Genomic DNA, 115,343 nt, shown 5'->3' on the forward strand with positions numbered 1-115,343 from the left:
AAAAGCTTTATGACTATGTGATACACCAGGACCCCGTTAAAAATATGAACTAGTAAACTAAACAAATGATAATATCCGGCTGTAAACTTTGCAGCATAAAATAGCACAGCTAATATGAAAGAAGTTAAGGGCTGATACATATTTACCGTTGCAGTAGTAAATAAAATCTCAATGGATTGAAAAGAAATGGTCTGTACTCTATAATTTTCAGTAAGTTGCAGATGATCATCAAAATTCACAAAACCGTTATTAAAAATACCGTCATAAACGAATATACTGATCCATACAAAAAGTATATAATGCCAATACGTTGTGAAAAACCAAATACTTTTTTTTAGCATTACTTTTAATGATTATCCGAGTAGCCCACCCATTGCAGTACCTTTTAAGGTGGCAGAAGTACAACTCTCTATTCTTACGTTTACAAAATCACCTAATTTATAATGCTCTTTAGGAAAAACAACAACCGTATTTTGTGTATTTCTCCCTTTCCAATGCCCGGATGATTTTTTAGATGTTCCCTCTATCAAAACTTCTTCAACATTTCCTACGTGTTGTTGGGTGCGATACAAGCTGTGTTTTAATTGTAAGCTAATGAGTTCTTGCAAACGTCTTTTTTTGACAGCGGGAGGTACATCATCTTTCATCTTTTTTGCTGCCAAAGTTCCGGGTCTTTCGGAGTAGGCAAACATAAAACCAAAATCGTATTTTACATATTCCATTAATGTTAATGTGTCTTGATGATCTTTTTCGGTCTCTCCGCAAAAACCGGCAATCATATCCTGAGACAGCACCATTTCCGGAACAATTCTAAATATATTCGCTACCAATTCCATATACTCCTCCCGGGTATGTTGCCTGTTCATGGCTTTAAGCATGGCATTGCTTCCGCTTTGAACCGGCAGGTGAATGTATTTGCAAATATTTTTATGCTTAGCCATCGTGTGGATCACATCCAAACTCATATCCTGAGGGTTAGACGTAGAAAAGCGAAAACGAATTTTAGGAAACGCCTTAGCACACATGTCTAATAATTGTGCAAAATTTACGGCTGTTGCACGGGCCATTTCAGAAGCTTTTTTAAAATCTTTTTTTAGACCTCCTCCATACCACAAATAACTATCTACGTTTTGACCTAATAAAGTGATTTCTTTATAATTTTTTTCTTGCATTTCCCGGATTTCCTCAATAATGCTTTTCGGATTTCTGCTACGCTCTCTTCCGCGTGTAAAAGGAACCACACAAAACGTACACATATTATCACATCCCCTGGTAATAGATACAAATGCTGAAACACCATTGTTGTTCAACCTCACGGGAGATACATCTCCATAAGTTTCATCTTTGGACAACAATACATTAATAGCATCTCTGCCGGCCTCTATTTCTCCCAATAAATTCGGCAAATCACGATATGCATCGGGGCCTACAACCAAATCTACTATTTTTTCTTCCTCTAAAAATTTTTCTTTTAAGCGCTCTGCCATACACCCTAGAACACCTACTTTCATCGCCGGGTTTATTTTCTTTGCAGCATTGTATTTTTTTAATCTGTTCCGAACCGTAACTTCAGCTTTTTCTCTGATCGAACAAGTATTTACCAAAACCAAATCGGCATCTTCTAAACTTTTAGTGGTATTAAAACCTTCTTCTTCTAATATGGAGGCTACAATTTCACTATCATTCATATTCATCTGACAACCATAGCTTTCTATATAGAGTTTTTTAGAATTGTTTTTTATTTTTTCCGTAACAAGAGGCTTGCCCTGCATTTTTTCATCTATGATCTTTTCAACTTGTTTCATGAGTTTGAGAAAATTGAGACACAAAGATACAACCAAAAATAAAAAATTATGACAAATTGGCAGAAAATAAGAAGAGCATATGTTGTTAAATCAAAAATTAACATTAAAAAAGGCAAATAAAAAAAAACTAACTACTTTTGCAATCCTCAAGTATTCATTTATCTTAAAGAATGCTACTGTAATAACTGAAATAACATATGGCAAAGAATCTAGTGATTGTAGAATCGCCGGCTAAAGCAAAAACAATAGAAAAGTTTCTTGGGAATGATTTTCAAGTAGAATCGAGTTTTGGACATATTGCAGATTTACCTTCTAAAGAGCTGGGAGTAAATGTAGTCGGAGGTTTCAAACCTAAGTATATAGTCCCTACCGATAAAAAAACGGTGGTTAGCAAACTAAAAGATTTCGTAAAAAAATCGGAAACCGTTTGGTTAGCCAGTGATGAAGATAGGGAAGGGGAAGCCATTGCCTGGCATTTGGCAGAGCAATTAAAACTGGAAAAAAATAAAACAAAACGTATTGTTTTTCATGAGATTACCAAAAAAGCGATTCTAAAAGCGATTGAGAACCCCAGAGATATTAATTATAATCTGGTAAATGCTCAGCAAGCACGAAGAGTTTTAGACAGGTTGGTAGGATACGAATTATCTCACGTACTGTGGAGAAAAGTAAAGGGAGGCTTGTCAGCCGGAAGAGTGCAATCTGTTGCTGTTCGATTGATCGTGGAAAGAGAGCGGGAAATTGAACGTTTTAAAACCACAGTTTCGTATAGAGTAGATGCCGAATTTACAAATACGGAAAGTAAAAAATTCAAAGCAAAACTGGCGAACAATTTTAATGATAAGACTACGGCCGAATCCTTTTTAAAATCATGTATTGGTGCGAGTTATAAAGTAGCGGAATTACAAAAAAAACCGGCAAAGAAATCACCTGCAGCGCCATTTACAACATCTACTTTACAACAAGAAGCATCCAGGAAATTAGGATTCCCCGTAGCTAAAACAATGCTTACGGCACAACGATTATATGAAGTAGGACTTATTACGTATATGAGAACAGATAGTGTAAACCTCTCGGAAGATGCTAAAAATGCAGCTCAAAAAGAAATCACGGCTTCCTATGGTTCGGCATATAGTAAACCGAGAAACTTCGTCACAAAATCCAAAGGCGCCCAGGAAGCACATGAAGCAATTCGCCCTACAGATCTGGGCAAAAGCAGTATTTCCGTAGAGTACGATCAAAACAGGCTGTATGATTTAATTTGGAAAAGAACAATTGCTTCCCAAATGAGTGAAGCACAGTTGGAGAGGACTATTGTAAAAGTTGCAAATGATAAAAATGAAAAACTTTTTACGGCAACCGGAGAAGTGATTACTTTTGAAGGGTTTTTAAAAGTATATTTGGAAGGAACAGATAATGAAGATGACGAACAGGCAGGGATGTTACCCGTTATGCAGGAAGGAGAAGATCTAAAAAACGTATATGTTACTGCTACACAAAGATTTACCAAACCACCATATAGATTTACGGAAGCGTCTTTAGTAAAACGTCTGGAAGAACTGGGAATAGGCAGACCCTCTACCTATGCTCCTACGATTTCTACTATACAAAAAAGAAAATATATAGAAAAAGGCACGGTAGAAGGGGAAAAAAGAACTTATGAGCAGCTTCTTCTGATGAAGAATCAGTTGAGTTCAAAAATCCTTACGGAAAAAGTAGGTTCGGATAAAGGAAAATTAGTGCCCACTGATATAGGCAATGTTGTAAATGATTTTTTAGTTGCCCATTTTTCCAATATTTTGGATTTTGGATTTACAGCTAAGGTAGAAACTGATTTTGATGAAATAGCTGATGGCAGAGAAGACTGGACTACTATGATAAAAGAATTTTATAAGGACTTTCATGTTACCGTAGAAGATGTTTCAGCAAATGCAGAGAGGGCTAAAGGAGAGCGATTATTAGGAGTAGACCCCGAAAGCGGAAAAAACGTATATGTTCGTTTGGGGAGATACGGAGCAATGGTACAGATAGGAGAGGTAACAAATGAAGAAAAACCGAAGTTTGCGGGCCTGCAAGGTGAACAGACGATGAATACCATTACCCTTGAAGAAGCATTAGAGCTGTTTCAACTACCAAAAATAATAGGGCAATACGAATCAAATGAAGTGATTATTGCTAATGGAAGATTTGGACCATATATAAAATTTGACGGGAAATTTATTTCTTTAAACAAAGGAGAAAACCCAATGTCCGTAGATATGGACAGAGCTATTGAGTTAATAGAATCCAAAAGAAAAGCAGACGCTCCGATAGGACATTATCAGCAGTTACCCGTCCAAAAAGGAGTGGGCAGGTTTGGGCCGTTTATCAAATGGAACGGGATGTTTATCAACGTCAATAAAAAATATGATTTCGATCATTTAAGTCAATCGGATTTAGAACAATTAATAGAAGACAAATTGCAGAAAGAAAGAGAAAAATTAATTCATTATTGGGGAGATGTCGGGATTCGGGTAGAAAAAGCACGTTGGGGAAGGTTTCACATCATAAAAGGAAAAATTAAAATCGAGTTGCCAAAAACAACAGCTATTGAGAACCTTTCAAAGGAAGAAGCCGTAAAAATGATGGAAGCGAAAACTCCAAAAAAGAAAGTTGCAAAAAAAGCAACTGAAAAAAAGTAATAGGGCACGTATTTATATTTTATTACATGAACTTTGATTTTTTAACCCCTGTAGAAGAAACGATAACAACGGATGTCGCACCGTTAAACTCCCAAACCGTAGGAAGTAATATTACGATTCATTCCGCGTATAATTCAACCTTTGAATGGGATCATGCGCAGATAGCTATTTTAGGAGTAGAAGAAAACAGCAATGCGGAAAAGACAGGGAACGGTAAAGAATTACATTTTATCAGAGCGTGTTTATACCGGCTATTTATAGGGAAATGGACAACCAAAATTGCCGATTTTGGAAATATAAAAAAAGGAAATACAGCGTCCGATACCCATTTTGCAGTTAAAGAAATTATAGGCTCGCTCTTAAAAAAGAACATCATTCCAATCCTCATTGGAGGAGATCAAAGTCTTACTTTTGCAAATTACAAAGCATATGACCTTATAGAACAGACAGTAAATCTGACCACTGTAGACAGCATGTTTGATCTGGGTACTTTAGAAGATACCCTATCTTCTGACAATTATTTAAGTAAGATCATTATGCAAACACCTAACAACTTGTTCAACTACAGTAATATAGGCTATCAGACCTATTTTAATTCTCAGGAAGAAATAGCACTTTTAAAAGACCTTCATTTTGATATATATCGGTTAGGAACATCCAAAAATATGGAATTGATCGAATCGGTGTTAAGAGATACGGATATGGTGAGTATAGATATCGGTTGTATCAGGCAAAGCGAAGCTCCGGCAGGTAATCATGCATCTCCTAACGGTTTTTACGGGGAAGAAATCTGTGCTATTTCCAAGTATGCGGGAATCAGCGATAAAGTATCTTCTTTTGGAATTTACGAATACAATGCTGCTCTTGACACGAATCATCAAACGGCTCATTTGATAGCACAAATGATATGGTATTTTATTGAAGGGGTAAATGCAAGAGCAAAAGATTATCCGTATTGCACAAAAGATAACTATCAGAAATTCATTGTTTTATTTGATGATGATGATCCTATTCATTTTTATAAAAGCGATAAAACAGGAAGGTGGTGGATGGAGATAAATTTAATAAAAGATAATAAATATAAAAGACATGCGTTAATACCTTGTACATACCAAGATTATATGGAAGCAATGAATCAAAAAATACCGGAAAGATGGTATTTGGCGATGAGAAAAATGATATAATTTAAAGATAGATAAATACTTTGTTTTAAAATACCGATGATTGATTGTATTTTAGCAAAAAAAATAATAGGTTTACGAACTTTTTTTGGAAGATTTAATAAGAATATGAAGAAAATAGTATTATATATTTTACTGGCGATATTCATCTGCAGTTGTGGCTCTAATGACAGAGGTGAGCTGGTGGGGGTTAAAACAAAAGGACAATGGTTTACGGAAAAACCATACGGAATGACGCTGATTCCCGCAGGTTCTTTTACCATGGGGAAACAAGATGAAGATATCATAGGAACATTAGATGCTCCGGCAAGAACCGTAACCGTTAGGGCTTATTATATGGATGAAACCGAAATTACAAATTCCGAATATAAGCAATTTGTATTTTGGGTAAGAGACTCTGTCGTAAGAACCAAATTAGCACTTCAATCGGAATTTGTTTCGGCAGGAGACTCGTTGTCTTCGGGAGGTATTCACGATTATGCTTTTAAGGTAATAGATACTTCCGGTGCAAATGCATATAATAAATATATGTTTGAAAACTACTATGAAATAGGATATGATTCCTTAAGACCATTAAGTTGGGAAAATGATATTATCTGGGAACTTTCCGAATATCCGGATGTAGATTACGTAGAAGTAATGGATTCCTTATACATTAAAAAAGAGGAATCATCAAACGGAATACGAATTTTTAATAACAAATATTTAAATTACAGATATTCTTGGTTCGATGGGGCGTCGGCAGCCAGAGTGAAAGGAGACAGAAAAGATTTTCTTAAAACGGAAATGTTAAACATCTACCCTGATACTACGGTTTGGGTAAGAGATTTCAACTATTCTTATAATGACCCGATGCATCAGGACTACTTTTATCACCAGGCATATGCAGACTATCCGGTAGTAGGAGTGAACTGGTATCAGGCAAAAGCATTTTGTAATTGGAGAACCAAATACAAAAATGACCGAATCAGAGGAAAAAAGAGAACACTGCCCGTATCTGCATTCAGACTGCCAACGGAAGCAGAATGGGAATATGCTGCCAGAGGGGGGTTGGAATTTGCCAAATATCCTTGGGGAGGGCCAACCGCTACAAGTGACAGAGGATGCTTTCTGGCCAACTTCAAACCTGTCAGAGGAAACTATGCAGTAGACGGAGCGCTCTATACCGTAGAAGCAAAATCGTACAATGCAAACGATTTCGGATTGTATAATATGGCAGGTAATGTTGCCGAATGGACAAATACCGCGTACAACCCTTCTTCGTATTATTTAGGTTCTACCATAAACCCGAATGTGGAAGATATAAAAAATAAAAGAAAAATCATACGAGGAGGCTCATGGAAAGACGTAGCTTACTTCCTTGAAGTGGCCTCAAGAGATTTCGAATATGCAGATACAGCCAGAAGTTATATAGGCTTTAGAACTGTACAAAGCTATTTAGGTAAAAACAGATAATCAAACAATAAATTAACAACCTCTGAAAATTAAAAATTCATTATGGCACAATCAAAATCAACAAAGAAATTATTCAATATGGCATACGGTATCGGTGCCTCAATTGTAATCATAGGAGCTTTATTTAAAATACAGCATATATCATATGGTCCTATAACAGGGGGCTTAATGTTAACCATCGGAATGGCCGTAGAAGCGCTGGTATTTTTTATCTCTGCTTTTGAATCGATAGAAGATGATCTGGACTGGACAAAAGTATATCCCGAATTAGCAAATTTGGATGAAGATTCCGAACCGAAGGATACACAAGGATTACTATCTCAAAAATTAGATAACTTGTTACAGGAAGCAAATATAGATTCCAAATTGATGGAAAAATTTGGAAATAGTATGAAAAACTTCCAGGGAGCAGCCGAAGGATTATTTTTTGCAGCCGAATCTATTACTGCTACAAATAAGTACAACGAACAAATGTCTTTGGCTGCAGTGCAAATGGAATCTTTAAACGGATTGTACCAGATACAAATGGAACATGCAAACAAGCAGGCCAAAGTAAATGATGTCATCATTGAAAATTCCGAAAGATTAAAAGAACAAATGGAATCTTTGGCAACAAACCTATCTTCATTAAACGGAGTGTACGGAGGAATGTTATCTGCTATGTCCAGCAAATAATTAGTCAATTAATTAAATAACGTAAAAACTAGTTATTATGGCAGGAGGAAAAATTTCCCCAAGACAGAAGATGATTAACTTGATGTATCTCATTTTTATTGCAATGTTAGCAATACATATGGATAAAAAAGTACTGTCATCTTTTGGTTTTATGAAAGAAAAAATTGAAGATGCCAATAATGCGAATACCGTAAATATTGATCATATCTTAACTTCTTTAGCAACAAAAGCGAACGATCAGCCCGAAAAGTTTACGCCATTGAATGATAAAGCTACTAAAATTCATAAACTCTCTCAAGACCTGTTTAACTTTTTAGAAGCTGTAAAAGATTCTATTCAAGTGGATATAGATGAGGAAGATAAGAAAGATTACGAATCCATGACATCTATAGATGTGTTGGATGTACTCTTTTTTAAAGGAGACGGGCTTACTGCGACAGGCCGGCAATTTGTAGACAATATCAATAATTACAGAGACAGTATACTGTCTGTCTTAGGAACTGATGGAAGCGAAGACCTGAAAATAAATATCAATAAACGGTTCAGCACAAACCCCGACAAATCAGATGACGGTAGAGATATTCCATGGATTATCAGCAGATACCAAGGCATGCCCTTGATTACTTCCGTGGCAAATATGACTCAAATTCAGGGAGATATTAAAAACACCGAAGTTGAAATATATACAAAGTTATTAGAAGGCCAGCTAGATATAGAAAGTAAATTCACAAGTAATAATTACGAAGGAATTGTAAGTTTGGACAAAACAGCTTATTTTTCCGGAGAGCGTGTGAGAGGGAGGGTTGTATTAGGAAGATATGATTCTACTTTAGTTGTAACCAGAGTCAAGTTAGGGAATCAAGATATTACCAATAATTTTAAGAACGGACAGGTATTTTTGGATATGCCTGCAGGAAATGTAGGAAATAATAAAACCTTTAAAGGTGTCATTACCTTTATGCAAGACGGAAAACCGGAAGACATCCCTTTTGAAAGTGCATTTTCCGTAATTGCCGAGCCCAACGATGCAATTGTTTCAGCCGATAAGATGAATGTGGTATATAGAGGTTTGGATAACCCTATATCTATTTCTGTGCCCGGTGTGGGGGATAATAGTATTACTCCCAATCCTACAGGAAATAGTAGATTAATCAAAACAGGCTTAGGGAAGTATATGTTAAGTCCGGGATCCGGAAATGAAGTTACCATTAATGTTTCCGCAAGATTGAGCAGTGGAAAAACGATTAATACCTCGAAAAAGTTTAGAATTAAAGATATTCCTACGGCGGCAGGAACTGTTAGAAACGATTTTGGAGTAGTGCCTATGCCAAAAACAAGTGTTAATAATGTAACTATTGGTGCGGAATTACCGGATTTTGTATTCGATTTACAATTAGATGTCCTAAGTTTCGTTGTTAAAGTACCGGGGCAGCTATCAGTGAGAGTTACGGGAAACAGGTTTAATGCGAAAGCTAAAAGAGAAATTGCAAAAGCAAGGAGAGGTGATGTCATTACTATTTATGATATCAAAGCCGTAGAAAGCAAGAAAAGAACCCCTATCAAAAAGGTGTTACCCGTAAGTATAGAAATTACAAATTAAGAGAAGTTTAAATTTTTAGTAGTATAATGAAGAAGCATATATATATAATAATGGTAAGCTTATTAACCACCGGTTATATAAGTGCACAAACCAATTTGTTAAATGCTACAACTGTAGATGAAATTGGTAAAAAAACAGAACAACAAATAGCGGCAGATAACGATGCTCCTTTACCATACGGGTATATCGATGACAGAGATGTGCTTTGGTCTAAAGTGATCTGGGAATATGTGGACTTAAACCAGAAAATTAACCTGCCGTTATATTTCCCTATAGATACTACTAATATTTCAAAAGACAGACGCTCCTTATTCGATACTTTGCTAAAAGGAATCAAAAGCGGAAAGATTGAAAATGTATATTCCGATTCTTTTTTTACATCCAAGCTCACTAAAAAAGATATCCGGGAGAAACTTGTCAACACAAGAACAAACGGAGATTATGTAGATACGTTTAATATCCAGACCAGAGATATTGAAGCATATATGATTAAAGGAATATGGTATTTTGATAAAAGACAGGGAGAACTCAAATATCGTTTGTTGGGGTTGGCTCCCATGGGAAAAGATGTACTTACGCTGGGAGTCCAGGAAATAGAAGATAACGAACTCTACGAATTGTTCTGGGTATTTTACCCGAATGCCAGAGAAATACTGCACGAAGCAAAAGTATTCAACCCAAAAAATTCTTCTATTCCCATTACATACGATCATCTGTTGAATGCAAGGAGATTTAATGGCGTTATCGTCAGAGAGCAAAATGTATACGGAAATAGAAAAATTGCCGAATACATCAGAGGAAATTCTTTATTTCAATTGTTAGAAGCTCAAAAAGTAAAAGACAATATCAGAAACAGAGAAATGGATATGTGGAATTACTGACTTTAATACAGTCGAAAAGTTAGAAAGTTGAAAGCCTCAGGTTAAAAACTAAAAAATAGAAGCATTTGTAAAAACAGGTGCTTTTTTATATAGTTGAAAATTGGGCGTAATTCAGTTTATCTTCTAATACCATTTCTGATTTAAAAATGCTCAAATAAAAAACAGCCATTTTTTAGCAAATTGAAAAAGTTTAAATGAGTTCAACTAAAAATATATTGGAAATACCAATCTCGTGATTGGAAAAGATATATTATTGTTCCAGAAATTCGATTGGAGGGGAAATGGTTGAAAGAACTTGGATTTGAAATCGGAAAAGAAATTGAAGCCGAGCAACAAAAGAATAAATTGATTATCACGTTGACGGACAAAAAGCAAGAAAAATAACTGGGCACATTAACTAAGCGTATGTTGCGCCGATAGGCCAGCAATATACGCCTTGTTAACTGATCCGTTCCGGTCAGCCCAAGCTATGGGTAAAACGATTTTTTTTGCGGATTTTATGTCTAGTAGTAGTCCGCTGTAGTGAAGCTATTTGTTTGGTGAAGTATTCTTAAATAGGCGATGCCAAGCATTTTAGTAGTTCTATTTTGTTTGGTAGTGCTAGTTTTGGGTCAAGCAAAAAAGTTGTGGGATTTAGATTTTTACGCATAAATTTTAGATAGTCTGAATAGGAAGAAAGGAACAGATCTTACGCCTCTAAATTGTAGTCTAAAAGTTTTTATTTTAGCATTAAAAGATTCAGCAGAAGCATTGGTACTTCTATTATCAAAGAAATTTAAGATGCTTCGATAATGACTTTGTATTGATCTAGCTACTGTTCCAAAACTTTTACTGAACTCTGATTTTTCTACCTTATCATACCATCTAGCTAGTTTTGTATATGCTACCGCCTTGTCTTTTGTCTTTTGATAAATCGTTGCCAGTTCTCTAGTAAGCTTATAAGCTCGTTCCAAGTTGGGGTATCTTTCAAAGAGTAATTCTGCTCTAAATTTTTGTTTGGCTGTCCATTTGTTAGGGGCTTTAAAGAGTAAATACCTACTTCTAGCTAGTAGTTGTTTGGGAGTATCTCCATTGTCAAGGATATTCGGTTTAAAGTTTTTTCCTGTTTCTTTAGCCAATGCTATTTCATTATTTTCTTGTTCTATGGTTTTCCATCTATACTGTATTCGAATTTCTTGCAAGGCATCATAAGCTCGTTTTTGTACATGAAATCGGTCTGTGACCTGAGTAGCTTTAGGAAAGGCTTTTTTAGCAATCTTTTCCATAGTAGGTGCCATATCCAAAGTGATTTCTTCTACTAAATATCGGTCTTTACTTGGAATTTTCCTTAACACTTCTATGACTCGTTCACTTTGTGTGGTAGCTACTATGGCTACTAAACTGCCTCGTTTTCCTTTACCTGCTTTGTTGGTAATCACTGTATAGAGCTCGCCTTGAGTAAGTGCTACTTCATCAATACTTAAATGAGTTCCTATATTCTTCTTAAAAAGCAGCCATTGGTCGGCATGAGCTAATTGATCCCAAGTCAAAAAGTTACTTAAATGATTGCGATATTGTTCTTCTAATCGCTTGCCGTTAAGGTGATAGTAGGTAGATAAACTTTTACAACTTACTGGAATACTATCTAACAAGCCTCTTTAAAAAAAGAGAGAACTCTTCTGTCATTCGAGTTCCCTTTGCTACCAAATTCCAATCTCTTGAGAATACTTCTGAGGTATCAACATCTAACCATCGTCTACGTTTTACTTGTAAAAAACAAGCCTTGTTACGTACTGGAAAATCTTGAATATCTACTACTGGGTAAAATCCTTTGGAATGTAATTTACGATGAGATAACTCATCTGGTTGTATAGGTTTTTCTTCTAAAACCAAAGTAAGTTTGTTCGTTGAATCTTTTACCTCTTTAAGTTCAAAGTAATCTAAAATACCTTCGGGTAAAAAATGCTTCAGGAGCTCTTGTGTATGCATTTGAATTTTTAAACCAAAACTCTAAAAAATTAACCTACTCCACAAACTTTTTGCTTGATCCAAAGTTTTTAGTACTAGTTTTGGTTTTTCTTCCATTTTAAGCAGGTAGTTCGTACAGTAAACCAAACAATGGTACTCACCTACTTTGAGATTGGTAGACAAATCGTAGAAGAAGAGCAGCAAGGAAAAGAACGTGCAGAATTCGGAAAAGAGTTAATCAAAGGACTTTCGGAAGTTTTGACTAAGGAATTTGGCAAAGGATTTTCAATTACGAATCTTAAGCGAATGAAATCCTTTTATCTCACCTATCAAAAAGGTCATACACTGTCTGACCAATCTGAAAAAGGTCAGACAACGTCTGCCATTTTCCCATTGAGTTAGTCGCACTACATAAAACTGATGCGAATAGATGATGAAGATGAACGCAAATTCTATGAAATTGAAGCTCAAAAGAACAACTGGAGCGTAAGAGAACTAAACAGACAATACGACTCTGCCCTTTACACTCGACTTGCTTTGAGCAGAGACAAGGATAAGGTAAAAGAACTTTCTGAAAAAGGACTTGTCGTAAACAAGCCACAAGATGCTATAAAACACCAAGATATTGGGCAGATGCAAATGTATATGAACTATTACGACCGTAAAATCAGAATGGAAGAAGAAAATCCGACTATAGGAATAATCCTTTGCCAAAGCAAGAGTGAATCCGTAGTAGAATACACTTTACCCGAAAACAATGAGCAAATTTTCGCAAGTAAATATCAAACCGCACTGCCAAGCAAACAAGAATTAAAGCAATGGATAGAAAGCCAACGCTAAAGTCATACACATTGGCCAGTTGCACGAAGCCAATACACAAGGCAAAACTTGCCAAAGAGTATGCCTTTTCCAATCCAAGCCAAATGAAAAAATACGCCCTACAACAAGGTAAAAAAAATTGCTGCCTTTTTTCGGTTTGAAAAATTATGATTACTTTTAAACCAAGTAATAAAGATGAAAAATTATTATTTCAAAAATAACAACTTTTCATATACTAGACCGTTTAAATGAGTTCATAAAGTTCCCGGCAATTTATATTAAAAAAACAAATACTTAATCTGATCTAACTCTTTCTAACTTTTCAACTTTCCAACAATATTATATCATATTAACTTTTATTTTTGATATATGAATTCAGGAAATTTTAAAGTAGATTATATTATTATAGGATTAGGTTTGGCAGGAATAGCCTTTGCAGAACAGCTACAGAAAGAAAATAAAACTTTTATTGTTTTTGAAAATGAATCCGAGACAGCTTCCCTGGTAGCCGGAGGGGTTTATAATCCTGTTATTTTAAAGCGCTTTACACCTGTTTGGAATGCAACAGAGCAACTAAAAATAGCAGTACCTTTTTATACATCTTTAGAAAAAAAATTACACATAAAAATACATACTTCATTTCCTCTAAAGAAAGTTTTTAAATCTATTGAAGATCAAAATAACTGGTTTACTGCCTCTGATAAACCTGTGCTTTCTCAACACATGAATCCCAAAATCTCAAAGGAAAAAATAGAAGGTATTATTGGAGATTATGGTTTTGGTGAAGTTTATGGAACAGGTCGGATTGATACTAAAAAATTAATAGTAGCCTATAGAAAATATCTTGAAGATAAAGATCAAATCAGATATGAGAATTTTGAATATAGAGCATTGGAAGTTCAAAAGAGTGCTGTTTATTATAAAAACATTACATCTCGGTATATTGTTTTTTCCGAAGGTTGTGGCATTGCAAACAATCCGTTTTTTAATCACCTGCCATTGAATGGAGTAAAAGGAGAGTTGCTGACGATCCATGCACCTGATTTACATATTGATTTTCTCTTAAAATCAACATTATTTCTATTGCCTTTGGGGAATAACTATTATAAGGCAGGGGCAACCTTTAATTGGAAAGACAAAACATGGACAGCTTCTGAAGAAGGAAGAGAGGAGCTAATAGAAAAGCTTAAAAACGTTATAGATGTTCCATATACGGTAGTAAAACAGTCGGCAGGAATCAGACCCACCGTAAAAGACAGAAGGCCATTGGTTGGAACTCATCTTAAATATAAAAACATGGGAGTTTTAAATGGTTTGGGAACAAGAGGTGTTATGACAGCACCTAAGATGGCTCATGAGCTTTTTAGCCATATGGAATACGGAACCGAGTTAAACGCGGAAATAAATATAAAACGGTTTTTGTAATACCTATTTATAAACTTCTTTTACAAAGTCTTCATACGTTACTTCTTTTATCTTAAAAGACATATTTGCTTTGTAAAAAGCTAATAATTTTTGAGAGAACAGTTGTTCTTCCAATTTTTTCGCCTCTTCCTGATTTGCTAAAATCCTATTTGCAATATCCTCCAATTCTTTTTCTTCGGGATTCAAATTTCCAAATTGAGCCATTTGATTTTTAATATAGCTTTTGGCATACTCTTTTAATTCTTCATGATCTAATTTGATATCATGATCTTTTATAATTTTTTCCTGAATCAATTGATACTTCAAGCCTTTTTCAGATTTGGCATACTCTTCCGATGCCTGCTCTTCTGTTAATGTTTCTTCTGCAGAACCGGCAATCCATTTTTGCAGGAATCCAGCAGGCAGATCAAATGTTGTATTTTCAATTAAATACTCCGTTATGGCGTTTAAAAGCTGCTGGTCTGCTTGTTGTAAAAACTGTTGTTCGGCATCTTTCTTAATTCTATTTCTCAATTCGGTAACTGTTTTTACGCTGCCATCAGCAAACAGTTTATTAAATAGTTCCTGATCTAAGTCTGTCAATTCAATTTCGGTAATTTCTTCAATGGTATAAGAAACCGTAGTATCCAAATCACCGGCAGTTTCACGATTTACTCCCAAAGCTCCGGCCAATTTGTGGTCGTTTATAAACAATCCTTTTGTTTTTAGTGTCAAAACATCACCTACTTTTGCTCCTGTAAACTTTTTTAGATTCAATTTCTCTTTGATGTCTTTAAGTGAAATTGTAGCTTTTTTGTTTATTTCTTTTTCTTCATTGACAAAAGTTCCTGTAACATTAGCATTTTCCGTTACGATATCTACGGTCGACATTTTTCCATAATGAGATTGTAAATTGATTATTTCTCTGTCGATAAAAGCATCTTCCGCAACAATTTTATACTGTGTTACTTTGTTTTTAGCTCTTAGATTTACATCAAACTCAGGAGCTAACCCCAGTTCAAATTCAAAAGAAAAAGTTTCCGAATCCCAAGAAAAATCATCCTGCACTTTAGGCATCGGATTTCCTAAAATAGCTAATTTTTCTTCTACGAGAAACTTACTTAAAGAAGTTTGCAACAATTTGTTTATCTCGTCTATCATTACGGATTTACCATATTGCTTTTTAACCATTCCCATGGGCACATGCCCTTTTCTAAACCCGGGAACAATTGCTTTTTTACGGTAATTATTCAGTATTTCCGTTACCTTATCCTGATAGTCATCAGCAACAATATCTACTTTGACAATTGCATTTAATGCATCTACATTTTCTTTTGTAATATTCATTTATGTATAATTGACTGTTTGTTTCAAACTTAAAATCAATAAATCTGTAAAATTGGCTGCAAAATTACGTCTTTTTATAAAATTAGCAAAGCTTACTCAGTGTACTAATGAATCAATGTACATTGACACATTGACTCATTAATTCATTGATACATTTCCAAAAGCTTTTCTTTCCAATTCAGCCTGAAATTCTTCCATCACCGGTTTTACAGTACTGTCCGGAAGGTCTGCCACCTTGATATACATCAATCCGTCTACTGCATTATTAAATTTCGGATCTACGTTAAACGCTACCAGTCTGGCATTTTGCTTCACATATTTTTTAATGAGAACAGGTATTCTTAAAGCTCCCGGTTCTATCTCGTCAATTAATTTATCAAATTTTTGCATGTCTGCTTTGGTTGCATCAAAAACAAAATCTTTATCCGCATCCTTTAAAGATACTTTATATTCTTTCTTTGGCCGGATATACTGTGCCACATAAGGGTCATAGTAATGAGATTTCATAAATTCAATCATTAATGATTTTGAAAATTCGGAAAACTGATTACTGATACTTACTCCTCCCATTAAATACTTGTGATCCGGATATCTCAATGTAACATGTACAATTCCTTTCCACAGCAAGAACAGAGGCATAGGTTTTTGTTGGTATTCGTTAATGATGAAAGCCCTGCCCATTTCTATGGTATTTTCCATCATGGCATGTAGTTCCGGTTCAAAACGGAATAAGGTATGTATGTAAAAGCCTGTAATGCCGTATTTTTTACAAATATTTTTGCCTAACCCCATTCTGTATGCGCCTACTAATTTACTTTCAGATCGATCCCATAAGAATAAATGATGATAATATTTATCAAACCCGTCCAGATCTAATGCATTGTTAGTTCCTTCTCCGACATCTCTAAAAGTTACTTCTCTTAACCTCCCAATTTCGTGTAAAAGATTAGGAATGTCTTTGGCCTTTGCAAAAAAGACTTCATAATTCTTACTTTCCAATAATCTGCCATCACTTTTTCTTAATTTATCTACCTCTTTAATAAAGAGGTCTATGTTTTTTTGCGAGGTTATCTTTTTAGGAGATTTCGGAATCTTTAAATGTTGTTTCAATAATATTTTTTGTGCTGCTTTTTCATAAGGGTTTGCAAGCATGTAGGTTTTTTTCCTTAAAAAATCACTAAAACAAGGGATATCTTTATATTGGTTTTGGTCTGCTACGGCAATAGGCTTTCCTACCCGCACCTTAATGATTCTATTTTTTTGGGACAGTAATTCCGAAGGCAATTTTGCTGTTCTCAGCATGTCGCTGATCCTGGCAAATGTATAAAACAACTTACTGTTTTTAGCGTGAAAATAAATAGGAACTATTGGGACGTGTGCTTTTTTGATGAGCTTTATAGCTCCTTCTTCCCATGGCTTATCTACGATTAAATTTCCTTCTTTACAGGTAGAAACTTCTCCCGCAGGAAAAATTCCTAAAGACCCTCCCTGGCTTAAATGTTGCAATGCTGCTTTTATGCCTGCTATGCTGGACTTTGCGTCCTTGTGATTTTCAAAGGGATTTACCGGCATTACATATGGGTTTAAAGGCTGTACTTTATGTAGTAAGAAATTTGCAATGATCTTAAAATCCGATCGGTATTCTAATAATAATTTTAAGAGTAAAATGCCATCTATGCCTCCAAGCGGATGATTTGATACTGTGAGAAAAGCTCCTGTTTTCGGAATACGCTTTAAATCTTCTTCGGGAACTTCAAATGTTATTTGAAATTCTTCTAATAAAGAATTTAGAAAATGTATCTTTTTTTTTTCTTTATTCCTGTTGTATATTCTGTTACAGGTAGAAATTCTAAGAATCTTTAATAGCATCCAACCGAGAAATGTGCCCAAAAACCCGAATTTATCAACTCCTGTCGCTTTAGAGATATCTTTAGATGTAACTAAACCCATTCGTAAAATTTTGACACAGGTACAAACATACTTAAAAAAAGGAAATAGTAATGAGAGACCTTTGCAAAATAATGATATATTCCATATTAAAATTGATTTGACTTCAAATTTCTTCCCTCTCGAAAATTTTCTTCGGGCATCGAAATTTTTTGTCAAATCAATTCAAAGGTCTCAAAGATTTATTCTTTGATGATAATTTGCATAGTTTCCTTATTAATTTGTGTTAACACTGGTGTTCCTCTTTTAAGAATTGTGTTTTTTGACTTTTCGTTAAAATGGCGTATCGTATATAGTGTTAACTGCTTGATAAAATCAATTTTGTATTGTGATTTTAACACTTCCAAGAAAGTATTAAAATTAGTAAAATGATCCTCAATACAAACTGAGAAGCTAATAGCAGAATTTTGTATTACATTCACTTTTAACCGGTGCGCAGCTAATTGTTTAAATATATAACTGATATTACTCTCTACCATAAATGAAAAATCCAAAGAAGAAATAGAAACTAAAATTTGATTTTTCTTTACAATAAAACAAGGAGTAACAGGGTAAATAGCAGCGCCTTTACTCACTTTTGTTCCTGCTTTTTTATGATCTATAAACGAACGGACATAAAGTGGAATTTCCAGATTTTCTAACGGTTTTATAGTCTTGGGGTGTATTACGGAAGCCCCGTAGAAAGCCATTTCTATTGCTTCTTCATAAGAAATTTGCTTTAATAATGTAGTTTCGGAAAAAACCCTGGGATCTGCATTTAACACGCCTTCAACATCTTTCCATATCGTTACGCTTTCCGCTTTTAGACAATGAGCAAAAATACCTGCCGTAAAATCAGAACCTTCTCTTCCAAGAGTGGTCGTTATATTCACATCATTACTACCGATAAACCCTTGTACAATAGTCAATGCTCCTTTTTTTATATGCCGGTTGATATTTTTTTTCGTTTGCTTCCAATCTACCCTTGCTGCTCTAAAATTACTATCCGTTTTAATGAGGTTTCTGGCATCCAGCCAATGGTTACCCATCTCTGTTTTAGAGAAGTAAGCACTGACTATTTTGGTAGCAATCAATTCTCCAAAACATACCACCTGGTCATAAATAAAATTATAATTCGTGTTTTTATTTTGAGCAAAGAAAAAGGATAATGTATCTAACAGATTGTTTACTTCATCATATATGGGATCTGATTTTGTAAATAAACCACTCATAATATCGAAGTGAAAATCCGCAATTTTTTCTATTTCATTTTCCGGGCCATCTCCTTTGATATATGTATGTACCACTTTTTCAAAAGCGTTGGTCATTTTTCCCATAGCGGAAATAACAACCCATATATTTTTAGCTTTTTCATATTTTAAAATAGCCGCAATATTTTTAATGCTGTCAGCATCTTTAACCGATGCTCCACCGAATTTAAAAACCTTCATTAGCTTCCTTTAATACATTTTTTCAAATGAGTTTCCTTCATATGCACTACCTGCCATTCTTGCAGAATAGTCGCTCCGGTGCTCTCATAAAAATCAATGGCATGTGTGTTCCAGTTCAAAACCTCCCACGAAACTCTCTTCACTCCTTTATTTAGGGCATATACTAAAACTGCATTATACAATTTTTTACCAATTCCCATTCCTCTTTTGTTTTTAGTAACAATCAAATCTTCCAAATGAATTGTTTTTCCAACCCAGGTAGAATATCTCTCATAGAATAATGCCATCCCAACAATTTTAGAATCAACTTCCGCTACATATGCTTTAAACTTCGGGTATTCCGAAAATCCGTCTCGTATTAAATCTTCTACCGATAGGCTAACCGCATCACTCTCATTTTCAAATACAGCTAATTCTGTAATGAGCGCGTGAACAACTGCCATATCATCTTTTGTCGCAAGCCGAATGATATGATCCATCTTAACATTTTATACCATTTCTCACTTAAATTTACTCACTAAAAATTGCCATTTTTCGCTTATGCTTCAAAATAAAACGAAACCGTAGCGCTGCTATGCTTACCTTTTCTTTCTTGCCTAATCAAAAATGGCTGTTTTTTAATTTGAGTAAATTTAAGTGAGAAATGGTTTTATTTCCAAAAGTACATGAATTTTTTCATTTGAAAATTCACAAAAAACAAATGAAAAAAATTTATGGACTAACGAAGTGGTTACTGAAGTGAAACTAAATTTTGTATTTTTTACCTAAGTACATGACAAAAATTTAGTCAGGTTTATATTGTTTTGATTTACAGGGTTTAACAGCACAGAAGCAATATAATCCAATCCATATTTGAAAATACTTTTAGCCTTTCTATCATGTTTTTTGATCTTTATAGGGCTTACATGATGCAGGTATATTCCTACTTTATAGCACCATACAAAAGCTATCATCACCAGCAACACTAATTTTTTGATGCGTTCAATATCTTGTAGGTGTGTATTTTCGATATCAAACCCACTAGATTTCATAGCTTTGAAACACATCTCTATTTGCCATCGTTCTTTGTACTGCTCTAATGCTTTATCAGGTTCATTGAACGATACAATGATTAAAAAGTCAGGCTTTCCATTTTTGGGATGCAACTTGCATCCTGAAAGGTAGCAAAGCTGTCCATTAACTCGTACAATTTTAGGATAATAGATAAACTCATTGATTTTATATGCATTGAACAAGTGCGATGCTTTGATAGTCTTGTTCTTATGGGGAAGCTCTACCTTAAAATTGTTACGAATACGTATATAGTATTTGATTCCATTTCTGTTCAAGAAGTCCAACCAACGATCCCCTGTAAACTCTCTATCAGCCACAATGGATTTGATAACATCTTTGCCAAAGAGCCTAATAAAACGATTCACTAGTTCTATACGTTCCCCACTGTTGGAGTTACCGCGCTTATCAAGCATAGTAAACAACAACGGAAAAGCCACCCCTTTATAGACCACGCCCAACATAAAGATGTTGATATTGGTCTGTCCAAACTTCCGGTTGGTGCTATCAATACTCAAGATCAATCCTCCTTGCTTAGGAAGTAGATTAAAAATAAGACGTGTAATTAAATCTGCCTCTAATGTATAATAGGCAATAAACCTTTGGATACGTCTCAAAGAAGATTTTGAATCAACAGAGGTCTCAAAAGCACTGGCTAACTTTTCAAATGTAACGGTCTGCACCTTGCAAAGAGCAATAATGAAATGTGATATGAGTTTGATTCTTGCCAAATTGATCTTGCCTTGAAAATGAGAGCTTAAAACTGAATTTAATTCACTACTTTTAGTGATAGCATTGGTTTTCTCCATTAGAAAAATGATTGACGTTATTCTTCTAATATAATGAAAATCAATGCTTTATTCTAATAATTTAATATTTAATTTATTGATATTCAATGAATGAGACCTTTGCAGAATTGATTTGACAAAAAAGTTCGACGCCCGAAGAAAATTTTCAACCGGAATAACCTGTTGGTTTTGAGGATTTAAAATTTTCGAGGAGGAAGAAATTTGAAGTCAAATCAATTCAAATACGGAATATATCACTATTTTGCAAAGGTCTCTGAATTATATTTTTGTCATGTACTAAAATTTTTTAATCAAAATTTAGTTTTTTACAGAAGAAATATAGGTACTAAGGTGCAGATTACATAAATAGTTAGTGAAATCGTTGTAGTAACACAAAAAAGTTGGCATATTTGTAGCATATATGATTCTTTATTAATGAGTTCAATGTTCGATGAATTAAAAAAAATTAAAGATTGAAAAAATCAAGGACTTAAATATTGGGAATTTAAAAAATGTTCTAATGATTCCTTATCAGGTATCTAAACGGGTATTCAAATATTCTTTTGGGATATATGGCAAAAACAAATCAAACATTAGGGGAGTTTATTATCGAAAATCAATCGTCTTTTAAATACACTTCCGGCGAATTATCCCGGCTTATAAATTCGATTCGACTGGCAGCTAAAGTGGTAAATCATGAAGTTAATAAAGCCGGTTTAGTAGATATTATCGGCACTATAGGAGATAAAAATGTACAGGGAGAAGATCAGAAAAAATTAGATGTTTATGCCAATGATACGTTTATACAAACACTGAAGAACAGAAATATTGTCTGCGGAATTGCCAGTGAAGAAGAAGACGATTTTATTGTGATTAACAGTCAAGATGAAAACCATCAAAACAAATACGTGGTTTTGATTGACCCTTTGGACGGTTCTTCTAATATAGATGTAAATGTTTCCGTTGGAACTATCTTCTCCGTATACAGGAGGGTAACAGTAGTGGGGACTCCTGTTCAATTAGAAGATTTTTTACAAAAAGGGAATAAGCAGGTTGCTGCCGGTTATATCGTTTACGGAACCTCTACCATGCTTGTATATACTACCGGCCACGGCGTAAACGGATTTACATTAAACCCTGCTATTGGCAGTTATTACTTATCGCATCCTGATATGAAATTTCCGGAAGATGGTATTATCTATTCTGTAAATGAAGGTAATTATATTCATTTCCCTCAGGGGATAAAAAATTATATCAAGTACTGCCAGGAAGAAGAGAGCGACAGGCCATATAAAAGTCGGTATATTGGTTCTCTGGTATCTGATTTTCACAGGAATATGATTAAAGGAGGGATTTATCTTTATCCTAAAAGTTCTAAAAATTCAAACGGGAAATTACGTTTGTTATATGAATGCAATCCTATGGCATTTTTGGCTGAACAGGCGAACGGAAAAGCCAGTGACGGTTATACTAGGATTTTGGATATAGAACCTACCGAATTGCACCAGCGTGTACCGTTTATTTGCGGAAGTAGAAATATGGTACAAAAGGTTGAAGAGTTTATGAAAAACTCATGATATAATAATACCTCTAATACTATCAGAGAGAGACCTTTTGCCAAATCAATGCTGCAAAAGGTTTCAGAGATTTATATTGAGTCTAATCAGTTGATATTCTAGGAATATAAAAAATTCGTAATTTATATAAATTAAACTACTCTTAATAATTTTTTATACAATTTCTTTTTGAGACCTATATAGTTATGGATAAGTTCCAAATCTATTGCTTCCGTTTTTTGCTCCTGAGCTTCTTTTGTCAAATCTTTAATTTTTTTATCAATTAAAACCCTTCTTAAATTTAAAATGGCATCGGTTACCAGTTTTGACAATATTTCCTCTGCTTCCGTAACAAAAATATTTTTTCGCTCCCAATCGTTTAATACATATTTTTCATTATCCATTAAAATTTCGGTGGCCAATGCTGTTATTTCTTTATTCTCATGATTAATAAAATAGTCTGTTGCTATCGTATCATTTTGATTTAATTGATGAATAATTTCATAATAGACAGCCTTAAAAAGTTCATTGGTAAATTCAATTTCATCTTCCTGCAGGTTTAGGTATAGCTCTTTGGAAACCTGATTGGTGTAATGCTCTTTTTCTATATTGATATTCCCTTCTTCATCTTCTGCTTCTATCCAGTTTATAAAATCAGCTTCGTTATTTCCATAGAGCAATAAGATTCTGATAATTTCTTTTTCCAATATATATAACGAATTGATTTCTTCCGGTTGCTGTGCTGTCGGGGTTTTTACAACCTCAAAAGAAGATGAACTGTCGTAATTCTTGTTCGCATTTTCTTTAGCTGTTTTTGAAATGATTTGTGCTAATTCGCTAAAGAGTACCCTTTCTGAAATTTCCATCATTCCGGCACATGCCCTTATGTATATTTCTCTTTGAATACTGTCGGGAATTTTAGAAATACTCGTTACAATATCCCGTATCAATGCTGCTTTTTTTACAGGATCATGCAGGGCATCTTCCATTAACAGAGATACTTTAAAATTGATAAAGTCCTGTGCGGTATCATCCAAATATGATTTTAGTTCGGTATCCGAATGTGATTTTGCAAAACTATCCGGGTCATCTCCGTTGGGAAAGGTTACTACCTTTACATTCATTCCTTGTTCCAAAATCAAATCTATTCCCCTGACAGATGCTCTTATTCCGGCAGCATCTCCATCAAATAATACCGTAATATTTTTGGTAAGCCTTCTAATTAACCTTATTTGATCGGAAGTGAGTGCCGTTCCCGAAGAGGCCACCACATTCTCAATGCCGGATTGATGAAATGATATTACATCAGTATAACCTTCTACCAGATAGCAGTTGTCTTGTCTGGCGATTTCTTTTTTGGCGTGATAAATTCCGTATAAAATTTTACTCTTATGGTAAATCTCACTTTCCGGTGAATTTAAATATTTAGCTGCTTTTTTATCATGGGTTAAAATCCTTCCTCCAAAACCGAGAACTCTCCCTGTCATACTGTGAATAGGAAACAAAACCCGGCCTTTAAAACGATCGAACTGCTTGTTTTCCTTTACAATCGTGAGCCCTGTTTGCTCCAGGTATTTTATATCATACCCTTTTTTGAGTGCTGCTTTTGTAAATGTGTCCCACTCGTCTAAAGCATATCCCAGTTCAAATTTTGAGATACTGTTTTCTCTAAACCCTCTCTCTTTAAAGTAAGACAGTCCGACTGCTTTCCCTTTTGTAGAGTTCAATAAGATATTGTGAAAGTATTCTTTCGCAAATTTGGAAACCACAAACATACTCTCTTTTTCATTAAGCTGTTCTTTTTGTTCATTGGTTTGCTCCGTTTCTTCCACTTCTATATTGTATTTCTTAGCTAAGTATTTGATAGCTTCCGGATACGAATAGTGTTCGTGCTCCATTAAAAAAGAAACTGCATTTCCACCTTTTCCCGTACTGAAGTCTTTCCAGATTTGTTTTACGGGAGATACCATAAACGAGGGGGTTTTCTCATCGGTAAAAGGACTCAATCCCTTAAAATTACTTCCTGCTTTTTTAAGTTGTACAAATTCACCTATGACTTCTTCCACACGAGTAGTTTCGAAAACACGGTCTATGGTATTTCTATTAATCATACATTAAGATGCAGTTCTTAATTTTTTCAGGGTTGTTTTAGTAAGTTTTGCTACTGCATATTTTTTGGTTACCACAAATGCTCTTTCATCAGAACTTGGTAATTCAAACATGGCATCGGTCAAAATAGCTTCACATAAAGAGCGTAGTCCGCGCGCACCAAGTTTATACGCTATGGCTTTGTCTACAATATATTCCAAAACACTATCATGTATTGTAAAATGGATATGGTCCATTTCAAACAATTTTGTATACTGTTTGATGATGGAATTTTTCGGTTCCGTCAGAATTGCCCTTAATGTTTTTTTATCCAGAGGGTTCATAAAACTCAGTACAGGCAAACGCCCGATAATTTCCGGAATCAACCCAAACGATTTTAAATCGGATGGAATAATATATTGTAATAAGTTATTTTCGTCAAAATGAGTATCATTCAATGAAGCGTTGTATCCGACTGCCTGCATATTTAAACGCCTGCTTATGATGTTATCTATTCCGGAAAATGCTCCTCCGGCAATAAATAAAATATTTTTTGTATTTACTTCAATAAATTTTTGCTCCGGATGCTTTCTTCCTCCCTTTGGAGCAACATTCACAATGGTTCCTTCCAATAATTTCAGAAGTGCTTGTTGTACTCCTTCCCCCGAAACATCTCTGGTAATAGACGGATTATCTCCTTTTCTGGCAATCTTATCAACTTCATCAATAAACACAATACCTCTTTCCGCTTTTTCCAAATTATAATCTGCTGCCTGCAGCAACCTGCTTAAAATACTTTCCACATCTTCACCCACATAGCCCGCCTGTGTTAATACCGTAGCATCTACAATAGTAAAGGGAACATTCAGCATTTTTGCAATGCTTCTGGCTATCAATGTTTTGCCGGTACCCGTATCTCCTACTAAAACAATATTGCTTTTTTCTATTTCTACTTCATTTTTATTGTCTTTAGATTGTAATAATCTTTTGTAGTGATTATATACTGCCACAGACATGGCTCTTTTAGTTTGATCCTGGCCGATTACATATTGATCCAGAAATTTTTTGATCTCTACAGGTTTTTTCAGGGTAAGTTCTTTTGATAAATCTCCTGTTTTTGCTTCGGCAATTTCCTCTTCTATAATGCCATTTGCCTGCTTTATACAGGTGTCACAAATATGCGCATCCAAACCGGCAATTAATAAATCCGTTTCTGCTTTTTTACGTCCGCAAAATGAACATTCCAGATTTTCTTCTTTAGACATTTTATTAACTTTTAAGTAATACTTTTATTTTTCTCAAAAAAAACAGTTGAAAAGCTTGAAAGTTGAAAAGTGTAAAAGCCTACATAAAATTGCGAAGAACTTTTCAAACAGACTTTAAAAGAGTAAGAGCTATTTTAATCAGGAACCTGAAACTTTTTAACTTTATACTGTATAAATAATTTATTTGTTATTCGTCTATCCTCTAACTAAAATTTCATCGATCATCCCATATGCTTTTGCCTCATTGGCCTTCATCCAATAATCCCTGTCAGAATCGTGGTGTACTTTTTCTACGGTTTGTCCGGAGTGTTTGGCTATAATGGCATATAACTCGTCTTTTAGCTTTAAGATTTCTCTTGTCGTAATTTCTATATCTGATGCCTGCCCTTGTGCACCTCCCAGTGGTTGGTGAATCATAATTCTGGCATGTGGTAAAGCAGAACGTTTTCCTTTTTCCCCTGCGCACATGAGTACAGCTCCCATAGAAGCAGCCATTCCCGTACAGATGGTCGCCACGTTCGGCTTTATAAACTGTATGGTGTCATAAATGCCTAAACCCGCATAAACACTGCCTCCCGGAGAATTAATATAAATAGAAATATCTTTTGAGACGTCCGTGCTCTCCAAAAATAACAATTGTGCCTGGATTACATTTGCTATCTGGTCATTGATGTCAGTCCCTAAAAAAATGACCCTGTCCATCATCAACCTGGAAAAAACATCCATCTGGGTAATGTTCAACTGGCGTTCTTCCATGATATATGGTGTTAAGCTACTTGTAATTTTGTGATAGTAGGTGCTACTTATCCCATGATGTTTCGTGGCGTATTTTTCGAACTCTTCTCCGTAATTCATTCTCTTGTATTTTAAGATGTATGTAGCTGCAAAGATACGAATACGGTTTCAAGTTTAAAAACGCCGGATTAAAAGTTTAGTAGCTATCGATTTGAACTTGATATAGTGAATTCATTTTGATCTTTTACCAAAAATGAATTGAAATTTAACTAGATGAGGCATTTTGAGAGCTATAGGAGTGCTAATTGAATGAATATTAGGGGCAAACGAACTGTCGTAAGGGTTTTTGCATTCTCGGTCCGTTGTATCAGAAATTAATAAATATTGAATTTTTGTCTAGAAAAAATAATAACTGCTCTTAGAAAACTCTAAGAGCAGCATCTTATTAAACATAGAATTTTCAAAAAATCTTACCCTTTTTGTAACCAAGACTTTATATTGATTTCTTTGGCTATAATAATTCCTGCCTCGGAAATTGCTACACGTTTTTGTCTCATGGTATCTCTGTAGCGAATGGTAACGGTTTCGTCTTTTAACGTATCGTGGTCTACGGTAATACAAAAAGGTGTTCCTACGGCATCTTGCCTTCTATAGCGTTTTCCTATCGCATCTTTTTCATCGTAAAATATATTAAAATCCCATTTCAAATCTTCTACAATGGTACGGGCTTTTTCAGGCAAGCCATCATTTTTCACCAATGGCAAAACAGTTGCCTTAAATGGCGCTAAAATGGCTGGTAGCTTTAATACGGTCCTGGTCGTATTATTTTCCAAAAGCTCTTCTTCCAGTGCATTTGAAAGGACTGCTAAAAACATTCTGTCCAGTCCTATGGACGTTTCTATCACATACGGGATATAGCTTTTATTTTCTCCGGGATCGAAATAGCGCAACTTCTTTCCGGAATACTTCTCATGAGCTTTTAGGTCAAAATCCGTACGAGAATGAATTCCTTCCAATTCTTTGAATCCGAAGGGGAATTTAAATTCAATATCTGTTGCCGCATCTGCGTAATGTGCTAATTTTTCATGATCGTGAAAACGATATTTGTCTGCTCCCATTCCCAGGGAAAGATGCCATTGCAAGCGAGCTTTCTTCCAATGTTCGTACCACATTTTCTGTGTTCCCGGTTTTACAAAAAACTGCATTTCCATCTGTTCAAACTCTCGCATTCTAAATATAAATTGCCTGGCGACAATTTCATTTCTAAATGCTTTTCCTGTTTGTGCAATTCCGAACGGAATTTTCATACGCCCGCTTTTCTGAACATTCAAAAAATTCACAAAGATTCCCTGAGCGGTTTCCGGCCGTAAGTAGATATCCGTTGCAGCTTCTGCCGAAGCACCTAACCTTGTGCCAAACATTAAATTAAATTGCTTTACTTCTGTCCAGTTTTTAGAACCCGACAATGGGTCTGCAATTTCCAATTCTTCTATCAGTGCTTTTATATCGGCCAGTTCTTCGCGTTCCAGAGATGCTGCCATTCGTGATAGTATCGTATCTATTTTTTCCCGGTATCCCAGTACCCTCCTGTTAGTAGCCAAAAACGTTTCTTTATCAAAAGCATCTCCAAAACGTTTTGCCGCTTTACTGACTTCTTTTTCTATTTTACTTTCAATTTTGGTGCAGTACTCCTCAATCAACACATCAGCCCTGTATCTTTTTTTAGAATCTTTATTGTCTATCAAAGGATCGTTAAAAGCATCTACATGACCGGAGGCTTTCCAGGTAGTAGGATGCATTAAAATTGCAGCATCGATACCTACAATATTTTTATGTAGCTGCACCATGGCTTTCCACCAATACGCCCGGATATTTTTCTTTAGCTCCACTCCATTTTGTGCATAATCATATACTGCATTCAGTCCATCGTAAATTTCACTGGACGGAAATATATAGCCATATTCTTTAGCATGTGCTACTACTTTCTTAAATCGATCTTCTGTATTCGTCATAATGGGGGCAAATATAACGCATTCGTCAAAAGTTGTCAATAAAAATGAGGAAGCACATTTTTTTATTGAATCTTGAATTTTTGAATCTTTCAATCGGTTAAATATTCATAAGGATCAAAAATGTTCGTCCATTAGATGTGTATATCATTTTAATTTTGTACTTTGCCTAAAAATGTTATGTTAAAGAAATCATTTATAAAAGACCTTTTTTCCTTATTTTATCCTGCTCTTTGTCCTTTGTGTGAACAGCCGTTACTTCTTGGTGAAATGGTTATTTGCACAGTTTGCAGACATGATATGCCTGTTATTTATGACAAGAATTTCAAAAAAAACAAAATTGCCACTGTTTTTTACGGTAAAATCCCAATTGTATATGCAACTTCTTTTTTGCTTTTTCAAAAGGAAGGAAAAGTAAAAAAATTAATTCACGAATTAAAGTATAGAGGAAACCAGAGCATTGGTATTTTTTTAGGCAAATGGTTTGGTACGCTCCTCTTGCATTCCGTTATTTTTAAAGATATCGACATCGTCATTCCGGTTCCTTTACATAAAAAAAAGCAGCGAAAAAGAGGGTATAATCAATTGACAACATTTGGAGAAAGTATCAGTAAAATTTTAAACATTCCCTATATGGAAGGGGTTCTTTTACGATCCTCCGTATCCAAATCTCAAACATTTAAAAACAGATTTGAACGATTTTCCGATCTCACTACTAAATTTTACGTATCGGATCATACTATTCTTGAAAACAAACATATTCTCTTAATTGATGACGTAATTACAACAGGAGCAACGCTGGAAGCTTGTTGTTTGGAACTCCAAAAAACACCTGCGATTAAAATTAGTATTATCACTATGGCAGCTACGGAATAATACCAAAAAGAATACTAAAGCGGTCTAAAGATTGTGTAATACCATTTCTCACTTAAATTTTTACTCACTAAAAATTGCCCTTTTTCGCTTATGTTTAAAAATAAAACGAAACCGTATCGCTGCTATGTTTACCTTTTTTTTCTTGCCTAATCAAAAAATGGCTGTTTTTTAATTTGAGTAAATTTAAATCAGAAATGGTATAAGGAAAATTCCAAAGTTCGAGTTAAAAAACACAGGCATAGCTACTAAGTTCACTTCGTTCTTTTTTCAAAATTATCAACATTTTAATAAGTTATCAGCCTCCCTCAGACCCCTCTTTTCAACATCACTATAAACATTTAGAAGTTAGTAGATAATTTCATAACTTGTATGTCAATAAAAATAGAGGATATTATGAATATTTTCAAAGGTCAAAACCTTCTAGAGTTTGCTGAACGCTTTAAAACAGACTTAGATTGCAAGGAATATTTAACTCAAATCAAGTGGCAAGATGGCTACTGTTGTCGTAAATGTGGCAATACCGGTTATCAAGTTCGTAAGAATTTTTCAAGAACATGTAATAAATGTAGTGACACTGAAATTCCAACAGCCAATACTATTTTTCACAGAGTGAGATTTGGTGTTCGTACAGCTTTTTTTATCTGCTTTGAAATGGCAACGACAACCAAGAGTTTATCAGCTACTCAAATGGGAGTTCGTTACGGTATTAGACAGAAGACAATGCGTTTGTTTATGTTAAAAGTCAGAGAAGCTATAGTTTCAAGTGAAAATCATCCCGTATTCTATGATAAAAACAAGTAAAAGTTGAGATATTATTTTTACTAATTTATGCAGCAAATTTAAAAGTATCTACATAGGGTGTTTGTCGTTTGACAACGGCAAACACTCTTGCTATTAATTTGTTTCTAATAATGTTAACGGTACTCATTTTACTTTTGCCTTGTTTTATTCTTTTATGATAGTATAATTTCATTTCTGGGTTATGTTGTATAGCAGAAATAGCGCACATATTAATAATTGCTTTCAATTTTTTATTAGCCAAATGAGAGACTTTTGTACGTCCTTTAATACTAGTTCCAGATTGGTAAGGAAAAGGAGCAACACCACAATAAGAGGCAAACTTTCTCCAGTTTTCAAATTTTGAAAAATTGTCAGTAAACACAATCATCATTATAGCAGTTTGCATTCCTATACCTTTAACACTAGTAACAAGTTTATAGGTTTCTTTTAACATTATATTTTGGTCAATAATAGCTTGCATTTGAGTATTAATCTTGTGTATTTGTTTGGTTAGTTCTGCAATCATTTTTTGTTGAACGTCAAAGATTATTTTATACTCTTTTGCTTTATAAATTCTTTTTTGTTCTTTCAAAGTAACTTTAAAACCAGCTCTTTGTTTGTTAAGTTTTGTCCTTAAAGATAAGAGACTTTTTAGTTGTAATATACTTCTTTTAGGTAGCTTACTGGGTTTAAGTTCTTCTTTTAATCGATACCCATATAGAGCAATGCGTTTGGCATCAATTTGGTCATCCTTTCCACGAGCAATACCAATAGATCTTTTAATTTCTAAACCAGAAGCTATGAAAAAAGATAATTTTTGTTCAGTTAAAGACACAGATAATAAATGAGAGTACATTCCTGTATGTTCAAATACAAACATGGTTTCTTCTTTAGAGAAAGACGAATTTTTAAAACTCCACTTTAGCATTAATTTAAATCCAGATTTACTGTTCTCAAACTGTTGAACAATTTGTTTAGAATAGATACAAACATCAATTAATAATTTACTGACATCGATTCCGATAATTTCATTTGTTTTCATAATTTTGTAATTAGATATTAATAATAGTTACTTAAACTAAGACCTTTAATAAGGGCAGAAACTGAAATTCTATATGGTTCTAAGTAACTTTTAAAAAGAACGGAGACTAATACGGGGGATGGCTCTAAAAAGCTAGCTGGCCGCTAAAGTTCACTCCGTTCTTTTGTGTTTTTGGTTATCAACAAAATAAGAGTTATTAACAAAGAAAAAAAGAAGCAAAAAAAGAAATTTCATCATAACTATTATGTTTTTATTTTAAGTAATTATTTCTATTTGCTAATCTAAAGGTAGGTGGTAATGTTCAAGTTGATGAATTTGTTCTTGGTGGTTATGAGCAAAACAAAGTTGGGCGTAGTTATGATGCTAAGAAAAAGAAGGCTATTACTGCTGTCAAGTTTACTGATCAGGGTAAAGTCAAACGTATGTATGCCTTAAATATCAAGGACTTCTCTGCTCGTTCACTTCAATATATTTTTATTAAACATATTGATAGAGGCGCTAAAGTGACTACAGATAAATGGAAAGGCTACAGACCTATATCCAAGGTTTACAACATCACTCAAATTGATAGTGGCAGAGGATTAAACTTTGAGGCACTTCACACCATGATTCATCAAATAAAATCATGGATTAGAACAACCTATTCACGGGTAAGTGAGTTTAACCTAAATCGATATTTTAATGAGTTTTGTTTTAGGACTAATCGTTCTCAAAACAAAAACACAATATTCAATAGCTTAATAACCAAAATGGTCAATAGGAATAAAATTTATCAACGTGAAATTATATGTAGCTAACTAATGACCTCTAAAGAATTTAATACTTTTATAGGGCAAGTTCCTAAACTTTTAGGAAATGCAATAGAAATTAATTAAACGCCCTTCAATGAAAAAAATAAGAACCTTATCCATAGATGGAGGCGGGGTACGTGGTATTTTGCCTGGCATTGTTCTAGAACGACTAGAGAAAAAACTTCAAAAATTAGAATCTGAAATTTTAACGGCCAGTGTAGAGATGGATGATGGCTCTGTAGAAAATCTACAAAAGTTAAAAGAAGATGGACTAGCCTACATTTCCAAAACTAATATTAATGAGGAATTGGACACTATTGCCAACAAACTTGTAAAATATGAATAAGATTTTGGTTTGTTGTAGAGTATCAATTTTTTGCTAAAACTTTAAATCTAAAAATTATGAAGATAAAAACCCTTGAGATTCTTATATTCTCTATAATCTTAACTTCTTGCGTTTCTATACCTGAAGAAACTGTTATTCTTTCTCAAACTGTTGGAAAAGATATAAAAGAATTGCACAATTCTCATAGAAATATGGTACAGTTATATTATAAAAAAATCAAAGACAATATAAATGTGTTTATCGATGAAGTGTATTCTCCATATATTATCAACAATGTGCTAAACGCAGAACTTCAGAGTTACAAAATTGAAGAACCCTCATTGTATAAAGCCATAGAGGATGGAGGGAAATTAACTACTCCGGAAGCAACTCAGGAGGCAGTGGCTTATATGCAGGACGTTTTAGATATCGTTGCATCTCAGATTGCTGAAAAAAGAGAAGATTTGCTTTTTCCTGTGGAAAAACAAGAAAGAGAACTTTTAAACAAAATTAATCAATCTTATGAAAACGTTTTACTTGCCAATGCATCCATTACCAATTATTTAAAATCAATCCGAAAATTGAAAGAAACCCAGCAAGAAGTACTTTCTAAGGTTGGATTATCAGGTGCCGACACAGCGGTTATCAATACCTTGATGAATTTGTCTGAAAAAGTAAATAATGCCGTTAAAACAGGAAAAAGAATAGATGTTGAAAGTAGCAAAGCATTGGAAGAGATAGAAAAAGTAACTAAGCAAATAAAACAATTAACCACTAGAAATTAAAATCATGCCAGAAACAAGAGAGCAAAGACGTCAAAGGCTTAAAGAATTAGCAAAAAAAGCTGATGAGTCATTCAATGGAAAGTACAAAAAAGAACTCGACCAACTTATGAAGCTTTCTAAAGACCAAATAGAGGCCGTAATACCCGACACAGAAGATACGAGAACTTATTCTATTTTACTCAAAGTGATTGAAGAAGCATCAAGAAAAAATTTAACGCAAGCAGAACTAGTTGAAGATATCAAAGAATTAGGGGATACTGCAATTAAGATTGCAAAGAAAATACCCACATTAGCATCTTTGTTTTAGTCATACATAAGAAAATATTGAATCAAAATAATTACTCAAGTGTACTGGAAGCTGTCTTTTTAAAGAGAGGCCTTTGTCACTTTTTGGAGGAAATACTCTAATTTTTTAGCCTGTATAACAACGGTAAATATAGCACAACTGCATCTTCTTACAAGGTGAGACCTTTGCAAAATAGGGATATATTCCGTATTGAAATTGATTTGGCTTCAAATTTTTTCCTTCTCGAAAATTTTAAATCCTCGTAACCAACAGGTTACTCCGATTTAAAATTTCTTTCGGGCGTCGAACTTTTTTGCCAAATCAATTTTGCAAAGGTCTCAAGGTACAAAACCCCATAAAAAAACAGACTTTTTACAATTTTAATGCAAAGGTATCTGTTTTTTAAAAGAACTCATTTAAACTTTTTCAATTTGCTAAAAAATTACTGTTTCCCGCTCTGTTTTTGTCTTTTTTTCCTTCCGTAGCACTATGCAACTCAAAAAATCCTTCAACAGAGCTAAAAACTTCTAATTTTCGCTTAAACCCAAAAAGTTTAAATGAGTTCTTTTACTAAATTTCAGATTTATTTATACCTCACGTAAATTTACGAAAACTTAGATAATGCTTATTCATTTGTACTTTCTTATCTTATTTTTCTTTAATTTTAAGGTTTCGCTTTTTAACTTATGAGTTAATTTATTTCAATTTGATAAATGCAGAAATCCGCATTTTAGATTACGGTTTTCCGCAATTTTTTAAACCTCATAATATTTAATTTAGTTAGTTAAATCTAATGGTAAATTCTATTCTACAATAATCAGCCTATAAAAATATGAGCAATACTGATGCTACACCTAGCTGGTCAGGATATATTTTTCAAGGAGAAGTGGCTTTATGTAAAGCTTTAGAGGAAATGAATCAATTAGATTCTATAAATGACACATATTGCCTAAAATTAGAACAAGAAGAAGATTTTTCCTTAACAACTAATGAACTTCACGTTTTTCAAGTAAAAGCCTATACTGCTCATAACTATTCAAAATATAAAAAGGCTTGGAATGATATGATGAATCGATTTCAAGATAATCGTGAAAATAACTACTTGTACTTGCAATTAGACGGTGTGGAGTTGGATAAATTTAATGGAGTTCAAAATATCGAACAAGTAAGTACTAATATAATTTCAGGAGAATATACACTTTCAAATATCAATAGTAAGATTAATCTTGCTATCAAAAATTTTATTAACAACCCAGATATTACAGATGATGATATAGAGATAAAAAGGATTTACTGTTGTCAGATCATTTCAGATTATGTAAAGCAAAGACATAAAAACAAAGAGGTTAGAGAAATTCCTTTTGCAGAAATAATTCGTTGGATTGAAAAAGCTCCATTAGCCTTCAATGAAAAAATTGCTTGGTTTGAAATAGAAAAAGTTTTCATAAAGAGTTTTTATGAGGAACTAAATGTATTTGATGATCTTACAAATGAACAGCAAAGAAATCAGTATGAAAAGCTACAAAGTTTACTGTATGAAATTGAGCAAATGACAACAAAGGAAATAATTGATTTAATAAATATTTATTTGATACCTCATAAGATTCTCAAGCCTCCTTTAAGAACCTCCATAATTACTTTTTTGGATAATAATGCAATAAAAAATATAATTGGTAGAGCTATTAGAAGAATTAATTCAAACCCTGAAGATTATAAGAAGCTACAATATTTGAATAAGAGAGCTAATTTAAATGAAACTTATCAACTAACTTTAGATAATAGTGAGTTCGACGGTTCAGATGAATTTGAATTAAATAAACTGCAAAAACATTGTGAAATATTATACAAAACAACAAACTCTGTTGATGTAGATTATTTTGTAACACAGCATTTGGATATTTCAAAAGTAGAAATGAAAGAGAGAATCAACAATATAATAGATGTTAATGAAGATAGCCAATTGAATATTTCGGATGTTGAAAACAATAATTTATTTGGTTTAAAATCAATTAATAAATCCATAAATGAATTGAACCAATGAGAGGGTTAGTCTTGAAAATAATAAATGATTCAAATATTCAATTAAGAAAAATTGATTACAAGGATTTGGAAATTTACTTTTCAACTTTTGAAGAAGAAAAAATGGACTTTTATCTATTCCTTTTTATAGAATATGATGACTTGATACAGATCTCCGAAAATGTCGATAATATAGAGTATGCTTTAAATAGAATTGCAATAGAAGTTCAAAATGAACATCTACAAGAGTTCAAGGAAAAATATATTGATAAAAATTTATCATTTATAACTATACTTAAGCATAATGACAATAGTCAATTATTTAAATTAAAAAAAGTAGAAGAGAATTACTTTGTTACTAAAAAATATCTGTTAATATATAGTGATTCCGACTTATCTGTCCTTCAGACAAACTACTAGATAATACGGCACAAGATGAGTTATAGAATATCAAATTTGATTATTAAGAATTTCAAATGTATAGATGATTTTGCCTTTAACTTTGAAAATAAAGAATTAATCGTTTTCGATGGTCCAAATGGCTATGGAAAAACTACCATATTTGATGCTATTGAAATTATTTTAACTGGTAAACCGAGAAGAATAAATGAAAACAATAACATTTTGGCTAACTACAGCTATAAAGAAAGTCCAATTCATAAAAATAATTCTTTACCTATCCATTTGGAAGTTTCACTAAAGAACGACAATGAAGATATCTTAAAAATTCAGCGAATTTTTCAACCTGCACCAAGTCAAAAATCGATTAGAAATAATCCTCAAAAAATATATGAAAATTCTCAACTAAGCATTTTCTTAAATGATGTAGAGATGGAGAATGGCATTAAAGAAGAAAATGTATTGAATTTCCATAATATTAAAAATTTGTTCAATGTTTTAAATTATGTAGAACAAGACGAAAACACTTTATTTCTTAAAAAGAATCCAAAGGATAAATATAAAAGCCTAACAAGTTTACTGGGTATTGAAAATGAATTAAAACAACTTAATAATCTTGAATCTTTTTTAAAAACTACTAAAAACAAGTTTGAACAATTAGAAGATCAAAAAAAAAGAATGGAAGAAGAAATTAAGAACTTATCGTCAGATAATAACAGTTTAGAGTACAAAAAGCTTTTAATTGATGTAGAAAAAACATGGGACAAAGAAAAAATAGAAATATCCAATATTGACTTAAAGAATAGCTTTTTAAAAGAACTAGAAAAAGTAGAATTCTTGTTTAACAATAGGGCTTTACTAAATGATATTCGTTATATCATCTATCAAAAACCACTAACATTAGTTCTTCCTGGAAAGGGGCAATTACCAGATAGTTGTGGTTTTGAAGGTTCAGAAACTATTAAAATGTGGAGTGTTAGAAAAGGCACAATGGCTTCAAAAATTGATTTAACTTCTGGAAAGGTAGAAGAATTATTACCTAGTGGGCTTAGAGGTTTAATAGGCGCTGGGATTAAAATAAAAAACGTGACTTATGAAAATGGAGAACTAAAAGGGCGCATTGAAGTTTGGGTTAAAGTTGGTGTTAAAATTAGTCATGGTGAAAACTTTAGTATTAATACAGGGTTAGGTTCATGGGTAACAATAACAGGTTTTGATTTAGGCATTGCCGATGTTAAAGTTCAAGTGAAACTTGATAATATTAATAAAGTTTGTGCCCGTATAAAAGCGTGTGCAGATTTTCCATGGCCTATAGAGCAATGTGCAAAAGCAACCCATTGTGTAAATTTTTGATTATAAAAAAACCCGAGACAATTGTCTCGGGTTTTCTATTCATAGCAAAAATTCCCACTACTTGTTACCCAACATCAAAATTTCGTTGACAACAACTTCCGTTACATAGCGGTTTTCTCCTTCTTTGGTTTCATAGCTTCGGGTAGTGAGTTTCCCTTCTATGGCAACTTCCTTTCCTTTGGTTACATACTTTTCGATGATCTCAGCGGTTTTACCCCAGGCAATTAGGGAATGCCAGTCAGTTTTGGTTTGTTTATGCCCGTTAGCATCTTTGTAATTTTCATTAGTAGCTAATGAGAATTTAGCTAATTTTCTACCACTTTCCAAGGTGATAATTTCCGGATCTTTTCCTAAGTTTCCAACTAACTGAACTTTGTTTCTTAACGTATTCATAAGATAAGTTTTAAAATGATTATTAATTCTGTTGATGTATTTCAACGGTACAAATATGAAGCAATATCCCAACCGGATTCGGTTATAAAATACTTACTTTCGGTTGTAAATAATTGTAGTCGTTTGTAAACGGATAATAAATGTGTTTTTTAACTGACCCGCTGTAATTAATTATACCGCTATTATCCAGAGTTGTTTTTTCCTAAATTTTACGAATTCATTTTCCTGGATAACAAGGCATTAAAATAGCCTATGCTACCATTATAGAATGGTAATCTAAAATATGTGGACTGCTAACTCCATTGCGTGAAGTCCTTAAAAACAGAGTATTATCACAAAGAGATCTTTGCAAAATTGATTTGGCAAAAAAATTCGACACCCGAAGAAAATTTTAAACCGGAATAACCTATTGGTTTTGAGGATTTAAAATTTTCGAGAAGGAAGAAATTTGAAACCAAATCAATTTCAATACGGAATATATCACTATTTTGCAAAGGTCTCATACTGTTTTAACTTTGATCTTACTCAATAAAGTTATATCTTGTTGTCATGGCAAAGCAAATAGATATAGACATAGTATAGAGTTTGAGTACACTAAAAAAACTCTTACCCAAGCAAACAAGTATTACCAAAAGAAGCCGTATCAAAATGTTGCTTTTGATACATCAGAAAAAAGTGATTTACAGCAAAGATATGGTTCCAAAGCTTAAGCACTGTCGTAAAACTATTTATACCTGGATAAAGGTATATAGAGATGGAGGCTTAGAGTTATTATTGTCCAGTAATAAAGGGGGTAACAATACTCCTTTAATAGAACAGGGTACAAAAGAAGCATTGGCAGAGAAACTTTCAGACCCACTGGCACAGATTACTAGTTATACAGAACTGCTTGACTGGGTACAGGAGCATTACCAATCCAATATTAACTATGCCACACTCTATAAGCACTGTCGTGTACACCACCATAGTGTTTTGAAAGTAGCAAGGAAATCACATCACAAAAAAGATGAGCAGGCTGTGGAAGCCTTTAAAAAAACTACCCCATCGACTTAGTGAGATTAGAGACAGTCTAAATAAAGATAAGTACGATAGTTTCAATCTTTACTTTCAAGACGAATCTCGTTTTGGATTGATGACCAAACAGAAAAGAGTATTAGTCTCCAAAGGAATTAAACCTATAGGGCAATATCAACACAGTTATCAATGGTTATGGCTATGGGGATGTTTCTCTCCCATTACAGGAGATAGTTTCTATTGGGAAACCCCGTTAGTATCTAATGACATTTTTGAAAACTTTCTTGAAGATTTTAGTAAACAAAACCCTAGAGAACTCAAAATCGTTATTATGGACAATGCTGGATTCCATGCTTGTCAAAACATTACAATCCCAGACAACATAAAACTCATAAGAATACCGCCATACGCACCTGAGTTAAACCCTGCTGAAAAAATATGGCAATGGATGAAAAGTAAAGTGGCAATGAAACTATTCAAAGATGTTGAAACCTTACAGGAGAAAATTACACAGATGGTCAAACAATTAACACCAAAACTTATCAAATCAATAACAAGTTATGAGTTATACACTCAAACTTTTTTGAGTAATTTTAAAGTCTAATAGGTATCACAAAGATATTTTCAAGTGGAAATAGAAAAGTCAAGATGAGTTCAATTCAAGTGTTCCGGTGAGCACAGCATACGCGCCAAATGCTGGTGGATATGCACTTTGTATTGCAATAGAACCTCCACGGGTAATACGCCAATAAATTTTTTCTGGTCAATCATCAAAAGTAATCGCTAATCTTGGCCGAGTAGTTCATCGGGGCATTTTTGACTTAATTCGATGACCATATTGGTCCCCAAAAAAGTATCTCTGTCTGATGATAATTATAGTTCTTGTAATCTTCCCTAAAAACCGAACTGTTTAAAATTAGAAAGATTAATTTTAACTTTCAATAGACAAACAAAGCGAAAGAGTAAATTTTCACCTTCACATCTTGCAAAGATTTTGAAAGAGTTTGATCAAGGGAAAACAGTTGTAGAGATTAGCAGGGAACATGGGTTTATTTCAGCAACTTTTTACAAGTGGCGTTCTAAATATGCCGGGATGAGTTCCGGAGAGTTACGTTGCGTCAAAGAGCTTGAGGGTGAGAACCGGATGCTCAACCAGATGTATGCTTCTCTAGCCTTAGATCATCAAATGGCAAAAGAGGTTATTGCAAAAAAGCTTTAAAGCCTTGCCGTAAGAGAACGATAAGTAAAACACTTGCACATTATGGTATTAGCAGGGCGTGCCGAGTCTTAAATATGAGCAAGAGTGTTTATTATTATAAACCGTTACCCAAAGCCGATACTGAGATAGAGCTCGCTTTACAAGAAAAAGCAGTTCAACATTGAGAAGAAGGTTTTTGGAAGGCTTATAGTCGTTTACGTAATCAAGGCAAACCATGGAATCATAAACGATTGTATAGGGTTTACAAAGCATTAGGACTTCCTCTACGTGGTAAAGTAAAAAAACGATTACCATCTAGAGTGAAAGAACCATTAGAGGTTCCGGAAAATCTTAATGATACATGGAGTATGGATTTTGTTACCGATACCCTTGAGAACAAAAGACGTTTTAGAGCCTTTACTATTATCGATGACTGTAATAGAGAGGCATTACATATAGAAGTAGATTTTTCTTTACCAAGTAATCGTGTGTTTTGGGTACTTAACGATCTTGTTAATAGAAGAGGAAAGCCCAATAAGATACGTATGGATAATGGCCCGGAGTTCATTGCTAATATCACCGCTGTATGGAGCCAAATGCATGACATAGAGTTTACCTATATTCACCCTGTCAAACCAACTCAAAATGCATTTGTAGAGAGATTTAATGGAACTTATAGGCGAGGAGTTATTGATAAATATATTTTTGAGAACATTAACCAAGTAAGAGAACAAACCCAAGATTGGATGTATGATTATAATCATCATCGACCCCATGACGGGCTTGGTAGATTATCGCCAATAAAATACGCAGAAATTAATTCTCTTGGGGCTAGCTCCAAGAGAATTAAAACAATAAATTTATCAAATATTAGAAATTTAAACAGTTCTAATTAGGGGAAGCTTACATTCTGATGTTTTACCCTCAATATCCGAATCAAAAAAAGTAATATCAAAGGTTCCTATGTTCGTACCAAACGTTATGGTAATCGTTGTTAGAATTACGTAAGAAACTTTATCTGCAGTGGTTCTTTCCGATTCTACATGTATAGTAAATACTCTCTATCTGTAGTATTTGTTATACTACTTGCATAAAACCGTTAATAGTTTGTGTGGTCTATCCTCCGATTTCAACCCCAAAATCCAGATGTCTGAAAAGAAACATAATCTATCTGTTCTAATTCTATACTCTATCTTCACAAGCATTCAACAAAAAAAGCAATGTGAGAATTAATGGTAAATCCTTGTATAATTTTTTCTCATGATTAAGCATTTAGTTCCTTTATTCGTTATTGAAGCCCGCATAATTTGGGTTAAGGTCTATTTCATCTTGTGGAATTTTTAAGAAGAATAGATTGCTATTCGTAGGAACGTTTAATGATATTCTGTGTATGCTATTTCTATTAATGGGTAAATTATACCTCTTGGCGTCAAACCATTGTGGGCCAAACTCTCCATAGAATTCTTTCTTTCTCTCTAGTAAAATTTCATTCAGAAGTGCTTGTCCGGAGTTTGTAGATATCGTCGCATTTGGGTCTCTTACAGATTGAAGAGCAAACAGCAAGTTTCTGGCTTCCGCCTCATTTCCCAGTTGGTATTGAGCCTCGGCATCGAATAAAACCATTTCTGATTTTCTTATAATTGGGATGTCGGAAGCAAATGTAAATGCATATTTTGTTGAGACGAATTCTCTCCAAGGGGTAGATACAGATACTCCGTATAAATCAAAAAAGGTATTTCTTACATCTGTAGCAGAAAACTGGCTTACAAAATCTGGATCGAAATAGGTTGCATTGTAACTTAATGTCAGATGATCCATCATTGGAGCTGCATGCCCCCAAAAAAAGTTAGTTTCGTCTGAACCATTTTGGAACATTGCCCATAACCATTCTTGATCAGTCATATTATTAAATCCATTCCCCCAGTTTGAAGATTGTACTGCAGAATTTGCATTACCTCCATAAGCTGCTCTCGCCAATGAGGACATTTGAACCCAATCATCTTGAGTTACAGCCAACACTCTGGTAAGTACTGCTTGGGCAACTACTTTATTTACAAAACTTTTGCCTCGTCTAGAATTGGGTAAGTCTGCAATAGCATCCCGCAAATCTTGAATCACCTGATTGTATGCTTCACTCAACGGCACAGGAGGATTTCCTGATACACTCTCCACAGAAGTAGGACCTGTATACACAGGAATCCTAATCAAGCTTCTGTTGTTATTATAATTTGGAGCAAACTCTAACAATAATTCAAATAAATGAAAGCCTCTAAAAAATTTTCCCTGAGCAATTAACTCTCTCTTATCTATCTCACTTAAAGAAGAGCTATTAGTAACTCCATCTATCAAAACATTTGCAAAATTTACATTTTCATAATTGAAGTCCCATGTAAAGTTTGTTCTTCTAAACGTTGCTTCCCTATTCTCATGTCCATAGTCAAAAGTATACCAACTGAAAGCTTGTATAATATCATTTCCTTTTACAGCTCTTGCAAAATACATGGCATATAATCCTCCATTATCTACATTTCTGTATTGTCCTTTGTAGTTTGCTAATATGCCTGCTATAAAAGTTTCTACATTACTCCTGTCAGAAAATATTATACTACTATTTGCTCCCGTTGTATCTGTTGGCTCTTCAATAAAATCATCAGAACATCCAGCTGAAAATAACATTACTAATACGATCATAATTGAGGAGCTTATGTTTTTTAGTTTATTACTATATTTTTTCATCATTATAAATTTTATTTGTTCATTATAAATGCATCTTAATTTCACATATTCTAAAACTCAAATAAAGTCCCGAGTGTTAAAGTTTTCTGTAGGGGTGATCTATTTGCTGTGAGTCCATTGAATGACTGCTCTGGATCAATTCCTTTATGACTTTGCCATGTAAACATATTTTCACCTAAAACATATAGTCTCACTTTTGATATTCCATATTTATTCAATAAATCGGCAGGTAAATTATATCCCAGGCTTATATTTCTCATTCTCACATAATCGTTTTTAAACAGCCAACGAGTAGATCTATTATTAAAACTATTGTTTGCAATTGTTAATCTTGGAAAACTGCTAATATCTCCAGGTTGACTCCATGCTTGAAAATTATCTGGATGAGCAGACGAACCAATACTAGACATGTTAGCTACCAATCCACTATAGTCTGTATCATAAATGTAAGCTCCAAAACTAAAGTTGAAGAGTACTGAAAAATCAAAGTTTTTATATCTCAGGTTTGTACCAAAACCTCCTTGAATATCCGGTATTGATTCTTTACCCGTTTCATATCTGGTCGCAGAATCGTAATCATTAGTAACTGTTCTTCCTGTTACATTTCCATTTGCATCTGTTATATCTTGGTACCACAAAGCATCTCCATTTGCAGGATCTACCCCGGCCCATTCTCTTACATAAAACTCGAAAATAGAATTCCCCGGAGCCCAGAGATTTGCACCTTGAACTAATCTGTCTGTAAATGGTGTTACGACTTTTATTTCATTTGTTAACAGTGAAAAATTTGTATTAACGCTCCATTGAAAACCCTCTTTATTGATAATATTTCCTACCAAACTTACTTCCCATCCTCTATTCTCTATCTCTCCCGCATTGGCTCTCAAAATAGGAGCTCCGGTAGATGGTGTAGTGGTAATATCTTGAATCAAATCGACACTATTTCTTTTGAAATACTCAACGCTACCAGTTAGTACATTATTAAATAACCCGAAATCTAAACCTAGATTTGTAGTTGTAGATGTTTCCCATTGTAATGACGGATCAATTAATGTAGAACTTGGTAATGAAGACGGGAGCCCTTCTACCGGGGATATTACAATATTACCAAAATTAGTGCCTCCAAATAAAAAGCTTGTTGGAAAGAAGCCTCCTGGAATATTTACATTTCCTAATTCTCCATAAGAAGCTCTGATTCTTAACTCATTGATCCAATCTGTATTTGACAAAAAGTCTTCTTTAAAAACACTCCAGCTAACCCCAAATGAATAGAAACCGCCAGTATTAAATTCTTTACTAAATTGGGATGTTTTGTCCTGTCTATACGAAGCATCCAAAAAGTATCTGTTCTTAAAATTGTAGGAAAGCCTTCCAAGAATACTTGAAATTCTTTGCTCTAATCTAAACCCTCCAAAAGATTCGGCTATCGTTCCATTTCCCAATTCTTCTTGTCCGGGTAAAAATCCTGTAGCAGAAGCACTAAATGAATCCGTTGTTTGTGTGTTTGCCTCATAAATGAGATCTACCGATAAATTATGCTCATCAAAAGAGTCTGTATAATTTAATGCCTGAATTGCATTTAACGTTGTGGTAATATTTCTTTGTTTGCTAACTCGGCCATTTACACTCGAGGCGGCACCAATTAAATCATCATCAAAAGAGTGGCTGTCAAATAAATAATTCTCATAATTTAATGTACTTCTAAACTTAAATTTTTCAAAAAAGCCGACCTCTGCATACGCAGATCCTACAAAATTAGATCGTGTTCTGGTCTCCGAACCTAATTCGATAGAAGCTAATATATTCTCGCCTACGATACCAGGTCTGATACTGTTTACAGATTGCCCTGGAGGTCTCCCATTCCCATTACCTAAATCATAAATCACTTGCCCGTTTTCATCTAAAATCAGGTTTCCATTTTCATCTCTAACATAAATAGGATAAATACTACTGTTGCTATATATCCAAGAAATAGCCTGAGTAGTGCTTCCGGATGTTTGATCCGGATTGTTAGAATAAGATCTCGAATAACTTGAAGTAAGGCCAACCTTAAGCCAATCATTTACATCTGCATCAATGGCTCCACGTAGTGCTATTCTCTCAAAATCTGAAGCAATTACAGGACCTTCATCATCCAGATAATCCAGCGAGATAAAATAATTATTATTTTCCTCTCCTCCAGTGATACTGATATTGTGATTGACCCGAGATACATTGTCTCTTAAAACTACATCTTGCCAGGTTGTATTCCACAATAAATTTGCACCTGCAACCAATTGCCCGTTGATATCTATTGGATTAGCAACACTGTATGGGTTGTATCCCAATGTAGGGATCAATTGGTTTGTTGCATTTAAGGCAGCATCTGTTGGTGATTGATCTAATTGATAAATATTATTATTTCTGATTGCTTGCCAATTTAATTTCAAATAATCTTCAGGTCCAACTAAATCGTGTATTCCTACTGCTGGATTTGAAATCCCATATTGAGATCGAATCGATACTTTTGCATCAGAATTTCTTTTACCACGTTTGGTTGTAATAATGATAACCCCATTTGCAGCTCTAGAACCGTAAAGTGACGCAGAAGAAGCATCTTTTAAAACTGAAATTGACTCAATCTGGTCTTGACTAATCGTATTTAAGTTACCATTGTATGGTGCTCCGTCAACAACAATTAATGGACTATTGCTTCCATTGAAACTACCAAATCCTCTAATGACAATATTTGGATTGTTTCCCGGTTGCCCCCCTTGTGTGATTAAATTAATTCCTGGTACTGTTCCTTGCAGAGCTCTTAAAGGTGATGTTACTTGTTGTTGCTCAATTGTACTGGAACTTATTGCCTGAACCGATCCGGTAATTTCTTCCTTTCTTCGGGATCCGTAGGCTACAACTACAACTTCTTCCAACACTTCTCCACTCTCTTGCATAACAACATTTATCACCGAGGCATCTCCTATTGTTCTTTCGACTGTTACAAAACCTAAGTAACTGAAAACAAGCACATCTCCAACTTTTGCTAGAATACGGTATTTTCCATCAAAGTCTGTTTCTACCCCTTTTGTTGTTCCTTTCAATAAGATACTTACTCCTGGTAACGTTCCCAAATCACTTGCTACTACACCGGTAATCATTTTCTCTTGTGAAAAAATTGGCAAGCACAATAAAAGCATCATTGTAATGAAAAATTTTACTCTCATATAACTACATTTTTAATTAAAATTTGAACTAAGATTGTATGAGAAAAGAAAGCTGGTATTAATCGATAATACTCTTTAATGAAGCCAAAGTTTAATGGAATAATAAAGTACAAGTCATAATAACCAGCTCAATTAATTCAAATACAATTCAAAAAAAATGCACATGAAGAAATTTATAGGTAATCCCTATAATCATTTTCTTTGCCGATAAATATTTCCTTACTTTTTACGAGACTAAAAATTCGAAAACCCTAAATTGTTTAGACTTCGGATGTAGGTACTTGGTGTAGTGCCGGTTTCTGCTTTGAATGCTTTGTTAAAAGTGACTTTATTATTAAAACCAACATCATAAGCAACGTCTATTATATGAAGATTTCTGTTGTGATCTTCTTTGAGGATACGCATCGATTCAGAGATACGATATTTGTTGATCAGGTTAAAAAAGTTGACTCCAAAATGCTCATTGATCACTTGAGATATATTATGTCTTGTAGTATCTAATTTTGTAGCCAAGCTATCTAAACTTAAATTACTGTCTTTAAAAACGGGTGCATAACATTTTGTCGTTTTAAGCAGCTTTATTTTTCTCAGTACAGATTAGGTTAACTACTTTGTTCCATTTATCACTCAGTTTAGTTGTTCTTAATGTGAGCATATTTTGAGCTCCAATTTTAGACCAACGTTGTCCAGAGAGTTTCATTCTTTTTTGAACAACCTCCCTGTTAGCTGCTTCTATGGCTCCAGATCCTATAATACCTGCTCCTGTATTTTGATATTGCTGATAGTCCATACGCGACCTATTTTCGGTATAATATGTGATAAGTTGGCTTTGTTGTTTACGTTGATTTTGCTTTGTCAATTCTAAGTTTTTGATATTCTCAATGACTTGATTTACTTGACTGTTTTTTAGTAGTTGCTCCTGTTGACCAACCCAACTGTTATATGACTCTTGATTAGAGAGACAAACCTTAGCAAAATCGTGTAAATGTTCTAAAGCATGATACCAATCCAATATTTGTGTGGCAAAAGGGTAATGTTGATCTACCCATTTCCATATCCATCTAGCACCATCACCAACAAAAATCAGTCGCTTATCAATACTCCTGTAACAGCCTAAGTATCTATCCATTCTATCTGTAAACTTATCAGCTTTGCCTAAATATGCTTCATACAACGAATGGCGTATCCATCCACGTTTATTTGATATGTCCATACAGCTACTCTGTTTAAAAATTCTGCCTAATTTTACTTCTTTCCAAGCCTCTTCCCGAGTGAAAAGCATCGACCCATCGACCATAGCATATATGCACTCTTGGTTATCTACCTTAAGAATATCAGGTTCAACGGCATCAACCTCCAATACTTTTTCTTGCTCTAATAAACCACCATAAAAGTCTGTGACTCTGTAAAGCTGCATCGCATTGACTGAAACACCTAGAAGATTCGATAAAACTTCATGACCATCTCCATAACAATCGTTTTGACCAATATAAATCATTTTGTCTTGCATATAGGGACTTATCTTAAATCCATTGACTTTTTCACTAAAGGGATGAGTGTTGTTAATCTCTATCTTTCCGTAACGTGATAAGTTTTTTTTTACGCCTGTCTTTAGATGGTTCGCTTATACTTCTCTCTAAAACCTCTCGACCATAGTCCGTCCATATTTGATCAAAAGTCTTTTCGTAATCATAGTAACTCTTTATGTTTGATAATTTTGCTATCGCTTGATAACGCTTCTTGGCTTGGGCTAAAAATTCCTCTTCGCTAATCATAATGGTGTCGCTTTTAAAAGTTAATCCTTAAAAATAACTATTTCGCGACAAAATGTTATGCACCCTTAAAAACCTTTTCTTCATTGAGTAAAATAAATAGCTTATCTTTGAGCTCTTCAGAATAGCTATTTGTTAATCCGGATTTCTTATACTTAAAAAATGTAACATCCTGAAATAAGTATTTCTTGCTAAATACCCTTGGCTGCACGTAAGCTATGTATCCTACATATAGAATAATAAGAGCCATTGAAAATATTTGCGGATAAAATAGAAGGTTGTTATCTACCATATTCAATATTGCAATACCATAAATAATGTAAAAGAAGACATACGAAACGTACAAGAGTACCATATTTCTCTGCCATCTTATGATCTGCTTATGGAGTTTTTTTCTTTTTTGAATTCTTTTTTTGAACAATCTAAAGGCCAAAAAAGCATATGTTATAAGTGAAACATATTTAATGAGTACGATCCAAGTAAGAATAGAATGTAAAACTTCATCTCTGTTATACATGAGATGTAATTTTTCTTCTGCTGATAAAAGATAGATAGGTAGTAAATAACCAATTAGTAGGACTGTAGGAATTAAATGCAATAAATCAATCCTCTTAAAGCGATATTTTTCAGAGATTCTTTTGAAATAAAAATACAGTAACGGTCCATAAATGAATGAAAAAGGAGTACTTATATAAAGGACATGCGGATTGTAAAAACTAAACTTAGATAGATAAAGGCATAAGTGGATGATAAATAAAGAATTGAAAAATAAAAATAATGTGATCATCAAGTTCGCTAAAGTATCACCTTTGCGTCTCAAATTAATGACAATTGATAAGAAAACACCAATGAGTCCGCATGAAAAAAAAAATAAAATCCAACCATTAATTTCTGGTTTGTATTTTTTTATTAAAGAACGATACTCATCAGAATTTACGAATGCTTCAAACGCCTCATGATCTAAAATATTTACTTCGTGAGATGCTTTTATATACCTTTCAGCATAATTAGCAGATTCGGTTACTTGACCTAATAAAGCATAACTAATTGCTGTTTTTTTTAATTCATCTGATGAAAGGCTTCTCGAACTAAGGTTGAGATTCTCTATACTTTCTATAATTGATTTGGCTAATATTTTTTTTAACTTGAACTCTTTAGATCGATAGGTAGTATCTTTTGATTTCCCTGGTTTAAGAGAATCAGTAGCTTGACTGTTTATTGCGAAGATATTTATCTGGCAATATAGAATAAAGAGTAATTTTATCAACTTCATTGTTACTACCTTTAACCTCTGATTTATTTGGAAGACGTATTATCTAAATTTAACATTATAATTTGTATTTTATCGTAAATGGGTAAATTCCGATAATAGCTTATCTTTAAACCACAAAAAACATGCCTTATTATTTTGTATATTATTTTGACCCGTCCTGAAATATGTATACAAAAAACAACAAGTATATGTATAAAAATGATGGATATGTAAGACGTTATAGTGAGAGTTTTAAACTCAAAGTATTAGCAGAACTTACCAAAGGAAACCATTCCAAAAGACAAATTGCCTTAACTTACGGCATACAATCTAGTACGATAAACGTATGGATTAAAAAATATGACCGTAAAGATTTAATGAACACCCGTGTAACCGTGCAAACAGACGACGAATTATCCCGTATTAAAGCCCTTCAAAAAGAGCTAAAACAACTCAAAGATCTTCTTATTAAAAAGGATCTAGATAAACTTGTGAATGATAGTTATCTTGAAGTAGCTGCTGAAAATCTTGGCTATAAAAATGTTGAAGAATTAAAAAAAAACTTAAACATAAAGCCTTAATGAAAATAGCACCGATTAATAGAAAAAAAAGAAGGTACGCCATCGCTACTATTTGTAATGCTTTCGAGTTAAAAAGAGATGCTTATTACAAATATCAAAAAAGGTTTGTTCTTAAAAAACAAATAGAACAAAATGTAATAATGCTTGTTAAAAAAAGCAGGAAAACATTACCCAGAGAAGGTACTAGAAAGCTAATGAAATCCTTACATAATGATTTTAGGAAACAGAATATAAATATAGGTAGAGACCAGTTATTTAGAATCTTAAAAGAAAATAATTTGTTAATTAGAAGGAAAAAATATTCTTCTAAAACAACCAACTCTTACCATCGTTTTTATAAATATAAAAATATCATAAAAGACCTGATCATTAATAGACCTAACCAAGTTTGGGCTTCGGATATTACCTATATAAGAACTATAAATGGATTTTGTTATTTAGCACTTATTACTGATATGTATTCAAGAAAAATAGTAGGCTATGATATTAGTGATAGTTTAGAACTTAAAGGCTGTGTTAGAGCTTTAAATAAAGCTATTTATCAAACTAAAAATACCGAAGAAATCATACATCATTCTGATAGAGGAATACAATATTGTAGCAATGTTTATACTCAAATTTTGAAAAGAAAAAAGATACAAATCAGTATGACCCAAGAAAATCATTGCTACGAAAACGCAATGGCCGAAAGAGTTAACGGAATTTTAAAAGATGAATTCTTCCTCGACCAAACATTTACAAATATCAATCACGCCAAAAAAGCAACAAAAAATGCAATCAAATTATATAATAATAAAAGATTACATTTATCTTTAGATTATAAAACACCTAATTACGTGCACAAAAATGTAGCATAAATTTTAATAATTAACTGTAGCCCTATTTTAGGACGAGACATTTTATAAATTTGTTACAAAAAGATTGGTAAAAGAAAGGTTCCCATTTATCAATGGTGGATTTGTATATCTCAAATTCCATAGCCATGTTGTGCTTAGTAATTATTCCGGCTTAATTTTTACAATTTTATCTCCTTGCATTATTACAAGCTCACTGTTTTTCGCTTTTTTAAACTCAATAAGCCGTTCATATACTATCTCAAGCCCTTTAACGATTTTTTCCTTTAGTTCAATTTGTTTATCCTTTTGTGTCATGTATTCCTTTTAACATTTTAAACTTCTCTAAATCTACGATTTCTAATTTATGCGTTCCCATTTTGTGAGCAATTAATTCGTGTTTCCCATAGGAATTGTCGAAAATCAATGCTCCGTTTATAATCGGAAGATAAATGTCGAAAAGATTGTAAATTCCTTTGAAGTATCTTCTTTCTTTTGCAAGTTCAACATCATTGAGCCAAAAGAAGAGTAGAATGACAGCATATCCTTCTTTTTGTGCATCCAGTATTTTTTTCCGATAACTTCTTGTCGATAAGGTCGTCTCAAACGCAAAACTATTGTTGTCTCTTAGCAGTTCGTTGATCCGGTTAATCATTATCCGTCCAGCCTCAAAGGCTACTTTTTCAGGTTGAAAAGGTGATAGTCCTTTAGCGATTTCGTCTGCGTTTACAAATTCTCTACATTCAATTATTTCAGGTAAAATTGTATACGAAGCAGTTGTTTTTCCAACTCCATTACATCCCGAAATTATGTAAAGATTTTTTGTTTCCATTCAAGCAAATTTAGCTTTTTATAACTAAATTTTTGATGGAAATATGGTTTTTCTGGCATTAAGCACAACGTTTTGTGTATGAAACGTAGCGTGTAAAAAGGTACTACATTTCGGTTAAACACAGAGCCAAATTTTTATATTTTGTTTCTAAGTACATGACAAAAATTTTGTCAAGTTAATATTGTTTTGATTTACATGGTTTAACAGCACAGAAGCGATATAATCCAGTCCATATTTAAAAATACTTTTGGTCATTCTTCCGTGTTTTTTTATTTTGATAGGGTTTAGTTGATGTAAATATATACCTACTTTATAACAGCACACAAAAGCGATCATCACAAGTAGAACAAGTTTTTCAATACGCTTTATGTCTTGTAAATGTGTATTTTCAATATCAAAGCCACTTGATTTGATAGCTTTAAAACACCTTTCTATCAGCCATCTTTCTTTGTACTGCTCCATAGCTTTATCAGGTGCGTTGAACGAAACGATAATCAAGAAATCTTGTTTTGTGTTTTTGGGCTGTGGTTTACATCCGGAAAGCTAACAAAGTTGCCCATTAACATGTACAATCTTAGGATAATGAATAAATTCGTTACCCCTGTAGACGTTGAACAAATGGCACGTTTTAATGGTTTTGTTCTTATGCGGCAGTGCTACTTTAAAATTGAATTTAATTCGTTACTTTTGACGGAAGCATTGGTTTTCTTCATTAGAAAAATGAGTGATTTTATTCTTCCAATATACTGAATATCAATGCTTTAAATTAATATTTTAACATTTAAGTTGTTGATAATCAACTAATTGTATTTTTTGTCATGTACTAAGATTATTTAGTATAATTGAAAATAAAGTTTAACTTTATGGTTTTAAGTATACAAAGCTTTATGATAGATGCCATTGAAAAGAATTTGCACAGGGGGATAAAGTTGTTAAATTCTATTTCAGATCAACAATATAGCGATACTTCATCGCCGCCTTATTATTCTAGTATAGGAGCACATATGAGGCATATATTGGATGTTTTTAGTTGTATTTTTAAGGGTCTTGAATCCAGAGAGGTAGATTTTTCTCTTCGGGAGAGAAATGCATTAGCCGAACAAAAAACAACTGTTGGAATTGATTACTTTAACCAGGTGATTTCCAAACTTCATCAATTAGAAGAAGAAGATTTTAATATGACACTTGCCGTAACAGATGATTTGGGTCTGGGAAAAGTTACCATGAAATATACTCTGGAAAGTGCACTTTGCCAGGCACATAGCCATGCAATTCATCATTTTTCAAGCATCGGATTTATAATAAATCACTTAGGCTTAAAATTACCGGATAACGATTTTGGATATAACCCGACGACTCCAAAGAAAGTACTGTTTAATTAGCTTTTGACATTTTGTGCACTCGTTTTGAATATGCTTTTAAAACCAGCATTTCTTTAATGAAAGGGAATGCTTTTCTATAGGGTACTTTTTTTTGTTTATGGTTATATATGGCAATTCTGTAGAGTTGTTTCCAATGTTTACGAATCGTTTTTAACGCACCTAAATAAGTGATTTTACTGGCATCATATATATGAGTGGGCTCAGCTAAAATTCCATTTAATTCTAAAACCTTAAAATTTCCGTTACATAATTCTTCTAAAGTATTGTATTTTACATCCATTCTTCCGTAATACCAACCATCTATTTGATGATTTAAGTTATCGAAAGACCGGCAGAGTTGCTTATTGATCAAATGATTTCCATTAATAAATTGAGTACCTTTTGAATGATTGCCAATACTGGATAGTTTCACCTGCTTTCCTTTTTCCGGTATATCGGACAAGTCAACAGAAAGATTTTTTTTGATAAAGCGGAGGTATAATTTTGCTCTTTTATCGCATAAAATAAGCTCTTCTATAGTAGATGTACCATTACCGGTAACATGCAAAAATTTTTTTAATGTAATGGAGGTGATATGACCTTTTTTCTCACTTGGATGTCTGTAATAAAAGATACCACATTCGTTTTTATGAGTTAAAAACTCCTGGATGATAATAGCAACCGGATACTTTTGGAGATACTCAATAAGTGCTGATTCATCATCCATTTTCTTAACCAACAAGCCTCGGAAACCTATGTCCGGTTTTGCAATAACAGGATACTGTATGTGCTTCTTTTCAATAGCTTTTAGTGTTTCTTGTACGGACTGATCTACTTTATGTAAAACAGATTTTGGAACGTATTTTTCCGGTATCATTAGTAGCGTTTCGTATTTGGATTCGGATCCTATTCCCGAATTTTTTATTCCGGGGTTTACAGCAGTATAAAGAACAAAATTTCGTTCTTTAATACCGTGGATCAATGCATAAGGAATATTAGGAAGATAAAACATTAGCAAAGGCCAATGCTCCCAATGTAAGATTTTGTATAGCCTGTTTTTGATCAACGGATACTGTTTTAATTTTTATTTTCTTCGAAAAAATAGTACTATTTTTCTTATTTCCAAGTTTTTTACTTGAAACTATGTCAACCTTTCCAAAATCCTTTTTGGTAGTTTTTATGAACTTCTTCCAATGCTTTAAAGAGTATTTTTGGGTCTATTTCTTCGATGGTATAATAACGCAAAGATTTCATTTTTTTTCTTCCTTCCGATATCAAATAGGGGCTTAAACCTTCTATGAGATAGGGTAACCAAAGCCCTACGTCAACATAACCCTTGCTTACATTTAAAAAACAAAATGGTTTATTGTGCAGATAATAATAAGGAATTTTCCATTTGTATTTCAAATCAACTTCAGGGTAGGCAGCCTCAATTAATATCTGTAATTGTAATAAAATCGATTTGAAAGGTTCGGGTTGATTTAAAATGTAGTGCTCTGCAGGGTTCATTTTTGTATATTCGTATTTGTTTACTTCTTATAGATGGGTCAGAATAATGCCATACAAGATATCAAATTTTCAAACTTTATTTTAAAAAGATGTACTAGTATTCAGATAGGCTCGTATTTTTTGGCAAGTGCTTACCTGATTGAAAAAAGCATTGCTAACTTTTTAGCAGATGATACTATAATGATGTTTCTATCTGTACAATTGGTAGCGTTTTTTATCATTTCCATACTATTGTTTCTGTTCTTATTTTCTTCTTTAGCTTTATTCTATTCCAATAGGAGAAGTAGCAGAAAGCGGCATGTAGGTATCTGGAATCCCGCTTCAAAAAAAAGATTCCGCATATATCTGGTTTATTGTATTATTGGTGTATTAACCCTGATACTGCTGTGGACTAACGGATTACATAATGTAATAGCCCCCGCAGGGTTTATTTTATATGCAATATTGCTAATCATATTAAGTGGCTCTGAGAAGAATTTTTATCTTTTTTCCGGAATTGCTTTTTTATTAGCTGCTACCTGTTTTATGATACCTGCTTACTGGTATTCTTCTATGTTGATACTGGGAATTGTATATGTGGTTTATGGAATTGTTATGAAATAATTTCAGACTCTGCATAATGCTATAATGAAAATTGAACAGATAATAGTATAAATTTGATCAATATTCAGGGATTTTTAACTCAAAAATACCCTATTATTGAAAATAGTGATGCCAAAATTTCATTGTTTTCGGGGGCTGACATGTGTGTTTTTATGCTATAGATTTATTTTATTCAAACTATTCGATTGCTATGAGTACTTTGTTGGTGGTAGTTATTATTCTTTAATTCTATAAAATAGTGCCGATATTTGTTGCTCGGTGATGCTGATTGATTTTGGGAAAGCAAATCCAAAGGATGTTTTGGATGCTGCGCATAGTGTGACTCCTTTTGGTCCAGGCGGAACTTAATAAACAAAACGTTCTTTAAAATATAAAATCGGTTAAGTAGCTCAGAGGATAGAGCACCATTACTTTTCGATGATTGGCAAAAAAGTTCAACGCCCGAAGAAAATTTTAAACTGGAGTAACCTGCTGGTTTTGAGGATTTAAAATCTTCGAGAAGGAAGAAATTTGAAGCCAAATCAATTCAAATACAAAATATATACCTATTTTGCAAAGGTTTCAGCCTTATAACAAACAAGAGATATTAAAATAACCTGAAAATGATGAAAACAATCTTTCAACTTGTACTACTTTTTATTTCATGGACACTATTCTCACAACAACCTGCAACTCAAGCAACTATTGTAAAAAAGGCGCTGGAAGAAAAAGAAAAACAGGCTAAAACCTCCATCATTAAAAATGTTTCTTTTACCAATATCGGGCCGACAATTATGAGTGGCCGTGTTGCAGATATAGATGTCAACCCAAACGATCCGACAGAATTTTATGTAGGATATGCATCCGGAGGATTGTGGTACACGAATAATAACGGCACAACATTTTCTCCGGTTTTGGACAATTCGCCCACACAAAATGTCGGAGATATTGCAGTTGATTGGAAAAGCGGAACCATTTGGTTAGGAACAGGAGAAAAGAACTCTTCCAGATCTTCCTATGCCGGAATCGGAATGTTGAAATCTGTAAATAAAGGGAAATCCTGGGAAGCTGTTGGTTTGTCAGACACGCATCATATCAGTAGAATTGTTATCAACCCAAACAACCCAAATGAAATCATTGTTGGGGTAATAGGTCATCTATACTCACCGAATGCCGAAAGAGGAATTTTCAAAACAGCAGACGGAGGGGAGACATGGAAAAAAACACTATTTATCAATCGTGATACGGGAATTATAGATATCGCCGCGGCTCCTCAAAATCCAAAAATATTATATGCTGCTTCCTGGGAGCGGGAACGCAAAGCGTGGAATTTTGATGGTGATGGAAAGCACTCGGCCGTCTATAAAAGTATTGACGGAGGAGATTTCTGGAAAAAAATTTCCGAAAAAAACGGATTTCCAAATGGAGATGGCGTTGGTAGAATAGGACTAGCCGTATACGATGAAAATACGGTATATGCGCTGCATGATAGTCAGTTTAGAAGAAAAGCAGATCATAAGAAAAAAACATCTTCGGATGTACTTACCAAAGACGATTTTAAGACCATGTCTGTAGATGTATTTTTAAATCTTACCGATGAAAAATTAAATAAGTACCTAAAAACAAATGGGTTTCAGGAAAAATACAAAGCAGAAAATGTAAAACAGATGGTACGTGCAGGCTCTGTAAAACCTGTAGATTTGGCAAAATATTTGGAAGACGCCAATTCCTTGTTGTTTGATACGCCGGTTGTGGGTGCGGAAGTTTTTTTAACGACAAACGGAGGCAAATCATGGGAAAAAACACACAAGGAATATTTGGATGACTTATATTATTCTTACGGATATTATTTTGGAGAAATTCGTGTAGATCCGCAGGATAAAAATGGAATATACATTTTGGGAGTTCCTATTTTGAAATCCAAAGACACAGGAAAAACATTTACATCCATTAGCAGGGAAAATGTACATGCAGATCACCAGGCATTGTGGGTAAATCCAAAACAACAAGGGCATTTAATTGACGGAAATGATGGCGGGCTCAACCTTTCTTATGACGACGGAGAAAGCTGGACGAAATTGAATGTACCCTCTGTTGGCCAGTTCTACGCTATTTATGCAGACAACCAAAAGCCCTATCACGTTTACGGAGGTTTGCAAGACAACGGTGTTTGGACGGCTCCTCATACGGCAAAAATTGATACGCGTTGGCACCAGTCAGGGCAAAACCCCTACAAATCCATTATGGGAGGTGATGGCATGCAGATTCAGGTAGACGATAGAAACCCAAATATAGTGTATACGGGATATCAGTTTGGAAACTATTATAGAATTGACAGGGGTTCCGGCAAAAGAAAATACATCCAGCCTAAACATACGTTAGGAGAAAACCCGTATCGGTTCAATTGGCAGACACCCATTCAGTTGTCAAAACACCATCAGGATATCTTATATTTGGGAAGTAATAAATTGCACCGAAGTTTAAACCGGGGAGATACCTGGGAAACCATTTCCGATAATTTAACCACCGGAGGGAAAAAAGGAAATGTAGCTTACGGAACCCTGACAACCATTTCGGAATCTCCTTTCCAATTCGGATTGATTTATGTAGGTTCTGATGACGGGTATGTTCATATTACAAAAGACGGCGGAGGCTCTTGGGAAAAAATTTCGAATGCGTTTCCAAAAGACCTGTGGGTTAGCAGGGTGATTGCCTCACAGCACAAAAAAGAACGTGTATACGTTACCTTAAACGGATATCGCTGGGATGATTTTACTCCTTATGTTTACGTATCGGAAGATTATGGAAAAACATGGAAAAATATCTCTGACAGCATTCCTGTGTCTCCGGTGAATGTCATTCGAGAAGATCCGGAAAACCCGGATTTGTTGTATATTGGAACAGACAATGGAGTATACGCTTCTTTTGACAGGGGGGACAAATGGTTTCCGTTCCACAAAGGGTTGCCCAATGTTGCTGTGCATGATTTGGCAGTACAACCCGAAGCAAAACATTTAATAGTGGGGACACACGGACGAAGTTTGTACAAAGCCAATATTGCTCCGTTACAGTTAATGACTAAAGAACTGGCAGCTAAAAAACATCATATTTTTGCTATTTCACCCATTCGGAAAAGAGAAAACTGGGGGAGCTCATGGAGTAAGTGGTTAAAGCCGAACACTCCGAAAATTACAATTCCATATTATTCTAAAGAAAAAAAGAAAACAACCATAGCTGTCTACCTGAATACGATCAAAGTAAATTCAATTCCCGTAAATGCAGATACCGGAATTAACGAAGCCGTTTTTGATGTTTCTTTTTCCAAAAAAGGAAAAAAAGCGTACTTGAATAAACATAAAGAAAATACTTTAAAAGAAGCTAAAAACGGAGTGTATTATTTGCCGAAAGGAGAATACACTGTGAAAATCGGCAAGGAAGAAAGAAGTTTTTCTATCAAATAAGATAATTAATTGTAATCATTCTAAATACAAAGGAAAATGACTTTTAAAGCTTGTTCATAAAACGTTTGCATCGTACCTTTGTATGTATTAAAATTAACTACTAAAATGAGTGGACTTTTCAATTCTTCAATAGGGAGAAAGTTTGCCATGGCACTTTCGGCACTTTTCCTGATGATTTTCCTTTTACAGCATTTTGCCATTAACATTTTATCGGTTTTTAGTGAAAATGCATTTAACCGGGCTTCTCATTTTATGGGGACATTTTGGGCAGTGCAATATATTTTACAACCCGTTTTGATTTTGGGCGTGGTGTTTCACTTTGTCATGGGATTTGTATTGGAAATTCAAAATAACAAAGCACGTCAGGTCAAATATACAAAAAACAATGGCGGAGCTAATTCATCATGGATGAGTCGGAACATGATCTGGAGCGGATTGGTAATTTTAGCTTTTATGGTACTACATTTCATTGATTTCTGGATTCCCGAAATCAAGACAAAATATATATTAGGAGATATGAGCGGAATGCATGAAGGAGAATTCAGATATTTTTATGAATTGACAGAAAAGTTTCACAGTCCGGTTCGTGTAGGTGCGTATTGCTTAGCTTTTGTGTTTTTAGCCATGCATTTATTACATGGTTTCAGTTCAGCTTTCCAGTCTGTTGGAGCCAACAATAAATATACCAGAGGTTTGAAGAAGATTTCAAAAATTTACGCAATAGGAATTCCGATAGGATTTATTTTTATCGCATTGTTTCACCATATTTCAGGACACTAAAAAAAGACTTATCACTATGGCTTTAGATTCAAAAGTACCTTCAGGACCACTAGCGGATAAGTGGACAAAACATAAAAATGACATTGACCTTGTAAATCCGGCTAATAAACGCCTGATTGATATTATTGTTGTGGGAACAGGGCTAGCAGGGGGATCTGCGGCAGCAACACTGGCAGAGCTCGGCTACAACGTAAAAGCATTTTGCTTTCAAGATTCGCCAAGGCGAGCACATTCTATTGCGGCGCAGGGAGGCATTAACGCCGCAAAAAATTACCAGGGAGACGGAGATTCTACTTACCGGTTATTTTATGATACGGTAAAAGGAGGAGATTACCGCTCACGGGAAGCCAATGTATACCGTTTGGCAGAAGTTTCCGCAAATATTATCGATCAGTGTGTGGCACAAGGAGTTCCTTTTGCACGCGATTATGGAGGTTTGTTAGACAATCGCTCCTTTGGTGGGGTACTGGTTTCCAGAACTTTTTATGCAAAAGGGCAAACCGGACAACAATTATTGTTAGGAGCTTATTCGGCAATAAATCGTCAAATTGGCCGTGGCAAGATCAAAATGTATAACCGGCATGAAATGTTAGATGTGGTGATTGTTGATGGGAAAGCACGAGGGATTATCGCTCGAAATTTAGTAACCGGAGAAATAGAACGCCATTCTGCACATGCTGTTGTCCTGGGAACGGGAGGGTACGGAAATGTATTTTTCCTGTCAACCAATGCCATGTGTTCTAACGTAACAGCAGCTTGGAAAGCTCACAAACGCGGAGCTTATTTTGCAAACCCTTGTTACACGCAAATTCACCCCACTTGTATTCCGGTTTCAGGAGATCACCAGTCCAAATTAACATTGATGTCGGAATCATTGAGAAATGACGGGCGCATCTGGGTTCCCAAGAAATTAGAAGACGTAAAAGCCATCAGAGAGGGAAAATTAAAACCCACTCAAATTGCCGAAGAAGATAGGGATTACTATCTGGAGAGACGTTACCCTGCTTTTGGAAACTTGGTCCCCAGAGATGTTGCGTCCAGAGCAGCAAAAGAACGTTGTGATGCCGGATTTGGAGTGAATACAACAGGAGAAGCGGTGTATTTAGACTTTGCTTCGGCAATTCAGCGTTACGGGAAAGAGCAAGCACAGATTAGACACCTGGATCAAAATGATGCCGCTTTGGTAACATCACTCGGACAAGAAGCGATAAAAACAAAATACGGGAACCTGTTTCAAATGTATGAGAAGATCGTTGATGAAAATCCGTACGAAACTCCTATGATGATCTATCCGGCTGTACATTATACGATGGGGGGAGTTTGGGTAGATTACAATTTACAAACAACTATTCCCGGCTTGTACTGCATTGGAGAAGCTAATTTCTCTGATCACGGGGCTAACAGATTAGGAGCATCTGCTCTGATGCAAGGTTTGGCAGACGGTTATTTTGTATTGCCATATACCATAGGAGATTATTTGGCAAATGACATTAGAACCGGATCGATTTCTACGGATTTACCTGAGTTTGAAGCTGCAGAGAAGAGTGTTAAGGAAACCTTAGATAAGCTAGTTAACAACAGTGGGAAACATTCCGTAGATCATTTTCATAAGAGATTAGGAAAGATCATGTGGAATAAAGTAGGTATGTCTCGTAATGAAAAAGGGCTTCGGGAAGCCATTGAAGAAATTTCTGCTTTGCGAAAAGAGTTTTGGAAAGATGTTCGAGTTCCCGGGTCTGCTAATGAATTCAATGAAGAATTGGCAAAAGCAGGTCGAGTAGCGGATTTTCTGGAATTAGGTGAATTATTTGCCAAAGATGCTTTGTATAGAACCGAATCGTGCGGAGGTCATTTTAGAGAAGAATCCGTAGAAGAAGACGGACCTCAGAAAGGCGAAGCAAAACGAAATGACAAGGCGTTTGCATTTGTTTCTGCATGGGAATATAAAGGAGAACCCAAAGATGCCGTACTGCACAAAGAAGAATTAGAATTTAATGATATAGAATTAAAACAAAGAAGTTATAAATAGATGTCAGTATTGAGATTTGAAATGTTAGACTTTATAACTACTCATATACTCAGTATTCAATACTAAAATCTAAGTAAATGAACTTAACACTTAAAATTTGGCGTCAAAAAAATGCTAGTGATAAAGGTAAAATGGTCAATTACCAAATTGCGGATGTGTCGCCCGATATGTCTTTCCTTGAAATGTTAGATGTATTAAACAATCAATTAATTGAAAAGGGTGATGAGCCCGTGGCCTTTGACCACGATTGTAGAGAGGGAATCTGTGGTATGTGTTCTTTATATATTAACGGAGAAGCACATGGCCCCGACAGAGGGATTACAACCTGTCAACTACACATGCGTAAATTTAAAGACGGAGATACTATTTATATAGAACCTTTCCGATCGAAAGCTTTTCCGGTAGTTAAAGATTTGGTGGTAGACAGAAGTGCTTTTGATAGAATTCAACATGCCGGAGGGTTTATTTCCATAAACACGTCCGGAAATACTCAGGATGCAAATGCTATTCCTATTAATAAACACGATGCAGATACTGCTTTTGATGCAGCGACCTGCATCGGTTGTGGTGCCTGTGTAGCAACCTGTAAAAACTCAAGTGCCATGTTATTTGTTTCTGCAAAGGTATCTCAGTTCGCTTTATTGCCACAAGGGCAAGTTGAAGCTACTGATCGCGTACTCAATATGGTGAAACAAATGGATGAAGAAGGGTTTGGAAACTGTACCAATACCGGAGCTTGTGAAGTGGAATGCCCCAAAGGAATTTCATTGGAAAATATTGCCAGAATGAATCGTGAATACTTAAAGGCGAGTTTGAAAGGGTAACTTATACCGGATTAAACGTTATAAAGTCTTATATGACCCTTATAAAGAAGTGAGGAAAGCATTGGTTTTAAAAACCCCCCTTATCATTTACTTGATCTTTAAAACCAATGCGAAAATCCAATATTTATAGAAGCTTTATAACTTATGAATGATAATAGCGTTCATTAATAATTTTCCCATCTTTCCACTGTGTGCGATTCACTTGTTCAAAATGATGCTTTTTGCCATCATTAGTTGTAAAATCCATCACAGCTTCATAGTAAGAAATGTCTCCATTCACAGCTATATTTTTCATTTGATATCCGCCAAACTCAGTTACAGTAGATAACAGATCTCTCTCAGCTTGTAAACAAACTTCTTTTCCTATTTTAGGATTGTTGTCAGCTTCTTGTAAAACAACATCATCAGCTAAATATTTTTCCATAGCTTCAATAAATTGTCCTTTCCCTAGCAATTCTTTTAAATCTAAAAGTGAGTTCTCAATTTGATTTTTCATATCTTAAATTATTATTTAGTTCGACTATTAAGACGCTGCGAATAGGTTTTACTTACAAATAAGAATCATACATTTTCTGCATTCAATAAGGGCTTAAACATAATGAACTCATTTAAACTTTTTGGATGTAAGCGAAAATTAGAAGTTTTTAGGGCTGTTGAAGGATTTTTTGAGTTGCATAGCACAGCGCTACGGAAGGAAAAAAAGACAAAAACAGAGCGGAAAACAGTAATTTTTTAGCAAATTGAAAAAGTTTAAATGAGTTCATTATAAAACTGTAGTAAAATTCAACTAAAAATGTCATAAAATATTGATTTAATAATGGCAAATTATTTTAGTCTGGCTATACTATACAAGTGGTATTCATCAGAACTTTCTTTACCATGAATAACAAATTTGTTTCACTCATCGCAATTTTTGATTTTAAAGCACCACAAATTAAGTATTTTTCTTTAATATAAGAGAATCAGGATTTTTATTGAATAAAAAACGGAATTGTTCATAGACCTTTACCTGAGAAAATGTGAAAGCATTTATCAAAAACAATCATTAATAACTTAAAAGGTAAAAGTCATGAAAGCAAAAAGTAAATTGACAGAAAAACAAAAAAATGCGCTTATTGAGAAGGCAAAGAAAAATAATGTTGAATATCGTAAAAAAGTTCAACATTTAGTAGATAGTAATAAAAAATTATTGGAAGTACCTGAAGACACTGTATACATCGGTGCAGGAGAGGTAGAGTTTGCCGTATTTATTGCATACGGAGTCTTGACTTTTGACATTACATTTGTAGGAAGTCCCTCCGGAACATTATCCTTTAGTGGAAACGATTGGGGTCTTGGACTCGGAGCCTGGGAAGGAGAAGGTGCTGCGATATTTAGTCTTCCCCCAAATGAGTTGGTAGGATTCGGGTCAGCAATAGTAATTGTAGGAGGAGCAGATGAAAATGCATTTACGGTTAATTGTTACGATAGCAATGGTACTTACTATGGTAATATCACAGGGATTGCAGAAGGAGCAGGTGTTGTTGCAGCAACTATTGGCGGAACTTATACTTGGGGATAATTTCAATAGTATTTTTTAAAGTAGCATTAAATTCCGGAAGGTTAAGATTTTCCGGAATTTTTTGATTTGTATATTTTATGAATATCTGTTAAATAACTAATTCACAAAAAAATTTGATTTATATTTATAAACCCATTTTGAGCAGCAAAAATAATCAGCCCCGCAATGTTCTTTGCTCCTGTTTTTAATAAGAGATTTGATTTATGAGTTTCAACGGTTTTTTTACTAATGAACAGTTTTTCAGCAATTGCTTTTGCCGTAAGTTGATAGCATAATAGTTTTAAGACATCAACCTCTCTGGGGGTTAAAGAATCTTTTGCATGTAGAGGAATACTTGAGACTTTTACAGCAATTTGTTTTTGTAATGCTTCCATTTGATCTCGATTAAAATAATAACCATCAGATTGAAGATTAAAAATTATTTCAACCAATTTTTCTTTTTTAATTTCTTTTGGCAAGAAAGCATGCACACCCAGTTTAAACATATAGCTTAAGTAGTGGGAATCGTAATAAGAAGATAGCACAAGGATTTTGATATCAATGTTTAGTTTTTTAAGTTTTTCTATTACTTCAATACCACTACCTTCTTGCATTCTAATATCTAATATAAGTATATCAGGAAGCGTACATGTATCTATTTTTTCCAGGAAAGAATTTCCACTATAGGATACATGTAGGATATGAAATTCCCGAACTTTTTCCAGAAAGTCTTTTAGTAAATCTGCAATCAATTGATTATTTTCAACTATGGCTATTTTTATCTTGTCCATGGTTTTTGCATATAAGCAGGAAACGAGTTCCCGAAGGAGTATTTGTTTTAAATTTATATATGGCATCCAATTGCCGGGCTCTTAATTCTATGTTTTTCATTCCTAATCCTTTTTTGATATTTCCGGAAAAACCGATTCCAGAATCTTGAACACTGAGAACAATATAACAACCTGTTATTCTAAGCTGTACATCAATGGATTTGGTTTGCGAATGTTTGACAGCGTTGATAATAATTTCTTGGAATATCCGAAAAAGATGCAGTTTTTTTCTAGAACTAACTACTACAGCGTTTTGTGTTCTGAAAAAAAAGTCAATACTATATTCCTTTTTAAAAGGGGTAAGAAAAATCTCAAAAGCACTATTTAACGAATTTTCTTTTAATAAAGGCGGAGACAGGTCATGAGAAATTTTTCTTGCAGTTTGAATTCCCGCCAGAATCAGGTCGGATAATTTTCCGTTGTTGTTCAATAATTGAATTTGATACAATTGAGCAATCAAATCATCATGGATATTTCCGGCTATTCGAACTCTTTCTTTTTCTTGGATAGTAATACTGTTTGCTATCAGTTTTTCCTGATATTGTATTTTTAAATGTGCTTTTTTCTCCAGTTCTGATTTTATGCTGCTGATATAATTTTTGGTAAGTAAAACAATAAAAAAAATTAAAATCCCTGTAAAAATGAGTACATATAAAATCCATTTCAACGGAGTTTCCGGATTTTTCCAATTTTGGATGAACATTTCAAATATCATAGTAGACATAAAATATCTTTATAAATAAGTCATCTTACCGAAAAACGAACTAATGAAAAGTAAAAAAAAGACAACCCAAAAGCTCTGAATAGCCAAACCCACCCAACTATGCTAAGATGCTCATTTATCAGATAGTTAGAAGTAATTGCAATAATAAAATCAAAAGAAAAGTAAGCCAGAATAGCAAAAACAAGCAAAGAAGGAAACCTTTTTTTCTTCTTCTATTTTCGATTGCTGCTTGTATAGAAGATAAAGCGCTAATAAAACAATACAAAAGTTATAGAATAAATGGCTAAATGATTCATAATTTAATAGAGAATAGCCTCGGTATAATTCATATAATAAGGGAAATAACAACAAAAATAATAGCGTACATATTTTTTTTCTTCGAATTTAGATAGTCTATCAAAAAATAAAAAAACAGACAAAAAGCATGTACATAACATGATATGGGCAATAACCACAGGCTATTTATTTGAAACAAAGAAAGAATTTCAAAACTTGCGAGAAAAATAAAATAAACAACGAATATATGTATCCTGTTTTTTTTAAAAAAGAAAAAAATACCGTATAAAGGTAAAAGAATATTGATAAAAGACAGGCCTATCATTATTTTATCAATGATTTGTATCATCTAAACTTCAGCTTAGTAGTCCGAATTCGAGTAAATTCCCGCCAAAAGGAGGGCAAGGTCTTGTAACATCTTCAAACTCCTGGCTTTTATCAGTATTTATGCTTTGATTGTTAGTACGTTTTTTAGGATTCATTTGAGATAATATAAGCTCTATATTATACCCGTTTACATCAAGGTCTGAAAAGTCTTTAATCGCAAAGAAAACATATACATTATCTGAACTTCGTTTAAAGAGCTCTTCAATATCTTTAAAAGGAATGGTTATTATACGTGCAATTCCCTCGGTAGTACCGAGATTTACGGTTTGATTTACAAACCACAATTCTGCAGACAGTACCCAGTCAATAATACGGTTTTTTGCTTTTTGAGGATCTATTGAGCTTATCGTAGAAAACGGGACAGGGGCAAAAGTGTTTTTAGGGTTTTCAAAAGGGCCGGGTGTTATTGTTCTTGAAAATTCTTTTTCTATCAGGTTTTCACCAAAAGTGTATTTTTTTGATTGATCCGAAATATCATCAGCCAAAAAAAAATTTTAGCTGAAATTGATCTATAGCAAAATAACAATTGATGTTTTTAGGATTCTTTTTTTTCCATTCTAAAAAATCTTGATGGCCAATAATAAAGCCGCTACCGGATGTAAGAAAGTTAAGCGCCACACGGGTATTTCGTATTTGATTCCAGTTTTCAATTTCTGTTTTAACTGTATCTGAAAGGATTTCCATAGGGGTATATTTATGTTTACATTCGTATTTTAAATAAGTTGATCAACTAAAGTAAGCAATCCAAAGTTACAAAAGAAACTTATACCGGTTATCACTTTCTCTTTTCTATCTTTTTGTGAGCTACTGAGCCCATGTAAATTCGGTCAACAACTTTACTTGGGTTTAAGAAGGTACAGGCATCCTTATTTTTTACATTTGTTTCTATGGCTGTTCTATTTCAAAAGGATATCATTTCCTTAACAGCCTGTCTATTAGATAAAAATCAATAAAATCTGCATTCCATTGTCTATTTTTAAAAGGTTTTATCATTTCTGTTACACTATCTTCAAACAAACTAAAAAAACCTTGCTGATTTCGTAAAAATAAGCTCTCCTCTTGCAAGGTATATTTATATTGTCTACTTTTGACATTGCTAATATAATAGACGAAGATTGCTATGACCCCATAGTTTTTTCAGAGTTAAGATGAAGACCCCTTGGAGTAGTGTGCTTTTTTCGGCTGTTTACAGGTATCTGTTCAAATGGTAGCCTGTTGTTGGCATTAGATAACTAAAAATAGTATAAACCCTAAAAAGCTACACTATATGAAAAAAAGCGAAAAAGTACTGATCAGGCGTACTTTTAGTAACGCTCGGCCGTACTCGAGTCTCAAAAAAAACAAATAGGTTTGTTTTGTTATTTTATAAAACCGCAATATATGACAACAGCAAACCAACAACACAGAAGTATCATTTAAAACAAATCAATATGAAAAAATTATTTTTAAGCACCCTTACGACGCTATTGACGCTCTGCGTTCAAAGTCAGGATTTACCCAGGATTGTACCTCCCTCGCCGGAGGCTTCGGCGTTAGCCAATTTTATCGAAGTTCCGGTATCCCATTATACAGGGCTTCCTAATATTTCGGTACCTATTTACACGATAAAAGAAGGAAGTATGGAAATCCCCATACAATTATCTTACCATGCAAGAGGCGTACAGGTCTCGGAAGTAGCTCCACGTACAGGTACGGGTTGGTCGTTACAATATGGCGGAAGTATTTCCAGGCAAATGCGGGGAAAAAGCGATGAAAGTATAAAAGGTTATTTGGCAAGAGGTCATTATTTTGTGAATTATCCTCAAGATTTGCAGACAAGACAAGCAGTTCATAATTCTGACAATGAACTTACAGTCGATTTTTATCCTGACCAATTTACTTTTAATGCAGGCGGAGTGAGTGGTAAGTTTGTACTGGATTATACAGACGGCCAACCTTTGATACAGAGTTTTGGGGATATCACCATTGGTTACACCAGAGAAAATGGCTGGTCAGGTAAAATAGATGCCTTTGTAATGACAGATGCTAATGGAAACAAGTACTATTTTGGGGTATCAAAAAACGGACTACGCAAAGCCCGGGATTATCAACATTCTACAGGATACACGATAGATTATTGGGGAAACCAGGTGCTAGATCCGCCAGCGGATGACTCGGACGAATTTTACAGTGCCTGGAAATTAATGGATATAGAGACAGTCACAGGGGATATTATCAGCTTTTTTTATGAAAATCAAGGAGGAGTATATTGGGGAAAATCCGGAGATTTTCATATAAATCCGAACCCAGAAGGATCTACCACAGGTATTGTCGGGATGGGTGATTTGGAACAGATACGCACTAAAATTTCAAGAATACAAAATTATGAATACCAAATTAGTCGTATTGAATTTAATAATGGCAGAGATAAAATAGAATTTATAAGCGAGGCAACAGGAAGAGAAGATTTCGTAGGTCATGCTTTGGATAAAATAGAGATATACCAAGATGATCAACTGGTAAAAGGTTACGATTTAGCCTATGAGTATACAGAAAGCACGGACACGACTAATATGTTACCTGGTTTGTCTTACCTTGCCATGTACTTTAAAAGACTATTCTTAAAAGAAATTTCGGAATACGGAAGTGATAATTCGTACTTGCCACCATACCGGTTCACCTATGACGAAGAGGTATTACCCAGTGTGCTATCTTCCCGACAAGATTATTGGGGCTATTACAATGGTGCGAAAAACAATGGGCCTTTCACAAGAATATTCCATTATGGTTTATATATACCTGACAGACGTGTAGATACTCTAAAGTCAGAAGCAGGTATTTTAAAAGAAATAAAGTATCCAACCGGCGGTAAAGCAAAATTTACTTACGAGCATAATAGGGGGAGATCTGTACCGTGGTCAGACTTAGTTAAGCTTCCTGCTATAAATCCAAGAAGTAGTGATCCTAATTTCCAAGGACTTGGTTTTTTACATGCTGATGCCTATGACGGGGACAGGTACATCGGAGATACGTTTACAGTGAATCCTGACCCTAATGGTATTCTGGCAAGTTTTAGTGTAACGCTGCCTATTGACTATTTGGGTACCGACCAAAACGTAGCTTGTGCCGATCCACTAGAGGATTGTATGTTTATCATGAAACTGGAAGGGCTTAATGGTGCTCCAACCTATTATCTGTATGCCGGAGACACAGATTTTTATATACAACCGGGTGAATACCGCCTGGTATTTGATCCGGTTCGGGATATCGAATGGGAAACAGATCCCGGTAATTGGGATTTTAATCAAGGGGGAGAGCTTAATCCTTTTCCTTACATTTTTAATATTCAGGTATCCTGGCAACAGCAATCGGATTTACCCTTATTATTTGGGCCCGGAAAACGTATCAAAAAAATTGAACACATGGATGTCAACGGAGTGTTAAGTGTTAAGGAATACGAGTATGTTTATCCAACAGATGACTTCTCTCAAGAACCAACTAATCCAAGTGGGAGTATTAAAGGGTTGCCTGCTTTTTTAAATAAGCCTATTGAAGGTTATGACGGTGATTTCTACGGGTTTACTACCCCTTATACTTCTTATTACGATTCCGGCAGTGCATTTAGTAGTTTTCAATCCAATTATATTGGATATTCCGGTGTCGTAGAATATCAGGGGACTAAGAATAATAATATAGGTAAAACAGAGTATGGTTTTACTAACTTCAATGATTCGGGAGGAGATTATTTTGAATTTCCTTATCATCCGCCTACGGATAATGAGTGGCTCAGAGGCAAACCAGTTGGAGTTTATTATTACAAAAACGATGGCAACAGGACTGACGGAAGCATTGAGTACAAGTTAGTAAAACAAGTTCATAACAAATATCGATATGGCGATAGGCTGTATACACCTGATTTTGTGATTCCGTTTGGAAGTATTGGCGGGCTTCAATTTTCAGATGACATTCCCCAAGATGAGCAATTTATTTTTATGCCTAGAGGAGAAGAATTTGAATGGAGTACCAATTCTGACTGGAATTACCAAAAAACCAGAACTAGTTTTAGGTTACCTTTATTCATGCTTAAAAGGTACGCACAAGGGAATTCGGCTAATAACAACCCCAATTACCATAACGCCTATCGAATGTACGATTTAACAGGAGGAACGCTACATTTGGACAGCACCACCGAAAGGATATACAACGATACGGGGATAGTAGAAAACACCACTACCTATCGCTACGACTACGACAAGCATTACCAGCAAAAAGGCAGTAGTATGACCGATAGTAGAGGTGATGTAGTGGAAACTACGAATTACTACCCTTCGGATGTTTTAGGCTATTCGGATCTGGGTTATGACGATCTGACACGTTCCCAGGTCAATGCGATCGTTAAGATGAGAGCACCCGATGTAAACAATCCGGATAGAACCCACCAGTTAGCTACCCCTGTTCAGGTAGAGACCAGAAAGAACGGTTCTGTGGTATCGGTAGTACGTACCAATTATAATATAGAAGACACAGGCCTGGTACTTCCGCAAAGTGTGGCCACTCTAAAAGGAATTTATGATGCGGATACCAATCCCTTGGAAGATAGAATTATATATCATAAATATGATTCAAAAGGCAATCCGGTAGAAGTCAGCAAGAAAGACGGTGGCAGAATTTATTACGTATGGGGCTATGATAAAACATATCCTATTGCCAAGATAAAGGGTATCCATGCGCTGCTCCCGACGGACTTATCGGCGAAGTTTGTTTTACCTGGGAGCAACAAAATGCTATCAGTAGTGCAATACACTCCTCTATGAGAGATGTATCCGCTTCAACCGAGTCCGATTTAAGAGCTGATTTAGCACTCTTACGCGATAGCTTTAGTGGTACGGCAGCCCAAATCACCACCTTTACTTATGACCCGCTTATTGGGGTTACGAGCATCACCGACCCCAGAGGAAGAACCCTTTATTACCATTACGACTCTTTTAACAGATTACAATATGTAAAAGACCACGATGGTAATGTACTGAGTGAACATTCATATAACTATAAAAACCAAACAAGATGAAAAAGACCATCATTCATATCATAGCAGCATGTATGATGTTGCCTTTGGTTCTGAGCAGCCAAACCCAAAGTGAGAACTACGTGGTAAGCAAAACCTATAAAGTTGCCTTACAAGAGAATGAGCTGAGCACCCAAAACCCGGACAGTGTCAGCACGGCGATTACCTACTTCGACGGTCTGGGCAGAGCCAAACAATCGGTTTTGGTGGGCGCAGGAAAAACCGGCTCATTGGAAGCTAACAATGCCATTCCTTATGATTGGAGTGCAGGAGTTCCGACCAATTCGGGTTTTTATAATCCCTTTGGAGCAGGAGTCAATGTGATTACAAATGGTACCACACCATTTGGACATACGGACCTGTTGTGGGAGGGTAGCAACAATGCCTCTAATTATTACGACGGAGGGTGGGATACAAACCCTATTGTGATTGATAATACTTCAGCGTATCGATATACGGTTTGGATGAAAAAAACAGGTAATCTGGAAGACGGGGGAGTGTATTCTTTGGCCAGAAATGTCCATACATTAAATGGAAGTTTTAAAAATTACGGAAACTTTTTTGGAGGAGATCTTCCCGCATTAGACATCTGGTATTTAGTGGTCGGATATGTACATCCTTCGGGTTATGCTATGCAGGAGAGGATTTGGGTATCTCAGGGGTTTATGACATAAACGGAGTCAAAGTTTTGGACGGAGAAGAATTTACCTGGCGGAATGATCAGTCAGATGTTCGTTTTGGGAGCTGTCAATTTCTGGCCTCTGATCCCGCTTCCAAGCTTTATCTGTGGAGCCCTGTAGTACAAAAAATAGATGGAAGCGAAGATGCGTTGGATGTGATAGCTCAAACAACTACGGTATTGGTTGATACAGGAGTGGTCAACCAAGATATGGTAACTCATTATGAGTACGATGTATTCGGACGCCAATCCAAAGAGTATCTTCCTTATCCCTCAAACAGTTCCGACGGTGTTTTTGACCCTATTGCCAAAGAAGGTACACAACAGTATTATCAAAACAGCTATGCTGATGACTTTCCCGATATTACCACTCCTATAAACATCAATGCCTATTCGGAGAAAGTATTGGAAAACTCCCCCTTGGGAAGAATCTACGAACAAACTGCACCGGGAAGTGCCTGGAAAAAAGGAGATAACCTCATTTCCGGTAAAGGCTATTCGGACGGACATACCATTAAATTTGAATACCATACCAATACCGCCACAGAGGTAAAAGATTACAGCGTATCACTAAGCTTTTCAAACAATACCTATACGCCCACACTAACGGCAAACGGGAATTATTACAGCCAGGGAACACTGACCAAAACCATTACCAAAGATGAGAACTGGACTCCTGCAAAGGGTTTGAACCATACCACCGAAGAGTTTAAAGACAAGAGCGGGCAGGTACTCTTAAAAAGAACCTATATCAGTGTAGACCTCAATGACGACGGAGATACTACAGACAGCGGAGAATCGGCCGTAGCACACGATACCTATTATATCTATGACGATTACGGAAATCTGACCTATGTGCTCCCTCCCAAAATAGAAGGCACTACTTCCGGTATCAGTGATATTCTAAGCAAATTGGATGAGTTGGGATATCAGTATACCTATGACCACAGGAATCGCCTGGTAGCAAAAAAGATACCCGGTAAGGGATGGGAATATATCATCTATGATGCACTGGACAGGCCGGTACTCACTCAAGATGCACTGCAAAGAGCACAAAAAAAGTGGCTTTTTACCAAGTATGATATACATAGCAGAGTAGCCTATACGGGAGTCTATACTCATAGTAATACGATCACCCGAATAAACATGCAACATTTGTTTGATACGGAAAATCAGGCAGGAAGCACACTTGCAGCAGCGAGGTTATACGAGACCAGAATTGCCAATACTGCCACCACAGACCCTTTGCAGATAGACTATACCAATGAAAACTTCCCTAAGTCAAACACAGAAGTATTTACCGTAAACTACTACGATTCCTATGACTTTGACAGAGCAGGCGGCCTGTTACCTACTGCCGTAGGCACTGTATACGGAAAAACGCTGACAACTAACATAAAAGGTCTGAGTGGTGGTAGCAAAACCAAAGTACTCCGTACCAGTCAGTGGATCACTACGGTAAACTATTACGATGAGAAGGCCCGGCCGATTTATGTATATACAAACAATGAGTATCTGCAAGCCATCGATATAGCAGAGACAAAACTGGATTTTACAGGTAAGGTATTAGAGACCACTACCACCCATAAGAAAACCGGTAAGGCAGATGTGGTGGTAAAAGACTATTTTGAATATGACCACCAAGACAGGCTGCTCTCTCAAAATCAAAAAGTAAATGACCAAATTACAGAGCGAATGGTAAGCAACCGTTATGATGAGCTGGGACAACTCAAAAGCAAGCTGGTAGGCAATGCCGCCAAATCGGGCTATAAAGATATAACCAGTGGAATCAGTATTTCAGGAGATATCATCACCAAGACCGGTAGCAACGGTTGGAATGAAGGATTGGCTACCTTAGGAAGTATTGAAGGGGATGGGTATATAGAGTTCAAAACAGCATCTACAAACAAATGGTATATGGTAGGGTTATCTTCCGACAATTCCAGTCCTTCTTACAATACAATAGATTTTGCAGCATATCCTGCAGGTACTCATATTCATATTTATGAATCAGGATCTTGGAAAAAGAATTGTGGACCTTTTGTTGCCGGAGATGTCATTAGAGTAGAACGCAAAGCAAATAAAATTTATTACAAAAAGAATAATGAAGTAATTTATATCTCATCTAAGACACCTGTTGGAAACCTATTGGGAGATATTTCAATGCACTCAGATGGAACAAGAATCCAAGACTTGCACATCGTAGACAACGACAAAGGGTTGCAAGAGGTAGATTACCGATATAATGTAAGGGGGTGGTTAAAAAATATCAATCAGGATACAAAAGATGACCGGGATTTGTTTAACTTTACCTTACGATACAACGACCCTGTGAACGCAACAGCCCTATACAATGGAAATATCAGTCAGACTATTTGGAGTACTGACAATACCGATACCAGCGAGAAAATGTACAGCTATTCTTATGATGCGTTAAATAGAATCACAGGGGCAACAGGCTCAACTTCATCAAATTATGATTTAAAAGGAGTAAATTATGACAAGAATGGAAATATTTTAGGTCTTGAAAGATATGGACACGTAAATGAAGAAGCAACAGAGTTTGGGGTGATGGACGATTTACATTATCGTTATGATACAGGGAATAAATTACTAGGAGTATTGGATAAATCTGAAATTACACAAGGCTTTAAAGATGGAAATACTTCAACTGTAGATTACACCTATGATACCAATGGAAATATGATTGCAGATAAGAATAAAGGCATTATACATATAGATTACAATCACTTGAATTTACCAACTTTAGTACAATTAGAAACAGGTAAAATTTTGTATACTTATGATGCAAGTGGAGTAAAGTTAAGAAAAGTAGTTGATGATGGTTATGCTAGTAGTTTTACAACAACAGACTATGCAGGGAATCATATTTATGAAAATGATAAACTACAGTTCTTTAATCAGCCGGAGGGGTATGTAAAAAACGAGGATGGCAAGTTCGGATATGTGTATCAATACAAAGACCACTTAGGCAATGTACGATTATCCTATGCAGATACCGATGAATCAGGGGATATATCGCAGGAGGAAATTATAGAGGAAAATGCGTATTACCCCTTTGGCATGCTCCAAAAAGGATACAATACCACAGTAAGTGCTAATGGGAATCATGTGGCTCAAAAATTTAAATATAATGGAATTGAATATGAGCAAGCTTTAGGGATGAATTTGTATGAAATGGAACTTAGGCAATATGACCCAACTATTGCAAGGTGGACAGCTGTGGACCCATTAGCCGAAACGATGCCTTCCCACTCGCCATACAATTACGCCTTTAATAATCCAATTATCTACATTGACCCAACAGGAATGGCACCAGAGATGCCTGACGACTTAATTGTAAAGGGAGATGTTGCAGCTTTCAAAAAACGTGTTTCACAAAGTACAGGTGGTTTTTATGATGCTAAAGTTGACAGTAAAGGAAATGTTACATTAGAAAAAACAGGATTAGAAAAAGAAATGGGTGGTATGATTGAAATGTCAGATAGTCAAAAAGCCTTTGTCTCTGAAATTGAAAGCGTTATTGACAGCAAAGTCGTTACGGAAGTTGAAGCAGTTTCTTCTGATTCCTCGGTTGATGTTGGTTCTATAGTTGACAATAAAATTGATATGGCTGATATTGCAGAATTTGACAAAGCTGGTTCTGAAGCAAGTTCAAGTGCTGCGGCATTAAGCCACGAATTAGTTGAACAGCACGAAAAAGCCAAAGCAGGTGGTGTTAAGGGTAAATATCCAACAGGTGCAAGAGCTATGCATAAAGCAGGCATCAAAGCTGAAGACAATGTGAATGGTAGTAGAAGAATAGAACAACCAGATGGCTCAAGTTTATTCTATAAAAGAAGTGGCTCAATATATAAGCAGGTCGTTACGCCTCAGCCATCAGGTACTGTAAAAATAACAAAAACAAAAATCAAGTAGCTATGAAGTACTTTTTCTTATTATTATCTATTCTATTATTTTCCTGTAAATCAACTAATGCCACCAATGACATTGCCAATTGTGATGAAAATACTGTATTTAAAGAAAAGTTTTTTTCAAATATTAAATATGTTGAAGAAAACATAAGTGTTAGGCAGAATGAGAAATTCAAAGAATCATTGAAGTTCTTATCTAAATACGTTCACGTCTCATTTGAAAGAATGGCAAATTACGCTAACACTTATCCCATAGGTGTTTTTGAAGAAGATAAAAAAGGTTGGTTAGAATGGTATGAAAAAAACAAGTGTAATAATTTGCAGTTGAGAGACACTAAATAAATTGATTTTAGTTGATAAAAAACGATAATTTTAAACCACAGCTTTGAGTTGTGGTTTTTTTATGCCTTAAAACTTCGCTTTTCCATCCAATAAATCTTTCATTCTTTTTTTGGTAAGCATTGAGTTTATAATTTTAATAAGTGCATTTTTCTCATCTTCATCCAATTGGTTAATAAGCATTAATTGCTCATTAAGTTCGTGGTTTTCTAATTCTACTACACTATTTTCATTATCATTTAAGAGGTTGTCTGCACTAACAGCAAACACTTTCATTAAACGCTGTACAATATCAATAGAAGGTAATAAATGACCATTTTCCATTTTAGATAAATGGGTAACATGAATATGTATTTTCTCAGCCAAATCCTTTTGACTCATATTAGAAGCCTTGCGTAATGTTTTAATTTTCTCGTTAAACTTCATATTATAAAGTGCTATTGTTTCTTGTAAAGTTACCATAATTTGAAAGTTTTTAATTATTATTTTGATTTTAATGAAATACTATTGCAATATTATGAAATATATTTGTAATTTTGATTTCAAATAAATGAAAGTATTTATTGCAAATAATTCAACTTATGAAAATAAAGGATATCAAAAGCAATTTAACTTTAGCCAATATTCTACACTACTACGGCTTAAAAACAGACAAGAACAATCGTTTAAACTGCCCATTTCACGAGGATAAAACCCCAAGTTTACAAGTCTATTACAAAACCCAAACCGCATACTGTTTTAGTAGTAATTGTAAAACCCATGGTAAAAGTATAGATGTCATAGATTTTGTACTACACAAAGAGAATAGCACAAAAGCAGAAGCGATAAACAAATGCAAGGAAATATTAGGCTACCAAGAACCCAATAAAAAAGAACGTTACCAAAAAGACTTAACACGAGAACAATTTTTAAGTAATATGTACCAGTATTTTAAAAATGCAGTACACAACTCAAAACCTGCAAAAGCCTATTTAGAAAGCAGAAACCTTAACTTTAAAAAAATAGAAGTCGGTTATAATGCTGGACAGTTCCATCACGGAAAGCGCAAAGACGAAACCTTAATCAATCAGTGTTTAGACTATGGCTTACTAATCGATAAAAATATTGTCGGTAGAACTGGAAACAAAGCCTATAATGTTTTTGGAAAATGGTGCATCTGTTTTGCTTTAAAGAATAAGGATAATGAAATTACATCACTCTATTTTAGAAGTACATTAGATAAGAAAACAGCGAAACATTTTTACCTAAAAAATAGACAAGGTTTATATCCAAACTATCCCAATCCAAATACTAAAAAATTAATCTTAACCGAAAGTATAATCGATGCATCTTCTCTACTACAAATAAAAGCGATTACAGATACTTACAGCATTTTAGCGTGTTATGGAACTAATGGATTAAATGATGAAATCCTAACCGCAATAAAAGACTTAAAACAATTAGAAGAAATCATTTTTGCTTTTGATAATGACAGCGCAGGAAAAGAAGCGATAAGTAAATATTGTAAAATGTTGCTTGAGATATTACCAGGCATAAAACTAAGTGTTTTAGAGCCTATAAATAAAGACATTAACGAAACGCTACAACTGCATAACGATACTATTTTTATAGAATTATTAGACAAAAGAGTTGAATATTTAAGTGCTGAAATAACTGAAGTATCAAAAAGTAAAACACAAACAGAACCCAATAACGCAGTCGACTTTTTAAGTCGTAAAAACCTCTTAAAGAACCTAAATATCCAAATCGGAAAAGCAGGAATAGTAGGCGAAGAAAACAGCAGATTATTACTCTTTATGATAATTATAAGCTACTTAAATAAAAGTCCGTTACACGCATTAGTACAAGGTAGTTCTGGAAGTGGAAAGACACATTTAATAAGCAGAATAGCGGATTTAATGCCACAAGAAGATGTGCTACGATTTACAAGAATAACAGAAAGCAGTTTGTATAATTGGGGAGAATTTGACTTATTCCAAAAAATAATAATCATTGAAGATTTAGACGGATTAAAAGAAGATGCGTTGTATGCTTTACGAGAATTTATCAGTAATCAAGTTTTAAGAAGTTCAGTAACTATAAAAGATAAAAAAGGAAATAACAAATCCAGTCATAAAATAGTAAAAGGACAATTTTCATCATTATCAGCCACCACAAAAGGAGAAACTTACGAAGATAATATGAGTAGAAGTTTTTTAATTGCAGTAGATGAAAGCAAGACACAAACCACTAAAATCATCAACTACCAAAACCAAAGAAACGCAGGAGAAATAGACCCAAACGAAACTAAAAGAGCAGTTCATTTTATACAAAGTTTAGTAAGACAATTAAAGGTTTATGAAGTCATTAATCCGTATGCCACACAATTACACTTACCAGAGAAAGTACATAAAATAAGACGTTTAAATGAAATGTACCAAGCAGTTATAAAGCAAGTTACGTTTTTAAATCAGCATCAAAGACAGCTTACAAAACACAATCAGTTAATAACAGAAATTGAAGATATAGAACAAGCTACAGAAATACTTTTTGAAAGTATTGTTTTAAAGGTGGATGAACTTGATGGCAGTTTAAGACAGTTTTTTGAACGCTTAAAAAAGTATGTAAAGAATGATAATCAAGACTTTATTTTAAGAGAAGTAAGACAACATTTAAACAGTAGTAAAACCCAAGTCTTTAGATATATGCAAACGTTAACCGAGTTGGAATATGTAAAGCAAATTGGTGGTTACTCAAATAAAGGCATTACATATAAAATCTCTTATTGGGATAATTATCAGAAACTTAGAGCAGAAATTAAGGACTATTTAATGAGCCAAATAGAAACATTAAAGAGTAGCGTATGATAAAAAATGCCTGCGGTGGCTCACCGCTGGAACACTACGGAACACCAATGGAACGCTAAATAATATTTTAACTTATTGATATGTAATTGATTATCTACGAAAACAGAGTTAGCGTTCCTAATTCCAAGATATTGAGTAAGCAAAAGCATCATAAGTATTAAAAAGGTCATAAGTTATGGGAGCACCAAGCAAACATAAAATCCACACAGAAACGTATCAAAATTATATTATAAATTACAAAAGGCATTTAGATATTTTAGGCTTAAATCATCTAACTACACAGACCAGATATTTATATTTAAAAGAGTTTTTTAGTTGGTTAGAAAGTAATAATATTTATAAAATAGAGAAAGTTACCACACAAGATATATCAAGCTATCACGAGTATTTAAAAGGGAAGATAAGTCAAAGAACAAACCTACCAATCAAGCAAAAAAGTAGATACGACCATATGCGCAATCTACAACAGTTTTTAGGTCATTTATTAGAATTGAATATTATAAAAAGTAGTCCAGCTTCTCATTTAAAATTTACTAATCCAACTGAAAAAATAGAACGTTTTATCTTCTCTCAAAATCAAATAAAAGAACTCTATAAAGTAGCAAATAAACAAGAAACAGCAGTATTACATATTGGTTATGGTTGTGGATTAAGAGTGCAAGAATTAAGCAATTTAAACAAAGTAGATATTAGAATTACAGAACGTTTAATTATTGTAGAAAAAGGTAAAAACAGTAAAAGAAGATTAGTGCCAATTAGTAAAAAAGTAGCTGAAGAATTAGATTTTTTTCTTTCAAATGAAAATAAAAGTATTGAAGTATTTACAAATAATAAAGGTTTTAGAATGCAAGAATGGACATTTAACAGCTTACTAAAAACACTCATTTTAAAAACTGAATTTGGTAAAAATCTAACAGCTGAAGAACTGAAGAAAATCGGTATCCATAATTTACGTCATTCTATTGCAACACATCTTTTAGAAAACGGAATGAAGCTGGAGCAAGTACAAACATTTTTAGGACATAGCCATATTGAAAGTACAGAAATTTATACTCACATATCACAAAAACAAATCAATAATTTATATGATAACTCTTCATAATTATTTAGAAAATAAATACAGTAAAAGCACATTAAAAAGCAACTTATATAATATTAAAAAGTTTACAGATTATTATGGCAAACGTTCAGAGAAAGCCAATTACTCGCAGGTTTTAGAATACATTGCTTATTTACGAAAGAACTACGAATTAAGTCCGAAAACCTTACGACATCGATTGTATGCTGTAAAAATATACTTCAATTATTTACTGGAAATTGGTAAAAGAAAAGACCATCCTTGTAGTGAATTATTTTTAAAAGATAAGATTGATAGAACCATTGCAGTAGATAATTTATACAGTCCAGAAACCTTAGAAAATTTTTTAGAAAGCTATCAAATAAAGAAGAAAAAACATTTACTCAATAGAAATAAAATCATCATTAGTTTACTTATTTATCAAGGATTAACAGTTAAGGAAATAGCAGAATTACAACTACAATCCATTAATCTAAATACTTGCGAAATCCATATAAAAAGCGGTTACAGACAACAAAAAAGAACACTTCCATTACAAGCCAAACAAGTTTTATTATTTTTTAATTACTTAGAAAAAGGCAGAAAAAAATTATTGAAGTACAATCTAAAAAAAGAAGAACAAACTTTTATTTTAGGACAATATGGAAATGAAATAAATCCGCATAGTATCAGCAGAATTATCAACCAAAACCGGAAAGAAAGCGAAAAAATAAAACCAATTAAAATCCGGCAAAGTGTCATTGCTAATCTTCTAAAAAAGGAAAACGATACAAGATTGGTCCAGGTATTTAGCGGACACAAAAGAGCTTCAACAACAATCGCCTACAAACAAACAGAATTAGAACAATTACAAAATGCTATTGAAAATTATCATCCGATAAGTTAAAAAACTTCGCTTGTTCGTTCCTCACAAGCTCGTTGAATAAAAACCAATCACAACGCAAAATCCCACACAAGATAAAAGCCAGATTATTGCCGAAAAAGGCAAAAATCCTCTGTCTTTTATCTTGTTCCGCTCGCCACCACTTCTATGGTTTTTATGTCACATTTTTTGTAAGCCAACGCTAAAGCAACACTTTGCAAGTTGTTCGTTCCTCACAATTACAAACAGTTGCGCCAACGCTCGAAACAAAAAATCCGCCATAAAAACCATCCCAAGCTATGTTACATAATAGAAGTTATAGGTTCGCTTCGCACAGTTTTTAGAGTTAATATTTTTAGAAGATAAAAAACGGTCGCTATAACTGCTATTATGTAAAATATCCGCTCAGCCTTTGCGCTTTTTGCCGACGCTACTGCCAGCGCACTACGATAAGTTTATGCAGTTGCTAAGGCAACGCCAACGCACCGAAACAATCGTTCACGAGTTCCATTAAAAAACAATAGAAACCACACGAGCTAATTTGCACAAAAAAAGCTTCACAAAAAGACACGTAGTCCAAGTATTCCTACGCTTACTTCTTTGCTTGTTTTTTTGCACAACTCGTTCCGTCACGTTATGTTACAATCGTTGTGCGACGTTCCGTAGCCACTTGGGCTATCCATTGCAAAGCCGAAGATTGCCTTTGCGCTTACATACTGAACTCTAAAAAAGCCAACCGCAAATCTTCACCTTTGCAACGGCTCACGAAAACTAAAGCCATCCGCCAAAGTCCGAGCGAGTTCGATGGTCGAGCGCGCGACGTTCGGAAAAAAAAATTTGAAGCGAGCGTGAGCGAGCGAACTCTGGGAACGTTTTGTTACACAAATCAAATGAATGCTGTTACGAGAGCTGTGGATATTTTTTTTCAACTGAAAACTTCAAATGAAAAAATAAAGGGTTCAGAATTTAGTATATTGTAACTCTCAAAATGGGATGCAGAAAACTCACATATCGACCAGAAAACACGTTACACGTTGTGAAAAGCGAACGCTCGCGCGAGCAAAAATTTGAGTGGATATGGTTAAGTATTGATCCTGTTACGCATCATTCAACATCAACATATAATGCTTTTGATAACAATCCTGTTTTCTTTTCAGATCCCAGTGGAGCAGACGCAACCAGTCTGATAAATGATCTTTGGAATAAATCGGGCTCGGGAAAGACTACTTGGACCAATAATAACAATGGTACTTTTTCCAGTAGCGATGGGCAAACAGCACAATGTAAAGATTGTAAATACGAAATCTTCAATGCCTTCTTTATCGGAGATAAATTAAGTGTCAGACATACTGATAAATATAATAGTTATGAGGATATTGTAGGATATCACTATGATCCTAAACATCAAGCAGAGTTGCACATCAATGCGTTATACGATGCTATCAATGCTTTGGAAGATAACAAACTAAAATTAGCATTATTAAAAAGATTAGGTATTGTTGGTAAAAAAGCTTCTAAAATATTAAAGTTTTTAAGTTCAAAAAACTATGATGCCATATCCTCGCTTATAGGGCTTTCTACTAATGATAATTTCCTTGCCAATGCTCCTTTTCCGTTAGGCACTATGGTAGATATTTTAGATGATGATATCCAAAGAAACTTTAGAATGGCAGATTATCAGGTAACTTGGGACAATGCTATGGATAGCTTTAATTCATTATTAGGTATAGAGGATTTTAATAATATTGTCATTATATACTCTAATGAATTACTAACTACCACTAGTACCATAAGTTCGGGAGATAGCAATATTATTAATTCCCCATATACTGCAACCGAATGGAAATATGCAAATGTAGCAACACAGATAGGTGATCAAGTGTATATTTTAAAAACGTACGAATTAAAAGACTAGTCAGATGAGAAATATAATTATTATTTTATTGTCTATTCTTTTTCTCAGTTGTGGCAATAAATCTCAACAAAAGCAAAGCAAAGAGCAAAAACCTCTAACACGAATAGATACGGTAAGATTTGAAAACACATACTATTTAGGTACCGGTTTTGTAAAAGATGATTTTATTACTTTCTATACAAAGGATGGTTTCAAAAGATTTGAAGGTGCATTGAAAGAAGGAAAATTGAATGGTATTGTTTATTATTTCGGTAAACAAGGTAATATTGAAGGCTCACTCAACTATGAATTTGGTCATCAAAAAGGAATAGGAGTAACCTATGATATAGAATCTGGCTTTGCAAAAACTATCTTAAAGATAGATGAAGATGGAGGAACTAAAAATGGCTTAGTAATGAAGTTTAATAAAAATGGCACTTTGAATTATTTAAAAGATCATAGTAGTGATGAACTTTATATTCAAACAGTGAAATTTTATGAAAATGGAGTTATCAAACAAATAAACTCTCGTAAGCGAGATAGTATCTATAGTCCTAAATTAGACGGTTGGTCTTTCCTTTTTGATGAAAAAGGTAGAATTAGCGAAAAGATATTGTATTCTAATGGAGAGATTGTTGAAGAATATAAAATTAATAGTACTTCAAATTAGTTATTAAGGTTAAGAATTAACAAAAAGTAAATAGTAAAAAAGTAGGCCATAGTTAGTAAAATAGCTGTGGCTTACTTGTAATAAAAGCCCATATTGTTATGAAAGAAAAAATATCCTTAAAGAAATTACGTAAGCTTAGTCTTAAATATCCTACCCGGTATATTGTTTTTGGCGGTTGTGTGATCTACAATGGTTGTCTGTATAAAGATCAGCAGGCACTGGTCAACTACTTTTTTAAGTGTAATACAAATTTCCGGGATATAGAGAATATAAAGGAGTTGGAGGTTTAGGGTGGTTTTCTGTTTTTATTGTGCAAGTTTTTGTACGGTAGTCTTAAAAATAAAACCGTCTAGGAACTCAACCAGAAGTTGCTTTTTATCTTCCGGCATTTTCTCTATCTTCTTAAATTGAGATAACAATTTTTCATCAGTGATATTTACGTTGGCTTTATCTTCTAAAGTTCCATTGATTAGATAATCCGGGGAAACCTCCAAAGCCTGTGCAATACGGTTTAATACTTCTGCCGAAGGTTTGGCACCTGCTCTTTCATAACGGCCAATATTGCTATAATGAGTATCCGTTATCTCTGCTAATTTTTGTTGTGATACCCCTTTTTTGATCCTTTCTTCTTTCAATCTTCTTCCAAGACTCATTAAATGCATTTTTAGTTTATTAACAATCCAAAAGTAGCTAAAACGAACTATTTTATAAATTTTTTAAATACTAATGTGAATAAAAAGTTTTAAAAAGAGTATTGTGTATTAAAGCCAAAATGGTATGTTTGTGCAGATATGAATAAAACAAAAACTTATGAACAAACTAAATACTACCAACTCCAACAACTACCAATATAAAACCAAACATTTAGACATCCGGATTTTAGGAGGCCTAAAAGTTGGAAAGTTGGAAAGCCTCAGAGTAACCCTAAGCATCCAAAAAATAGAGTCCACCCATATTTTAAGGCACAGTATCGATCTGTATAATGACAACCAGGTAGAAAAATTTGTAAGAAGAATAGCAGAAAGATTAGAGATTGGGACTTCTGTAGTGAGGCCAACTCTGCAGGAGCTTACCCGGGAGTTAGAGAATTACCGTTTTATTTTATTGGAGCGTGAAAAACAACAACAGGCCGGCCCGGAAATAAAACCCCTAACAGCTAAAGCTACCCGGGAAGCTACCGCCTTTTTGAAAAAGCAGCACCTGTTAAGCTTAACAAACCGGTACATCGGAAGGTCAGGTGTGATAGGAGAAGAAACCAATCGCCTTCTGATGTACTTGTTATTTACTTCCCGGAAAACCAATAATCCGCTACATTGTATCTCTCTGGGAAGTTCAGGCGTTGGAAAAACCCACTTGCAATCAAAAGTAGCAGAACTCATCCCAGAGGAAGACAAGGTAGAAATTACCGTATTATCAGCAAATGCCTTTTATTATTTTAACAGAACGGAATTACAACACAAACTGATACTCATTGAAGATTTAGACGGAGCAGAATCGGTACTCTATCCACTTAGAGAATTACAAAGTAAAAAAAGAATCACCAAAACGGTGGTTCATAAAGATAGCAAAGGGACTACCAAAACCATTCACCTGACCGTAGAAGGCCCGGTATCGGTAGCAGGCTGTACTACCAGAGAATCTGTTTATGAAGATAATAGTAACCGGAGCTTCTTACTCTATATCGATGAATCCGAAATACAGGATAAAAAGATCATGGATTATCAGCGTGCTATCTCTGCCGGAAAGGTCAATGAAGAAGGACAGCTACAGGCTGCGGCACTACTTAGAAATACACAACGTGTGCTCAAACCCATAAAGGTTATCAACCCCTTTGCAGAATACCTGGAGCTACCCCAATCCGTATTCAAACCCCGCAGAACCAACTCCCACTATTTACAATTAATAGAGGCTATTACATTCTATCATCAATACCAAAGAGAGGAAAAAGTAAACGAGGCCACAGGAGAAATCCATATAGAAACAACAACAGAAGACATACAAGAAGCTAACCATTTAATAACAGAAGTATTGCTTAGAAAAAGTGATCTGCTAAGTGGAGCTTGTAGAGATTTTTTTGAAAGACTCAAAAGTCATCTAAAGAAAACCAAACAAAAGAACTTTAGCAATGCAGAAGTAAGAAGTTGGTTACGGCTTGCCAAATCCACTGTTCGTCGTCGTTTTTTGGAACTCCTCGATGCTGATGTGATGCAAAGAGTAGCTACCAAAGAAAAGAAAATCTACCGCTATGAGCTGACCGTTACAGATGACTACGCTACCCTGAAAGCCACCATAGCAAAGGCCTTGCAGGATTGTATAGATAAAATCAATCGAGCCAGCGGTTCATAACGAACCACTTCTATTTGAACCGGTTAATAAACAGATAGTCAATACTTTATGACTACCAAACCATAAATGCTAAAAAAACACATACCGAAGTAAAAAAAAATAGTCATGCAGAAATTAAAATTACACAATCAGAGTTATAAAACCTTGGTAAAATCATATAAAGAGTGGCTGGATATTTTAAGTTTTAGCAGCAGTATGTGTGAGAACTACACCAGGTATCTGCAAGAATTTTTACATTATTTAGAGACTAAGGGCATAAAAAAAATACATCACAATAGTGTAGAGACCGTAAAAGATTACTACAGGTATTTACAACAAAGGCCAAACCAGGTTAGACAAGGCGCATTAATGAAAGCCACTTTAAACCAACATCAACAAGCACTTAGAAAGTTCAATGAATATCTGAAAAAACACCATACAAGCCCTATTCCAATTCATTTAAAAGCAGAAACCACAAAAGACGACAGAGCTATCCAAATTCTTACAAAACAGCAAATAAAGACTTTATTCAAGGCAACTGATCATAGCAGTGAAATGGTAAGAATCCGCCTAAGAGATAAAGCCATGTTAGTGTGTTTGTATAGTTTAGGCCTTAGAGCCAATGAAGCCTCACAGCTCGATAGAAAAGATATTTTATTTGATAAGCAATTAGCCTATGTAAGAAAAGGGAAGAATTATAAAGAGCGTTTTGTACCTCTCAACACTTATAACTTAAACATCTTAGAGGAATATTTATATGATGGGCGCTTAGCGTTTTACAAAGCAAATCAAACAGAAGCTTTTTTTATTGGCTCCCAAGGTAAAAGACTGGGAGTACAAAGCCTTAGAGCAAGAATACGGGTACTGGTAGCACTGACAAATGATGAAGGATTAAACCATAAGAAAATTACCCCGCATACCCTTAGACATTCTATTGCCACACATCTTTTGAAACAAGGCGCACCTATGGAAAGTATACAGCAGTTTTTAGGACACGCTTCATTGGAAACCACACAACTCTATACACACCTTGCAAAGCAAGAACAATAATTTGTCATTCCCATACACGCACCTGGCAATGACAAGAGATCATTAATTATTACCATGAATACATTGGACCATTACAGAGAATACCTGAAACAAGAAAACTATGCCAAATCCTCTGTCAAATCGTATCTGTTTTTAGCTGATAAATTTATAGCATGGCTTACCATAGAAAATATAAAAGGTATAGCATTAGATTATAAAACAGCATTAAAATACGTAGCATACTTACAGAAGTTCTATAATAAACCCGCAACAGTTAATCATATACTAAATTCAACAAACTGTTATTGTAATTATCTTGTGCATATGGCAAGTTTGGAGAGGAACCCATTTACAGGGCTTAGAATACAAGGAGAGAAGAGAAAAACAGTATTACACGATTTACTTTCCTTAGATGAATTAGAAGATATCTATTATTCTTATGACACAGAACAAGACAAGCACCCGGTAAGAATACTGGCAAATAAAAGAAATAAAGTAATTATAGGTTTATTGGTCTATCAGGGGCTTACTACTTCGGATTTAAAACGCTTGGAATTAGAACATTTAGAGCTTTCTCAGGGAAAGATTCATATACCCGGAGGAAATATAGGCAATCATAGAACATTAGAACTAAAACCCTGGCAAGTGATAGGGTTTTTAGAATATGTAACGCAAGTACGGCCTGAATTACTACCTAAAGATCACCCGGAGAACCCTTACGTTTTTATAGCTTCCGGAGGCAGAATAACAGATACGGTAGCCCATATTATAAAGAAACTAAAAAAGATAAATCATAAAGTTACCAACATACATCAAATACGTTCAAGTGTTATTGTGCATTGGTTAGAGAAATACAATTTAAGGAAAGTACAAATATTAGCAGGACATAAAAGGATTAGCACTACAGAAAGATATCAGCAAGAAGATTTAAATCAATTGCAGGAAATTATTAATACATACCATCCATTAAGTTAAATTCACTGTAAAAGCTTCAAAGTTGCGGGTTTAAAAATTGAATCCAAAATCTGAAACTGAAACCCGGAGCTTCTCTATCATCAATTTTTTTGATAGTGCTATAAGAAAAATGGATAGTATAAGGCTTCTAGTGGGTGATTTAGCATTGCATCTTAAATTTTAAACCTGGAACTTTAAACCAACTATACGAGCGGTTATAAGGTGTTCGCTACGCCCCTCTGTGCAGCACTTTTGTTTGTCCAAAAAGGGTCCCTCCGGGCGTTCCTTTTGGTCAAAAAAAAGCTGCTGCCTCCCGGCTTCTGCTCCGCTCACCCGCAGCTCCTCTGTATTTTTGTGAACGGCTCCTATGGGTCGCCTACAAAAATCCACCGCTGCTTATCTGGCGCAGCCGCTGGTGCCAAAGCCTACTGCGCATTTTTTTTAAACGGATTTATTAATTTTTAGAAAAAGGAGAAAAAAAAATGCTTGTGGCGCGTCCACGCTGCTCACTTAATCGTTCACAGCTCCTGTGTCCACGTCGGCTTTGGCGCTGCGCTTTTGCTGCGCTGGTTTTGCGTACAACGCAGAACACTCAATCGGCGTTGGCCTCTACAAACAGTAAGGGTAAATCAAAAAAAGGGAAATATAGTAAACGTTTTTAGATGAAAAGCTAACGCACTATCGTTTGTTTTTAAAAGCAGTACGGAAATCATTTTAGATATCACAGACGGAAGAATTTACAACAAACGATGTAGTTGTGAAGCTGAACGCGCTATCGCTTGTCGATTTTAAAAAGCTGACGATTTATCTCCTGGCTTCGGCCCCACTATAAATCCTCATCTTTTTAAAATGAAGTTCCCCCTAATACTTAATACTCACATCTCCATACTTACTACTCCACTACCAATGACCAATTACTAATTACTAATTCACCAATGAACCAACAGATACCCGGAATTTTTTTTTATATTTGGGTAAGTTATGAGAGTAAGCATGCTGAGATACCGTAATTTTTTTCTTTGTAGAAAGACATCGCAAAAAAAAGCGACCGGTGTTCATTTTTTTTGCATAAGGTATCCTTATGATGCGTTAAATAGAATTACAGGGGCAGCCAGCACAGGGAACTCATTTACAGGAAGGTACGACCTATCAAATGTAACCTATGACAAGAATGGAAATATTTTAGCGCTGACCAGAGGTGGGCACTTAGATACGAATGCTACTTCTTTCGGTGTGATGGATGATTTGAGATATTTTTATGATGCCGGAAATAAGCTAACTTCGGTAGATGACAAGGCACAAAACACCCAAGGTTTTAAGGACGGCAATACTTCCGGTGATGATTATTCGTATGATGTAAATGGGAATATGATATCGGATAAAAATAAGGGGATTACAAATATTACTTACAATCATCTGAATCTTCCAAAAACGGTCAGTATCAATGCAAATGATTATATCACTTATGTATATGATGCAGCAGGAGTAAAGCAAGCAAAATATGTTATCAGAAATGGCGGCATTGGGCCGGGAAATATAACTGCTACCAAATATGCAGGAAATTACATCTATGAGAACAACGTTTTACAGTTTTTTAGCACCTCCGAGGGATATGTAAAGTATAACCAATCTTCACAAAAATTCGAGTATGTCTATCAGATGAAAGATCATTTAGGCAATGTACGACTATCATACACAGATACCGATGCATCGGGGGATATATCTCAAGACGAGATTATCCAAGAGAATCATTACATGCCATTTGGACTCAAAATGCGCGGATTTAATAATGTGGTAAATTCCAATGGAAATAGTGTTGCAGAAAAAAGAATGTTTGGAGGAAAAGAATACAATGAAGAACTGGGTTTAAACTGGTATGATATTACGGCTCGTAATTACGACCCTGCTTTGGGACGTTGGATGAATGTGGACCCATTAGCCGAAACGATGCCTTCCCACTCGCCATACAATTACGCCTTTAATAATCCAATTATCTACATTGACCCAACAGGAATGGCACCAGAGATGCCTGACGACTTAATTGTAAAGGGAGATGTTGCAGCTTTCAAAAAACGTGTTTCACAAAGTACAGGTGGTTTTTATGATGCTAAAGTTGACAGTAAAGGAAATGTTACATTAGAAAAAACAGGATTAGAAAAAGAAATGGGTGGTATGATTGAAATGTCAGATAGTCAAAAAGCCTTTGTCTCTGAAATTGAAAGCGTTATTGACAGCAAAGTCGTTACGGAAGTTGAAGCAGTTTCTTCTGATTCCTCGGTTGATGTTGGTTCTATAGTTGACAATAAAATTGATATGGCTGATATTGCAGAATTTGACAAAGCTGGTTCTGAAGCAAGTTCAAGTGCTGCGGCATTAAGCCACGAATTAGTTGAACAGCACGAAAAAGCCAAAGCAGGTGGTGTTAAGGGTAAATATCCAACAGGTGCAAGAGCTATGCATAAAGCAGGCATCAAAGCTGAAGACAATGTGAATGGTAGTAGAAGAATAGAACAACCAGATGGCTCAAGTTTATTCTATAAAAGAAGTGGCTCAATATATAAGCAGGTCGTTACGCCTCAGCCATCAGGTACTGTAAAAATAACAAAAACAAAAATCAAGTAGCTATGAAGTACTTTTTCTTATTATTATCTATTCTATTATTTTCCTGTAAATCAACTAATGCCACCAATGACATTGCCAATTGTGATGAAAATACTGTATTTAAAGAAAAGTTTTTTTCAAATATTAAATATGTTGAAGAAAACATAAGTGTTAGGCAGAATGAGAAATTCAAAGAATCATTGAAGTTCTTATCTAAATACGTTCACGTCTCATTTGAAAGAATGGCAAATTACGCTAACACTTATCCCATAGGTGTTTTTGAAGAAGATAAAAAAGGTTGGTTAGAATGGTATGAAAAAAACAAGTGTAATAATTTGCAGTTGAGAGACACTAAATAAATTGATTTTAGTTGATAAAAAACGATAATTTTAAACCACAGCTTTGAGTTGTGGTTTTTTTATGCCTTAAAACTTCGCTTTTCCATCCAATAAATCTTTCATTCTTTTTTTGGTAAGCATTGAGTTTATAATTTTAATAAGTGCATTTTTCTCATCTTCATCCAATTGGTTAATAAGCATTAATTGCTCATTAAGTTCGTGGTTTTCTAATTCTACTACACTATTTTCATTATCATTTAAGAGGTTGTCTGCACTAACAGCAAACACTTTCATTAAACGCTGTACAATATCAATAGAAGGTAATAAATGACCATTTTCCATTTTAGATAAATGGGTAACATGAATATGTATTTTCTCAGCCAAATCCTTTTGACTCATATTAGAAGCCTTGCGTAATGTTTTAATTTTCTCGTTAAACTTCATATTATAAAGTGCTATTGTTTCTTGTAAAGTTACCATAATTTGAAAGTTTTTAATTATTATTTTGATTTTAATGAAATACTATTGCAATATTATGAAATATATTTGTAATTTTGATTTCAAATAAATGAAAGTATTTATTGCAAATAATTCAACTTATGAAAATAAAGGATATCAAAAGCAATTTAACTTTAGCCAATATTCTACACTACTACGGCTTAAAAACAGACAAGAACAATCGTTTAAACTGCCCATTTCACGAGGATAAAACCCCAAGTTTACAAGTCTATTACAAAACCCAAACCGCATACTGTTTTAGTAGTAATTGTAAAACCCATGGTAAAAGTATAGATGTCATAGATTTTGTACTACACAAAGAGAATAGCACAAAAGCAGAAGCGATAAACAAATGCAAGGAAATATTAGGCTACCAAGAACCCAATAAAAAAGAACGTTACCAAAAAGACTTAACACGAGAACAATTTTTAAGTAATATGTACCAGTATTTTAAAAATGCAGTACACAACTCAAAACCTGCAAAAGCCTATTTAGAAAGCAGAAACCTTAACTTTAAAAAAATAGAAGTCGGTTATAATGCTGGACAGTTCCATCACGGAAAGCGCAAAGACGAAACCTTAATCAATCAGTGTTTAGACTATGGCTTACTAATCGATAAAAATATTGTCGGTAGAACTGGAAACAAAGCCTATAATGTTTTTGGAAAATGGTGCATCTGTTTTGCTTTAAAGAATAAGGATAATGAAATTACATCACTCTATTTTAGAAGTACATTAGATAAGAAAACAGCGAAACATTTTTACCTAAAAAATAGACAAGGTTTATATCCAAACTATCCCAATCCAAATACTAAAAAATTAATCTTAACCGAAAGTATAATCGATGCATCTTCTCTACTACAAATAAAAGCGATTACAGATACTTACAGCATTTTAGCGTGTTATGGAACTAATGGATTAAATGATGAAATCCTAACCGCAATAAAAGACTTAAAACAATTAGAAGAAATCATTTTTGCTTTTGATAATGACAGCGCAGGAAAAGAAGCGATAAGTAAATATTGTAAAATGTTGCTTGAGATATTACCAGGCATAAAACTAAGTGTTTTAGAGCCTATAAATAAAGACATTAACGAAACGCTACAACTGCATAACGATACTATTTTTATAGAATTATTAGACAAAAGAGTTGAATATTTAAGTGCTGAAATAACTGAAGTATCAAAAAGTAAAACACAAACAGAACCCAATAACGCAGTCGACTTTTTAAGTCGTAAAAACCTCTTAAAGAACCTAAATATCCAAATCGGAAAAGCAGGAATAGTAGGCGAAGAAAACAGCAGATTATTACTCTTTATGATAATTATAAGCTACTTAAATAAAAGTCCGTTACACGCATTAGTACAAGGTAGTTCTGGAAGTGGAAAGACACATTTAATAAGCAGAATAGCGGATTTAATGCCACAAGAAGATGTGCTACGATTTACAAGAATAACAGAAAGCAGTTTGTATAATTGGGGAGAATTTGACTTATTCCAAAAAATAATAATCATTGAAGATTTAGACGGATTAAAAGAAGATGCGTTGTATGCTTTACGAGAATTTATCAGTAATCAAGTTTTAAGAAGTTCAGTAACTATAAAAGATAAAAAAGGAAATAACAAATCCAGTCATAAAATAGTAAAAGGACAATTTTCATCATTATCAGCCACCACAAAAGGAGAAACTTACGAAGATAATATGAGTAGAAGTTTTTTAATTGCAGTAGATGAAAGCAAGACACAAACCACTAAAATCATCAACTACCAAAACCAAAGAAACGCAGGAGAAATAGACCCAAACGAAACTAAAAGAGCAGTTCATTTTATACAAAGTTTAGTAAGACAATTAAAGGTTTATGAAGTCATTAATCCGTATGCCACACAATTACACTTACCAGAGAAAGTACATAAAATAAGACGTTTAAATGAAATGTACCAAGCAGTTATAAAGCAAGTTACGTTTTTAAATCAGCATCAAAGACAGCTTACAAAACACAATCAGTTAATAACAGAAATTGAAGATATAGAACAAGCTACAGAAATACTTTTTGAAAGTATTGTTTTAAAGGTGGATGAACTTGATGGCAGTTTAAGACAGTTTTTTGAACGCTTAAAAAAGTATGTAAAGAATGATAATCAAGACTTTATTTTAAGAGAAGTAAGACAACATTTAAACAGTAGTAAAACCCAAGTCTTTAGATATATGCAAACGTTAACCGAGTTGGAATATGTAAAGCAAATTGGTGGTTACTCAAATAAAGGCATTACATATAAAATCTCTTATTGGGATAATTATCAGAAACTTAGAGCAGAAATTAAGGACTATTTAATGAGCCAAATAGAAACATTAAAGAGTAGCGTATGATAAAAAATGCCTGCGGTGGCTCACCGCTGGAACACTACGGAACACCAATGGAACGCTAAATAATATTTTAACTTATTGATATGTAATTGATTATCTACGAAAACAGAGTTAGCGTTCCTAATTCCAAGATATTGAGTAAGCAAAAGCATCATAAGTATTAAAAAGGTCATAAGTTATGGGAGCACCAAGCAAACATAAAATCCACACAGAAACGTATCAAAATTATATTATAAATTACAAAAGGCATTTAGATATTTTAGGCTTAAATCATCTAACTACACAGACCAGATATTTATATTTAAAAGAGTTTTTTAGTTGGTTAGAAAGTAATAATATTTATAAAATAGAGAAAGTTACCACACAAGATATATCAAGCTATCACGAGTATTTAAAAGGGAAGATAAGTCAAAGAACAAACCTACCAATCAAGCAAAAAAGTAGATACGACCATATGCGCAATCTACAACAGTTTTTAGGTCATTTATTAGAATTGAATATTATAAAAAGTAGTCCAGCTTCTCATTTAAAATTTACTAATCCAACTGAAAAAATAGAACGTTTTATCTTCTCTCAAAATCAAATAAAAGAACTCTATAAAGTAGCAAATAAACAAGAAACAGCAGTATTACATATTGGTTATGGTTGTGGATTAAGAGTGCAAGAATTAAGCAATTTAAACAAAGTAGATATTAGAATTACAGAACGTTTAATTATTGTAGAAAAAGGTAAAAACAGTAAAAGAAGATTAGTGCCAATTAGTAAAAAAGTAGCTGAAGAATTAGATTTTTTTCTTTCAAATGAAAATAAAAGTATTGAAGTATTTACAAATAATAAAGGTTTTAGAATGCAAGAATGGACATTTAACAGCTTACTAAAAACACTCATTTTAAAAACTGAATTTGGTAAAAATCTAACAGCTGAAGAACTGAAGAAAATCGGTATCCATAATTTACGTCATTCTATTGCAACACATCTTTTAGAAAACGGAATGAAGCTGGAGCAAGTACAAACATTTTTAGGACATAGCCATATTGAAAGTACAGAAATTTATACTCACATATCACAAAAACAAATCAATAATTTATATGATAACTCTTCATAATTATTTAGAAAATAAATACAGTAAAAGCACATTAAAAAGCAACTTATATAATATTAAAAAGTTTACAGATTATTATGGCAAACGTTCAGAGAAAGCCAATTACTCGCAGGTTTTAGAATACATTGCTTATTTACGAAAGAACTACGAATTAAGTCCGAAAACCTTACGACATCGATTGTATGCTGTAAAAATATACTTCAATTATTTACTGGAAATTGGTAAAAGAAAAGACCATCCTTGTAGTGAATTATTTTTAAAAGATAAGATTGATAGAACCATTGCAGTAGATAATTTATACAGTCCAGAAACCTTAGAAAATTTTTTAGAAAGCTATCAAATAAAGAAGAAAAAACATTTACTCAATAGAAATAAAATCATCATTAGTTTACTTATTTATCAAGGATTAACAGTTAAGGAAATAGCAGAATTACAACTACAATCCATTAATCTAAATACTTGCGAAATCCATATAAAAAGCGGTTACAGACAACAAAAAAGAACACTTCCATTACAAGCCAAACAAGTTTTATTATTTTTTAATTACTTAGAAAAAGGCAGAAAAAAATTATTGAAGTACAATCTAAAAAAAGAAGAACAAACTTTTATTTTAGGACAATATGGAAATGAAATAAATCCGCATAGTATCAGCAGAATTATCAACCAAAACCGGAAAGAAAGCGAAAAAATAAAACCAATTAAAATCCGGCAAAGTGTCATTGCTAATCTTCTAAAAAAGGAAAACGATACAAGATTGGTCCAGGTATTTAGCGGACACAAAAGAGCTTCAACAACAATCGCCTACAAACAAACAGAATTAGAACAATTACAAAATGCTATTGAAAATTATCATCCGATAAGTTAAAAAACTTCGCTTGTTCGTTCCTCACAAGCTCGTTGAATAAAAACCAATCACAACGCAAAATCCCACACAAGATAAAAGCCAGATTATTGCCGAAAAAGGCAAAAATCCTCTGTCTTTTATCTTGTTCCGCTCGCCACCACTTCTATGGTTTTTATGTCACATTTTTTGTAAGCCAACGCTAAAGCAACACTTTGCAAGTTGTTCGTTCCTCACAATTACAAACAGTTGCGCCAACGCTCGAAACAAAAAATCCGCCATAAAAACCATCCCAAGCTATGTTACATAATAGAAGTTATAGGTTCGCTTCGCACAGTTTTTAGAGTTAATATTTTTAGAAGATAAAAAACGGTCGCTATAACTGCTATTATGTAAAATATCCGCTCAGCCTTTGCGCTTTTTGCCGACGCTACTGCCAGCGCACTACGATAAGTTTATGCAGTTGCTAAGGCAACGCCAACGCACCGAAACAATCGTTCACGAGTTCCATTAAAAAACAATAGAAACCACACGAGCTAATTTGCACAAAAAAAGCTTCACAAAAAGACACGTAGTCCAAGTATTCCTACGCTTACTTCTTTGCTTGTTTTTTTGCACAACTCGTTCCGTCACGTTATGTTACAATCGTTGTGCGACGTTCCGTAGCCACTTGGGCTATCCATTGCAAAGCCGAAGATTGCCTTTGCGCTTACATACTGAACTCTAAAAAAGCCAACCGCAAATCTTCACCTTTGCAACGGCTCACGAAAACTAAAGCCATCCGCCAAAGTCCGAGCGAGTTCGATGGTCGAGCGCGCGACGTTCGGAAAAAAAAATTTGAAGCGAGCGTGAGCGAGCGAACTCTGGGAACGTTTTGTTACACAAATCAAATGAATGCTGTTACGAGAGCTGTGGATATTTTTTTTCAACTGAAAACTTCAAATGAAAAAATAAAGGGTTCAGAATTTAGTATATTGTAACTCTCAAAATGGGATGCAGAAAACTCACATATCGACCAGAAAACACGTTACACGTTGTGAAAAGCGAACGCTCGCGCGAGCAAAAATTTGAGTGGATATGGTTAAGTATTGATCCTGTTACGCATCATTCAACATCAACATATAATGCTTTTGATAACAATCCTGTTTTCTTTTCAGATCCCAGTGGAGCAGACGCAACCAGTCTGATAAATGATCTTTGGAATAAATCGGGCTCGGGAAAGACTACTTGGACCAATAATAACAATGGTACTTTTTCCAGTAGCGATGGGCAAACAGCACAATGTAAAGATTGTAAATACGAAATCTTCAATGCCTTCTTTATCGGAGATAAATTAAGTGTCAGACATACTGATAAATATAATAGTTATGAGGATATTGTAGGATATCACTATGATCCTAAACATCAAGCAGAGTTGCACATCAATGCGTTATACGATGCTATCAATGCTTTGGAAGATAACAAACTAAAATTAGCATTATTAAAAAGATTAGGTATTGTTGGTAAAAAAGCTTCTAAAATATTAAAGTTTTTAAGTTCAAAAAACTATGATGCCATATCCTCGCTTATAGGGCTTTCTACTAATGATAATTTCCTTGCCAATGCTCCTTTTCCGTTAGGCACTATGGTAGATATTTTAGATGATGATATCCAAAGAAACTTTAGAATGGCAGATTATCAGGTAACTTGGGACAATGCTATGGATAGCTTTAATTCATTATTAGGTATAGAGGATTTTAATAATATTGTCATTATATACTCTAATGAATTACTAACTACCACTAGTACCATAAGTTCGGGAGATAGCAATATTATTAATTCCCCATATACTGCAACCGAATGGAAATATGCAAATGTAGCAACACAGATAGGTGATCAAGTGTATATTTTAAAAACGTACGAATTAAAAGACTAGTCAGATGAGAAATATAATTATTATTTTATTGTCTATTCTTTTTCTCAGTTGTGGCAATAAATCTCAACAAAAGCAAAGCAAAGAGCAAAAACCTCTAACACGAATAGATACGGTAAGATTTGAAAACACATACTATTTAGGTACCGGTTTTGTAAAAGATGATTTTATTACTTTCTATACAAAGGATGGTTTCAAAAGATTTGAAGGTGCATTGAAAGAAGGAAAATTGAATGGTATTGTTTATTATTTCGGTAAACAAGGTAATATTGAAGGCTCACTCAACTATGAATTTGGTCATCAAAAAGGAATAGGAGTAACCTATGATATAGAATCTGGCTTTGCAAAAACTATCTTAAAGATAGATGAAGATGGAGGAACTAAAAATGGCTTAGTAATGAAGTTTAATAAAAATGGCACTTTGAATTATTTAAAAGATCATAGTAGTGATGAACTTTATATTCAAACAGTGAAATTTTATGAAAATGGAGTTATCAAACAAATAAACTCTCGTAAGCGAGATAGTATCTATAGTCCTAAATTAGACGGTTGGTCTTTCCTTTTTGATGAAAAAGGTAGAATTAGCGAAAAGATATTGTATTCTAATGGAGAGATTGTTGAAGAATATAAAATTAATAGTACTTCAAATTAGTTATTAAGGTTAAGAATTAACAAAAAGTAAATAGTAAAAAAGTAGGCCATAGTTAGTAAAATAGCTGTGGCTTACTTGTAATAAAAGCCCATATTGTTATGAAAGAAAAAATATCCTTAAAGAAATTACGTAAGCTTAGTCTTAAATATCCTACCCGGTATATTGTTTTTGGCGGTTGTGTGATCTACAATGGTTGTCTGTATAAAGATCAGCAGGCACTGGTCAACTACTTTTTTAAGTGTAATACAAATTTCCGGGATATAGAGAATATAAAGGAGTTGGAGGTTTAGGGTGGTTTTCTGTTTTTATTGTGCAAGTTTTTGTACGGTAGTCTTAAAAATAAAACCGTCTAGGAACTCAACCAGAAGTTGCTTTTTATCTTCCGGCATTTTCTCTATCTTCTTAAATTGAGATAACAATTTTTCATCAGTGATATTTACGTTGGCTTTATCTTCTAAAGTTCCATTGATTAGATAATCCGGGGAAACCTCCAAAGCCTGTGCAATACGGTTTAATACTTCTGCCGAAGGTTTGGCACCTGCTCTTTCATAACGGCCAATATTGCTATAATGAGTATCCGTTATCTCTGCTAATTTTTGTTGTGATACCCCTTTTTTGATCCTTTCTTCTTTCAATCTTCTTCCAAGACTCATTAAATGCATTTTTAGTTTATTAACAATCCAAAAGTAGCTAAAACGAACTATTTTATAAATTTTTTAAATACTAATGTGAATAAAAAGTTTTAAAAAGAGTATTGTGTATTAAAGCCAAAATGGTATGTTTGTGCAGATATGAATAAAACAAAAACTTATGAACAAACTAAATACTACCAACTCCAACAACTACCAATATAAAACCAAACATTTAGACATCCGGATTTTAGGAGGCCTAAAAGTTGGAAAGTTGGAAAGCCTCAGAGTAACCCTAAGCATCCAAAAAATAGAGTCCACCCATATTTTAAGGCACAGTATCGATCTGTATAATGACAACCAGGTAGAAAAATTTGTAAGAAGAATAGCAGAAAGATTAGAGATTGGGACTTCTGTAGTGAGGCCAACTCTGCAGGAGCTTACCCGGGAGTTAGAGAATTACCGTTTTATTTTATTGGAGCGTGAAAAACAACAACAGGCCGGCCCGGAAATAAAACCCCTAACAGCTAAAGCTACCCGGGAAGCTACCGCCTTTTTGAAAAAGCAGCACCTGTTAAGCTTAACAAACCGGTACATCGGAAGGTCAGGTGTGATAGGAGAAGAAACCAATCGCCTTCTGATGTACTTGTTATTTACTTCCCGGAAAACCAATAATCCGCTACATTGTATCTCTCTGGGAAGTTCAGGCGTTGGAAAAACCCACTTGCAATCAAAAGTAGCAGAACTCATCCCAGAGGAAGACAAGGTAGAAATTACCGTATTATCAGCAAATGCCTTTTATTATTTTAACAGAACGGAATTACAACACAAACTGATACTCATTGAAGATTTAGACGGAGCAGAATCGGTACTCTATCCACTTAGAGAATTACAAAGTAAAAAAAGAATCACCAAAACGGTGGTTCATAAAGATAGCAAAGGGACTACCAAAACCATTCACCTGACCGTAGAAGGCCCGGTATCGGTAGCAGGCTGTACTACCAGAGAATCTGTTTATGAAGATAATAGTAACCGGAGCTTCTTACTCTATATCGATGAATCCGAAATACAGGATAAAAAGATCATGGATTATCAGCGTGCTATCTCTGCCGGAAAGGTCAATGAAGAAGGACAGCTACAGGCTGCGGCACTACTTAGAAATACACAACGTGTGCTCAAACCCATAAAGGTTATCAACCCCTTTGCAGAATACCTGGAGCTACCCCAATCCGTATTCAAACCCCGCAGAACCAACTCCCACTATTTACAATTAATAGAGGCTATTACATTCTATCATCAATACCAAAGAGAGGAAAAAGTAAACGAGGCCACAGGAGAAATCCATATAGAAACAACAACAGAAGACATACAAGAAGCTAACCATTTAATAACAGAAGTATTGCTTAGAAAAAGTGATCTGCTAAGTGGAGCTTGTAGAGATTTTTTTGAAAGACTCAAAAGTCATCTAAAGAAAACCAAACAAAAGAACTTTAGCAATGCAGAAGTAAGAAGTTGGTTACGGCTTGCCAAATCCACTGTTCGTCGTCGTTTTTTGGAACTCCTCGATGCTGATGTGATGCAAAGAGTAGCTACCAAAGAAAAGAAAATCTACCGCTATGAGCTGACCGTTACAGATGACTACGCTACCCTGAAAGCCACCATAGCAAAGGCCTTGCAGGATTGTATAGATAAAATCAATCGAGCCAGCGGTTCATAACGAACCACTTCTATTTGAACCGGTTAATAAACAGATAGTCAATACTTTATGACTACCAAACCATAAATGCTAAAAAAACACATACCGAAGTAAAAAAAAATAGTCATGCAGAAATTAAAATTACACAATCAGAGTTATAAAACCTTGGTAAAATCATATAAAGAGTGGCTGGATATTTTAAGTTTTAGCAGCAGTATGTGTGAGAACTACACCAGGTATCTGCAAGAATTTTTACATTATTTAGAGACTAAGGGCATAAAAAAAATACATCACAATAGTGTAGAGACCGTAAAAGATTACTACAGGTATTTACAACAAAGGCCAAACCAGGTTAGACAAGGCGCATTAATGAAAGCCACTTTAAACCAACATCAACAAGCACTTAGAAAGTTCAATGAATATCTGAAAAAACACCATACAAGCCCTATTCCAATTCATTTAAAAGCAGAAACCACAAAAGACGACAGAGCTATCCAAATTCTTACAAAACAGCAAATAAAGACTTTATTCAAGGCAACTGATCATAGCAGTGAAATGGTAAGAATCCGCCTAAGAGATAAAGCCATGTTAGTGTGTTTGTATAGTTTAGGCCTTAGAGCCAATGAAGCCTCACAGCTCGATAGAAAAGATATTTTATTTGATAAGCAATTAGCCTATGTAAGAAAAGGGAAGAATTATAAAGAGCGTTTTGTACCTCTCAACACTTATAACTTAAACATCTTAGAGGAATATTTATATGATGGGCGCTTAGCGTTTTACAAAGCAAATCAAACAGAAGCTTTTTTTATTGGCTCCCAAGGTAAAAGACTGGGAGTACAAAGCCTTAGAGCAAGAATACGGGTACTGGTAGCACTGACAAATGATGAAGGATTAAACCATAAGAAAATTACCCCGCATACCCTTAGACATTCTATTGCCACACATCTTTTGAAACAAGGCGCACCTATGGAAAGTATACAGCAGTTTTTAGGACACGCTTCATTGGAAACCACACAACTCTATACACACCTTGCAAAGCAAGAACAATAATTTGTCATTCCCATACACGCACCTGGCAATGACAAGAGATCATTAATTATTACCATGAATACATTGGACCATTACAGAGAATACCTGAAACAAGAAAACTATGCCAAATCCTCTGTCAAATCGTATCTGTTTTTAGCTGATAAATTTATAGCATGGCTTACCATAGAAAATATAAAAGGTATAGCATTAGATTATAAAACAGCATTAAAATACGTAGCATACTTACAGAAGTTCTATAATAAACCCGCAACAGTTAATCATATACTAAATTCAACAAACTGTTATTGTAATTATCTTGTGCATATGGCAAGTTTGGAGAGGAACCCATTTACAGGGCTTAGAATACAAGGAGAGAAGAGAAAAACAGTATTACACGATTTACTTTCCTTAGATGAATTAGAAGATATCTATTATTCTTATGACACAGAACAAGACAAGCACCCGGTAAGAATACTGGCAAATAAAAGAAATAAAGTAATTATAGGTTTATTGGTCTATCAGGGGCTTACTACTTCGGATTTAAAACGCTTGGAATTAGAACATTTAGAGCTTTCTCAGGGAAAGATTCATATACCCGGAGGAAATATAGGCAATCATAGAACATTAGAACTAAAACCCTGGCAAGTGATAGGGTTTTTAGAATATGTAACGCAAGTACGGCCTGAATTACTACCTAAAGATCACCCGGAGAACCCTTACGTTTTTATAGCTTCCGGAGGCAGAATAACAGATACGGTAGCCCATATTATAAAGAAACTAAAAAAGATAAATCATAAAGTTACCAACATACATCAAATACGTTCAAGTGTTATTGTGCATTGGTTAGAGAAATACAATTTAAGGAAAGTACAAATATTAGCAGGACATAAAAGGATTAGCACTACAGAAAGATATCAGCAAGAAGATTTAAATCAATTGCAGGAAATTATTAATACATACCATCCATTAAGTTAAATTCACTGTAAAAGCTTCAAAGTTGCGGGTTTAAAAATTGAATCCAAAATCTGAAACTGAAACCCGGAGCTTCTCTATCATCAATTTTTTTGATAGTGCTATAAGAAAAATGGATAGTATAAGGCTTCTAGTGGGTGATTTAGCATTGCATCTTAAATTTTAAACCTGGAACTTTAAACCAACTATACGAGCGGTTATAAGGTGTTCGCTACGCCCCTCTGTGCAGCACTTTTGTTTGTCCAAAAAGGGTCCCTCCGGGCGTTCCTTTTGGTCAAAAAAAAGCTGCTGCCTCCCGGCTTCTGCTCCGCTCACCCGCAGCTCCTCTGTATTTTTGTGAACGGCTCCTATGGGTCGCCTACAAAAATCCACCGCTGCTTATCTGGCGCAGCCGCTGGTGCCAAAGCCTACTGCGCATTTTTTTTAAACGGATTTATTAATTTTTAGAAAAAGGAGAAAAAAAAATGCTTGTGGCGCGTCCACGCTGCTCACTTAATCGTTCACAGCTCCTGTGTCCACGTCGGCTTTGGCGCTGCGCTTTTGCTGCGCTGGTTTTGCGTACAACGCAGAACACTCAATCGGCGTTGGCCTCTACAAACAGTAAGGGTAAATCAAAAAAAGGGAAATATAGTAAACGTTTTTAGATGAAAAGCTAACGCACTATCGTTTGTTTTTAAAAGCAGTACGGAAATCATTTTAGATATCACAGACGGAAGAATTTACAACAAACGATGTAGTTGTGAAGCTGAACGCGCTATCGCTTGTCGATTTTAAAAAGCTGACGATTTATCTCCTGGCTTCGGCCCCACTATAAATCCTCATCTTTTTAAAATGAAGTTCCCCCTAATACTTAATACTCACATCTCCATACTTACTACTCCACTACCAATGACCAATTACTAATTACTAATTCACCAATGAACCAACAGATACCCGGAATTTTTTTTTATATTTGGGTAAGTTATGAGAGTAAGCATGCTGAGATACCGTAATTTTTTTCTTTGTAGAAAGACATCGCAAAAAAAAGCGACCGGTGTTCATTTTTTTTGCATAAGGTATCCTTATGATGCGTTAAATAGAATTACAGGGGCAGCCAGCACAGGGAACTCATTTACAGGAAGGTACGACCTATCAAATGTAACCTATGACAAGAATGGAAATATTTTAGCGCTGACCAGAGGTGGGCACTTAGATACGAATGCTACTTCTTTCGGTGTGATGGATGATTTGAGATATTTTTATGATGCCGGAAATAAGCTAACTTCGGTAGATGACAAGGCACAAAACACCCAAGGTTTTAAGGACGGCAATACTTCCGGTGATGATTATTCGTATGATGTAAATGGGAATATGATATCGGATAAAAATAAGGGGATTACAAATATTACTTACAATCATCTGAATCTTCCAAAAACGGTCAGTATCAATGCAAATGATTATATCACTTATGTATATGATGCAGCAGGAGTAAAGCAAGCAAAATATGTTATCAGAAATGGCGGCATTGGGCCGGGAAATATAACTGCTACCAAATATGCAGGAAATTACATCTATGAGAACAACGTTTTACAGTTTTTTAGCACCTCCGAGGGATATGTAAAGTATAACCAATCTTCACAAAAATTCGAGTATGTCTATCAGATGAAAGATCATTTAGGCAATGTACGACTATCATACACAGATACCGATGCATCGGGGGATATATCTCAAGACGAGATTATCCAAGAGAATCATTACATGCCATTTGGACTCAAAATGCGCGGATTTAATAATGTGGTAAATTCCAATGGAAATAGTGTTGCAGAAAAAAGAATGTTTGGAGGAAAAGAATACAATGAAGAACTGGGTTTAAACTGGTATGATATTACGGCTCGTAATTACGACCCTGCTTTGGGACGTTGGATGAATGTTGATCCTCAATCTGAAAAGTTTTATGATCAATCTCCGTTCAATTATGCATTGAATAATCCTGTATTTTTTATTGACCCCGACGGTGAAGCACCATTTTGGTTTGGTGATCCTGTCAAGAACCCAAAGATACGATCAACCAAAGGAAGTGGTAGAAAAGGCGGAATGTTTGGGATGACAAGAAAAAATATTAAAGGTCAAAAAAAATTCCATAATGGGGTAGATATTTTAGCTCCCGTAGGAACTCCAATACAGAGTATAAAAGGAGGTACGGTTTATAGTAAAGGAACTCATAAAAAACTAGGAAATTTTGTAATTATTAAAACCGTTCTTAATAATGGCTCAACATTGTTTACAGCATATGCTCATTTAGATAAACCAACATCATTAAAGTCAGGGGCTAAAGTTAAAGAAGGTTCTATAGTTGGAAAAGCTGGAAAAACAGGAAATGCTAAAGATGTATCTAAAAGTGAAGAGCATGTACATATCTATACAAAAGTAAGTACAAATGGAAAATATAAAACAGCAAAATTTGTTAATCCATTACAGTTTTTTAGCACTAAATTTGATAGTAATGGAAATCCAATTATCCCTAAACCGACACCTCTGCCAGAGATTAGCCCAGGGACAGTTCAACCTGTATCTCCAGGGAATCAACTTTGCGCAGGTTGTGAAAGAAAAAAGAGAGAGGAACAAATAAGGAGATACAATAATGACCCTGCGAGGTTATTTGATAATGATTACATAAGACCGAATAAAAATGAAAATTAAATTATTTTTTTTAGCTGTCATTGCATTTTTTTCAATCAGCATTGATGAAGCAATACATCAGAATGAGCTAGATTATATAAGTATTAAATCTGTTAAGGTTAATAATCAAATAAGTATTAATTCAACTAAAAAAGAACTTGTAAAAAGTTTTGGAAAACCAGATTCGATTGAGAAATTTTTTAATGAATTGATTGATGAAAAACCAACATACCGTTATAAATATGGAAATTCTTATTTTGATATTTATGATTCAAAAGTTTCCACTTTTATGGTTGCTGACTCAAAGTTTTCAATTATGGGCTTTAGCCCTGGTATGAATTTAAAAAAGTTAGTAGAGAAGTTTCCAAAATCTTATGCTTCAAAGTATGTTTATGATGAAAAGCTTCCTTCCAGATATAACATAAGAGTTGGGCTCAAATCTAATAAGAGTATAATAGATTCTGATTTGTTTTTTAAAGTAGATAATAAAAAAGTTTTATCAATAGAATATTGGGAAGATTATTAATACCCCACTGGCTACCGCTAGTTTGTAACTAGTGGCGTTTGTGAGTAAAACAACCCCTGCTCGTCCTAGTATGTCACGCAACCGCTACCGCTAGCATTTGCTAGTGGCGTTTGTGAGTAAAACAACGAAAAAAACTATTTTAAGAAATTAAGATATTTTTTTCGTTGTTTTTAGCAAATTACAGTTTACAAAAACGCTTGCAATACCTGTTCTAAAGCGGTTATTTTATTTTGGTTTTAAAACCTGCTCCGTTCACACCCCAAAATTTACCGAAAACAAAAAAGTTATTAACATTCCTTTTTTTCTTATCTACCCCTTTATACGCCTATCTTTCTTCCGTTTTTTCTTTGTTTTTGTTTTCCGCCCCATTCCGCCCTCATTTCAGGGGTTTTTGTGGGGGCGAAAAACACAGAAAAACGAAACCAAAAACAGCTCAAAACCAAAGCAAAAAAGAGAAGAAAAAGTACAAAAAAGAACAGAAACAAAACCCTAAATCTGAGAGCCGAAAAACGGCTAAAAAAGAGCAAAAAACAGGCTTAAAATTGCTTTTAAAAATCAAATACTAAATTGACAAAAAAGTGAACAAATAAGAACCGCCTAAAACTTGTATTGAGTTTGCCAAAATATCAAAAATAGTTTGTTTAAAAACTAAAAAAATGGGTTGAAAACCCAAAAAAAAAGCCCCACCGCCTTTGGCGGAAAAAAAGCCCAAAAAAATACTCCGATTTTCGGAGCATAAAAATCAATTTTGCTAATAAATTGACAAAAATCAGCTTATAAAATGGGTTGCAGAACCACAACCAACCAACACCGACAAAATGGCGTAATTGTTAATAACTCAAAGTCAAAAAACAGTCAATATTTAGAGAGAAATGAGAAGTAAAACGCCTAAAACCAAAAAATAATTCAGCCTTAAAATAAGAACAAAAATTTAGGTCATAAAATCTTAAATTAGGCGCAAGATTTGTCAAAATAATTGCGGAAAATCGCAAAAAAAACCTGTGTCGGCTCACTAAAAAAGTTCAAAAATTGCCCTGCAAAGCAGTGTAAAAGAAGAAGAAAAAACAAAAAAAATGTTTGTGGTTGATTACCACAAAAAGCCCCACCGCAAAGCGGTAAAAAAAGCCCAAAAAAACAGTTTGTCTTTGGCGTGATGAAGCCGAATAATCGGCTCAAAAAAATAACAAATAAATGACTGTTTCAGTCAAAAAAAAGCCCTTTTGCCTTACGGCAATAAAAAAATGAAATTTAAGATAAAAAACGTTTTAAAAGACCAAAAACGAAACGAAAAAAAGCCCAAGAAAAACCACCACCAAAAAAACCTAAAAACCCAAACGAAAAACACAAAAAAGCCCCACAAAAACCCCTGAAATGAGGACGGAATGGGGCGGAAAACAAAAACAAAGAAAAAACGGAAGAAAGATAGGCGTATAAAGGGGTAGAGAAGAAAAAAAGGAATGTTAATAACTTTTTTGTTTTCGGTAAATTTTGGGGTGTGAACGGAGCAGGTTTTAAAACCAAAATAAAATAACCGCTTTAGAACAGGTATTGCAAGCGTTTTTGTAAACTGTAATTTGCTAAAAACAACGAAAAAAATATCTTAATTTCTTAAACTCCTTTTTTTCGTTGTTTTACTCACAAACGCCACTAGCAAATGCTAGCGGTAGCGGTTGCGTGACATACTAGGACGAGCCTTTAGATTAGCAAATAGAAATAATTACTTAAAATAAAAACATAATAGTTATGATGAAATTTCTTTTTTTGCTTCTTTTTTTCTTTGTTAATAACTCTTATTTTGTTGATAACCAAAAACACAAAAGAACGGAGTGAACTTTAGCGGCCAGCTAGCTTTTTAGAGCCATCCCCCGTATTAGTCTCCGTTCTTTTTAAAAGTTACTTAGAACCATATAGAATTTCAGTTTCTGCCCTTATTAAAGGTCTTAGTTTAAGTAACTATTATTAATATCTAATTACAAAATTATGAAAACAAATGAAATTATCGGAATCGATGTCAGTAAATTATTAATTGATGTTTGTATCTATTCTAAACAAATTGTTCAACAGTTTGAGAACAGTAAATCTGGATTTAAATTAATGCTAAAGTGGAGTTTTAAAAATTCGTCTTTCTCTAAAGAAGAAACCATGTTTGTATTTGAACATACAGGAATGTACTCTCATTTATTATCTGTGTCTTTAACTGAACAAAAATTATCTTTTTTCATAGCTTCTGGTTTAGAAATTAAAAGATCTATTGGTATTGCTCGTGGAAAGGATGACCAAATTGATGCCAAACGCATTGCTCTATATGGGTATCGATTAAAAGAAGAACTTAAACCCAGTAAGCTACCTAAAAGAAGTATATTACAACTAAAAAGTCTCTTATCTTTAAGGACAAAACTTAACAAACAAAGAGCTGGTTTTAAAGTTACTTTGAAAGAACAAAAAAGAATTTATAAAGCAAAAGAGTATAAAATAATCTTTGACGTTCAACAAAAAATGATTGCAGAACTAACCAAACAAATACACAAGATTAATACTCAAATGCAAGCTATTATTGACCAAAATATAATGTTAAAAGAAACCTATAAACTTGTTACTAGTGTTAAAGGTATAGGAATGCAAACTGCTATAATGATGATTGTGTTTACTGACAATTTTTCAAAATTTGAAAACTGGAGAAAGTTTGCCTCTTATTGTGGTGTTGCTCCTTTTCCTTACCAATCTGGAACTAGTATTAAAGGACGTACAAAAGTCTCTCATTTGGCTAATAAAAAATTGAAAGCAATTATTAATATGTGCGCTATTTCTGCTATACAACATAACCCAGAAATGAAATTATACTATCATAAAAGAATAAAACAAGGCAAAAGTAAAATGAGTACCGTTAACATTATTAGAAACAAATTAATAGCAAGAGTGTTTGCCGTTGTCAAACGACAAACACCCTATGTAGATACTTTTAAATTTGCTGCATAAATTAGTAAAAATAATATCTCAACTTTTACTTGTTTTTATCATAGAATACAGGGGAGATACCATTTTCGAGATAAATCAAACGATTTGACTTAATAAGCCATTTTGTTTTGATTAAATCATATAGAGCATTTCTATATTTATTAGGTGTTAAAACTATTTTCATATTTGTATTAACATACTTATTGATTTTTTTATTATAAGTTTCCAAAGTAGGGGTAACTATTTTTATATTATCAATAAACTGTGGTTTCGTTTTTATTTCTCCTGAAAACTGAACAATATATTTTTCTTTATTATTAATGAATAAAGAATCTCCTACCAAAAAATCATTTTCATTATCAATTAAAGTTAAATTGATTGTGTCCGTTACTCTCTCTTCATACAATACATCAATTTTACCATCAATTTTTTCAGGTGGTATATCAAAAGATAAGTTCAATGTGTCTTTTTTTAGGCTCCAAGCACCCTTAAATGACTGCTTTCCATAAAACTCTACTTCTAGATTGTAGTTAACGACATTGTTAGGAAGTAAAATAATTTCTTCGCTATTTGGGCTTTTATACGGAGAATCATCTTTAATGTATTTTCCTAACACATTATCAATTTGTATATCTTCTTGAGCCTGTATTTGTTTTTTAACACTACAACAAGAGATGAGTAATGATAAAAAGGTTAGACTAAAAATTTTAATTTTTACCATCATATGTTTTTCCATTAATTCTAAAGGCTTGTTTATTTTTAGAGGCTAGATTATTTAATGCTTTATTTTTCTGTTTTTGAGTACCTTTTAGTTTAAGGTATATTTGTATTCTAGCATGTTGACTTACACTTTGTGGTGTTCTAGGATGATTAGCATAAGGAGAATTAGCATCATTGTTTAACTCATCATACGTGTCATAGGACGTTCCTGGCTCAATAGCATTTTGTCTTTTATAAGCATTCCATTCATCAGCTAAATCGACACCGATTAACTTGCTTTTAGAAATACCTGTACCATCTGATAAACTCGTTATTCCTTGGTCAAATTGATAGGCATGCTTGATTTCATGTCCCAATAACCCAAACCCGTTGCCTAATGGCGCTTTTATATTAACGACTCCAGAATTAAAATCATATGTAGTATGTCCACTAGAAGCAAAAGCACCGGCATCTTCAATGTTATACCCTTGGCTTGATCCCATTAATGTTGACACTTCATCAATAGACCCTTGTAATTCTGAATTAGCTCCTTGGAGACCACCTATTAAACCATTCAAATTCGAAACTGCGTTTTCAGAAAGATTTCCATCTTTAATTAACCCTTGTAATTGTTCAATGCTTTTATTATTCTTATCTATTTGTTGTCTCGAATTACGTTGGAAAGTCATAGCTGTAAAAAGAGACCTATAATTTACAAAGTAATTACCATCAACATCGTAATTTGAGATAGGGTTATTATCTGCATAATGATAAGGAGAGTTTGATAAATATTTTTCAGACATTCCATCTATTCCAAACCATCTTCCTAAATCTGCTTGATAATTTCTAGCACCATAATCCAAAGTATTTAATCCAAGTTCTTCATTTTCTTCCTTTCCATTGTACCCATAAGGATGATGCGTTCCATTTATCACGTTATTATACCCTTTATGTAACAAGCCAAAGAGGAAATAACTACGTGCTTTTAAATCACTTTTCTTTGAGGTCAGTGCTTTTTTATTCCAAACTAATTTTAGTTCAGTACTTTGATGATATTTCAGTTTTAGACAGCTCAAATTTTTTAAAAACTTTTTGTAAAAAGAATTGTTTCAAAACTACAAAAAAAATATCGTAAGAGAAAAAAAAGGAAAAAGACAAAAAAACCGCTTTAAAAAGACCAAAAATAAACTAAAAAAACATCTGAAAAAAGCCCCACCGCAAAGCGGTAAAAAAGCAAAAGAAAGGCACAAAAAAACACGCCGTTAGGTGTGAATAATTTAGGAACAAAAAAAGGAAAAAAAGCCCACCGCAAAGCGGTAAAAAACCTGTATTGAGCTTGTCGAAATAAGCCCAATCGCCTTTGGCGGAAAAACCACAAAAAAAACACGCCGTTAGGCGTGTTAAAAGCAATATATAAGTGAAGTAGCTAATGATTAAATTCTTCGTTTAAACGGTAGGTTTTCATTCCCCAGTGGTCTGTTCCTATGCAAATCACAGCTTTGTGTTGTATCAGCCGATGCAGTACCTTATTGATTAGTTTTTTGCTATGTACGGTATCATAAGCAACCTGCTCGGAAGTAAAACAATCTTGGTCGTAAAAATCCAACAAATCGCCGTAGAGTTCCCAAATGATTTGTTTGTTCTCAAAATCGTTAAAAGTATCTTGGTCTAGTGTTTTCATTTTACATCGGTTTTTACTATTTGATAGCGATAACAAGCCCCTATTTTGCGACAACGTTTTATCTTGTTTTCTTCTTTAAATTGGTTTAAAAACTGATTTACGGTACTACGGTCTATAGCTGTTTTCGCAAAAAGTTCTTTGGTTTCAAAAGGTTCGGTAGGAAAATATTTAAGTATCAAACTCCATATTTGCTCTTTTTGATTGATGCGTTGTTGTTTGGGCTGTTTATGTTGTAATTTAAAAAGTTTAAAAGTGGTTAAAAAATCTTCATCATCAGTTTGTAAAACATCGCTCATCAGTTCAGGTCTGTTGGTGCTTCGTATCATAGCAAAGGTTTTTACCCAATCTAAAAACAACAAAGCGTGTTTTTTGTGATAGGTGCTAAAAATAGCGTTTACGTAGTCCGTATTGTGAAAAACTACTTTTGTCTGTTGCAGTTCATCAAACAAAAGCGGAACGGTTTGTAAAAAATCATTTTCTACTACTTTGCGTAATTTAAAAATTGATTTTTCAGTAATTTTTGTAAAATCAAAATTGGCTACACGTGTGCGTGTGTGCGTGCGAGGGTTTTGGTTTGGTTGTCGTCCTACTGTCAATCCCTTTGTTTTAGGGAATTTAAGGGTTGGAATAGGGGTTTTGACTAACTGTTCTACTGAATTTAAAAAAGGAACTGCGTTTTGTGAGGTTTTTGCATTAAAATTTTCCATAAAAAAGGGGTTAAAAAGATTAAAATAAAACGCTAAATAAGGCAAAATAAAAAGGCAAAAAAGCAAGAGATATACACAAAGGGCAAAAGAAGAAAAGCCCCATTCCGCCCTCATTTCAGGGGTTTTTGTGGGGCTTTTTTGTGTTTTTCGTTTGGGTTTTTAGGTTTTTTTGGTGGTGGTTTTTCTTGGGCTTTTTTTCGTTTCGTTTTTGGTCTTTTAAAACGTTTTTTATCTTAAATTTCATTTTTTTATTGCCGTAAGGCAAAAGGGCTTTTTTTTGACTGAAACAGTCATTTATTTGTTATTTTTTTGAGCCGATTATTCGGCTTCATCACGCCAAAGACAAACTGTTTTTTTGGGCTTTTTTTACCGCTTTGCGGTGGGGCTTTTTGTGGTAATCAACCACAAACATTTTTTTTGTTTTTTCTTCTTCTTTTACACTGCTTTGCAGGGCAATTTTTGAACTTTTTTAGTGAGCCGACACAGGTTTTTTTTGCGATTTTCCGCAATTATTTTGACAAATCTTGCGCCTAATTTAAGATTTTATGACCTAAATTTTTGTTCTTATTTTAAGGCTGAATTATTTTTTGGTTTTAGGCGTTTTACTTCTCATTTCTCTCTAAATATTGACTGTTTTTTGACTTTGAGTTATTAACAATTACGCCATTTTGTCGGTGTTGGTTGGTTGTGGTTCTGCAACCCATTTTATAAGCTGATTTTTGTCAATTTATTAGCAAAATTGATTTTTATGCTCCGAAAATCGGAGTATTTTTTTGGGCTTTTTTTCCGCCAAAGGCGGTGGGGCTTTTTTTATTACTGCCGTAGGTAGTAAAGGATTTTTTATTTTTCTTTTTTTGCTCTGCTCCGCAGTGCAATTTTTGGGGCTTTTTTTTTGGGTTTTCAACCCATTTTTTTAGTTTTTAAACAAACTATTTTTGATATTTTGGCAAACTCAATACAAGTTTTAGGCGGTTCTTATTTGTTCACTTTTTTGTCAATTTAGTATTTGATTTTTAAAAGCAATTTTAAGCCTGTTTTTTGCTCTTTTTTAGCCGTTTTTCGGCTCTCAGATTTAGGGTTTTGTTTCTGTTCTTTTTTGTACTTTTTCTTCTCTTTTTTGCTTTGGTTTTGAGCTGTTTTTGGTTTCGTTTTTCTGTGTTTTTCGCCCCCACAAAAACCCCTGAAATGAGGACGGAATGGGGCTTTTCTTCTTTTGCCCTTTGTGTATATCTCTTGCTTTTTTGCCTTTTTATTTTGCCTTATTTAGCGTTTTATTTTAATCTTTTTAACCCCTTTTTTATGGAAAATTTTAATGCAAAAACCTCACAAAACGCAGTTCCTTTTTTAAATTCAGTAGGACAGTTAGTCAAAACCCCTATTCCAACCCTTAAATTCCCTAAAACAAAGGGATTGACAGTAGGACGACAACCAAACCAAAACCCTCGCACGCACACACGCACACGTGTAGCCAATTTTGATTTTACAAAAATTACTGAAAAATCAATTTTTAAATTACGCAAAGTAGTAGAAAATGATTTTTTACAAACCGTTCCGCTTTTGTTTGATGAACTGCAACAGACAAAAGTAGTTTTTCACAATACGGACTACGTAAACGCTATTTTTAGCACCTATCACAAAAAACACGCTTTGTTGTTTTTAGATTGGGTAAAAACCTTTGCTATGATACGAAGCACCAACAGACCTGAACTGATGAGCGATGTTTTACAAACTGATGATGAAGATTTTTTAACCACTTTTAAACTTTTTAAATTACAACATAAACAGCCCAAACAACAACGCATCAATCAAAAAGAGCAAATATGGAGTTTGATACTTAAATATTTTCCTACCGAACCTTTTGAAACCAAAGAACTTTTTGCGAAAACAGCTATAGACCGTAGTACCGTAAATCAGTTTTTAAACCAATTTAAAGAAGAAAACAAGATAAAACGTTGTCGCAAAATAGGGGCTTGTTATCGCTATCAAATAGTAAAAACCGATGTAAAATGAAAACACTAGACCAAGATACTTTTAACGATTTTGAGAACAAACAAATCATTTGGGAACTCTACGGCGATTTGTTGGATTTTTACGACCAAGATTGTTTTACTTCCGAGCAGGTTGCTTATGATACCGTACATAGCAAAAAACTAATCAATAAGGTACTGCATCGGCTGATACAACACAAAGCTGTGATTTGCATAGGAACAGACCACTGGGGAATGAAAACCTACCGTTTAAACGAAGAATTTAATCATTAGCTACTTCACTTATATATTGCTTTTAACACGCCTAACGGCGTGTTTTTTTTGTGGTTTTTCCGCCAAAGGCGATTGGGCTTATTTCGACAAGCTCAATACAGGTTTTTTACCGCTTTGCGGTGGGCTTTTTTCAGATGTTTTTTTAGTTTATTTTTGGTCTTTTTAAAGCGGTTTTTTTGTCTTTTTCCTTTTTTTTCTCTTACGATATTTTTTTTGTAGTTTTGAAACAATTCTTTTTACAAAAAGTTTTTAAAAAATTTGAGCTGTCTAAAACTGAAATATCATCAAAGTACTGAACTAAAATTAGTTTGGAATAAAAAAGCACTGACCTCAAAGAAAAGTGATTTAAAAGCACGTAGTTATTTCCTCTTTGGACTTAAACATAAAGGATACAATAATGTTGTGAATGGCATTGAAAATAACTACTTCACGTATCAAGGGCAAGAATTAACCGAAGACCTTGGTTTAAATATGCACGAATGGAAATACAGATTTAGCGACCCATCTATTGGACGTTTTATAAGTATTGACCCACTTGCAGAAGATTACACATATAACTCTACCTATGCGTTCCAAGAAAATAAACTTGGAATGGGTACAGAACTTGAAGGAGCTGAATTGTTACCGCATCCTTGGATGGTTGCTGATGCAGCAAAAAATCCTAATGGTGTAAGTGCACACGCTTTTGGAGTTAGTAATGGTTTAGCAAATACTGTTACTGGAATTTGGGATGCAGTTACGAATCCTGTTCAAACTTTAAAAGGAATAGGTAATATGTTAGTTGCAGGAGCTGCACAAGGAAATCCTGCAATGATGTTACAAGCAGATGCAGCGTTAGGTAGCGATAGTTTTGGAACGAGTATGGCTATGAGTCAAGCTTTAGATGGAGCGGTAAATGACGTAGTAAGTGGTAATGGTTTTGAAAGAGGTACAGTTATTGGGGAAGTTATTGGAGCTGTTGCAGGAACTAAAGGAGCAAATGCAGCATTAAAAGGTGCTTCAACTGCTTTTAAAGGCATTGGTATAACAAACCCAGTTCCTAGTTCTTTATCAAGAGTAGTACCAGGTAATATTAAATCAAGCACTTTAGGAGCACCAAGCGCTAGTGATGTTTTTGTAACTGCATCTAAAGATATATCTGGATTGAATGCTTCTCAAATTGCTAAAAAGTTAACAATACCTCAAAGTAGTTCAGGGTTTAATGTTATTCAGTTTCCGACACCTAAAACAGGTTTATCTTCACCAATAAATAGAACAAACCCAGGGTTTGTTGGAAGAGGACGAACAGCAGGCGGAGCTAGAGAATTTACAGTTCCAAATCAGACAATACCAGCTAACGCAACGGTTAAAAAGATAAATTAATTATGACTTTGAAAAAAAATGAAATAGAGTTGATAGGTAAATGGGTTCTCCAAGATGGAGAAATGGTTGAAGACCCTATAACTAAAAGAATTAATTTATTAATAGATGATTTTTTGATTAAAGTTGCTACAGATATATCAGGCTGGAATACACTTTATCAAGACCCAAATGATAATCGATATTGGGAATTAATATACAGCAATAGTGATTCACAAGGAGGTGGTTCGCCATCATTGATTAACCTTGCTAAAGACGATGTAATATTAAAATACAATATCAATGACAGTAAATGAACACCCTGATGGTGCTAGAATGTCTACGTAATCGCTACCGCTAGTATTTACTAGTGGCGGTAAGAGTAAGCAACAAAAAACAATTTAATTTTCATTTTTAAAATTGTAAAAGCCACAGCGAAAGCTGTGGTTTTTTTGTTTTAAGAGAGTTGTTGTTGCAGATTGGCTTTTAGAATAAAAGCATCTATAAACTCTTTGACAAGTGTTTTTTTCTTATCCGATAATTTTTCAATTTTCTCAAACTGCAATAATAGTTCGGTATCTTGAATATTATTTTTTGCTTTGTCTTGTATCGTTCCATTTAAAAGGAAGTCTGGAGAAACTTCTAAGGCTTTAGCAACACGATTAAGCACATCTGCAGATGGCATTGCTTCTGCTCTTTCATACTTCCCTACATTGGTAAAATGTACTCCTGCAATATCTGCAACTTGCTGCTGTGATAATTTTCTTTGTTTGCGTGTCTCTAATAATCTTGTA

General features: G+C 34.3%; 103 protein-coding genes and 3 pseudogenes (2 of these 106 only partly in view). 67 read left to right on the plus strand and 39 right to left on the minus strand.

Annotation, left to right across the window (positions count from 1 at the left end):
• A protein-coding gene (locus tag GKR88_18625) for a tetratricopeptide repeat protein (GenBank protein ID QMU66088.1) crosses the window boundary here: on the minus strand, nucleotides 1-341 show its start. Its footprint begins 1,345 nt before the window's first position; only the first 341 of its 1,686 coding nucleotides appear in the window; it begins with the start codon at nucleotides 339-341; the stop codon falls past the left edge of the window.
• A 12-nt stretch (nucleotides 342-353) separates the two neighbouring features.
• Nucleotides 354-1,805, minus strand: a complete 1,452-nt coding sequence (gene miaB, locus GKR88_18630) for a tRNA (N6-isopentenyl adenosine(37)-C2)-methylthiotransferase MiaB (GenBank protein ID QMU66089.1) — start codon at nucleotides 1,803-1,805, stop codon at nucleotides 354-356.
• Nucleotides 1,806-2,002: 197 nt separating this feature from the next.
• Here miaB and topA point away from each other — a divergent pair, with 197 nt between their 5' ends.
• From topA to GKR88_18665, 7 genes are all read left to right on the plus strand, one after another.
• The gene (gene topA, locus GKR88_18635) at nucleotides 2,003-4,486 is read left to right on the plus strand and encodes a type I DNA topoisomerase (protein QMU66090.1); all 2,484 of its coding nucleotides are present in this window, start codon (nucleotides 2,003-2,005) and stop codon (nucleotides 4,484-4,486) included.
• 26 nt (nucleotides 4,487-4,512) lie between these two features.
• Entirely contained in the window at nucleotides 4,513-5,670 is a 1,158-nt protein-coding gene (locus GKR88_18640) for an arginase (protein QMU66091.1), read from the plus strand.
• A gap of 105 nt (nucleotides 5,671-5,775) precedes the next feature.
• Entirely contained in the window at nucleotides 5,776-7,122 is a 1,347-nt protein-coding gene (gene gldK, locus GKR88_18645) for a gliding motility lipoprotein GldK (protein ID QMU66092.1), read from the plus strand.
• Between the two features lie 42 nt (nucleotides 7,123-7,164).
• Nucleotides 7,165-7,797 carry a gliding motility protein GldL gene (gldL, locus tag GKR88_18650; protein ID QMU66093.1) on the plus strand — a complete coding sequence of 211 codons (633 nt, stop codon included), beginning with the start codon at nucleotides 7,165-7,167 and terminating at the stop codon, nucleotides 7,795-7,797.
• 37 nt (nucleotides 7,798-7,834) lie between these two features.
• Nucleotides 7,835-9,397: a gliding motility protein GldM gene (gene gldM, locus GKR88_18655; protein QMU66094.1), complete on the plus strand. Its 1,563-nt coding sequence runs from the start codon at nucleotides 7,835-7,837 to the stop codon at nucleotides 9,395-9,397.
• Nucleotides 9,398-9,423: 26 nt separating this feature from the next.
• Entirely contained in the window at nucleotides 9,424-10,278 is an 855-nt protein-coding gene (gene gldN / locus GKR88_18660) for a gliding motility protein GldN (GenBank protein ID QMU66095.1), read from the plus strand.
• A gap of 210 nt (nucleotides 10,279-10,488) precedes the next feature.
• On the plus strand, nucleotides 10,489-10,662 hold the full coding sequence (locus tag GKR88_18665; protein ID QMU66782.1) for a type I addiction module toxin, SymE family: 174 nt from the start codon (nucleotides 10,489-10,491) through the stop codon (nucleotides 10,660-10,662).
• A 257-nt stretch (nucleotides 10,663-10,919) separates the two neighbouring features.
• On the opposite strand, the gene GKR88_18670 is transcribed toward GKR88_18665, so the two are convergent.
• Together GKR88_18670 and GKR88_18675 are read right to left on the minus strand one after the other, a co-directional pair.
• The gene (locus tag GKR88_18670; protein QMU66783.1) at nucleotides 10,920-11,897 is read right to left on the minus strand and encodes a DDE transposase; all 978 of its coding nucleotides are present in this window, start codon (nucleotides 11,895-11,897) and stop codon (nucleotides 10,920-10,922) included.
• Nucleotide 11,898: 1 nt separating this feature from the next.
• Complete coding sequence (locus tag GKR88_18675) at nucleotides 11,899-12,252, minus strand: transposase (GenBank protein QMU66096.1); 354 nt, start codon at nucleotides 12,250-12,252, stop codon at nucleotides 11,899-11,901.
• 123 nt (nucleotides 12,253-12,375) lie between these two features.
• On the opposite strand from GKR88_18675, the pseudogene GKR88_18680 reads away from it, so the two are divergent.
• Nucleotides 12,376-13,065 (plus strand): annotated as a pseudogene (locus GKR88_18680) (DUF1016 family protein).
• Nucleotides 13,066-13,413: 348 nt separating this feature from the next.
• Nucleotides 13,414-14,469, plus strand: coding sequence for an FAD-dependent oxidoreductase (locus GKR88_18685; GenBank protein ID QMU66097.1), 1,056 nt, complete (start codon nucleotides 13,414-13,416; stop codon nucleotides 14,467-14,469).
• A gap of 3 nt (nucleotides 14,470-14,472) precedes the next feature.
• Here the strand turns inward: GKR88_18685 and tig are convergent, their stop codons facing one another.
• The 5 genes from tig to GKR88_18710 all read right to left on the minus strand — a co-directional run bounded on the left by tig (nucleotide 14,473) and on the right by GKR88_18710 (nucleotide 21,031).
• Nucleotides 14,473-15,795, minus strand: coding sequence for a trigger factor (tig, locus tag GKR88_18690; protein ID QMU66098.1), 1,323 nt, complete (start codon nucleotides 15,793-15,795; stop codon nucleotides 14,473-14,475).
• A 138-nt stretch (nucleotides 15,796-15,933) separates the two neighbouring features.
• On the minus strand, nucleotides 15,934-17,745 hold the full coding sequence (locus GKR88_18695) for a GNAT family N-acetyltransferase (GenBank protein ID QMU66099.1): 1,812 nt from the start codon (nucleotides 17,743-17,745) through the stop codon (nucleotides 15,934-15,936).
• 179 nt (nucleotides 17,746-17,924) lie between these two features.
• Nucleotides 17,925-19,172 carry an aspartate kinase gene (locus GKR88_18700; GenBank protein QMU66100.1) on the minus strand — a complete coding sequence of 416 codons (1,248 nt, stop codon included), beginning with the start codon at nucleotides 19,170-19,172 and terminating at the stop codon, nucleotides 17,925-17,927.
• Nucleotides 19,172-19,651 (minus strand): GNAT family N-acetyltransferase, encoded by a 480-nt coding sequence (locus GKR88_18705; protein ID QMU66101.1) that lies wholly within the window; start codon nucleotides 19,649-19,651, stop codon nucleotides 19,172-19,174. Before GKR88_18705 ends, GKR88_18700 begins: the two co-directional genes overlap by 1 nt.
• A gap of 285 nt (nucleotides 19,652-19,936) precedes the next feature.
• Nucleotides 19,937-21,031 carry an IS4 family transposase gene (locus GKR88_18710; protein ID QMU66102.1) on the minus strand — a complete coding sequence of 365 codons (1,095 nt, stop codon included), beginning with the start codon at nucleotides 21,029-21,031 and terminating at the stop codon, nucleotides 19,937-19,939.
• A 551-nt stretch (nucleotides 21,032-21,582) separates the two neighbouring features.
• Here GKR88_18710 and GKR88_18715 point away from each other — a divergent pair.
• On the plus strand, nucleotides 21,583-22,587 hold the full coding sequence (locus tag GKR88_18715; protein QMU66103.1) for a class 1 fructose-bisphosphatase: 1,005 nt from the start codon (nucleotides 21,583-21,585) through the stop codon (nucleotides 22,585-22,587).
• Nucleotides 22,588-22,718: 131 nt separating this feature from the next.
• On the opposite strand, the gene dnaG is transcribed toward GKR88_18715, so the two are convergent.
• The 4 genes from dnaG to GKR88_18735 form a co-directional block, all read right to left on the minus strand.
• Nucleotides 22,719-24,677 (minus strand): DNA primase, encoded by a 1,959-nt coding sequence (gene dnaG / locus GKR88_18720; protein ID QMU66104.1) that lies wholly within the window; start codon nucleotides 24,675-24,677, stop codon nucleotides 22,719-22,721.
• A gap of 3 nt (nucleotides 24,678-24,680) precedes the next feature.
• Nucleotides 24,681-25,919 carry an ATP-dependent Clp protease ATP-binding subunit ClpX gene (clpX, locus tag GKR88_18725; GenBank protein QMU66105.1) on the minus strand — a complete coding sequence of 413 codons (1,239 nt, stop codon included), beginning with the start codon at nucleotides 25,917-25,919 and terminating at the stop codon, nucleotides 24,681-24,683.
• Between the two features lie 195 nt (nucleotides 25,920-26,114).
• A complete protein-coding gene (clpP, locus tag GKR88_18730) occupies nucleotides 26,115-26,774 on the minus strand; it encodes an ATP-dependent Clp endopeptidase proteolytic subunit ClpP (GenBank protein QMU66106.1) in 660 nt (219 codons plus the stop codon).
• A 350-nt stretch (nucleotides 26,775-27,124) separates the two neighbouring features.
• Nucleotides 27,125-28,666 (minus strand): glycine--tRNA ligase, encoded by a 1,542-nt coding sequence (locus GKR88_18735; protein ID QMU66107.1) that lies wholly within the window; start codon nucleotides 28,664-28,666, stop codon nucleotides 27,125-27,127.
• A gap of 177 nt (nucleotides 28,667-28,843) precedes the next feature.
• On the opposite strand from GKR88_18735, the gene GKR88_18740 reads away from it, so the two are divergent.
• Nucleotides 28,844-29,539, plus strand: a complete 696-nt coding sequence (locus GKR88_18740; protein ID QMU66108.1) for a ComF family protein — start codon at nucleotides 28,844-28,846, stop codon at nucleotides 29,537-29,539.
• Nucleotides 29,540-29,908: 369 nt separating this feature from the next.
• Nucleotides 29,909-30,340 carry a hypothetical protein gene (locus GKR88_18745; GenBank protein QMU66109.1) on the plus strand — a complete coding sequence of 144 codons (432 nt, stop codon included), beginning with the start codon at nucleotides 29,909-29,911 and terminating at the stop codon, nucleotides 30,338-30,340.
• Nucleotides 30,341-30,365: 25 nt separating this feature from the next.
• Here the strand turns inward: GKR88_18745 and GKR88_18750 are convergent, their stop codons facing one another.
• Nucleotides 30,366-31,361 (minus strand): transposase, encoded by a 996-nt coding sequence (locus GKR88_18750; GenBank protein ID QMU66110.1) that lies wholly within the window; start codon nucleotides 31,359-31,361, stop codon nucleotides 30,366-30,368.
• A 287-nt stretch (nucleotides 31,362-31,648) separates the two neighbouring features.
• Between GKR88_18750 and GKR88_18755 the strand changes: the two are divergent.
• The 7 genes and pseudogenes from GKR88_18755 (at nucleotide 31,649) to GKR88_18785 (ending at nucleotide 37,319) form a co-directional block, all read left to right on the plus strand.
• A pseudogene (locus GKR88_18755) lies at nucleotides 31,649-32,158 on the plus strand (IS1595 family transposase).
• 88 nt (nucleotides 32,159-32,246) lie between these two features.
• On the plus strand, nucleotides 32,247-32,498 hold the full coding sequence (locus tag GKR88_18760; GenBank protein ID QMU66111.1) for a hypothetical protein: 252 nt from the start codon (nucleotides 32,247-32,249) through the stop codon (nucleotides 32,496-32,498).
• 56 nt (nucleotides 32,499-32,554) lie between these two features.
• Nucleotides 32,555-33,262 (plus strand): hypothetical protein, encoded by a 708-nt coding sequence (locus tag GKR88_18765; protein QMU66112.1) that lies wholly within the window; start codon nucleotides 32,555-32,557, stop codon nucleotides 33,260-33,262.
• Nucleotides 33,263-33,266: 4 nt separating this feature from the next.
• Complete coding sequence (locus GKR88_18770; GenBank protein ID QMU66113.1) at nucleotides 33,267-33,569, plus strand: hypothetical protein; 303 nt, start codon at nucleotides 33,267-33,269, stop codon at nucleotides 33,567-33,569.
• An 811-nt stretch (nucleotides 33,570-34,380) separates the two neighbouring features.
• Complete coding sequence (locus GKR88_18775) at nucleotides 34,381-35,589, plus strand: hypothetical protein (protein QMU66114.1); 1,209 nt, start codon at nucleotides 34,381-34,383, stop codon at nucleotides 35,587-35,589.
• Nucleotides 35,586-35,987, plus strand: a complete 402-nt coding sequence (locus GKR88_18780; protein QMU66115.1) for a hypothetical protein — start codon at nucleotides 35,586-35,588, stop codon at nucleotides 35,985-35,987. The genes GKR88_18775 and GKR88_18780 overlap by 4 nt, the downstream gene beginning before the upstream one ends.
• Nucleotides 35,988-36,002: 15 nt before the next feature.
• Nucleotides 36,003-37,319, plus strand: coding sequence for an AAA family ATPase (locus GKR88_18785; GenBank protein ID QMU66116.1), 1,317 nt, complete (start codon nucleotides 36,003-36,005; stop codon nucleotides 37,317-37,319).
• Between the two features lie 57 nt (nucleotides 37,320-37,376).
• Here the strand turns inward: GKR88_18785 and ssb are convergent, their stop codons facing one another.
• The gene (ssb, locus tag GKR88_18790; GenBank protein QMU66117.1) at nucleotides 37,377-37,712 is read right to left on the minus strand and encodes a single-stranded DNA-binding protein; all 336 of its coding nucleotides are present in this window, start codon (nucleotides 37,710-37,712) and stop codon (nucleotides 37,377-37,379) included.
• Between the two features lie 585 nt (nucleotides 37,713-38,297).
• Between ssb and GKR88_18795 the strand changes: the two genes are divergently transcribed.
• The 3 genes and pseudogenes from GKR88_18795 (at nucleotide 38,298) to GKR88_18805 (ending at nucleotide 40,820) form a co-directional block, all read left to right on the plus strand.
• Nucleotides 38,298-38,765 carry a helix-turn-helix domain-containing protein gene (locus tag GKR88_18795; GenBank protein ID QMU66118.1) on the plus strand — a complete coding sequence of 156 codons (468 nt, stop codon included), beginning with the start codon at nucleotides 38,298-38,300 and terminating at the stop codon, nucleotides 38,763-38,765.
• Nucleotides 38,719-39,330 (plus strand): IS630 family transposase, encoded by a 612-nt coding sequence (locus GKR88_18800; GenBank protein QMU66119.1) that lies wholly within the window; start codon nucleotides 38,719-38,721, stop codon nucleotides 39,328-39,330. Before GKR88_18795 ends, GKR88_18800 begins: the two co-directional genes overlap by 47 nt.
• Before the next feature lie 324 nt (nucleotides 39,331-39,654).
• Nucleotides 39,655-40,820, plus strand: a pseudogene (locus tag GKR88_18805) (IS3 family transposase).
• A gap of 385 nt (nucleotides 40,821-41,205) precedes the next feature.
• Here the strand turns inward: GKR88_18805 and GKR88_18810 are convergent.
• From GKR88_18810 to GKR88_18835, 6 genes are all read right to left on the minus strand, one after another.
• The gene (locus GKR88_18810; GenBank protein QMU66120.1) at nucleotides 41,206-42,663 is read right to left on the minus strand and encodes a RagB/SusD family nutrient uptake outer membrane protein; all 1,458 of its coding nucleotides are present in this window, start codon (nucleotides 42,661-42,663) and stop codon (nucleotides 41,206-41,208) included.
• Nucleotides 42,664-42,710: 47 nt separating this feature from the next.
• Complete coding sequence (locus GKR88_18815; GenBank protein ID QMU66121.1) at nucleotides 42,711-45,863, minus strand: SusC/RagA family TonB-linked outer membrane protein; 3,153 nt, start codon at nucleotides 45,861-45,863, stop codon at nucleotides 42,711-42,713.
• A gap of 234 nt (nucleotides 45,864-46,097) precedes the next feature.
• Nucleotides 46,098-46,454 (minus strand): helix-turn-helix domain-containing protein, encoded by a 357-nt coding sequence (locus GKR88_18820; GenBank protein QMU66122.1) that lies wholly within the window; start codon nucleotides 46,452-46,454, stop codon nucleotides 46,098-46,100.
• Nucleotides 46,432-47,373, minus strand: coding sequence for a hypothetical protein (locus GKR88_18825; GenBank protein ID QMU66123.1), 942 nt, complete (start codon nucleotides 47,371-47,373; stop codon nucleotides 46,432-46,434). Before GKR88_18825 ends, GKR88_18820 begins: the two co-directional genes overlap by 23 nt.
• Before the next feature lie 52 nt (nucleotides 47,374-47,425).
• Nucleotides 47,426-47,638, minus strand: a complete 213-nt coding sequence (locus tag GKR88_18830) for a hypothetical protein (GenBank protein QMU66124.1) — start codon at nucleotides 47,636-47,638, stop codon at nucleotides 47,426-47,428.
• A gap of 55 nt (nucleotides 47,639-47,693) precedes the next feature.
• On the minus strand, nucleotides 47,694-48,902 hold the full coding sequence (locus GKR88_18835) for a hypothetical protein (GenBank protein QMU66125.1): 1,209 nt from the start codon (nucleotides 48,900-48,902) through the stop codon (nucleotides 47,694-47,696).
• A gap of 194 nt (nucleotides 48,903-49,096) precedes the next feature.
• On the opposite strand from GKR88_18835, the gene GKR88_18840 reads away from it, so the two are divergent.
• Nucleotides 49,097-49,468, plus strand: a complete 372-nt coding sequence (locus GKR88_18840; protein ID QMU66126.1) for a transposase — start codon at nucleotides 49,097-49,099, stop codon at nucleotides 49,466-49,468.
• Nucleotides 49,468-50,325 (plus strand): IS3 family transposase, encoded by an 858-nt coding sequence (locus GKR88_18845; protein QMU66127.1) that lies wholly within the window; start codon nucleotides 49,468-49,470, stop codon nucleotides 50,323-50,325. The genes GKR88_18840 and GKR88_18845 overlap by 1 nt, the downstream gene beginning before the upstream one ends.
• A gap of 277 nt (nucleotides 50,326-50,602) precedes the next feature.
• Here GKR88_18845 and GKR88_18850 read toward each other — a convergent pair whose 3' ends face one another.
• Complete coding sequence (locus GKR88_18850) at nucleotides 50,603-51,133, minus strand: zeta toxin (GenBank protein ID QMU66128.1); 531 nt, start codon at nucleotides 51,131-51,133, stop codon at nucleotides 50,603-50,605.
• 147 nt (nucleotides 51,134-51,280) lie between these two features.
• Nucleotides 51,281-51,631: a transposase gene (locus tag GKR88_18855; GenBank protein ID QMU66129.1), complete on the minus strand. Its 351-nt coding sequence runs from the start codon at nucleotides 51,629-51,631 to the stop codon at nucleotides 51,281-51,283.
• 389 nt (nucleotides 51,632-52,020) lie between these two features.
• On the opposite strand from GKR88_18855, the gene GKR88_18860 reads away from it, so the two are divergent.
• Nucleotides 52,021-52,515 (plus strand): DinB family protein, encoded by a 495-nt coding sequence (locus GKR88_18860; GenBank protein ID QMU66784.1) that lies wholly within the window; start codon nucleotides 52,021-52,023, stop codon nucleotides 52,513-52,515.
• Here GKR88_18860 and GKR88_18865 read toward each other — a convergent pair.
• Both GKR88_18865 and GKR88_18870 read right to left on the minus strand, forming a co-directional pair.
• A complete protein-coding gene (locus tag GKR88_18865; protein QMU66130.1) occupies nucleotides 52,508-53,560 on the minus strand; it encodes a D-alanine--D-alanine ligase in 1,053 nt (350 codons plus the stop codon). The genes GKR88_18860 and GKR88_18865 overlap by 8 nt on opposite strands.
• Nucleotides 53,561-53,640: 80 nt before the next feature.
• Nucleotides 53,641-54,003, minus strand: coding sequence for a DUF1801 domain-containing protein (locus GKR88_18870; GenBank protein QMU66131.1), 363 nt, complete (start codon nucleotides 54,001-54,003; stop codon nucleotides 53,641-53,643).
• 33 nt (nucleotides 54,004-54,036) lie between these two features.
• Between GKR88_18870 and GKR88_18875 the strand changes: the two genes are divergently transcribed.
• From GKR88_18875 to GKR88_18895, 5 genes are all read left to right on the plus strand, one after another.
• Nucleotides 54,037-54,606 (plus strand): hypothetical protein, encoded by a 570-nt coding sequence (locus GKR88_18875; protein ID QMU66132.1) that lies wholly within the window; start codon nucleotides 54,037-54,039, stop codon nucleotides 54,604-54,606.
• A 605-nt stretch (nucleotides 54,607-55,211) separates the two neighbouring features.
• On the plus strand, nucleotides 55,212-58,046 hold the full coding sequence (locus tag GKR88_18880) for a glycosyl hydrolase (GenBank protein QMU66785.1): 2,835 nt from the start codon (nucleotides 55,212-55,214) through the stop codon (nucleotides 58,044-58,046).
• A gap of 105 nt (nucleotides 58,047-58,151) precedes the next feature.
• A complete protein-coding gene (locus GKR88_18885) occupies nucleotides 58,152-58,826 on the plus strand; it encodes a succinate dehydrogenase (GenBank protein QMU66786.1) in 675 nt (224 codons plus the stop codon).
• A 16-nt stretch (nucleotides 58,827-58,842) separates the two neighbouring features.
• Complete coding sequence (sdhA, locus tag GKR88_18890; protein ID QMU66133.1) at nucleotides 58,843-60,855, plus strand: succinate dehydrogenase (quinone) flavoprotein subunit; 2,013 nt, start codon at nucleotides 58,843-58,845, stop codon at nucleotides 60,853-60,855.
• 77 nt (nucleotides 60,856-60,932) lie between these two features.
• Nucleotides 60,933-61,679 (plus strand): succinate dehydrogenase/fumarate reductase iron-sulfur subunit, encoded by a 747-nt coding sequence (locus tag GKR88_18895; protein ID QMU66134.1) that lies wholly within the window; start codon nucleotides 60,933-60,935, stop codon nucleotides 61,677-61,679.
• 142 nt (nucleotides 61,680-61,821) lie between these two features.
• Here GKR88_18895 and GKR88_18900 read toward each other — a convergent pair whose 3' ends face one another.
• Entirely contained in the window at nucleotides 61,822-62,175 is a 354-nt protein-coding gene (locus GKR88_18900) for a nuclear transport factor 2 family protein (protein ID QMU66135.1), read from the minus strand.
• Between the two features lie 102 nt (nucleotides 62,176-62,277).
• Here GKR88_18900 and GKR88_18905 point away from each other — a divergent pair, with 102 nt between their 5' ends.
• Entirely contained in the window at nucleotides 62,278-62,415 is a 138-nt protein-coding gene (locus GKR88_18905) for a hypothetical protein (protein QMU66136.1), read from the plus strand.
• Between the two features lie 333 nt (nucleotides 62,416-62,748).
• Nucleotides 62,749-63,240 (plus strand): hypothetical protein, encoded by a 492-nt coding sequence (locus GKR88_18910; protein ID QMU66137.1) that lies wholly within the window; start codon nucleotides 62,749-62,751, stop codon nucleotides 63,238-63,240.
• Nucleotides 63,241-63,341: 101 nt separating this feature from the next.
• Here the strand turns inward: GKR88_18910 and GKR88_18915 are convergent, their stop codons facing one another.
• The 4 genes from GKR88_18915 to GKR88_18930 form a co-directional block, all read right to left on the minus strand.
• Nucleotides 63,342-64,076 carry a response regulator gene (locus GKR88_18915; protein QMU66138.1) on the minus strand — a complete coding sequence of 245 codons (735 nt, stop codon included), beginning with the start codon at nucleotides 64,074-64,076 and terminating at the stop codon, nucleotides 63,342-63,344.
• Nucleotides 63,982-64,773, minus strand: a complete 792-nt coding sequence (locus tag GKR88_18920; protein ID QMU66139.1) for a hypothetical protein — start codon at nucleotides 64,771-64,773, stop codon at nucleotides 63,982-63,984. Before GKR88_18920 ends, GKR88_18915 begins: the two co-directional genes overlap by 95 nt.
• Nucleotides 64,774-65,405: 632 nt before the next feature.
• A complete protein-coding gene (locus GKR88_18925; GenBank protein QMU66140.1) occupies nucleotides 65,406-65,921 on the minus strand; it encodes a hypothetical protein in 516 nt (171 codons plus the stop codon).
• Entirely contained in the window at nucleotides 65,914-66,120 is a 207-nt protein-coding gene (locus GKR88_18930) for a hypothetical protein (protein ID QMU66141.1), read from the minus strand. Before GKR88_18930 ends, GKR88_18925 begins: the two co-directional genes overlap by 8 nt.
• 746 nt (nucleotides 66,121-66,866) lie before the next feature.
• On the opposite strand from GKR88_18930, the gene GKR88_18935 reads away from it, so the two are divergent.
• From GKR88_18935 to GKR88_18955, 5 genes are read left to right on the plus strand one after another with little or no spacing between them, the layout of a single operon-like run.
• Entirely contained in the window at nucleotides 66,867-70,229 is a 3,363-nt protein-coding gene (locus GKR88_18935) for a hypothetical protein (protein ID QMU66142.1), read from the plus strand.
• Nucleotides 70,226-70,483, plus strand: a complete 258-nt coding sequence (locus GKR88_18940; protein ID QMU66143.1) for a hypothetical protein — start codon at nucleotides 70,226-70,228, stop codon at nucleotides 70,481-70,483. The genes GKR88_18935 and GKR88_18940 overlap by 4 nt, the downstream gene beginning before the upstream one ends.
• A complete protein-coding gene (locus GKR88_18945; protein ID QMU66144.1) occupies nucleotides 70,480-71,154 on the plus strand; it encodes a hypothetical protein in 675 nt (224 codons plus the stop codon). Before GKR88_18940 ends, GKR88_18945 begins: the two co-directional genes overlap by 4 nt.
• Entirely contained in the window at nucleotides 71,127-75,098 is a 3,972-nt protein-coding gene (locus GKR88_18950; GenBank protein ID QMU66145.1) for a hypothetical protein, read from the plus strand. The genes GKR88_18945 and GKR88_18950 overlap by 28 nt, the downstream gene beginning before the upstream one ends.
• A gap of 2 nt (nucleotides 75,099-75,100) precedes the next feature.
• Nucleotides 75,101-75,436 (plus strand): hypothetical protein, encoded by a 336-nt coding sequence (locus GKR88_18955; protein ID QMU66146.1) that lies wholly within the window; start codon nucleotides 75,101-75,103, stop codon nucleotides 75,434-75,436.
• 66 nt (nucleotides 75,437-75,502) lie between these two features.
• Here GKR88_18955 and GKR88_18960 read toward each other — a convergent pair whose 3' ends face one another.
• On the minus strand, nucleotides 75,503-75,859 hold the full coding sequence (locus GKR88_18960; GenBank protein ID QMU66787.1) for a helix-turn-helix domain-containing protein: 357 nt from the start codon (nucleotides 75,857-75,859) through the stop codon (nucleotides 75,503-75,505).
• Between the two features lie 155 nt (nucleotides 75,860-76,014).
• On the opposite strand from GKR88_18960, the gene GKR88_18965 reads away from it, so the two are divergent.
• The 6 genes from GKR88_18965 (at nucleotide 76,015) to GKR88_18990 (ending at nucleotide 83,073) form a co-directional block, all read left to right on the plus strand.
• On the plus strand, nucleotides 76,015-78,279 hold the full coding sequence (locus GKR88_18965) for a toprim domain-containing protein (protein QMU66147.1): 2,265 nt from the start codon (nucleotides 76,015-76,017) through the stop codon (nucleotides 78,277-78,279).
• 175 nt (nucleotides 78,280-78,454) lie between these two features.
• Nucleotides 78,455-79,381 (plus strand): tyrosine-type recombinase/integrase, encoded by a 927-nt coding sequence (locus GKR88_18970; protein ID QMU66148.1) that lies wholly within the window; start codon nucleotides 78,455-78,457, stop codon nucleotides 79,379-79,381.
• The gene (locus GKR88_18975) at nucleotides 79,365-80,243 is read left to right on the plus strand and encodes a tyrosine-type recombinase/integrase (GenBank protein QMU66149.1); all 879 of its coding nucleotides are present in this window, start codon (nucleotides 79,365-79,367) and stop codon (nucleotides 80,241-80,243) included. The genes GKR88_18970 and GKR88_18975 overlap by 17 nt, the downstream gene beginning before the upstream one ends.
• Before the next feature lie 964 nt (nucleotides 80,244-81,207).
• Nucleotides 81,208-82,134: a hypothetical protein gene (locus GKR88_18980; protein QMU66150.1), complete on the plus strand. Its 927-nt coding sequence runs from the start codon at nucleotides 81,208-81,210 to the stop codon at nucleotides 82,132-82,134.
• A gap of 4 nt (nucleotides 82,135-82,138) precedes the next feature.
• Entirely contained in the window at nucleotides 82,139-82,783 is a 645-nt protein-coding gene (locus GKR88_18985) for a hypothetical protein (protein QMU66151.1), read from the plus strand.
• Nucleotides 82,784-82,881: 98 nt separating this feature from the next.
• A complete protein-coding gene (locus GKR88_18990; GenBank protein ID QMU66152.1) occupies nucleotides 82,882-83,073 on the plus strand; it encodes a hypothetical protein in 192 nt (63 codons plus the stop codon).
• Nucleotides 83,074-83,088: 15 nt separating this feature from the next.
• Here the strand turns inward: GKR88_18990 and GKR88_18995 are convergent, their stop codons facing one another.
• Nucleotides 83,089-83,445, minus strand: coding sequence for a helix-turn-helix domain-containing protein (locus tag GKR88_18995; GenBank protein ID QMU66153.1), 357 nt, complete (start codon nucleotides 83,443-83,445; stop codon nucleotides 83,089-83,091).
• Between the two features lie 148 nt (nucleotides 83,446-83,593).
• Here GKR88_18995 and GKR88_19000 point away from each other — a divergent pair, with 148 nt between their 5' ends.
• The 6 genes from GKR88_19000 to GKR88_19025 all read left to right on the plus strand — a co-directional run bounded on the left by GKR88_19000 (nucleotide 83,594) and on the right by GKR88_19025 (nucleotide 90,051).
• Entirely contained in the window at nucleotides 83,594-85,129 is a 1,536-nt protein-coding gene (locus GKR88_19000; protein ID QMU66154.1) for a hypothetical protein, read from the plus strand.
• 105 nt (nucleotides 85,130-85,234) lie between these two features.
• Nucleotides 85,235-86,158 carry a tyrosine-type recombinase/integrase gene (locus GKR88_19005; GenBank protein QMU66155.1) on the plus strand — a complete coding sequence of 308 codons (924 nt, stop codon included), beginning with the start codon at nucleotides 85,235-85,237 and terminating at the stop codon, nucleotides 86,156-86,158.
• 54 nt (nucleotides 86,159-86,212) lie between these two features.
• Nucleotides 86,213-87,112 (plus strand): tyrosine-type recombinase/integrase, encoded by a 900-nt coding sequence (locus GKR88_19010; protein ID QMU66156.1) that lies wholly within the window; start codon nucleotides 86,213-86,215, stop codon nucleotides 87,110-87,112.
• Between the two features lie 461 nt (nucleotides 87,113-87,573).
• A complete protein-coding gene (locus GKR88_19015; GenBank protein QMU66157.1) occupies nucleotides 87,574-87,753 on the plus strand; it encodes a hypothetical protein in 180 nt (59 codons plus the stop codon).
• Nucleotides 87,754-88,072: 319 nt separating this feature from the next.
• A complete protein-coding gene (locus tag GKR88_19020; protein ID QMU66158.1) occupies nucleotides 88,073-89,713 on the plus strand; it encodes a hypothetical protein in 1,641 nt (546 codons plus the stop codon).
• 2 nt (nucleotides 89,714-89,715) lie between these two features.
• Nucleotides 89,716-90,051, plus strand: a complete 336-nt coding sequence (locus GKR88_19025; protein QMU66159.1) for a hypothetical protein — start codon at nucleotides 89,716-89,718, stop codon at nucleotides 90,049-90,051.
• Between the two features lie 66 nt (nucleotides 90,052-90,117).
• On the opposite strand, the gene GKR88_19030 is transcribed toward GKR88_19025, so the two are convergent.
• Nucleotides 90,118-90,474: a helix-turn-helix domain-containing protein gene (locus GKR88_19030; protein ID QMU66788.1), complete on the minus strand. Its 357-nt coding sequence runs from the start codon at nucleotides 90,472-90,474 to the stop codon at nucleotides 90,118-90,120.
• 155 nt (nucleotides 90,475-90,629) lie between these two features.
• Between GKR88_19030 and GKR88_19035 the strand changes: the two genes are divergently transcribed.
• From GKR88_19035 to GKR88_19060, 6 genes are all read left to right on the plus strand, one after another.
• Nucleotides 90,630-92,894 carry a toprim domain-containing protein gene (locus GKR88_19035; GenBank protein ID QMU66160.1) on the plus strand — a complete coding sequence of 755 codons (2,265 nt, stop codon included), beginning with the start codon at nucleotides 90,630-90,632 and terminating at the stop codon, nucleotides 92,892-92,894.
• 175 nt (nucleotides 92,895-93,069) lie between these two features.
• Complete coding sequence (locus tag GKR88_19040; GenBank protein QMU66161.1) at nucleotides 93,070-93,996, plus strand: tyrosine-type recombinase/integrase; 927 nt, start codon at nucleotides 93,070-93,072, stop codon at nucleotides 93,994-93,996.
• Complete coding sequence (locus GKR88_19045) at nucleotides 93,980-94,858, plus strand: tyrosine-type recombinase/integrase (GenBank protein ID QMU66162.1); 879 nt, start codon at nucleotides 93,980-93,982, stop codon at nucleotides 94,856-94,858. Before GKR88_19040 ends, GKR88_19045 begins: the two co-directional genes overlap by 17 nt.
• 964 nt (nucleotides 94,859-95,822) lie before the next feature.
• On the plus strand, nucleotides 95,823-96,749 hold the full coding sequence (locus GKR88_19050) for a hypothetical protein (GenBank protein QMU66163.1): 927 nt from the start codon (nucleotides 95,823-95,825) through the stop codon (nucleotides 96,747-96,749).
• Nucleotides 96,750-96,753: 4 nt separating this feature from the next.
• Nucleotides 96,754-97,398: a hypothetical protein gene (locus GKR88_19055; GenBank protein QMU66164.1), complete on the plus strand. Its 645-nt coding sequence runs from the start codon at nucleotides 96,754-96,756 to the stop codon at nucleotides 97,396-97,398.
• Between the two features lie 98 nt (nucleotides 97,399-97,496).
• Entirely contained in the window at nucleotides 97,497-97,688 is a 192-nt protein-coding gene (locus tag GKR88_19060; protein QMU66165.1) for a hypothetical protein, read from the plus strand.
• Between the two features lie 15 nt (nucleotides 97,689-97,703).
• Here GKR88_19060 and GKR88_19065 read toward each other — a convergent pair whose 3' ends face one another.
• Nucleotides 97,704-98,060, minus strand: a complete 357-nt coding sequence (locus GKR88_19065; protein ID QMU66166.1) for a helix-turn-helix domain-containing protein — start codon at nucleotides 98,058-98,060, stop codon at nucleotides 97,704-97,706.
• A 148-nt stretch (nucleotides 98,061-98,208) separates the two neighbouring features.
• On the opposite strand from GKR88_19065, the gene GKR88_19070 reads away from it, so the two are divergent.
• From GKR88_19070 to GKR88_19105, 8 genes are all read left to right on the plus strand, one after another.
• On the plus strand, nucleotides 98,209-99,744 hold the full coding sequence (locus GKR88_19070; protein QMU66167.1) for a hypothetical protein: 1,536 nt from the start codon (nucleotides 98,209-98,211) through the stop codon (nucleotides 99,742-99,744).
• A 105-nt stretch (nucleotides 99,745-99,849) separates the two neighbouring features.
• The gene (locus tag GKR88_19075) at nucleotides 99,850-100,773 is read left to right on the plus strand and encodes a tyrosine-type recombinase/integrase (protein QMU66168.1); all 924 of its coding nucleotides are present in this window, start codon (nucleotides 99,850-99,852) and stop codon (nucleotides 100,771-100,773) included.
• A 54-nt stretch (nucleotides 100,774-100,827) separates the two neighbouring features.
• Nucleotides 100,828-101,727: a tyrosine-type recombinase/integrase gene (locus tag GKR88_19080; GenBank protein QMU66169.1), complete on the plus strand. Its 900-nt coding sequence runs from the start codon at nucleotides 100,828-100,830 to the stop codon at nucleotides 101,725-101,727.
• Between the two features lie 461 nt (nucleotides 101,728-102,188).
• Nucleotides 102,189-102,368 carry a hypothetical protein gene (locus tag GKR88_19085; GenBank protein QMU66170.1) on the plus strand — a complete coding sequence of 60 codons (180 nt, stop codon included), beginning with the start codon at nucleotides 102,189-102,191 and terminating at the stop codon, nucleotides 102,366-102,368.
• A gap of 319 nt (nucleotides 102,369-102,687) precedes the next feature.
• Entirely contained in the window at nucleotides 102,688-104,403 is a 1,716-nt protein-coding gene (locus GKR88_19090) for a peptidoglycan DD-metalloendopeptidase family protein (GenBank protein QMU66171.1), read from the plus strand.
• Complete coding sequence (locus tag GKR88_19095; GenBank protein QMU66172.1) at nucleotides 104,393-104,908, plus strand: hypothetical protein; 516 nt, start codon at nucleotides 104,393-104,395, stop codon at nucleotides 104,906-104,908. Before GKR88_19090 ends, GKR88_19095 begins: the two co-directional genes overlap by 11 nt.
• 230 nt (nucleotides 104,909-105,138) lie before the next feature.
• Complete coding sequence (locus GKR88_19100; GenBank protein QMU66173.1) at nucleotides 105,139-105,474, plus strand: hypothetical protein; 336 nt, start codon at nucleotides 105,139-105,141, stop codon at nucleotides 105,472-105,474.
• Between the two features lie 1,414 nt (nucleotides 105,475-106,888).
• On the plus strand, nucleotides 106,889-107,884 hold the full coding sequence (locus GKR88_19105; protein ID QMU66174.1) for a transposase: 996 nt from the start codon (nucleotides 106,889-106,891) through the stop codon (nucleotides 107,882-107,884).
• Nucleotides 107,885-107,909: 25 nt separating this feature from the next.
• On the opposite strand, the gene GKR88_19110 is transcribed toward GKR88_19105, so the two are convergent.
• From GKR88_19110 to GKR88_19125, 4 genes are all read right to left on the minus strand, one after another.
• A complete protein-coding gene (locus GKR88_19110) occupies nucleotides 107,910-108,599 on the minus strand; it encodes a hypothetical protein (protein QMU66175.1) in 690 nt (229 codons plus the stop codon).
• A complete protein-coding gene (locus GKR88_19115; protein ID QMU66176.1) occupies nucleotides 108,571-109,638 on the minus strand; it encodes a hypothetical protein in 1,068 nt (355 codons plus the stop codon). The genes GKR88_19110 and GKR88_19115 overlap by 29 nt, the downstream gene beginning before the upstream one ends.
• A gap of 350 nt (nucleotides 109,639-109,988) precedes the next feature.
• The gene (locus tag GKR88_19120; GenBank protein ID QMU66177.1) at nucleotides 109,989-110,243 is read right to left on the minus strand and encodes a hypothetical protein; all 255 of its coding nucleotides are present in this window, start codon (nucleotides 110,241-110,243) and stop codon (nucleotides 109,989-109,991) included.
• On the minus strand, nucleotides 110,240-110,950 hold the full coding sequence (locus tag GKR88_19125) for a hypothetical protein (protein ID QMU66178.1): 711 nt from the start codon (nucleotides 110,948-110,950) through the stop codon (nucleotides 110,240-110,242). Before GKR88_19125 ends, GKR88_19120 begins: the two co-directional genes overlap by 4 nt.
• A gap of 1,299 nt (nucleotides 110,951-112,249) precedes the next feature.
• Here GKR88_19125 and GKR88_19130 point away from each other — a divergent pair.
• From GKR88_19130 to GKR88_19145, 4 genes are all read left to right on the plus strand, one after another.
• Nucleotides 112,250-112,960 carry a hypothetical protein gene (locus GKR88_19130; protein QMU66179.1) on the plus strand — a complete coding sequence of 237 codons (711 nt, stop codon included), beginning with the start codon at nucleotides 112,250-112,252 and terminating at the stop codon, nucleotides 112,958-112,960.
• Nucleotides 112,957-113,211 carry a hypothetical protein gene (locus GKR88_19135; GenBank protein QMU66180.1) on the plus strand — a complete coding sequence of 85 codons (255 nt, stop codon included), beginning with the start codon at nucleotides 112,957-112,959 and terminating at the stop codon, nucleotides 113,209-113,211. Before GKR88_19130 ends, GKR88_19135 begins: the two co-directional genes overlap by 4 nt.
• A 258-nt stretch (nucleotides 113,212-113,469) precedes the next feature.
• Nucleotides 113,470-114,573, plus strand: a complete 1,104-nt coding sequence (locus GKR88_19140; GenBank protein QMU66181.1) for a hypothetical protein — start codon at nucleotides 113,470-113,472, stop codon at nucleotides 114,571-114,573.
• A 2-nt stretch (nucleotides 114,574-114,575) separates the two neighbouring features.
• A complete protein-coding gene (locus GKR88_19145) occupies nucleotides 114,576-114,866 on the plus strand; it encodes a hypothetical protein (GenBank protein QMU66182.1) in 291 nt (96 codons plus the stop codon).
• 140 nt (nucleotides 114,867-115,006) lie between these two features.
• On the opposite strand, the gene GKR88_19150 is transcribed toward GKR88_19145, so the two are convergent.
• Nucleotides 115,007-115,343 carry the 3' portion of a helix-turn-helix domain-containing protein gene (locus GKR88_19150; GenBank protein ID QMU66183.1) on the minus strand. It continues 65 nt past the right edge of the window, so the window shows 337 of its 402 coding nt (coding positions 66-402); its start codon lies off the right edge, out of view; it ends in the stop codon at nucleotides 115,007-115,009.

This window comes from Flavobacteriaceae bacterium (assembly GCA_014075215.1).
In the GTDB taxonomy this organism is placed as follows: domain Bacteria; phylum Bacteroidota; class Bacteroidia; order Flavobacteriales; family Flavobacteriaceae; genus Polaribacter.

Excerpts from the sequence above, each read along its gene's own strand:
- GKR88_18930 (QMU66141.1), bottom strand. The coding sequence starts at position 66,120 with ATGGAAATCCTTTCAGATACAGTTAAAACAGAAATTGAAAACTGGAAT.
- GKR88_18785 (QMU66116.1), top strand. The coding sequence starts at position 36,003 with ATGAGTTATAGAATATCAAATTTGATTATTAAGAATTTCAAATGTATA.
- GKR88_19065 (QMU66166.1), bottom strand. The coding sequence starts at position 98,060 with ATGCATTTAATGAGTCTTGGAAGAAGATTGAAAGAAGAAAGGATCAAA.
- GKR88_18870 (QMU66131.1), bottom strand. The coding sequence starts at position 54,003 with ATGAACCCTGCAGAGCACTACATTTTAAATCAACCCGAACCTTTCAAA.
- GKR88_18745 (QMU66109.1), top strand. The coding sequence starts at position 29,909 with ATGTCAATAAAAATAGAGGATATTATGAATATTTTCAAAGGTCAAAAC.
- GKR88_18770 (QMU66113.1), top strand. The coding sequence starts at position 33,267 with ATGCCAGAAACAAGAGAGCAAAGACGTCAAAGGCTTAAAGAATTAGCA.
- GKR88_18965 (QMU66147.1), top strand. The coding sequence starts at position 76,015 with ATGAAAATAAAGGATATCAAAAGCAATTTAACTTTAGCCAATATTCTA.
- GKR88_18995 (QMU66153.1), bottom strand. The coding sequence starts at position 83,445 with ATGCATTTAATGAGTCTTGGAAGAAGATTGAAAGAAGAAAGGATCAAA.
- GKR88_19135 (QMU66180.1), top strand. The coding sequence starts at position 112,957 with ATGAAAACACTAGACCAAGATACTTTTAACGATTTTGAGAACAAACAA.
- GKR88_18910 (QMU66137.1), top strand. The coding sequence starts at position 62,749 with ATGAAAGCAAAAAGTAAATTGACAGAAAAACAAAAAAATGCGCTTATT.
- GKR88_18800 (QMU66119.1), top strand. The coding sequence starts at position 38,719 with ATGAGCAGGCTGTGGAAGCCTTTAAAAAAACTACCCCATCGACTTAGT.
- GKR88_18985 (QMU66151.1), top strand. The coding sequence starts at position 82,139 with ATGAGAAATATAATTATTATTTTATTGTCTATTCTTTTTCTCAGTTGT.
- GKR88_19010 (QMU66156.1), top strand. The coding sequence starts at position 86,213 with ATGAATACATTGGACCATTACAGAGAATACCTGAAACAAGAAAACTAT.
- GKR88_19145 (QMU66182.1), top strand. The coding sequence starts at position 114,576 with ATGACTTTGAAAAAAAATGAAATAGAGTTGATAGGTAAATGGGTTCTC.
- GKR88_18955 (QMU66146.1), top strand. The coding sequence starts at position 75,101 with ATGAAGTACTTTTTCTTATTATTATCTATTCTATTATTTTCCTGTAAA.
- GKR88_18845 (QMU66127.1), top strand. The coding sequence starts at position 49,468 with ATGAAAATAGCACCGATTAATAGAAAAAAAAGAAGGTACGCCATCGCT.
- GKR88_18980 (QMU66150.1), top strand. The coding sequence starts at position 81,208 with ATGGGATGCAGAAAACTCACATATCGACCAGAAAACACGTTACACGTT.
- GKR88_18825 (QMU66123.1), bottom strand. The coding sequence starts at position 47,373 with ATGCAAGACAAAATGATTTATATTGGTCAAAACGATTGTTATGGAGAT.
- GKR88_18765 (QMU66112.1), top strand. The coding sequence starts at position 32,555 with ATGAAGATAAAAACCCTTGAGATTCTTATATTCTCTATAATCTTAACT.
- GKR88_19095 (QMU66172.1), top strand. The coding sequence starts at position 104,393 with ATGAAAATTAAATTATTTTTTTTAGCTGTCATTGCATTTTTTTCAATC.
- GKR88_18740 (QMU66108.1), top strand. The coding sequence starts at position 28,844 with ATGTTAAAGAAATCATTTATAAAAGACCTTTTTTCCTTATTTTATCCT.
- GKR88_18640 (QMU66091.1), top strand. The coding sequence starts at position 4,513 with ATGAACTTTGATTTTTTAACCCCTGTAGAAGAAACGATAACAACGGAT.
- GKR88_19125 (QMU66178.1), bottom strand. The coding sequence starts at position 110,950 with ATGGAAAATTTTAATGCAAAAACCTCACAAAACGCAGTTCCTTTTTTA.
- GKR88_18705 (QMU66101.1), bottom strand. The coding sequence starts at position 19,651 with ATGGATCATATCATTCGGCTTGCGACAAAAGATGATATGGCAGTTGTT.
- GKR88_18895 (QMU66134.1), top strand. The coding sequence starts at position 60,933 with ATGAACTTAACACTTAAAATTTGGCGTCAAAAAAATGCTAGTGATAAA.
- GKR88_18960 (QMU66787.1), bottom strand. The coding sequence starts at position 75,859 with ATGAAGTTTAACGAGAAAATTAAAACATTACGCAAGGCTTCTAATATG.
- GKR88_18830 (QMU66124.1), bottom strand. The coding sequence starts at position 47,638 with ATGATTAGCGAAGAGGAATTTTTAGCCCAAGCCAAGAAGCGTTATCAA.
- sdhA (QMU66133.1), top strand. The coding sequence starts at position 58,843 with ATGGCTTTAGATTCAAAAGTACCTTCAGGACCACTAGCGGATAAGTGG.
- GKR88_19110 (QMU66175.1), bottom strand. The coding sequence starts at position 108,599 with ATGGAAAAACATATGATGGTAAAAATTAAAATTTTTAGTCTAACCTTT.
- GKR88_18915 (QMU66138.1), bottom strand. The coding sequence starts at position 64,076 with ATGCCATATATAAATTTAAAACAAATACTCCTTCGGGAACTCGTTTCC.
- GKR88_18715 (QMU66103.1), top strand. The coding sequence starts at position 21,583 with ATGGCAAAAACAAATCAAACATTAGGGGAGTTTATTATCGAAAATCAA.
- GKR88_19130 (QMU66179.1), top strand. The coding sequence starts at position 112,250 with ATGGAAAATTTTAATGCAAAAACCTCACAAAACGCAGTTCCTTTTTTA.
- GKR88_18815 (QMU66121.1), bottom strand. The coding sequence starts at position 45,863 with ATGAGAGTAAAATTTTTCATTACAATGATGCTTTTATTGTGCTTGCCA.
- dnaG (QMU66104.1), bottom strand. The coding sequence starts at position 24,677 with ATGATTAATAGAAATACCATAGACCGTGTTTTCGAAACTACTCGTGTG.
- GKR88_18875 (QMU66132.1), top strand. The coding sequence starts at position 54,037 with ATGGGTCAGAATAATGCCATACAAGATATCAAATTTTCAAACTTTATT.
- GKR88_19045 (QMU66162.1), top strand. The coding sequence starts at position 93,980 with ATGATAACTCTTCATAATTATTTAGAAAATAAATACAGTAAAAGCACA.
- GKR88_19015 (QMU66157.1), top strand. The coding sequence starts at position 87,574 with ATGCTTGTGGCGCGTCCACGCTGCTCACTTAATCGTTCACAGCTCCTG.
- GKR88_19070 (QMU66167.1), top strand. The coding sequence starts at position 98,209 with ATGAACAAACTAAATACTACCAACTCCAACAACTACCAATATAAAACC.
- GKR88_19090 (QMU66171.1), top strand. The coding sequence starts at position 102,688 with ATGAGAGTAAGCATGCTGAGATACCGTAATTTTTTTCTTTGTAGAAAG.
- GKR88_18905 (QMU66136.1), top strand. The coding sequence starts at position 62,278 with ATGAACTCATTTAAACTTTTTGGATGTAAGCGAAAATTAGAAGTTTTT.
- GKR88_19035 (QMU66160.1), top strand. The coding sequence starts at position 90,630 with ATGAAAATAAAGGATATCAAAAGCAATTTAACTTTAGCCAATATTCTA.
- GKR88_18780 (QMU66115.1), top strand. The coding sequence starts at position 35,586 with ATGAGAGGGTTAGTCTTGAAAATAATAAATGATTCAAATATTCAATTA.
- GKR88_19000 (QMU66154.1), top strand. The coding sequence starts at position 83,594 with ATGAACAAACTAAATACTACCAACTCCAACAACTACCAATATAAAACC.
- GKR88_18850 (QMU66128.1), bottom strand. The coding sequence starts at position 51,133 with ATGGAAACAAAAAATCTTTACATAATTTCGGGATGTAATGGAGTTGGA.
- GKR88_18810 (QMU66120.1), bottom strand. The coding sequence starts at position 42,663 with ATGATGAAAAAATATAGTAATAAACTAAAAAACATAAGCTCCTCAATT.
- GKR88_18735 (QMU66107.1), bottom strand. The coding sequence starts at position 28,666 with ATGACGAATACAGAAGATCGATTTAAGAAAGTAGTAGCACATGCTAAA.
- GKR88_19040 (QMU66161.1), top strand. The coding sequence starts at position 93,070 with ATGGGAGCACCAAGCAAACATAAAATCCACACAGAAACGTATCAAAAT.
- GKR88_18970 (QMU66148.1), top strand. The coding sequence starts at position 78,455 with ATGGGAGCACCAAGCAAACATAAAATCCACACAGAAACGTATCAAAAT.
- GKR88_18945 (QMU66144.1), top strand. The coding sequence starts at position 70,480 with ATGAAAAAGACCATCATTCATATCATAGCAGCATGTATGATGTTGCCT.
- GKR88_19060 (QMU66165.1), top strand. The coding sequence starts at position 97,497 with ATGAAAGAAAAAATATCCTTAAAGAAATTACGTAAGCTTAGTCTTAAA.
- GKR88_18885 (QMU66786.1), top strand. The coding sequence starts at position 58,152 with ATGAGTGGACTTTTCAATTCTTCAATAGGGAGAAAGTTTGCCATGGCA.
- GKR88_18940 (QMU66143.1), top strand. The coding sequence starts at position 70,226 with ATGAGAGATGTATCCGCTTCAACCGAGTCCGATTTAAGAGCTGATTTA.
- GKR88_18920 (QMU66139.1), bottom strand. The coding sequence starts at position 64,773 with ATGTCTACTATGATATTTGAAATGTTCATCCAAAATTGGAAAAATCCG.
- GKR88_18860 (QMU66784.1), top strand. The coding sequence starts at position 52,021 with ATGATAGATGCCATTGAAAAGAATTTGCACAGGGGGATAAAGTTGTTA.
- GKR88_19085 (QMU66170.1), top strand. The coding sequence starts at position 102,189 with ATGCTTGTGGCGCGTCCACGCTGCTCACTTAATCGTTCACAGCTCCTG.
- GKR88_19030 (QMU66788.1), bottom strand. The coding sequence starts at position 90,474 with ATGAAGTTTAACGAGAAAATTAAAACATTACGCAAGGCTTCTAATATG.
- GKR88_19005 (QMU66155.1), top strand. The coding sequence starts at position 85,235 with ATGCAGAAATTAAAATTACACAATCAGAGTTATAAAACCTTGGTAAAA.
- ssb (QMU66117.1), bottom strand. The coding sequence starts at position 37,712 with ATGAATACGTTAAGAAACAAAGTTCAGTTAGTTGGAAACTTAGGAAAA.
- GKR88_18750 (QMU66110.1), bottom strand. The coding sequence starts at position 31,361 with ATGAAAACAAATGAAATTATCGGAATCGATGTCAGTAAATTATTAATT.
- gldM (QMU66094.1), top strand. The coding sequence starts at position 7,835 with ATGGCAGGAGGAAAAATTTCCCCAAGACAGAAGATGATTAACTTGATG.
- GKR88_19075 (QMU66168.1), top strand. The coding sequence starts at position 99,850 with ATGCAGAAATTAAAATTACACAATCAGAGTTATAAAACCTTGGTAAAA.
- GKR88_19055 (QMU66164.1), top strand. The coding sequence starts at position 96,754 with ATGAGAAATATAATTATTATTTTATTGTCTATTCTTTTTCTCAGTTGT.
- GKR88_18760 (QMU66111.1), top strand. The coding sequence starts at position 32,247 with ATGAAAAAAATAAGAACCTTATCCATAGATGGAGGCGGGGTACGTGGT.
- GKR88_18935 (QMU66142.1), top strand. The coding sequence starts at position 66,867 with ATGAAAAAATTATTTTTAAGCACCCTTACGACGCTATTGACGCTCTGC.
- miaB (QMU66089.1), bottom strand. The coding sequence starts at position 1,805 with ATGAAACAAGTTGAAAAGATCATAGATGAAAAAATGCAGGGCAAGCCT.
- GKR88_18775 (QMU66114.1), top strand. The coding sequence starts at position 34,381 with ATGAGCAATACTGATGCTACACCTAGCTGGTCAGGATATATTTTTCAA.
- GKR88_19050 (QMU66163.1), top strand. The coding sequence starts at position 95,823 with ATGGGATGCAGAAAACTCACATATCGACCAGAAAACACGTTACACGTT.
- GKR88_19105 (QMU66174.1), top strand. The coding sequence starts at position 106,889 with ATGAAAACAAATGAAATTATCGGAATCGATGTCAGTAAATTATTAATT.
- GKR88_19025 (QMU66159.1), top strand. The coding sequence starts at position 89,716 with ATGAAGTACTTTTTCTTATTATTATCTATTCTATTATTTTCCTGTAAA.
- gldN (QMU66095.1), top strand. The coding sequence starts at position 9,424 with ATGAAGAAGCATATATATATAATAATGGTAAGCTTATTAACCACCGGT.
- GKR88_18900 (QMU66135.1), bottom strand. The coding sequence starts at position 62,175 with ATGAAAAATCAAATTGAGAACTCACTTTTAGATTTAAAAGAATTGCTA.
- gldL (QMU66093.1), top strand. The coding sequence starts at position 7,165 with ATGGCACAATCAAAATCAACAAAGAAATTATTCAATATGGCATACGGT.
- topA (QMU66090.1), top strand. The coding sequence starts at position 2,003 with ATGGCAAAGAATCTAGTGATTGTAGAATCGCCGGCTAAAGCAAAAACA.
- GKR88_19020 (QMU66158.1), top strand. The coding sequence starts at position 88,073 with ATGAGAGTAAGCATGCTGAGATACCGTAATTTTTTTCTTTGTAGAAAG.
- GKR88_18685 (QMU66097.1), top strand. The coding sequence starts at position 13,414 with ATGAATTCAGGAAATTTTAAAGTAGATTATATTATTATAGGATTAGGT.
- GKR88_18710 (QMU66102.1), bottom strand. The coding sequence starts at position 21,031 with ATGGAGAAAACCAATGCTATCACTAAAAGTAGTGAATTAAATTCAGTT.
- GKR88_18695 (QMU66099.1), bottom strand. The coding sequence starts at position 17,745 with ATGGGTTTAGTTACATCTAAAGATATCTCTAAAGCGACAGGAGTTGAT.
- GKR88_19120 (QMU66177.1), bottom strand. The coding sequence starts at position 110,243 with ATGAAAACACTAGACCAAGATACTTTTAACGATTTTGAGAACAAACAA.
- clpP (QMU66106.1), bottom strand. The coding sequence starts at position 26,774 with ATGAATTACGGAGAAGAGTTCGAAAAATACGCCACGAAACATCATGGG.
- GKR88_18990 (QMU66152.1), top strand. The coding sequence starts at position 82,882 with ATGAAAGAAAAAATATCCTTAAAGAAATTACGTAAGCTTAGTCTTAAA.
- gldK (QMU66092.1), top strand. The coding sequence starts at position 5,776 with ATGAAGAAAATAGTATTATATATTTTACTGGCGATATTCATCTGCAGT.
- GKR88_19080 (QMU66169.1), top strand. The coding sequence starts at position 100,828 with ATGAATACATTGGACCATTACAGAGAATACCTGAAACAAGAAAACTAT.
- tig (QMU66098.1), bottom strand. The coding sequence starts at position 15,795 with ATGAATATTACAAAAGAAAATGTAGATGCATTAAATGCAATTGTCAAA.
- GKR88_18975 (QMU66149.1), top strand. The coding sequence starts at position 79,365 with ATGATAACTCTTCATAATTATTTAGAAAATAAATACAGTAAAAGCACA.
- clpX (QMU66105.1), bottom strand. The coding sequence starts at position 25,919 with ATGTCTAAAGAAGAAAATCTGGAATGTTCATTTTGCGGACGTAAAAAA.
- GKR88_18700 (QMU66100.1), bottom strand. The coding sequence starts at position 19,172 with ATGAAGGTTTTTAAATTCGGTGGAGCATCGGTTAAAGATGCTGACAGC.
- GKR88_18880 (QMU66785.1), top strand. The coding sequence starts at position 55,212 with ATGAAAACAATCTTTCAACTTGTACTACTTTTTATTTCATGGACACTA.
- GKR88_18840 (QMU66126.1), top strand. The coding sequence starts at position 49,097 with ATGTATAAAAATGATGGATATGTAAGACGTTATAGTGAGAGTTTTAAA.